General features: G+C 37.0%; 103 protein-coding genes, 1 pseudogene and 1 riboswitch (2 of these 105 cut by a window edge). Of the genes and pseudogenes, 61 read left to right on the forward strand and 43 right to left on the reverse strand.

Translation table 11 applies throughout. The annotated features are described in order from the left end of the window. Both gshAB and KJS37_RS05685 read left to right on the forward strand, forming a co-directional pair. Nucleotides 1-1662, forward strand: partial view of a bifunctional glutamate--cysteine ligase GshA/glutathione synthetase GshB gene (gene gshAB, locus KJS37_RS05680; RefSeq protein ID WP_213496298.1) — the 3' portion only. 600 nt of this gene lie to the left of the window's left edge; only the last 1662 of its 2262 coding nucleotides appear in the window; its start codon lies off the left edge, out of view; its stop codon occupies nt 1660-1662. Between the two features lie 198 nt (nt 1663-1860). Further along, on the forward strand, nt 1861-3027 hold the full coding sequence (locus KJS37_RS05685) for an MFS transporter (RefSeq protein WP_096368217.1): 1167 nt from the start codon (nt 1861-1863) through the stop codon (nt 3025-3027). A 46-nt stretch (nt 3028-3073) separates the two neighbouring features. On the opposite strand, the gene KJS37_RS05690 is transcribed toward KJS37_RS05685, so the two are convergent. Next, on the reverse strand, nt 3074-3604 hold the full coding sequence (locus KJS37_RS05690; RefSeq protein WP_213496299.1) for an HdeD family acid-resistance protein: 531 nt from the start codon (nt 3602-3604) through the stop codon (nt 3074-3076). A 146-nt stretch (nt 3605-3750) separates the two neighbouring features. Here KJS37_RS05690 and KJS37_RS05695 point away from each other — a divergent pair, with 146 nt between their 5' ends. The 9 genes from KJS37_RS05695 to KJS37_RS05735 all read left to right on the forward strand — a co-directional run bounded on the left by KJS37_RS05695 (nt 3751) and on the right by KJS37_RS05735 (nt 13929). After that, nucleotides 3751-4191: an Rrf2 family transcriptional regulator gene (locus tag KJS37_RS05695; protein WP_213496300.1), complete on the forward strand. Its 441-nt coding sequence runs from the start codon at nt 3751-3753 to the stop codon at nt 4189-4191. Nucleotides 4192-4280: 89 nt separating this feature from the next. Continuing rightward, complete coding sequence (locus tag KJS37_RS05700) at nt 4281-4910, forward strand: SDR family oxidoreductase (RefSeq protein ID WP_165712149.1); 630 nt, start codon at nt 4281-4283, stop codon at nt 4908-4910. A gap of 159 nt (nt 4911-5069) precedes the next feature. Beyond that, entirely contained in the window at nt 5070-7673 is a 2604-nt protein-coding gene (gene clpB / locus KJS37_RS05705; RefSeq protein WP_213496301.1) for an ATP-dependent chaperone ClpB, read from the forward strand. Between the two features lie 141 nt (nt 7674-7814). After that, nucleotides 7815-8231 carry a nucleoside-diphosphate kinase gene (gene ndk / locus KJS37_RS05710; protein ID WP_096368220.1) on the forward strand — a complete coding sequence of 139 codons (417 nt, stop codon included), beginning with the start codon at nt 7815-7817 and terminating at the stop codon, nt 8229-8231. Between the two features lie 117 nt (nt 8232-8348). Then, nucleotides 8349-9566: an MDR family MFS transporter gene (locus KJS37_RS05715; RefSeq protein WP_213496302.1), complete on the forward strand. Its 1218-nt coding sequence runs from the start codon at nt 8349-8351 to the stop codon at nt 9564-9566. A gap of 128 nt (nt 9567-9694) precedes the next feature. Then, a complete protein-coding gene (locus KJS37_RS05720; protein ID WP_213496303.1) occupies nt 9695-10426 on the forward strand; it encodes a class I SAM-dependent methyltransferase in 732 nt (243 codons plus the stop codon). A gap of 112 nt (nt 10427-10538) precedes the next feature. Further along, nucleotides 10539-12488, forward strand: a complete 1950-nt coding sequence (locus tag KJS37_RS05725) for a cation:proton antiporter (protein WP_213496305.1) — start codon at nt 10539-10541, stop codon at nt 12486-12488. Nucleotides 12489-12619: 131 nt separating this feature from the next. Next, nucleotides 12620-13135 carry a hypothetical protein gene (locus KJS37_RS05730; RefSeq protein ID WP_096368224.1) on the forward strand — a complete coding sequence of 172 codons (516 nt, stop codon included), beginning with the start codon at nt 12620-12622 and terminating at the stop codon, nt 13133-13135. A gap of 95 nt (nt 13136-13230) precedes the next feature. Beyond that, nucleotides 13231-13929: a TIGR00266 family protein gene (locus KJS37_RS05735; RefSeq protein WP_017369328.1), complete on the forward strand. Its 699-nt coding sequence runs from the start codon at nt 13231-13233 to the stop codon at nt 13927-13929. 35 nt (nt 13930-13964) lie between these two features. Here KJS37_RS05735 and KJS37_RS05740 read toward each other — a convergent pair whose 3' ends face one another. From KJS37_RS05740 to KJS37_RS05750, 3 genes are all read right to left on the reverse strand, one after another. Next, on the reverse strand, nt 13965-15521 hold the full coding sequence (locus KJS37_RS05740) for an Nramp family divalent metal transporter (protein ID WP_213496307.1): 1557 nt from the start codon (nt 15519-15521) through the stop codon (nt 13965-13967). 71 nt (nt 15522-15592) lie between these two features. Next, complete coding sequence (locus KJS37_RS05745; protein ID WP_213496309.1) at nt 15593-16288, reverse strand: metal-dependent transcriptional regulator; 696 nt, start codon at nt 16286-16288, stop codon at nt 15593-15595. Between the two features lie 142 nt (nt 16289-16430). Continuing rightward, on the reverse strand, nt 16431-17144 hold the full coding sequence (locus KJS37_RS05750) for a GntR family transcriptional regulator (RefSeq protein ID WP_017369331.1): 714 nt from the start codon (nt 17142-17144) through the stop codon (nt 16431-16433). 178 nt (nt 17145-17322) lie between these two features. Between KJS37_RS05750 and KJS37_RS05755 the strand changes: the two genes are divergently transcribed. The 9 genes from KJS37_RS05755 (at nt 17323) to KJS37_RS05795 (ending at nt 27663) form a co-directional block, all read left to right on the forward strand. After that, a complete protein-coding gene (locus KJS37_RS05755) occupies nt 17323-18663 on the forward strand; it encodes a PTS sugar transporter subunit IIC (RefSeq protein ID WP_213496311.1) in 1341 nt (446 codons plus the stop codon). A gap of 30 nt (nt 18664-18693) precedes the next feature. After that, complete coding sequence (locus KJS37_RS05760; protein WP_213496313.1) at nt 18694-21318, forward strand: glycoside hydrolase family 38 N-terminal domain-containing protein; 2625 nt, start codon at nt 18694-18696, stop codon at nt 21316-21318. Beyond that, complete coding sequence (locus KJS37_RS05765) at nt 21296-22615, forward strand: glycoside hydrolase family 125 protein (RefSeq protein ID WP_213496315.1); 1320 nt, start codon at nt 21296-21298, stop codon at nt 22613-22615. The genes KJS37_RS05760 and KJS37_RS05765 overlap by 23 nt, the downstream gene beginning before the upstream one ends. Nucleotides 22616-22650: 35 nt before the next feature. Continuing rightward, complete coding sequence (locus tag KJS37_RS05770) at nt 22651-23823, forward strand: EndoS/ChiA family endoglycosidase (protein ID WP_213496317.1); 1173 nt, start codon at nt 22651-22653, stop codon at nt 23821-23823. A gap of 123 nt (nt 23824-23946) precedes the next feature. Further along, nucleotides 23947-25380, forward strand: coding sequence for a glycoside hydrolase family 1 protein (locus KJS37_RS05775; RefSeq protein WP_213496319.1), 1434 nt, complete (start codon nt 23947-23949; stop codon nt 25378-25380). Further along, complete coding sequence (locus KJS37_RS05780; RefSeq protein ID WP_096368231.1) at nt 25380-26252, forward strand: ROK family protein; 873 nt, start codon at nt 25380-25382, stop codon at nt 26250-26252. Before KJS37_RS05775 ends, KJS37_RS05780 begins: the two co-directional genes overlap by 1 nt. A gap of 105 nt (nt 26253-26357) precedes the next feature. After that, on the forward strand, nt 26358-26645 hold the full coding sequence (locus tag KJS37_RS05785) for a rhodanese-like domain-containing protein (protein WP_096368232.1): 288 nt from the start codon (nt 26358-26360) through the stop codon (nt 26643-26645). Nucleotides 26646-26654: 9 nt separating this feature from the next. Beyond that, nucleotides 26655-26978: a rhodanese-like domain-containing protein gene (locus KJS37_RS05790; protein ID WP_165714716.1), complete on the forward strand. Its 324-nt coding sequence runs from the start codon at nt 26655-26657 to the stop codon at nt 26976-26978. A gap of 58 nt (nt 26979-27036) precedes the next feature. Beyond that, the gene (locus KJS37_RS05795) at nt 27037-27663 is read left to right on the forward strand and encodes a hypothetical protein (RefSeq protein WP_017369340.1); all 627 of its coding nucleotides are present in this window, start codon (nt 27037-27039) and stop codon (nt 27661-27663) included. Nucleotides 27664-27842: 179 nt separating this feature from the next. Here KJS37_RS05795 and KJS37_RS05800 read toward each other — a convergent pair whose 3' ends face one another. Beyond that, nucleotides 27843-29198, reverse strand: coding sequence for an MFS transporter (locus KJS37_RS05800; protein WP_213496321.1), 1356 nt, complete (start codon nt 29196-29198; stop codon nt 27843-27845). A 352-nt stretch (nt 29199-29550) separates the two neighbouring features. Between KJS37_RS05800 and spx the strand changes: the two genes are divergently transcribed. From spx to KJS37_RS05925, 25 genes are all read left to right on the forward strand, one after another. After that, a complete protein-coding gene (gene spx / locus KJS37_RS05805) occupies nt 29551-29946 on the forward strand; it encodes a transcriptional regulator Spx (protein WP_213496322.1) in 396 nt (131 codons plus the stop codon). 44 nt (nt 29947-29990) lie between these two features. Beyond that, a complete protein-coding gene (locus tag KJS37_RS05810) occupies nt 29991-31088 on the forward strand; it encodes a lactate oxidase (protein WP_213496323.1) in 1098 nt (365 codons plus the stop codon). Between the two features lie 203 nt (nt 31089-31291). After that, entirely contained in the window at nt 31292-33085 is a 1794-nt protein-coding gene (gene spxB / locus KJS37_RS05815) for a pyruvate oxidase (protein ID WP_213496324.1), read from the forward strand. A gap of 23 nt (nt 33086-33108) precedes the next feature. After that, on the forward strand, nt 33109-33369 hold the full coding sequence (locus KJS37_RS05820; RefSeq protein ID WP_165712167.1) for a (4Fe-4S)-binding protein: 261 nt from the start codon (nt 33109-33111) through the stop codon (nt 33367-33369). 18 nt (nt 33370-33387) lie between these two features. Then, nucleotides 33388-33660: a GNAT family N-acetyltransferase gene (locus tag KJS37_RS05825; RefSeq protein ID WP_165712168.1), complete on the forward strand. Its 273-nt coding sequence runs from the start codon at nt 33388-33390 to the stop codon at nt 33658-33660. A 77-nt stretch (nt 33661-33737) separates the two neighbouring features. Then, nucleotides 33738-35060, forward strand: a complete 1323-nt coding sequence (locus tag KJS37_RS05830) for a dihydrolipoyl dehydrogenase family protein (RefSeq protein WP_213496325.1) — start codon at nt 33738-33740, stop codon at nt 35058-35060. A gap of 151 nt (nt 35061-35211) precedes the next feature. Then, entirely contained in the window at nt 35212-36204 is a 993-nt protein-coding gene (locus KJS37_RS05835; protein ID WP_213496326.1) for a LacI family DNA-binding transcriptional regulator, read from the forward strand. After that, nucleotides 36197-37105 carry a ribokinase gene (gene rbsK, locus KJS37_RS05840; RefSeq protein WP_213496328.1) on the forward strand — a complete coding sequence of 303 codons (909 nt, stop codon included), beginning with the start codon at nt 36197-36199 and terminating at the stop codon, nt 37103-37105. The genes KJS37_RS05835 and rbsK overlap by 8 nt, the downstream gene beginning before the upstream one ends. An 11-nt stretch (nt 37106-37116) precedes the next feature. Then, a complete protein-coding gene (gene rbsD, locus KJS37_RS05845) occupies nt 37117-37512 on the forward strand; it encodes a D-ribose pyranase (RefSeq protein WP_213496330.1) in 396 nt (131 codons plus the stop codon). A gap of 25 nt (nt 37513-37537) precedes the next feature. After that, a complete protein-coding gene (gene rbsU / locus KJS37_RS05850) occupies nt 37538-38425 on the forward strand; it encodes a ribose/proton symporter RbsU (protein WP_165712172.1) in 888 nt (295 codons plus the stop codon). Between the two features lie 177 nt (nt 38426-38602). Beyond that, the gene (rsgA, locus tag KJS37_RS05855) at nt 38603-39688 is read left to right on the forward strand and encodes a ribosome small subunit-dependent GTPase A (RefSeq protein WP_213496332.1); all 1086 of its coding nucleotides are present in this window, start codon (nt 38603-38605) and stop codon (nt 39686-39688) included. Nucleotides 39689-39833: 145 nt separating this feature from the next. Continuing rightward, nucleotides 39834-39937: riboswitch (TPP riboswitch) on the forward strand. Nucleotides 39938-40005: 68 nt separating this feature from the next. Continuing rightward, the gene (thiM, locus tag KJS37_RS05860; RefSeq protein WP_165712174.1) at nt 40006-40770 is read left to right on the forward strand and encodes a hydroxyethylthiazole kinase; all 765 of its coding nucleotides are present in this window, start codon (nt 40006-40008) and stop codon (nt 40768-40770) included. After that, the gene (gene thiD / locus KJS37_RS05865; RefSeq protein WP_165712175.1) at nt 40763-41563 is read left to right on the forward strand and encodes a bifunctional hydroxymethylpyrimidine kinase/phosphomethylpyrimidine kinase; all 801 of its coding nucleotides are present in this window, start codon (nt 40763-40765) and stop codon (nt 41561-41563) included. Before thiM ends, thiD begins: the two co-directional genes overlap by 8 nt. Beyond that, nucleotides 41556-42194: a thiamine phosphate synthase gene (thiE, locus tag KJS37_RS05870; RefSeq protein ID WP_213496334.1), complete on the forward strand. Its 639-nt coding sequence runs from the start codon at nt 41556-41558 to the stop codon at nt 42192-42194. Before thiD ends, thiE begins: the two co-directional genes overlap by 8 nt. A 136-nt stretch (nt 42195-42330) precedes the next feature. Further along, on the forward strand, nt 42331-42669 hold the full coding sequence (locus tag KJS37_RS05875) for a YxeA family protein (protein WP_213496336.1): 339 nt from the start codon (nt 42331-42333) through the stop codon (nt 42667-42669). Nucleotides 42670-42789: 120 nt separating this feature from the next. Then, the gene (proB, locus tag KJS37_RS05880; RefSeq protein ID WP_213496338.1) at nt 42790-43614 is read left to right on the forward strand and encodes a glutamate 5-kinase; all 825 of its coding nucleotides are present in this window, start codon (nt 42790-42792) and stop codon (nt 43612-43614) included. Further along, a complete protein-coding gene (locus tag KJS37_RS05885; protein WP_213496566.1) occupies nt 43614-44870 on the forward strand; it encodes a glutamate-5-semialdehyde dehydrogenase in 1257 nt (418 codons plus the stop codon). The genes proB and KJS37_RS05885 overlap by 1 nt, the downstream gene beginning before the upstream one ends. 163 nt (nt 44871-45033) lie before the next feature. Further along, the gene (locus tag KJS37_RS05890) at nt 45034-45975 is read left to right on the forward strand and encodes an alpha/beta hydrolase (protein ID WP_213496339.1); all 942 of its coding nucleotides are present in this window, start codon (nt 45034-45036) and stop codon (nt 45973-45975) included. Between the two features lie 52 nt (nt 45976-46027). Further along, complete coding sequence (locus KJS37_RS05895) at nt 46028-46162, forward strand: teichoic acid D-Ala incorporation-associated protein DltX (RefSeq protein WP_080567254.1); 135 nt, start codon at nt 46028-46030, stop codon at nt 46160-46162. A gap of 12 nt (nt 46163-46174) precedes the next feature. After that, nucleotides 46175-47677 (forward strand): D-alanine--poly(phosphoribitol) ligase subunit DltA, encoded by a 1503-nt coding sequence (dltA, locus tag KJS37_RS05900; RefSeq protein ID WP_213496340.1) that lies wholly within the window; start codon nt 46175-46177, stop codon nt 47675-47677. After that, on the forward strand, nt 47677-48891 hold the full coding sequence (gene dltB, locus KJS37_RS05905) for a D-alanyl-lipoteichoic acid biosynthesis protein DltB (RefSeq protein WP_165712181.1): 1215 nt from the start codon (nt 47677-47679) through the stop codon (nt 48889-48891). Before dltA ends, dltB begins: the two co-directional genes overlap by 1 nt. 27 nt (nt 48892-48918) lie before the next feature. Then, nucleotides 48919-49161 carry a D-alanine--poly(phosphoribitol) ligase subunit DltC gene (dltC, locus tag KJS37_RS05910; protein ID WP_004257293.1) on the forward strand — a complete coding sequence of 81 codons (243 nt, stop codon included), beginning with the start codon at nt 48919-48921 and terminating at the stop codon, nt 49159-49161. Then, nucleotides 49148-50437 (forward strand): D-alanyl-lipoteichoic acid biosynthesis protein DltD, encoded by a 1290-nt coding sequence (gene dltD, locus KJS37_RS05915; RefSeq protein WP_213496341.1) that lies wholly within the window; start codon nt 49148-49150, stop codon nt 50435-50437. Before dltC ends, dltD begins: the two co-directional genes overlap by 14 nt. Before the next feature lie 353 nt (nt 50438-50790). Then, nucleotides 50791-53565, forward strand: coding sequence for a Spy0128 family protein (locus KJS37_RS05920; RefSeq protein ID WP_213496342.1), 2775 nt, complete (start codon nt 50791-50793; stop codon nt 53563-53565). 263 nt (nt 53566-53828) lie between these two features. Next, on the forward strand, nt 53829-56471 hold the full coding sequence (locus KJS37_RS05925; RefSeq protein ID WP_213496343.1) for an HAD-IC family P-type ATPase: 2643 nt from the start codon (nt 53829-53831) through the stop codon (nt 56469-56471). Between the two features lie 81 nt (nt 56472-56552). Here KJS37_RS05925 and KJS37_RS05930 read toward each other — a convergent pair whose 3' ends face one another. Further along, nucleotides 56553-57002: a GNAT family N-acetyltransferase gene (locus KJS37_RS05930; protein WP_165712182.1), complete on the reverse strand. Its 450-nt coding sequence runs from the start codon at nt 57000-57002 to the stop codon at nt 56553-56555. A gap of 236 nt (nt 57003-57238) precedes the next feature. On the opposite strand from KJS37_RS05930, the gene asnA reads away from it, so the two are divergent. The 5 genes from asnA (at nt 57239) to KJS37_RS05950 (ending at nt 61584) form a co-directional block, all read left to right on the forward strand. Further along, nucleotides 57239-58249, forward strand: a complete 1011-nt coding sequence (gene asnA, locus KJS37_RS05935) for an aspartate--ammonia ligase (RefSeq protein WP_213496345.1) — start codon at nt 57239-57241, stop codon at nt 58247-58249. 344 nt (nt 58250-58593) lie between these two features. Continuing rightward, nucleotides 58594-59025 (forward strand): Spx/MgsR family RNA polymerase-binding regulatory protein, encoded by a 432-nt coding sequence (locus KJS37_RS05940; RefSeq protein WP_213496347.1) that lies wholly within the window; start codon nt 58594-58596, stop codon nt 59023-59025. Between the two features lie 468 nt (nt 59026-59493). Further along, nucleotides 59494-59574 carry a putative holin-like toxin gene (locus KJS37_RS10415; RefSeq protein ID WP_373306140.1) on the forward strand — a complete coding sequence of 27 codons (81 nt, stop codon included), beginning with the start codon at nt 59494-59496 and terminating at the stop codon, nt 59572-59574. A gap of 661 nt (nt 59575-60235) precedes the next feature. Then, nucleotides 60236-61297 (forward strand): tyrosine recombinase XerS, encoded by a 1062-nt coding sequence (gene xerS, locus KJS37_RS05945; RefSeq protein ID WP_017370387.1) that lies wholly within the window; start codon nt 60236-60238, stop codon nt 61295-61297. A 65-nt stretch (nt 61298-61362) separates the two neighbouring features. Continuing rightward, nucleotides 61363-61584 carry a hypothetical protein gene (locus KJS37_RS05950; RefSeq protein WP_213496349.1) on the forward strand — a complete coding sequence of 74 codons (222 nt, stop codon included), beginning with the start codon at nt 61363-61365 and terminating at the stop codon, nt 61582-61584. Nucleotides 61585-61665: 81 nt separating this feature from the next. Here the strand turns inward: KJS37_RS05950 and trmFO are convergent, their stop codons facing one another. The 7 genes from trmFO to KJS37_RS05985 all read right to left on the reverse strand — a co-directional run bounded on the left by trmFO (nt 61666) and on the right by KJS37_RS05985 (nt 70937). Further along, the gene (trmFO, locus tag KJS37_RS05955) at nt 61666-63009 is read right to left on the reverse strand and encodes a methylenetetrahydrofolate--tRNA-(uracil(54)-C(5))-methyltransferase (FADH(2)-oxidizing) TrmFO (protein ID WP_213496350.1); all 1344 of its coding nucleotides are present in this window, start codon (nt 63007-63009) and stop codon (nt 61666-61668) included. 45 nt (nt 63010-63054) lie between these two features. Next, nucleotides 63055-65205, reverse strand: coding sequence for a type I DNA topoisomerase (gene topA / locus KJS37_RS05960; RefSeq protein ID WP_165711717.1), 2151 nt, complete (start codon nt 65203-65205; stop codon nt 63055-63057). A 206-nt stretch (nt 65206-65411) separates the two neighbouring features. Beyond that, complete coding sequence (gene dprA / locus KJS37_RS05965) at nt 65412-66263, reverse strand: DNA-processing protein DprA (RefSeq protein WP_213496352.1); 852 nt, start codon at nt 66261-66263, stop codon at nt 65412-65414. A gap of 87 nt (nt 66264-66350) precedes the next feature. Continuing rightward, nucleotides 66351-67049, reverse strand: coding sequence for an acetolactate decarboxylase (budA, locus tag KJS37_RS05970; protein WP_213496355.1), 699 nt, complete (start codon nt 67047-67049; stop codon nt 66351-66353). A gap of 142 nt (nt 67050-67191) precedes the next feature. After that, nucleotides 67192-68916, reverse strand: coding sequence for an ABC transporter permease/substrate binding protein (locus tag KJS37_RS05975; protein WP_213496357.1), 1725 nt, complete (start codon nt 68914-68916; stop codon nt 67192-67194). Beyond that, on the reverse strand, nt 68909-70111 hold the full coding sequence (locus KJS37_RS05980) for a quaternary amine ABC transporter ATP-binding protein (protein ID WP_017370393.1): 1203 nt from the start codon (nt 70109-70111) through the stop codon (nt 68909-68911). The genes KJS37_RS05975 and KJS37_RS05980 overlap by 8 nt, the downstream gene beginning before the upstream one ends. Nucleotides 70112-70316: 205 nt before the next feature. Continuing rightward, nucleotides 70317-70937, reverse strand: coding sequence for a GntR family transcriptional regulator (locus KJS37_RS05985; protein WP_019291676.1), 621 nt, complete (start codon nt 70935-70937; stop codon nt 70317-70319). Between the two features lie 224 nt (nt 70938-71161). Between KJS37_RS05985 and KJS37_RS05990 the strand changes: the two genes are divergently transcribed. Further along, entirely contained in the window at nt 71162-71995 is an 834-nt protein-coding gene (locus tag KJS37_RS05990; protein WP_213496359.1) for a DUF368 domain-containing protein, read from the forward strand. A gap of 54 nt (nt 71996-72049) precedes the next feature. Here the strand turns inward: KJS37_RS05990 and hpf are convergent, their stop codons facing one another. From hpf to KJS37_RS06045, 11 genes are all read right to left on the reverse strand, one after another. Next, nucleotides 72050-72607, reverse strand: coding sequence for a ribosome hibernation-promoting factor, HPF/YfiA family (hpf, locus tag KJS37_RS05995; RefSeq protein ID WP_213496361.1), 558 nt, complete (start codon nt 72605-72607; stop codon nt 72050-72052). Between the two features lie 110 nt (nt 72608-72717). Continuing rightward, nucleotides 72718-73335, reverse strand: coding sequence for an FMN-dependent NADH-azoreductase (locus KJS37_RS06000; RefSeq protein WP_017370397.1), 618 nt, complete (start codon nt 73333-73335; stop codon nt 72718-72720). A gap of 164 nt (nt 73336-73499) precedes the next feature. Then, on the reverse strand, nt 73500-75029 hold the full coding sequence (gene ahpF, locus KJS37_RS06005) for an alkyl hydroperoxide reductase subunit F (protein WP_213496363.1): 1530 nt from the start codon (nt 75027-75029) through the stop codon (nt 73500-73502). A gap of 58 nt (nt 75030-75087) precedes the next feature. Further along, nucleotides 75088-75651, reverse strand: coding sequence for an alkyl hydroperoxide reductase subunit C (gene ahpC, locus KJS37_RS06010; RefSeq protein WP_017370399.1), 564 nt, complete (start codon nt 75649-75651; stop codon nt 75088-75090). Between the two features lie 262 nt (nt 75652-75913). After that, nucleotides 75914-77287: an aminopeptidase P family protein gene (locus KJS37_RS06015; protein ID WP_213496365.1), complete on the reverse strand. Its 1374-nt coding sequence runs from the start codon at nt 77285-77287 to the stop codon at nt 75914-75916. Between the two features lie 66 nt (nt 77288-77353). After that, the gene (locus tag KJS37_RS06020; protein WP_019293959.1) at nt 77354-77635 is read right to left on the reverse strand and encodes a hypothetical protein; all 282 of its coding nucleotides are present in this window, start codon (nt 77633-77635) and stop codon (nt 77354-77356) included. After that, entirely contained in the window at nt 77636-78184 is a 549-nt protein-coding gene (locus KJS37_RS06025) for a DUF6036 family nucleotidyltransferase (RefSeq protein ID WP_017369818.1), read from the reverse strand. It abuts the gene before it with no gap. Nucleotides 78185-78293: 109 nt separating this feature from the next. Further along, nucleotides 78294-79448, reverse strand: coding sequence for a cystathionine gamma-synthase (locus tag KJS37_RS06030; RefSeq protein WP_213496367.1), 1155 nt, complete (start codon nt 79446-79448; stop codon nt 78294-78296). Between the two features lie 146 nt (nt 79449-79594). Next, a complete protein-coding gene (locus tag KJS37_RS06035; protein ID WP_213496369.1) occupies nt 79595-80953 on the reverse strand; it encodes an FAD-dependent oxidoreductase in 1359 nt (452 codons plus the stop codon). 1 nt (nt 80954) lies between these two features. Further along, nucleotides 80955-81314, reverse strand: coding sequence for an iron-sulfur cluster biosynthesis family protein (locus tag KJS37_RS06040; RefSeq protein ID WP_017369821.1), 360 nt, complete (start codon nt 81312-81314; stop codon nt 80955-80957). A 19-nt stretch (nt 81315-81333) separates the two neighbouring features. After that, nucleotides 81334-81906, reverse strand: coding sequence for a TetR/AcrR family transcriptional regulator (locus KJS37_RS06045; protein ID WP_017369822.1), 573 nt, complete (start codon nt 81904-81906; stop codon nt 81334-81336). Nucleotides 81907-82173: 267 nt separating this feature from the next. Here KJS37_RS06045 and KJS37_RS06050 point away from each other — a divergent pair, with 267 nt between their 5' ends. The 3 genes from KJS37_RS06050 (at nt 82174) to KJS37_RS06060 (ending at nt 85778) form a co-directional block, all read left to right on the forward strand. Further along, nucleotides 82174-82839 carry a Crp/Fnr family transcriptional regulator gene (locus tag KJS37_RS06050; protein ID WP_373306141.1) on the forward strand — a complete coding sequence of 222 codons (666 nt, stop codon included), beginning with the start codon at nt 82174-82176 and terminating at the stop codon, nt 82837-82839. A gap of 187 nt (nt 82840-83026) precedes the next feature. Next, nucleotides 83027-83803 carry an ABC transporter ATP-binding protein gene (locus KJS37_RS06055; protein ID WP_017369824.1) on the forward strand — a complete coding sequence of 259 codons (777 nt, stop codon included), beginning with the start codon at nt 83027-83029 and terminating at the stop codon, nt 83801-83803. After that, a complete protein-coding gene (locus KJS37_RS06060) occupies nt 83796-85778 on the forward strand; it encodes an FtsX-like permease family protein (protein WP_213496371.1) in 1983 nt (660 codons plus the stop codon). The genes KJS37_RS06055 and KJS37_RS06060 overlap by 8 nt, the downstream gene beginning before the upstream one ends. Nucleotides 85779-85920: 142 nt before the next feature. Here KJS37_RS06060 and KJS37_RS06065 read toward each other — a convergent pair whose 3' ends face one another. Further along, entirely contained in the window at nt 85921-87198 is a 1278-nt protein-coding gene (locus KJS37_RS06065; protein WP_213496372.1) for an MFS transporter, read from the reverse strand. Between the two features lie 14 nt (nt 87199-87212). After that, the gene (locus KJS37_RS06070) at nt 87213-87953 is read right to left on the reverse strand and encodes a glycerophosphodiester phosphodiesterase family protein (RefSeq protein ID WP_017369827.1); all 741 of its coding nucleotides are present in this window, start codon (nt 87951-87953) and stop codon (nt 87213-87215) included. Nucleotides 87954-88429: 476 nt separating this feature from the next. On the opposite strand from KJS37_RS06070, the gene KJS37_RS06075 reads away from it, so the two are divergent. Further along, a complete protein-coding gene (locus KJS37_RS06075; protein ID WP_213496374.1) occupies nt 88430-89068 on the forward strand; it encodes a YdeJ family lipoprotein in 639 nt (212 codons plus the stop codon). Nucleotides 89069-89175: 107 nt separating this feature from the next. Here KJS37_RS06075 and KJS37_RS06080 read toward each other — a convergent pair whose 3' ends face one another. From KJS37_RS06080 to KJS37_RS06095, 4 genes are read right to left on the reverse strand one after another with little or no spacing between them, the layout of a single operon-like run. Continuing rightward, nucleotides 89176-90015 (reverse strand): undecaprenyl-diphosphate phosphatase, encoded by an 840-nt coding sequence (locus KJS37_RS06080; RefSeq protein ID WP_017369829.1) that lies wholly within the window; start codon nt 90013-90015, stop codon nt 89176-89178. A 13-nt stretch (nt 90016-90028) separates the two neighbouring features. Next, nucleotides 90029-90907: a DUF4097 family beta strand repeat-containing protein gene (locus KJS37_RS06085; protein ID WP_213496376.1), complete on the reverse strand. Its 879-nt coding sequence runs from the start codon at nt 90905-90907 to the stop codon at nt 90029-90031. After that, nucleotides 90904-91524 carry a DUF1700 domain-containing protein gene (locus tag KJS37_RS06090; protein ID WP_213496378.1) on the reverse strand — a complete coding sequence of 207 codons (621 nt, stop codon included), beginning with the start codon at nt 91522-91524 and terminating at the stop codon, nt 90904-90906. The genes KJS37_RS06085 and KJS37_RS06090 overlap by 4 nt, the downstream gene beginning before the upstream one ends. Then, nucleotides 91517-91843 (reverse strand): PadR family transcriptional regulator, encoded by a 327-nt coding sequence (locus tag KJS37_RS06095; RefSeq protein WP_017369832.1) that lies wholly within the window; start codon nt 91841-91843, stop codon nt 91517-91519. The genes KJS37_RS06090 and KJS37_RS06095 overlap by 8 nt, the downstream gene beginning before the upstream one ends. Nucleotides 91844-92003: 160 nt before the next feature. On the opposite strand from KJS37_RS06095, the gene KJS37_RS06100 reads away from it, so the two are divergent. Next, a complete protein-coding gene (locus KJS37_RS06100; RefSeq protein ID WP_017369833.1) occupies nt 92004-92453 on the forward strand; it encodes a GNAT family N-acetyltransferase in 450 nt (149 codons plus the stop codon). A gap of 24 nt (nt 92454-92477) precedes the next feature. Here the strand turns inward: KJS37_RS06100 and KJS37_RS06105 are convergent, their stop codons facing one another. From KJS37_RS06105 to KJS37_RS06115, 3 genes are all read right to left on the reverse strand, one after another. Further along, nucleotides 92478-94514 (reverse strand): copper-translocating P-type ATPase, encoded by a 2037-nt coding sequence (locus KJS37_RS06105; protein WP_213496380.1) that lies wholly within the window; start codon nt 94512-94514, stop codon nt 92478-92480. A gap of 160 nt (nt 94515-94674) precedes the next feature. Beyond that, entirely contained in the window at nt 94675-96642 is a 1968-nt protein-coding gene (gene nagE / locus KJS37_RS06110; protein ID WP_213496382.1) for an N-acetylglucosamine-specific PTS transporter subunit IIBC, read from the reverse strand. A gap of 350 nt (nt 96643-96992) precedes the next feature. Next, a complete protein-coding gene (locus KJS37_RS06115; RefSeq protein WP_213496384.1) occupies nt 96993-97478 on the reverse strand; it encodes a TspO/MBR family protein in 486 nt (161 codons plus the stop codon). 282 nt (nt 97479-97760) lie between these two features. Between KJS37_RS06115 and KJS37_RS06120 the strand changes: the two genes are divergently transcribed. After that, nucleotides 97761-99242, forward strand: coding sequence for a glycosyl hydrolase family 18 protein (locus KJS37_RS06120; protein ID WP_213496386.1), 1482 nt, complete (start codon nt 97761-97763; stop codon nt 99240-99242). Nucleotides 99243-99273: 31 nt separating this feature from the next. Continuing rightward, a complete protein-coding gene (locus tag KJS37_RS06125) occupies nt 99274-99936 on the forward strand; it encodes a lytic polysaccharide monooxygenase auxiliary activity family 9 protein (protein ID WP_213496388.1) in 663 nt (220 codons plus the stop codon). A 37-nt stretch (nt 99937-99973) separates the two neighbouring features. Here KJS37_RS06125 and KJS37_RS06130 read toward each other — a convergent pair whose 3' ends face one another. Further along, nucleotides 99974-100711: an alpha/beta hydrolase gene (locus KJS37_RS06130; protein WP_213496390.1), complete on the reverse strand. Its 738-nt coding sequence runs from the start codon at nt 100709-100711 to the stop codon at nt 99974-99976. Nucleotides 100712-100806: 95 nt separating this feature from the next. On the opposite strand from KJS37_RS06130, the pseudogene KJS37_RS10490 reads away from it, so the two are divergent. Together KJS37_RS10490 and KJS37_RS06140 are read left to right on the forward strand one after the other, a co-directional pair. Next, nucleotides 100807-101982: pseudogene (locus KJS37_RS10490) on the forward strand (restriction endonuclease subunit S); the annotation flags it as partial. An 85-nt stretch (nt 101983-102067) separates the two neighbouring features. Next, nucleotides 102068-102997 (forward strand): site-specific integrase, encoded by a 930-nt coding sequence (locus KJS37_RS06140; RefSeq protein WP_213496394.1) that lies wholly within the window; start codon nt 102068-102070, stop codon nt 102995-102997. A 32-nt stretch (nt 102998-103029) separates the two neighbouring features. Here the strand turns inward: KJS37_RS06140 and KJS37_RS06145 are convergent, their stop codons facing one another. Genes KJS37_RS06145 through KJS37_RS06155 form a run of 3 tightly spaced genes read right to left on the reverse strand, consistent with a single transcriptional unit; the run spans nt 103030 to nt 108912 of the window. Beyond that, the gene (locus tag KJS37_RS06145; protein WP_213496396.1) at nt 103030-104253 is read right to left on the reverse strand and encodes a restriction endonuclease subunit S; all 1224 of its coding nucleotides are present in this window, start codon (nt 104251-104253) and stop codon (nt 103030-103032) included. A gap of 4 nt (nt 104254-104257) precedes the next feature. Continuing rightward, entirely contained in the window at nt 104258-105841 is a 1584-nt protein-coding gene (locus tag KJS37_RS06150; protein WP_213496398.1) for a type I restriction-modification system subunit M, read from the reverse strand. After that, nucleotides 105841-108912, reverse strand: a complete 3072-nt coding sequence (locus tag KJS37_RS06155) for a type I restriction endonuclease subunit R (protein WP_213496401.1) — start codon at nt 108910-108912, stop codon at nt 105841-105843. Before KJS37_RS06155 ends, KJS37_RS06150 begins: the two co-directional genes overlap by 1 nt. A gap of 380 nt (nt 108913-109292) precedes the next feature. Between KJS37_RS06155 and KJS37_RS06160 the strand changes: the two genes are divergently transcribed. After that, nucleotides 109293-110537, forward strand: coding sequence for an S-layer homology domain-containing protein (locus tag KJS37_RS06160; protein WP_213496403.1), 1245 nt, complete (start codon nt 109293-109295; stop codon nt 110535-110537). Nucleotides 110538-110874: 337 nt separating this feature from the next. Here the strand turns inward: KJS37_RS06160 and KJS37_RS06165 are convergent, their stop codons facing one another. The 6 genes in view from KJS37_RS06165 to KJS37_RS06190 are tightly spaced (at most 51 nt apart) and all read right to left on the reverse strand, a layout consistent with a single transcriptional unit that may run on beyond the window. Then, on the reverse strand, nt 110875-111273 hold the full coding sequence (locus KJS37_RS06165) for an ArsC/Spx/MgsR family protein (protein ID WP_336618777.1): 399 nt from the start codon (nt 111271-111273) through the stop codon (nt 110875-110877). A 51-nt stretch (nt 111274-111324) separates the two neighbouring features. Then, nucleotides 111325-112365 carry a WxLIP family cell surface protein gene (locus tag KJS37_RS06170; protein WP_213496407.1) on the reverse strand — a complete coding sequence of 347 codons (1041 nt, stop codon included), beginning with the start codon at nt 112363-112365 and terminating at the stop codon, nt 111325-111327. Nucleotides 112366-112378: 13 nt separating this feature from the next. After that, a complete protein-coding gene (locus KJS37_RS06175) occupies nt 112379-113110 on the reverse strand; it encodes a WxL domain-containing protein (RefSeq protein ID WP_213496409.1) in 732 nt (243 codons plus the stop codon). A 39-nt stretch (nt 113111-113149) separates the two neighbouring features. Further along, nucleotides 113150-113869 (reverse strand): WxL domain-containing protein, encoded by a 720-nt coding sequence (locus KJS37_RS06180; RefSeq protein ID WP_244851359.1) that lies wholly within the window; start codon nt 113867-113869, stop codon nt 113150-113152. 14 nt (nt 113870-113883) lie between these two features. Beyond that, complete coding sequence (locus tag KJS37_RS06185; protein WP_213496411.1) at nt 113884-114255, reverse strand: LPXTG cell wall anchor domain-containing protein; 372 nt, start codon at nt 114253-114255, stop codon at nt 113884-113886. A 12-nt stretch (nt 114256-114267) separates the two neighbouring features. Next, on the reverse strand, nt 114268-115343 hold the 3' portion of the coding sequence (locus KJS37_RS06190; protein ID WP_213496413.1) for a MucBP domain-containing protein. The gene runs 1066 nt beyond the window's last position; 1076 of the gene's 2142 nt are visible here — the last part of the coding sequence; the start codon falls outside the window, past its right edge — the gene reads right to left on this strand; its stop codon occupies nt 114268-114270.

Below are 115343 nucleotides of genomic sequence, written 5' to 3' on the forward strand. Positions count from 1 at the left end.
GCTAATGCTGGCTTTTTCACTGATAAATCAGAAAAGCCAAAGGAACCAGTACGTTCTATTAGAAATTCAAAATTTGGTTATCGGAACACGTCTGATATTTTTGTAAGTTATCGAAATCTCGAACAATATTATGAAGACTTGCATACTTATGTTAAAACAGGGGCGCTTTCTGAAATGAAGGAATTTTATTCTGCTGTACGCTTACGTGGTGGAAAGCGTGCAGAAGAGTTGCTTGACGTCGGTGTTCAGTATGTTGAATTTCGCAATTTTGACTTGAATCCCTTTGTGCGTGTAGGGATGGATGAGGATACCGCTCGATTTATTCACCTTTTTGCTCTTTATCTGATATACAAAGAGGAAGAAGGGGCACCAGAGGCTGCTCAGCGATTAGGTTATGAAATAAATGATGCAGTTGCTTTAGAAAACTCTTTAGAAAAAACAGCTTATTTTAATGAAGGCAAGGTCTTTTTCGCTCAGATGCGTACTTTCGCCCAAAACTTAGACTTTTCCAAAGATGATTTGGCGCTGATTGATAAATTTGCTCAAATGTTGGAAAAGCCTGAAACAACAATAGCTGGACAGATGGAGTTGGCTTACCGTCAAAACAAAACATTTGCCTTGGACTTGTCTCGCCAGTACCGTCAACAATCCTATAAACGTCCATTTCAGTTGGCAGGTTTCACTCATCTGGAACTTTCGACGCAAAATTTACTTTTTGATGCTATTCAAAAAGGCTTAAAAGTTGAAGTTTTAGATGCACAAGACCAGATGATTGCTTTAAGTTATAAATCTCATACAGAAATTATCGAAAAAGGGAATATGACTTCGAAAGATTCCATGGTCGCTTATGCCATTATGGAAAATAAAGTGGTCACGAAAAAGCTGCTCGGTCGGGCACATTTAAAAACCCCGCAAGGGCAGGAATTTAGCGATTTAGAAACTGCGCAAGCAGCCTTTCCGCTATTTGAAACGACTTCAATAGTTGTCAAACCTAAATCAACAAATTATGGCTTAGGAATTTCTATATTTAAGCAACCTGCGACTCAAGAACAGTTTTATAAAGCGCTAGAAATTGCTTTCCAAGAAGATAAAGAAGTTCTTGTTGAACGATTTGTTTCTGGTACCGAATACCGTTTCTTTGTGCTGGATGGCAAGACGAGGGCTGTTCTTCGCCGCGATGCCGCACATGTTATCGGTGATGGAGTGTCCACGATCAGCCAACTAGTTGCACAGAAAAATGAGAGTCCGTTACGCGGTCAGGATCATCGTTTCCCCTTGGAAAAAATCCAGATTACTGCCACCGAAAAACTTATGCTGGACGTCCAAGGTTATACGGAACAGAGTATACCTGAAAAAGACGTAAAGGTAAACCTCCGAGAAAATTCTAATGTGTCGACAGGTGGAGACTCTATCGATGTCACGGATGAGATGCCTGAAATCTATAAGAACATTGCTGAAAAAGCTGCCGAAGCTCTGCAAGTCAAGATTACTGGAGTGGATATATTGATTGAAGACTACAATGATATGTCGGGTGAAAAGTACAGTATTATTGAAGCTAACTTTAATCCTGCTATGCTTTTCCATCTTTATCCTCTTAAGGGAAAAGGCCGTCGAGTTACCATGGATGTTCTGTGCTTCCTATTTCCAGAAATATTTATCTAATAAATCCCTCTTGTTATAAGAGAGATTTTATTTATTGTACGGTATTTAGGAACATTTGATACGAAAAAGTTGATAATAAATTTATACTTTTTTATTTTTGTGCAGAATATGATAGAATAGACTTAACAAATAGAATAGGATAAAAAGGCGGTTTCAAATTTTTGAATCTGTCTTTTTATCGGGTATTGGGGTAGAGTTATGAAAAACAAACAATGGATGATTAACCTAGCAATTTCAAACTTATTGCTTGTGTTCTTAGGTGTAGGTCTCGTTATTCCTGTTTTGCCACAACTGAAAGAGCAAATGCATTTTTCGGGAACAACAATGGGAATGATGATATCGATTTTTGCTATTGCCCAACTGATTGCCTCACCAATAGCTGGGCATTTATCGGATAAAGTGGGACGAAAAAAACTCATCGCTTTGGGTATGATTATTTTCGCTTTTTCTGAACTTTTATTTGGTTTGGCACAAGTAAAAGCTCTTTTTTACGTTTCACGCGCTTTGGGTGGTATTGCAGCAGCTTTATTGATGCCTTCTGTTACAGCATATGTTGCGGATCTGACAACCTTAGGCGAACGTGCCAAAGCCATGGGTAAAGTCTCTGCCGCAATTAGTGGTGGCTTTATCATCGGTCCTGGTGTCGGAGGATTTTTAGCAACTTTTGGTATACGGGTTCCTTTTTTTGTGGCTGCACTTTTAGCATTTATCGGATTTATTTTGAGTATGACTGTGTTAAAAGAGCCAGAAAAAACAATGGATATTAATCCAGACACTCCAAAAGCATCTTTCTTGGATATTCTCAAAAATCCAATGTTCACATCACTGTTTGTCGTTATTTTAATTTCTTCGTTTGGTCTGCAAGCCTTCGAATCTATTTATAGCATCATGGCGACAATCAATTTTGGCTTTACTACAAGTGAAATTGCTCTTGTAATTACAGTAAGTGGTATTATTGCCCTTTTCTTCCAACTCTTCCTGTTCGACTGGATTGTTGGAAAGATTGGTGAAATGCATTTGATTCATTTGACCTTCTTTGCAAGTGCGCTCTTTATTGCTATTATTGCTTTCACAGGTAATCGCATCACCGTTGCTATTTCTACATTTGTTGTCTTCCTCGCTTTTGATTTATTTAGACCGGCAGTAACAACTTACTTGTCAAAACACGCAGGTGATCAACAAGGAGCAATCAATGGATTGAATTCAACCTTTACAAGTTTTGGTAATATTTTAGGTCCATTGGCTGCTGGAGTGATGTTTGATATCAATCATTTCTTCCCTTACTATATCTCTGCGATTATCTTGTTTGGTACGGGGGTGTTATCAATGCTTATGAACCGTAAATCTAAAAAAGTGAAAATCTAAAAAAGAGTTCCTTAGGGAACTCTTTTTTATTTACCACTTACAAGGGTTACCAAGTAAAGTAACGAATTAATTTGAAAATACCCAGGACGAGTACAACTACACCGAGAAGGGTCCAAAGAGCCATAGCACCCCACAAAGGTGTGAGTAAGAGCATGAAGCCTGCAATGACACTGAGGAGTCCTGAAAGAATTGTCCAAGGCTTAGATGGAGAATATGGAACGAATCCAAAGGAAACAAATCCTTCAGTAATCCATGTGAAACCAACTAAAATACCAATGATAATGAACAAAGTAGCTGTTGCAGCTGCCAAGTTAATCAAAGAGAAAATTCCCGCAACCAAGTAGACCGTACCTAAAAGAAGGTGCCCAAAGCGTGACCATGGATTTTCATTCATCAAGGCAAAGATAGAAACAAGATAAGAAATCCCGATTAAAATAAAGGAAATCCCAATCAAAACTGTCCCAACTTGTGCTGTACGCCCAGGCCAAAACAAGATGAGTAATCCAATAAGTGCGGAGATAAGACCATTAATTCCGACGTTGTTACGTAATTTTTTCGAAAAGTTTTCAGAAAACATATTCAATACCCCTTTCTTTTCTGATAATTTAATTATAACTTATTTTGGAAAGAAGTGCCCGTAATTCATTTGCTTAGTTATTATAATTGACTTTCTGAAAAAGGACATTTATACTTAAGGTAAAATGAGAAACGAAGGAGAAAAAAATGCAAATATCAAGTCGCTTTACGATTGCACTTCATATTTTTGCCTGTATCCATACTTTTGAGGGAGAGCACAAGATTACGAGTGATTTTTTGGCCACAAGTATTAATGTAAATCCCGTAATTATTCGAAGAGTGTTACAGCAGCTAAAAGCTAATGAATTGGTGCATGTTGTGCGCGGAAGCGGTGGGGCTGCAATCGCTAAACCAGTCGAAGATATTAGTCTATTCGATATTTATAATGCAGTTGAAGTCATTAATAAAAAGGGGTTGTTCCATTTTCATGAACATCCTAGTCCAGACTGTTCTGTTGGGAAAAATATCCATCAGGTGCTTGATGGTAAGCTTGATTTAATTCAAAAAGCAATGGAAGACCAAATGAAAGTGATGAGCTTACAGGAAGTAATCACTGATATTGATCATTATGTCACGATAAATCCTTAAGAAACCAAATCGTTGACATTTACTCAAGGCTTATGTAAAATTAGTTGTAACAATAATTATTACAACAAAAAAGACATTGGAGGTCTAATATGAAAATAGCAGTAGTAGCAGCAAATGGTAAAGCCGGTCGCCTTATTGTGCAAGAAGCAGTAGATAGAGGCTTGGATGTCACAGCAATTGTTCGAGGTGAAAACAAAACAGTAGCTCCGTCTTCTATCCAGAAAGATTTGTTTGATTTAACTAAAGAAGACATCAAGGATTTTGATGTTATTATTGATGCTTTTGGAACATGGGCAGAAGATAGCTTGGAGCAACATACTACTTCAATCCAACATCTTGCTGATCTTATTGAAGGCACAGACAAGCGTTTGTTGGTTGTAGGTGGTGCTGGAAGTCTTTATCTTAATCCAGAACATGATTTAGCACTTTATCAATCAGAAGGTTTCCCAGATGCTTTCAAACCATTGGCTACAGCTATGTCTGATTCATTGGCTGCCTTGAGAAAACGTCATGATGTCAAATGGACTTATTTAAGTCCTGCCGCAGATTTCCAAGCGGATGGTGAAAAAACGGGAGACTATGTTATTGCAGGTGAAGAATTTACGCTTAATGACAAAGGAGAAAGTGTGATCAGCTATGCAGACTATGCGAAAGCGATGATTAACATTGCACTAGAAGGAAATTATGTCGGACAACGTATCAGCGTTTTCCAAAAATAGTAAAAATAAGAGGGATTTTCTTGAGAAAATCCCTCTTATTTTTATACGTAAATTAATGAGCAAATAGTTTGACCTTTACTGACCAAAAGAGTATAATTAAGAGGTAGTAAGAAAAATGAGAAAAATACTACATTACTATGAAATGAATCGAGGTGCATTATGGACATCGGAAAAATGACAACAAGTATGCAAAAATCGCTTTATGAAGCGCAACAAATTGCGCAGACTCGCCATCATCAAGCGATTGAAATTCCACATTTATGGCGAATATTTGTGCAACCGAACAGTTTTGCCTTTAATTTTTACAAAGATTCAGAAATTAATATTGAAGAATTTACAAAAATTATTGAAAAAGAAATAGACAAGATTTCTTCTGTTGAAGGTAGCAATATTACCTATGGTCAAAATATTAGTGCAGATCTTTTTACTCTGTTTAATGCAGCAGATAAGATTGCTAAAGATATGGGGGATGAGTACCTCTCAACTGAAATTGTACTCTTGGCCCTTTTGGAGTTAAAGAAAAACCCTTTAACAGAATATCTTGTTAGCCATGGAATGAATAAAGAAAAAACGAAATTAGCAATTGAAAACCTACGAGGAGGTGATAAAGTGACAAACCAAAATGCTGAAGATACATATAAAGCACTTGAAAAATACGGCGTCGACCTTGTTGCTCAAGTGAAATCAGGAAAACAAGATCCTGTAATTGGACGTGATGAAGAAATTCGTGATATTATCCGTGTCTTGTCACGTAAAACAAAAAATAACCCGGTTCTGATTGGTGAGCCTGGTGTAGGTAAAACAGCCATTGTTGAAGGTCTTGCGCAACGTATTGTCCGTAAAGATGTACCTGAAAATTTAAAAGATAAAACAGTATTCTCTTTGGATATGGGTGCACTTATTGCGGGTGCTAAGTACCGTGGTGAGTTTGAAGAACGTCTGAAAGCCGTACTGAATGAAGTTAAAAAGTCTGACGGACAAATTATTCTCTTTATCGATGAGTTGCACACGATCGTCGGGGCTGGTAAAACAGAAGGTTCAATGGATGCTGGTAATCTTTTGAAACCAATGCTTGCACGTGGTGAATTGCATTTAATTGGTGCAACAACTTTGGATGAATACCGTAAATATATGGAAACAGATAAAGCTTTGGAACGTCGTTTCCAAAAAGTACTAGTTACTGAACCAACAGTTGAAGATACTATTTCCATTCTGCGTGGTTTGAAAGAACGTTTTGAAATTCACCACGGTGTAACCATCCACGATAACGCATTGGTTGCAGCAGCGACGCTTTCTGACCGTTATATTACAGACCGCTTCTTGCCAGATAAAGCGATTGACTTGGTCGATGAAGCTAGCGCAACAATCCGTGTTGAAATGAATTCTCTGCCAACAGAACTCGACCAAGCAAACCGCCGTTTGATGCAGTTGGAAATTGAAGAAGCAGCGCTCAAAAAAGAACATGATGATGCTTCGAAGAAACGTTTAAATATTATTCGTGAAGAAATCGCAGAACTTCGTGAAGAAAACAATCAACTTAAAGCCCAATGGGAAGCTGAAAAGAAAGAAGTAGGCAATATTTCTGATAAACGGAATGAACTAGAACGTGCACGCCATGAATTAGAAGAAGCACAAAATGAAGGTGACTTTGAAAAAGCTGCAGCTTTGCGTTACGGTAAAATTCCAGAAATTGAACAATCACTGAAAGAGCTTGAAAGCAAAGCAAAATCAGATGATCTTAGTCTTGTTCAAGAATCTGTTACTGAAGAACAAATCGCGGAAGTTGTGGGTCGTATGACAGGTATCCCTGTGACAAAACTGGTAGAAGGTGAACGTGAAAAACTCCTTCATTTGCCAGAGACACTCCATCAACGTGTGGTCGGGCAAGATGAAGCGGTCGAAGCTGTGTCTGATGCTATTATTCGCGCCCGCGCAGGTATTCAAGACCCTAACCGTCCTTTAGGTTCCTTCCTTTTCTTAGGTCCTACAGGTGTAGGTAAGACTGAGTTGGCTAAAGCATTGGCTGAAAATCTGTTTGATTCCGAAGAACATATGGTTCGTATTGACATGAGTGAATACATGGAAAAACATAGTGTATCACGTCTTGTCGGAGCTCCTCCAGGATATGTTGGTTATGATGAAGGTGGTCAACTGACTGAAGCTGTACGTCGTAACCCATATACGATTATTTTATTGGATGAAATTGAAAAAGCACATCCAGACGTCTTCAACATCCTGTTGCAAGTCTTGGATGATGGTCGTTTGACAGATTCAAAAGGTGTTTTGGTCGACTTCAAGAATACTGTTTTGATTATGACGTCAAATGTTGGCTCACAATATTTGCTGGATAATGTCGATGATCAAGGTGAAATTTCGGAAGAAACTACCGAAGAAGTAATGAAACAATTGCGGATGCACTTCAAACCAGAGTTCCTCAACCGTATTGATGATACTATTCTCTTCAAACCACTGTCACTGAATAATATTAAAAATATTATCGTGAAGATGACTGGCCAATTGACACAACGCCTTGAAGAAATGTCTGTGGAACTGGAACTCAGTGAAGAAGTCAAAGCATGGATTGCAGAAAATGCTTATGAACCTGCTTATGGCGCACGTCCATTAAAACGTTATTTGACAAAAGTTATTGAAAATCCACTTGCTAAGTTGATTATTGCAGGCAAGATTCCGCCAAAAACGAAAGTTATTGTCAAACTTGTCGACAATAAAATTAATTTTGATATCTTACCTATTGAAGAATAATTGAAGAAAAACAGAAATGCCCGTATTCTTTCGGGCTTTTTGTATATAAAAATAGTATTTTGTCGCAATTTACAGATAATTCTTGACAACTTATAGCTTTTAGATGTAAAATATAAGCACGATACATAGGAGGAGTCAATCATGGAAAAAACTTTCTTTATTATTAAACCTGACGGCGTACAAAGCGGTCTTATAGGTGAAATATTGAAACGAATCGAGCAGCGTGGTTTTCAGCTAGAAAAGCTAGAACTTCGCTCTGCTCCAAATGGAGACTTGATTGACAAGCATTACGAAGCCTTAGTTGATAAAGATTTTTATCCTAATATTCGTAATTATATGACTTCTGGACCAGTGGTTATTGGTGTAATATCTGGTGTTGAAGTTATTTCTTGCTGGCGCACAATGATGGGGACAACTAACCCTACTCAAGCTCAACCAGGGACTATTCGTGGAGATTTTGCTCAAGCACCTGAAAAAGGTAAAGCCATTAAAAATATTGTCCATGGATCAGACTCACCGGAATCTGCAGAGCGAGAAATAGCGCTTTGGTTTTCATAAACAGACATAATAGCAAGGACAAAGGCTTTCCTAGGAAGTTTGAGCGATAGCTCCAAACACTAAAGGGAAGTCTTTTTTGTTTGCTATTTTATTAAAGGAGGAAAAAAGGAGGAAAATATGAAAGAATTTTGGGGACTTCATCCGACCATTAAAATTAGGTTGGTAATGAATTTTTTAGGAGCACTTTGCTTTAGTACAGTGGGTGGTTCCATGACGATTTACTATAATAAGTATATGGGTGCTGGTATAACAGGCCTCTTGCTTATTGTGAGCTCTATTATGGTTTTTTTGGTTGGGCTTTACGCGGGACATTTGACAGACTTACGAGGGCGACGACCTGTCATGCTTTTTTCAACCGCAATTACTGCAGTTGGCGCAGCACTTGCAACCTTCTCTAATTCAGCATTTTATTTTAATCCTTGGGCAACCTTTTTCGGATTTTTAATCGTAAATTTTGGTTTCGGTTTTTTTAATACAGCCAGTCAAGCGATGATTGTGGACTTAACAACAAGTGAAAACCGGAGAACAGTCTACAGTATTCAATACTGGATTATCAATTTTGCTATTATGATTGGCTCAGGTCTTTCTGGCTGGTTTTTCCGTGATTATTTGGTCTGGCTTTTGCTGGTCATCACTATTGAAGAAATTCTGAGTTTTGTCGTTGTCTTGTTTTGGATTGACGAGTCTTTTGACCCACAACAAGAGCATCAAAAAAAAGCACCAAATATTATAAAAGCTTATTTCTTTGTGGCTAAAGATAGCATCTTTATGTCTTATTTATTTGCTTCGGTTTTTATTGCGATGATTTTTAATCAAATTGACTATTACTTGCCAGTACATCTAAGTGACAGTTTCTCAACAACACGCATTTTAGGGTTGGAACTTTATGGTCAACGGATGTTGACACTATTCCTATTGATTAATACCTTGATTATCGTACTCTTTATGAGTAAAATGAATCAACTGACTAAAAATTGGTCGCGTAGTACAGGGATTACATTAGGAATTTTTCTCCAAGGTTTAGGTTTTATTATTGCCTTTTTAGGTCATAATTTAAGCTGGGAAGTTACAGCAGCAGTAGTTGCTACTTTGGGCGAAATGATTCTCGTACCTTTCTCTCAAGCTTTGAGAGCCGACCTGATGGAAGGTGATCATGTTGGGACTTATACGGGAGCCTTTTCAGTGACTCAGCCAGTCGCTTCCGTACTCTCAGGTGTTTTGGTTTCGCTGTCAGCACTCTATGGGAATATTGGCATGGCTATATTTATGGGAATAATTATCCTTTTAAGTATCCTCCCCTCTCTGCGGGCTATTCGAATGCATGAAGCCTCATAGAATTTTAAAACTGTCCATGTTATAATAAAAAATAAGGAGTAAGAATAATGTCAGAAGGAATTATTGCTCAAAAAATTGTTTCTACCCATGTAAATGCATAAAATAAAATTTACATGGGAGAATAACAAGTGAAAGAAAACAAATATAATAATCAAGAATTTTTTTCAAAATATGCTCAAATGGAGCGTTCCAAATCAGGGTTAGAAGCTGCTGGGGAGTGGTCAGAGCTACGAAATATTTTACCTGATTTTCATAACAAAAAAGTTTTGGACCTTGGCTGTGGATATGGTTGGCACTGCAAATATGCTGTTGACAATGGAGCATCTTATGTCTTAGGCACAGATATTTCGAGTAAAATGCTGGAAAGAGCGACAAGTAAAAACTCAGATGAGAAAATAACTTATCAATGCATCGCTATGGAGGACTTATGTCTTGAACCGGATTCTTTTGATGTGGTTCTGAGCTCACTAGCCTTACATTACATTGAAGATTTGTCCTTGCTTTTTTCCAACATATATATGTGCTTAACTACGGGCGGTCAGTTTGTATTTTCCGTAGAGCATCCTCTTTTTACTGCATCTGGCCTGCAAGACTGGATTTATGATGCAAAAGGAAAAAAAGAGCACTTTCCTGTAGACAATTATTTCTACGAGGGAAAACGTAAAGTGTCTTTCTTAGGAGAAAAAGTAACTAAATATCATCGAACTTTAACCACCTACCTCAACACATTGCTACAACTTGGTTTTGAACTTCAACATGTGATTGAACCTCAGCCACCTGAACAAATGCTTGTACTTGAAGAAATGCGAGATGAGCTGAGACGTCCGATGATGTTGATTGTTTCTGCAAGGAAAAAATAAAGAAAAGCTAGGAATAATTATTCCTAGCTTTTGATTTTTACATAGGAGTATTGTTTGTATGACTGTGTATGTGGTATACTAAAGAAATAGAAAAAATTAGAAAAGGTGTTTTATGTCAGCCGTTAGTTTCATAGCTGTAATGTTGATTGGGGTCATTGTAGCAAATGTAATCAAAGAATTTTTCCCCAAAATATCTGAAACCTTTATTTTGATCGGAGTAGGGATTATTCTGAGCTTCTTACCAGAGTTTAGGCATTTTGAGTTAGAGCCAGAGTTTTTCATGATGCTAATTATTGCACCTTTAATGTTTAATGAAGGCAGTAAAACATCTTTGAAAGAAGTGAGAAAAAATTTCAGAGGAATATTTTTTCTCTCCATTACTTTAGCCGTTGTAACTGTACTCTTTGTTGCAGCATTGACCACAAATATTATGGGCAGTTGGATTTTCCCCTTGGCAATTTGTTTTGCTGCTATTGTTACACCGACGGACTCTGTTGCTGTTAAATCTATTATTGCGGGTAAAAAAATGCCCCAAGGTGTAAATGAAGCTGTCGAGTTTGAATCTCTTTTCAATGATGCATCAGGTTTGGTACTCTTGAGTTTGGGCCTTTCGGTGCTGGAAAGTGGCCATTTTAGTATTTGGAGTGGACTTGGTCAGTTTGCTTTTGTTTCTGTCGGTGGGATACTTATTGGACTAATTGTCGGGACTTTCTTAGTTCGTATTCGCATTGCGATTAATCTTCGGGCGACAAATCCAGAAGCAACGATTATTCCAATTTCTATTTTAACGCCTTTTGCTCTTTATTTGCTTGCTGAGCATTTTGGTACCTCTGGAGTACTTGCAGTTGTCGCTGCAGGATTAATCCATAATTTTGAAGGCGACATGCTTAAACTTACGTCGACCAATGTTCAACTTACCAATAATACCATCTGGGAAATACTGAGTGGAATCCTCAACAATTTTGTCTTTATTTTGCTAGGAGTAAGTCTTTTTGGTATTTGGGATATCTTTAAATCATTGGGCTTCAAGGAAGCTGTAATTCTCTTCTTTATCAGTGCTTTGGTTTACGTCCTCATGTTATTTATTCGGAAATTCTGGACCAATCAAAGAGGTAATCGCTCCATCGAACATTTCTTCTCAAACGATAAGAAAGAACGCAGTAAAGACTCCACTATCTTTGCTCTGTCTGGCGCACATGGAACAATGACATTGGCAATGGCCTTCTCTTTACCGGTGGATACTGCTATTTTGAGTACTGAAAATAGGGAAATTATTATTAGCATGGCAACGATTGTCATTTTGCTTAGTCTTATTGTGCCAACCTTCACCTTACCCAAATTTTTGTCACCCATGAAGGATGCAAGCTTAGACGATATTGATAGTGTTCGAAATGATATGGTCGACTACGCTATTTTACATATGATGCAAGTGATAGAGGATAGTAAGGTTCGTAGCAGCTTAACAAAACAATTGCAGTCACAAAAAGGCTTACAAATTCCAGATCATAATAAAAGCAGTCAGCTCTTAGAAAAGACTGTAACTTGGCAGGAAACATTGTTAGAAAGTTCCGATATTCAAGAGAATTTTTCACCGAAAGCGATTGACTACTTCCAAATTTACTTGGAAAATAGTAGCAAGCGTGCGATGAGTAAAAAAATAAGAAGACTTTTTTCAAGAAGAAGACAATTACGCAGAGCTGACCAAAGTGAAATGCAAGAATTCATGGCCCTAAGAAATGATCTGGGACGTCTAGAAGATATCCTTTATGAGGCTACAATGGAAAAATTAAACCGTCTTGAGAGAGAACGATTTGAGAAGAAAATTACTGACTTTAGCGATATTGAGGAAGTGAGACGCGTCTTTGAAAATAGACATTATCGAATCCGTAATGAAATTCAGGAAGAAACAATCGTGCCTAATGAATTGCTTATTGAAGCTTTCCAACTTGAATACCAATATGTGCTAGATCAAGCTAAATCGGAAGCAATCTCGAAAGAGACAAGCAACAAGCTCTTTAAAGAAATTAATAACGCACAAGTTTTACAACTACAAAATCAATAAAAAAGCCGTAAGGCTTTTTTATAATAACTTTCGCTTAAGAAAAGTACTGTAAAATATAAAATAATGTCTAAACTGAAAACGTCCTATTGACAGACGACCATTTATAAATTGCTCACAGATAAGGGGGGATTATGGTTTCCAGAAGCTCAAAAAGAAACAAAAAAGGGTTTTTAAGAAAACTACTTGGTTTTCTTGCAGGACTTATTATTGTACTTACGCTTTTTGTCGGAGGTCTTGTTTTGCTAGGGCGTTATGCGATCGCCAATAATACGGATAATCTTCTATCGAAAATTATTCCTTACTCAGAAAGCTTGACTGATGCTTCTGGAAATATTGTTCCGGCAAGTCCTGATGATATTGTCTCTACACTGAATCAAAATGCTAGTAATATCGTGAGTCGTTCGCAAGGCTTTATTGATTCGGCCCAAGCCACAACAGATGGACAGACGTTAAAATATACAGTAAAGTCCTCTAAAATGAATGGCTTTCTATCTCACAGTATCTTAGCAACAAATGGTGATCAGATAGAAAAAGTTGCCGATAAAGTTTTGGAATCAATGAAAGCTTCTGGGGTAAATCAACCTCAACTCGTGGTAAATCTTACAGATGACCAAGGGAAAACAATTCAAACTATTAGTTACAAATGAAAAAATCAAAAAGTTTCTTGACCTGAGCAAGAGGCTTTTTGTTCTATTAAATTTTATGTTATAATGAGAAAAAATGAGAAAGTAGGCCCAAATTTATGGAATATCAATTGAGCTCAACATCTGCTTTTCCGCTTGTACATGTTAGCTTGCAAGACAAGGAAGAAATTCAGATTGAATCAGGAGCAATGGTTTATCATAACCCTTCAGTCACACTTGAAGGAAAGATGAACAGCAATGGAAAAGGTGGGATTGGTGGTGCCTTAAAAGCTCTGGGACGTTCAATAACAAGTGGCGAAAGTTTCTTTATCACGAAGGTTAAATCAAGCAGTGCTAATGGTCAAATTACTTTGGCTCCAGCTACTCCGGGTGCTGTAAAAGAACTTAGTATTGGTCAAGAACAATGGCGATTGAATACAGGTGCCTTTCTTGCAAGTGATGGCGATGTTCACTATACAATGGAACGACAAAAACTAAGTGGCGCTCTTCTTGGAGGAACTGGTGGTCTCTATGTGATGGAAACACAAGGAAGCGGCCGCATGTTAGTAAATGGCTATGGCGATATTGTGGAGATTGAATTAGACGGCACAGAGGAATATATCGTGGATAATCATCACGTTCTTGCTTGGAGTAAAACGCTTGATTATTCAATCGAAGTCGCTTCTGGAACTTTTGGTTTTAAAACTGGTGAGGGGCTCGTCAATAAATTTAAAGGGCGTGGAAAAATTATGATTCAAAGCCGTAATATGGAGGCTTTTGCCGAGTCAATCATTCCTTTCTTACCAAGTAATGGTTAAATAAAAAAAGCTATCGGTGATAGCTTTTTTTAGGTTTATGAATCAGATAGTTTTTGGTTAAGCAGCGAAAGTTTTCTATTGCCGCGGTAGAGCTCAAAGATGGTCCAAATGAGTAAGGCGATAACTAAAACAATAAGAAGAATTGCTGTCCCATCTGCAAGATAGGCAAGATTCTTAGGAAATAGGCTTTCAATTTGATCTGGTAGACCAATAAGATTAAGATAAGTTAACGCAATGACAGAGAACCAACCAAAGAATTGAACGATCCAATTATTTTTAAATTTGCCCATTTCATTTTTACTATTTGTCAGCATAAGTAAGGGAATAATCGAGAAGGGCAATGCAAATGCAAGAAAGACTTGTGAATTATTCATGAGGTTGTTAATGGCTTCGTGCTGTGCTTTTAAACTGTAGCCGCGTGTCATCGTAACACAAATCAAGACAGGAACGACAGAGAGTAAGCGCGTGATGAGACGACGTGCCCACATTGGCATCCGCATATGGATAAAACCTTCCATAATGATCTGTCCTGTTAAAGTCCCCGTGATTGTCGAATTTTGCCCAGAAGCCAGTAAAGCTACGGCAAATAAGGTAGATAAAGCACCTGTTTTAGCAACATCCGCAAGTACACCATTGCTTAATAAATCTGGTGTCGAAAGGGCATCGTAAAGGCCAAAAAATGAAGGGTCGTCAATGACACCTGTCTTAAATACAGCAACACCCATAATGAGCAAAAGCGAATTAACAACAAAAGCTAAACTCAATTGGATATTAGAATCCCAAGTTGAAAAACGAACAGCTCGAGCGATGTCTTTATCGTCATCGTGGTCAATTTTACGACTTTGTGAAATTGAAGAATGAAGATAGAGATTATGCGGCATAACAGTTGCTCCGATAATACCAAGTGCCCCTGTTAAAGGTGTCATTCCTGCAATAGAAGGAGAGGTAGCGAAGGTACGTGTATTTGGAATAAAACCTTCCACAATTCCTTTCCAATCGGGATTAGATAAGGCAACTTGATAGGTGAAAATAAATAAAATCACCAAAATTAGACAGACAACGAGTGCTTCAATCTTTCTAAAACCTACTTTTGTGAGAAGCAACAATAAAAAGACATCAAAAACCGTGATAAAGACTGCTAGAATAAGCGGAATATCGAAAAGTAAATAGAGGGCGATTGCTGCACCAATAACTTCTGCAATGTCTGTTGCCATAATTGCAAGTTCTGTAAGCACCCATAGGATGATTCCCAAAGTTTTGCTGGTTCGTGCACGGATAGCTTGGGCAAGGTCCATTTGGCTAACAATCCCGAGTTTTGCTGACATGTATTGCAGAAGCATGGCAATTAAGCTTGACATCAAAATAACAGAGATTAATAAATACTGAAAATTTTGCCCGCCTGTGATTGAGGTAGACCAGTTTCCTGGATCCATATAACCCACAGCCACTAAGGCTCCAGGTCCTGAATACGCAAGAAGTGTTCTAAAAAACCTGCCATCTTTTGGAACTTTTACTGTTCCATTAATCTCTTGAAGAGACTTTCCGTTTGTATGATAAATCAACTTATGGGGTTGATTTTTAAGATCATTCATTTTTACCTTCTCTAAGTTGAACCATGTTCAACATTGTTTTTTTAATATTACTGTTATATAAGAGAAAATGTTCAGATGTTCTCGCTTTCTAAAGCAGAAGCGACGGTTCCAGTTCTTTGCATAAGTAAGATATTTTCTTGTAAAAATGGCGGGATAACAGAAACCTGCCCATTATCTTCTTTGAGAATAATCGATCCATCCTGAAGTCGCTCAAGAATCCGAATAAAGTGCGGTATATTGATATCTAATTTTTCAAAGAAGTCTTGTGCTGTCTCAGTTACTGTTGTGATATAGTAACTCTTGTTTTCCTCCGCCTGATTGAGCGGAATTTCTACTTTATTTTTTTCCCAAAAAACTTCCGAAGGGATGGTTGACCCATGGGGATCAACAGCAGGATAATCTAATAAAGCATAGAGATATTCAACAAGTTTTGGTGAAGAGGCGTGTTCTAAATTTTCAGCCTCTTCATGAACTTCCTCTGTAGAATAACCAAGCTTGTCAACTAGGAAACTTTCCCAAACACGGTGACTTTTAATAATAAAGCGAGCTTGGGCATTGCCTTGCTCCGATAAATTCACGCCACGATAAGGCGCATAGTCCACGAGTTGTTTTTTTGCTAATCTTTTAATCATTTCAGTCGCACTAGGGGCTGCGACAGACAATTTTTTAGCGATAAGTTGTATACTGACAGCTGAATCATCTCCCGCGCGTTCTAAGGTATAAATAGCCTTAAGATAATCCTGCTCATTTTTCGTTAATTTTAACACCTGAGTTTCTCCTTATATTATAACACCAATATTATAGCACGTCCTTAATTATATTTCAATAAAATAAGGGTCGCCTAATGAAAGGGGCTATAGTATGAGATAAAAGCCACAAATTAAGGGATTTGTGGCTTTTATTATAGTTTTAGTTCTTTTTGAGATGGATATCAAGAGCAAACTTCGTTTGGTTACTAATAAAGTATGACTTAGAGAATTCAAAAGCATGCCCTTTTTGGTCATATGCTGTTTGCTCAATGACGAGCACAGGAGACTTGCAATCAATTTCCAGGTTTGTGCTCACTTCCTCGGTAGCTTGGTCGGCATAAATGACACGTTTAGCATCTACTAACTGTAGCTTAGCTTCCTGTCCTAGGTAGTCATAGACAGATCCTTCTAGAATTTCCTCTGTGATAGGAGCGATGTAACTTGGCATGACAACATGTTCAAAACTATAGGCTTTTCCATTCAAAATACGAAGACGTTTAAATTCATAAACTGGATCCGTTTTATTCAGAAGAAGGTGTTTTTGCTCTTCAGTTGATGGTAAGCGTGCATCAAAAAAGAGAATTTTACTTTTAATTTCTTGATCACGATGCGAATAAGTTACACCAATTGGTAAGTCTAAAGGCAGAAGTTCTGTTGTTTCTTCAACTCTTGGACGAATATAAGTTCCGGAGCCTTGTTTGCTAAAGATTAAGCCTTCGTTTTCGAGTAAGGTGAGGGATTTTTTTAAAGTAATACGTGACACATTATACTTTTCAGCAAAAAACTCTTGCGTAGGAAGAAGAGTCCCCGCACGATAATGATTAGTCAGTATATCACGTTTAATATCAGCGTAAATTTCACGGTATTTGTACAATTTGTATACCTCGATTTTTATGATTTGTGTATATATTATATAACATTTTATATAATTTGTCTACATTAATTTTATATTCATCTTTACAAATTTTAAAAAATTGTATATAATGAAAAACGGAAGCGGTTTCTTTTTGGTGGAAGTGGCTTCTAAAAAAAAGAAAAAGGAAGTGCGTATTATGAAAATTGATGTGCAGAAGTTTCAAGAACCATTACTAAAAGTATCTGCTTGGGTGGAGCGGAATACAATTTTACAAGCAATTAAAAATGCTTTCGTAAGGACAATACCGTTCACGGTTGTAGGTTCCTTCTCTAATCTTATCAAAATGCAGCTGGATGCCCTTATTAAAAACCAAGATATTCATAATGCTTTATTGACGAATATTAGTAATCTATTTGGTTATATTGGAAATGCTACTTTGGGCATTGTTGCGCTAATTGTGGTCTTTTCTTCAGCATATTCTTATGCTTTCGAGCTAAAAAGAAATGAAAAAAATAGTCAACTTAATCCAATAATTGCAACTTTGCTTGCTTTTGCAGCATATTTTGTGATGGTTCCTAATAATGTCAATTACTTGGATCCTAAAGCAGATATTATTGAAGGATTTTCAACATCATTTTTCAGCTATGAAGGGATGTTTACTGCCCTCATTGTTGGACTAATTGCTGTGGCTTTGTTTGCACGGTTTACGCGTAGTAAATTTACAATCAAAATGCCCGGTAATGTCCCACAAAATGTATTTGATTCTTTCTTCTCGTTAATCCCAATCAGTGGTGTACTCTTAATCTTTGGTGCAATTCGAATTGCTTTACAATCATTGGGCTATGTTTCTTTACTGCAAATGATTTCTGAAGTGCTTATCAAGCCTTTATTGACAGTTGGTACTGGTTTACCCGCTATTCTCATCGTTATTTTACTCCAACAAATCTTATGGTTTCTTGGTCTTCACGGCTTCAATATCGTTTGGGGTGTCGTGTCAGCATTCTGGCTCCCTATTTTCTTAGAAAATGTAGCAAAATTTGCTGAGACACAAAGCTTTGCTGACATTTCTATTGCACCAAATACAATGACCAACGTCTATGCCATGATTGGTGGTTCAGGTGCTACCTTTGGTTTAATTATCGCAATGCTTATCTTTACGAAAAAAGGTGAAAAAGAACGTGAAGTTGCAAAACTTGCTTTAATCCCAGGATGCTTTGGTATAAATGAACCTGTCATCTTTGGACTTCCCATCGTTCTTAATCCATTAATGTTTATTCCTTGGGTCCTTGTACCAATGATTAATGCTGTTATCGCTTATGTTGTAACATCTATCGGTTGGGTTGTTCCTCTCGTTGTCCTTAATTCAGGAAATGAACCTATCTTTATCAGTACATGGGTTTTAGGAGCCTTTCATATTAGTCCAGTTATACTGACCCTTGTTTTGGTTGTGTTAGACATTGTTTTATATGCTCCATTTGTGATTCTTAACCAGAAACAAGAACGTGCTGAACAAGCAGCATTGGTCAGTGCAGAATAGAATTTAAATAAGAAATAGAGGAAAATACCCATGAAAAAAGTATATACTGTTGCACATACCCACTGGGATTTTGAATGGTATTTTACGAGACAAGAAGCACGTGTGCAATTTATTTTTCACATGGATGAGGTTCTAGAAGCTTTGGAAAGCAACCAGTTAGATTTCTATACTTTAGATGGACAAATGTCAATTATTGAAGATTATCTCAGTCTCTTTCCTGAAAAAGAAAAGCAGCTGAAAAAATTTGTCCAGGCGGGCAGACTCTTTGTTGGACCTTGGTTTACACAAATCGATGAAATGACAACTTCTGGGGAATCAATAGTGAGAAATCTACGCATTGGTATTCGTGAAGCAGAAGAACTAGGTAGTGCGATGAGAATTGGCTACTTGCCAGATTCTTTTGGTCAAAGTCAAGACATGCCGAAAATCTATCATGGCTTTGATATCCAACATGCCCTTTTTTGGCGCGGGATGCCGAATGAAGCGAACACGCGCTACTTTTATTGGTCAAGTAATGATGGTTCAAAAGTACTGACAGCCAATATTAAAAATGGTTACTATGCGGGAGTTGATTTAGTAGAAAAGAATGATTTTTCAGACCTTGTTGAAAGAATATCAACACATACAAGTAGCAATGCACATCTTTTACCGGTGGGAGGAGATCAGCGTGCAGTTGATTTTAATTTAAAAACAAGGATCGATAAGGCAAATCAAGAAATTGAAGACTCAACAGAGTTTATTGAAAGTAACTATCCGCAATTTTTCAAGGCACTCGAAAAAGAAGCTCAAGAATTTCTTGATATCAAAGGAGAGTTTATTGAGCCAACAGATTCCAAAATTCACCGTGGTATCTATTCATCACGCTATGATTTAAAGCAAGTCTATGATCAGATTGAGCGTTTGTTAACTTATCAGTTAGAGCCAATGTCAGTGTTAGCTGCACGTTATGGTATCTCTGTGAAACAAGGTCTAATAGATAGCTTATGGAAGATAGTAAGCCGAGGTCAAGCACACGATAGTGCTGGCGGGTGTAACAGTGACAAAACTAATCGTGATATCTATATGCGGGGCATAAATGGACTACAGGAAGCTCAGTCTTGTATGGACTACCTGCTCAGAAAATTAAGTATTTCACTAAATAGGAATCAAGAAGACAGGCTTTTCATGTGGAATCCCCTTCCGTTTGAGCTTAAAGTGATAAAGAAAGTCAAACTTTCTACAGCAAATAAACATTTCTCACTTGCTGATGATAAAGGAGAAAAAATATCTTTTGAACTTATTGAGCAAGAAATGGAAAATGCAGCATTGCTTCGCAGAAACCCCAAAGAAATGCTTGATGAACGTTATTATGTCAGTACCATTGCAGTAGAATGCATGTTACCAGCTATGGGGTATGTACATTACCACGTCATTGATGAGAAAGAAAATCCCAAAACACTAGTCAACGCAGACAGTATTGAAAATGATTTTTATAAGATTGAGTTTACAGATGGGAACTTCAATCTTTATCTTAAGAAAAACAGTAAAGAATACTTAGACTTTCTCTCTTTTGAAGATGGGGGAGATGAAGGGGATACCTACGATTATTCTCCAGCATTTGATGACTGGATTTTAAACCTGAACTTTAAAAACAGTCACACTTCTCGCGTGGAGCAAGGAGAATTTCTAAGTCGAATCATTGTAGAAGGTGAATGGGAGCTTCCATATGATCTGGCATCGCGGAAAGACAAAAAACGCGATGGGGTAGTCAGCTATGCCTTAACTTTGGAAATCAATAAGCAGGATAATCGTCTTTATCTCAGCCTAAATGTGAATAATCAAGTTCTAGACCATCGCTTGCGCTTAGTGCTTAAAACAGATGTAGAGTCTGAGTTTTCAACTAGCGATACTCCTTTTGGTATCATTGATCGACCGATTGAAGAAAAGTATCTGAAAGACTGGCAAGCAAGAGGCTACAAAGAAGAACCTACAAGTATGCGACCGATGATTCACTTCGCCAATCTGCATGATGCGAAGACAAGCTGGAGTTTTCTCAGCAAAGGAACAAAGGATTTTCAAGTATTGAATAAGGACCAACAGGAGCTTGCCATTACGGTATTTAGGGGTGTTGGCTACCTAGGAAGACCAGATACAAAAAGACGTCCAGGCGATGCTTCTGGTTTGCAAACTAGAGAAGTTGAAACGCCTGATAGCCAACTTCTAGGAGATGTTTTCTTCGAAGGAAATATCGTCATTGATACTGATTTTGATGCTGTGTCTCTCCAAAACCAGTATCTACTTACAACACAAGAAGATATATATTACCAAACACAGACGATCAATCGCTTCAGCACACCAATCGAATATTTCCCCATAAATAAGAAAAACATCGACTTAAAACCATTACGAATGATAGCTTTAGAAAATATTGGAGTTATCTTTAGCAGTATGGAAGCCAGCAGCGATCAAACAGGTATACAACTACGGTTATATAATCCCCAAGACACTTCCCAAAAGATGCCAGGAATTATCAAACTTCAAGAGCCTGCGGCTATCAAGCTGTTAAACTTAGAAGGAAAAATTATTGATAGTTTGGAAAATTCTGTAGAAGAACTTTCAATGGCAGAATTTAGGCCAGGAGAAATTAGAACTTATGGTATCTTTTTCAAAAAATAGTAGGAGGACAAAGGAGTTGATAAAACAAGAAGAGTTAATCTCCAAGATTAAAAAACATGCAGAAACAATTCGTCTATGGGATGACCGAGCGACATCACTTTTTCAAGATGCTATAGTAGATACTATTTCAAACACCGTTTCAGTACGGGAAAATGGGGAGATATTTGTTGCTACTGGAGATATACCAGCAATGTGGCTGAGAGATTCTACCTTTCAAATACTTCCATATTTGGAGATGGCGGATCATATTCCAGAAATAACATCTCTGATTCACGGTGTTTTGAAGCAACAAATGCGATATATTAATCATGATCCTTATGCCAATGCCTTTAATAAGGAGGCAACAGACAGTCATTATAGCCAAGATGTCTCGAATATTCCAATTTCGCCTTTAGTCTGGGAAAGAAAATTTGAGATTGACTCCTTGTGTGCCCCTTTATTCCTTGCTTACCAACTCTACAAGCATACAGGCTATACCGAGCATCTTAAGGAAGACTATTGGACAACGGTTGAACGTGTTATTGATACTTTTATTACGGAGCAACATCATGAGAGCTCAGAGTATATTTTTAAAAGAACAAATTGCCCACCATCCGATACACTATCTCATGAAGGACGTGGAGAACCAATTGGTTATACAGGTATGGTCTGGAGTGCCTTTAGACCGAGTGATGATGCGTGTGAGTACGGTTATTTTATTCCAGGGAACTGCTTTATTTTAGTGGTTTTGAACCAACTTCTGGAGTTGCTCCCAGCACATTTCTCTCCTAGATTAGAAAGAAAAATAAAGAAGCTTCAAGAAGAAATAACAGAAGGCATTCAAAAATTTGGTTTAGTATCGTCCGGTAAAAATCTTTATTATGCATATGAGGTTGATGGTTTAGGAAAACAACTCTTTATGGATGATGCTAATGTGCCAAGTTTACTCTCATTGCCTTTCCTTGGCTATTGTGGAGAAGAAGATCCACTTTATATAAAAACGAGAGAAAAATGCTTAAGTGAAGAAAATCCTTATTATTATGTTGGACAATATTTGCACGGCATCGGTAGCCCACATACGCCACCACGTTATGTGTGGCCAATAGCTTTAGCTATGGAAGGATTGACGACAAAAGATATAGACAAAATGAAAAAGCAGATAGAGACAATCGTTGCCACAGATGGTGGCACAGGTCAGTGTCATGAAGGAATTGATGTGGACAATCCAAATAATTACACCCGCGAATGGTTCTCTTGGTCAAACATGACTTATTGTCAATTGGTTTTTCGATACTTAAAGTTTAGTCAAAACAAATAAAAGTTTTAAAAATGTTTTCTTAAGGAGGAAGTAAGGTGAAAAAAATTAAACACTATATTTTAGGTTTACTTACAGTGGGGCTTGGTATGCTCATTTTTGGTCCAATCTCTGCGCAGGCACAAGAAGATAGCCAGCAAGCGAAAACCATGGTCTACTACCGTGCATGGCGTGATAAGGAAATGAAAGGTGTCAATACCAGCCTTACAGACGAAAATTGGTTGAGCATGGATGATATTCCTTATGGCATTGATATTGTCAATGTTTTTAGCTACGTTCCTCAAGGCCAAGAAGATGCCGCTGCACCCTTTTTTGAAAAGCTTAAAAAGTCTTATGTTCCTAACTTACATGCACGAGGTGTGAAGTTAACTAAGGCGATTGATTATTCAGAGCTTTTAAAGATTCCTTATGCAGGAAATTTCCCCACAGTAGAGGAGTTTGATGCTTATGCTAATAAATTGTTAGACGAGCATGTACGCCAATATGGACTTGATGGCTTAGATATTGATATGGAAACTTACCCGAGCACTTCAGATATTGCACTTTCAAATGGTGTTATTCGAGCACTATCAAAATATATTGGCCCTCTTGCAAATAATGGTACTGTATTTGTTTATGATACAAATGGTTCCAATCTTAATCCATTGAAAGAGGTTGCAGAAAGCTTTACATATCTTGGCTATCAACAATATGGTTCAGATGATACTCGTACAGCTAGAGCAATAAAAGATTATACTGGGATTATACCGAAAGAGAAATTTATGCCTGGCTTAGCCTTTCCGGAAGAGCAAGACCATAATAGATGGTACGATACTAAAGAGCCTTACGGAGAAAGTAATATTTACAAAGTAGCAAAATATACAGCAGAAAATAAACTGTACGGCATGTTTCTTTATGCCTTAGACCGTGATGGCAGAACATATAACAATTTTGATTTAAACCACATTGTGCCTTCAAACTTCCTTTGGACGAAAACAGCCATTTTACAGGCCAAAGGCTTCAGTCTCCAAGATTCCAAAGATATAGCACTACATCATTGGAAGCGCGTGGGACAGGGCAAAGAGAATTATCAAGTTGTTTTAAATCAAATTAATCAAGCCCAGTCGATTTATGATGTTAATAAAGTCTTGCTTGGATCAAGCGATAATTTTGCAAATGATGGTATAAGCCCACAATATGATCCAATGTATGAATTACAACTCATGAAGTGAGTCTTTAGTATTTGAATAAAAAACAGATAAGATTCTAGGGGATTTTACTTTTCCTAGGGTCTATTTTTGAAAAAAATATAAATCCTTCTATTTGAGAAGAAGAAAAGTAGAAAGAACAGAACAATGAAAATAGAATTTCCAAAAGATTTTTGGTGGGGCGCAGCGACAAGTGGCCCACAAACTGAAGGACGTTTCAAGAAAAAACACGACAATGTTTTTGATTATGACTTTGATCATTTTAGTGAACGATTTTGGGGCTCAATTGGTCCAGATACTGCCAGTAATTTTTATAATGACTTTGAAGAAGATATCTGTTTGATGCAGAAAGCTGGACTCAACAGTATTAGAACAAGTATTCAGTGGTCCAGACTTATTGAGGATTTTGAGACTGGGAAGACTAATCCTCAAGCAGTGGCGTTCTATAACCGCGTAATTGATACTTTCTTAGCTGCCGGAATTCGGCCTATGATGAACTTACATCATTTTGATCTACCTGTGGAGCTTCTCCATAAATATGGCGGATGGGAAAGTAAAAAGGTTGCTCAACTCTTTGCTCAGTTTGCGGAGCAATGCTTTCACTTATTTGGTGATCGTGTAACAGAATGGTTCACACATAATGAGCCGATAGTAGTTGTCGAATGTGGCTATCTTTTAGGTTTCCATTATCCCGACCTTAAAGATGGTAAAAAAGCTGTTCAAGTTGCTTATAATTTACAATTAGCTTCTAGTTTAGCGATTGAAAGATTTAGAAAAATCAATAACAATGCCAAATCTAAGATTGGTATCATCCTCAACTTAACACCGAATTATGCTAAGGATGGAGAAATACAGAACCTAAAAGCAGCTCATTTTGCTGATTTATGGCAAAATCAACTGTTTTTAGATGCTTCAGTAAAAGGAGAGTTCCCACAAGAACTCGTAAATATTTTAGAGCAAGATGGTGTATTATGGGAAAGCACTGCTGAAGAGCTGGAAGTGATAAAACACAATACAGTGGACTTTTTAGGAGTAAATTATTACCATCCAAGTCGTGTTCAAGAGCCAGAGTTTTCGAGCGACAGTTTGGCTCAGGACTGGCTACCGGAAAAATATTACGCTCCCTTTAACAAAAGAGGGGTTCGTATGAATGCAGATAGAGGTTGGGAGATTCACCCGCAGACAATTTATAATATAGCAAAAACGATACAAAATGATTATGACAATATCCCTTGGTTTATCTCAGAAAATGGAATGGGTGTCGAAAATGAAGCACGTTTTGAGGATAGAGCGGGTATTATCCAAGATGATTATCGTATTCAATTTATGACGGAGCACCTTTATTATTTACACCAAGCAATGGTTGAAGGTTCTGCCTGCTTAGGTTATCACACATGGACACCAATAGACTGCTGGAGCTGGCGTAATTCCTATAAAAATCGCTATGGATTAATTTCTCTAGATGTTCATAGACAAATCAAGAAACTAAAAAAATCAGCACATTGGTACCGTAAAGTTTCAGAAAGCTCAAGTGTTGACATTGAAGAAACACTGTTACAAAAACTGAAAGGGAATGAATAATGGTACTGATAACAATTGATGTTGGTGGAAGCAGCATTAAATATAGTCTTTTCTCGGAAGGAAAATTGGGAGAAGTTAAATCGAAACGCACACCCAATGACCTCAAAGGTTATTACAGCTGCCTGAAGGACATTGTAAGTGAGATGAGACGAGAAAAGATAAATATAACAGGTATTGCGATGAGTTCCCCTGGAGCTGTTAATCAGAAAACTGGCTATATTGAAGGATTCAGTGCCTTGCCTTATATTCACGGTTTTAATATTCATCACGTACTAGAAGAAAAGCTAGGCTTGCCCTTGACTATAGAAAATGATGCCAATTGTGCTGCTCTTGCCGAAGTTGCATATGGAGCAGCGAAGAATCTACAAAATGTACTTTTTCTAGTACTCGGGACAGGTGTAGGGGGAGCAGTCGTTCTCAATGGAAAAATTCACCATGGGAACCATCTTTTTGGTGGGGAATTCGGCTTCATGCTGATGGATGAAAAGCATACTTTTTCAGATCTAGGTACAGCTGTAAATATGGCTAAACGCTACAATATCCGGCAAAAAACAGAGCTTACAGGTCAAGAGGTCTTCAGACGAGCAAGAGAGGAAAATGATAGTGTCGCGCAAGAGGAAATGGAGCGTTTCACATTTAATGTCGCAAAAGGTATTTACAATCTCCAGTATGCCTTTGATCCTGAACTTATAGTCATAGGGGGAGCTGTTTCACAAGCTGAGTGGCTGGTTCCAGAACTTAATAAACAGCTTCAAAAGATAATCAAGAATTTAGAAATTCCGCCTTTTTTGCCTGAGATTAAAGTTTGTCACTATCGTAATTCCGCAAATCTCATTGGTGCAGTCGTAAATTTTCAACAAAACAAAGCGTAAAAAAAAAGACATAGTCTCCTATGTCTTTTTTTATAAAGCATTAAATTTGATTATATACCCTTAGGGGTATATAATGGTATTATTAATAAAACAAAGGAAAAAAGAATGAAAACAATCACAATGCAAGATTTAATAGAAGTAATGAAAAATGAAGCAGATATTATTGATATACGGGAAACTTTCGAATATGCATCTGGGCATGTACCAACAGCGCGTAATATACCCATGAGTGAGATAGAAAGTCGTCTGGAGGAAGTTAATAATGGAAGTTATATTATCTGTCAATCAGGGGCTCGATCAGCACAGGTGACACAGTGGCTTACCGCAAACGATATCGATGTTATTAATGTCTTGGGCGGTACAAATGCTTGGGACGGATGCTTGGCGCAGTAAGGAGAAACGATGTTTGGATTATTTACGAAAATTAAGAGTATAACAACAACAGAGCTTGCTGCACATCTAAGGAATAATCAGGTAAAAGAAGAAATTATTGACGTGCGAGAACCTTATGAATATAAAAAAGGACATATACGAAGAGCTAGAAATATTCCTCTGAACCAAGTTTCTACAGCGCAGTTAGACACTAATAAAAAGTATTTTGTGATTTGCCAATCAGGTATGAGATCAAAAAAGGCCTGTAAAGTACTTTCAAAAATGAACTATAACGTAATAAACATATCTGGTGGTATGGTGGCTTGGCAAGGTAAAGTGACAAGAAAAGATTAAAAGTAGAAATGTCGAGAGGGATTAACAAGTCCCTCTCTTTTTTTGCTATAATACATGTATGACTTATCAAGTAAAAATAATTTATCCTAAAGAAGAAGCTCTTGAGAGCAACAAATTAACAGAACGTACGTTTAACGAGTATATGGATGACTTGGAACCAGAAGAAGTTATTAAACAGTACGAGCAACTTTTGACTGAAGGTTATTCTATTTCAGTTAATTTCTTTCCTCCACAAGTAGATAAAGAAGGTAGTGAACAAGATCCATTTAAAATTGCGGAGAGCTTTGAACTTGCCGGTATCACCTATAAGGCAACGCTGAAACTTAAAGCTTCAGGAACATACGAAGATATGGTGAAAATCGCTAAAATAATAGAGCAACAAGGCTATGATTACAGCATTACTGTCAAGCTTCAAATCAATGAAAATTCACCTGTCGATTTTGAGAAAGAAAGTTCATGGTTTGATTCTGAATATGCTAAATATACAGTATTACCTAAAGCAAGTAGTCAGGATATTGCAGATCTCAAGTCTCTTTACGATATCCTGTCCGAAGAACATCATAAAGTAAGTATTAATCTTAAAGCCAAGGTCAAGAAAGACGACGACGATAGCTTTGCTAGTCAATTAGCAGCCTATCCTGCAGAAACATTAGTGACCTTCAAACTATCTGACGCAACAATATAATGATTGTTATTTTACATAAATTAAAATATGTATATATAAAAATAAACAGTAATGAAAAGATTGGTGTCTTAATCATACAATATGCTTTATGGAACATGATTACTGGTCTTTCTCTGTGATTCTATAATTTTTAAGTTAGTTTACATAAATAAAAAAGAGCACTAATGTGCTCTTTTTTATCATCCTCTCTTTTTCAATGCAGAATAACTTGCAAAGAGTCCCAAAATTACTAATACGAAGAAGAGAATGAGAATGACTGATGTTCCAAATTGGGTGCCTTCTTTAAACCCTTGAGCGTGCTGAAACACAGAAAGAATGTTGGCTACCAAAGCAGTTGCAATCGCTCCAATAAATTGCTGTGATGTATTAACCAATGCATTTCCGTCTGAGAGCTCTTCAGATGAAAGTGTACTGAGACTGCTGGTCATTAAGTTGCTATAAGATACTCCCAGCCCAAGCATCATAACGATATGCGCAATCAACAATAAAAGAAGTGACTGTGTTGGGAGGAAAATAAAGAGTAAAACGATACCTAAGCTTGCGGTTAACAGACCAAAGGTAATCGGCTTTTTAGCACCAACTTGATCCAAAATTTTCCCAGAAATAGGTGCAAGTATTGCACCGACAAGAGCGCCAGGAAACATAAAGAGTCCAGCTACAGCAGAGCTATATCCAGCAGAAACTTGAATAAAATTAGGTAAAATAAAGGATAAACCTAAAAGAAGGCCTTGGTACACAAGAAGAGCGAAGAGGAGTGCGACAAATTTACGATGACGTAGTATCGATAATTCAATCAGTGTCTCTTTACGATTATAATAAACAAAGAGGAGAGCACTTAAAATACCGATAATAAAGAGAATTACAAAGGTCAGAATTTGTTCGGCACTCAAGGCAGAAATGAAGACGAAAAACATGACAGAAAGCGCCAATACTGGTTGAAGCGCCAGTTTTTTTGTCGTTTGTTTTTTCTCTTCTGGAAGCGAGGAAAGGCCAATAATTAGGGATAAAACAATTAATGGAAGTAAAAAGATGTAAATGTAGCGCCAATCTAGTGCATTAGAGATAATGCCACCATAAGTGGGACCAATAGCAGGAGCAATCGATGTTGTGACTGTGCCCAATCCCATCATCATACCGCGCTTTTCAAGTGGTGCTTTGGTTAAAATAAGGTGGAACATTAAAGGTAAAGCAATACCAGTTCCGACACCTTGTAAAAGCCGCCCCGCTAATAGGAGTGTAAAGTTAGGTGAGAAGCAATTAATCAGAACACCTAAAAAGAAAAGGAGATTCCCAGATATGAAGAGCTTCCGAGAGGAGAAGCGCTGATTAAAATACGAAGACAATGGAATAATAATCGCAATAGCTAATAGATAAATGGTGGTCACCCACTGTATCTTGGAAGTACTTAGCCCGAATTCAGTAATTAATTGGGGGAAGGTCACGTTCATCGCTGTTTCGATTAATACTCCTGAAAAAGACAAGAGCCCAGTAGCAATGACAGCACCTAAGAGATGAAATTGTTTGTTTTTATTCATGCAGTTAAATGTCCTCCTAATTTAAACAAAAAGAGGCGAAATTATTATCCTAAAATAATAATTTCGCCTCTGTATAATATCAACATAAATCTATGTTATCTGTACGAAAGTTATAACTTTTCCATTATAACTTCTATGATAAAAAAATGCAACTGTAAATGTGAATCTCGAATTAAAGAAATACAAGAGAAATACATATGTAATTTAAATACCAAAAACTTAACCTGTATTTATTACTTAATTATTGATATTTTGAGAAAAAGGAGTTATTATATAGTTGTGTTTACAAACGTAAACAAAATGGATGAGTGAATTTCACTTTCTACAATAGAAATAAAATGGAGAAGACAGAATGATTAAATTTTACTACACTCCCTCATGTACTAGCTGTCGAAAAGCAAAAGTTTGGTTAGAAAACCACAATCTGGAATACACAGAGCATAACTTATTTGCTGATCCCTTGACAGAAGAGGAGATTGGTGAGTTGTTGGCTAAAACAGAAAATGGCACCGAAGATCTCATTTCAACGCGTTCACAAGCATTTAAAAATTTAAGCGTTAATGTCGAAGACATGACGATTAAAGAATGGACAAAATTCATCTCACAACATCCAGAACTTCTTCGCCGACCACTTTTAGTAAAAGGTCCACAGCTACAAGCTGGATTTAATGAAGATCAATTGCGCAGTTTCTTTTCGAGGGAGTATCGTCAAATTGAATTACAAGAAACAAAGAGTGCTGTAGCTTAAAGTGCTTATCTGAAAAAATAATAGAAAAGAAAGAGGAAATAACCATGTCATATGTTACTAGTAATGATGAACAAAAAGTAGAAATCGTAAATATTGCTTCCCTTGAGGGACGTGTAAAAGAGCGTATGGAAGCTCAAGGGAATAAGGGGGCGTTTGGTTATATTCGTGGCGGCGCAGAGGATGAATGGACAATGCGTGAAAACACGGCTTCCTTTAACACGAAAACAATATCACCTCGAGTACTACGGGGGATTGATTCGGCAAACTTGAGCACTAACATTTTTGGAATTGAACTTAAGACTCCAATTATTCAAGCTCCAGTTGCTGCACAAGGATTGGCTCATATGGAAGGAGAAGTGGATACAGCTAAAGCCCTGGAAGAAGTGGGTTCACTTTTCTCTATTTCAACTTATGGCTCAACATCTGTGGAAGATGCAGCCGCAGCTGTTAATGGCGCCCCGCAATTTTTCCAACTTTATATGAGTAAAGATGACCAATTTAATCAATTTTTGCTTGAAAAAGCTGTGAAATCCGGAGTAAAAGCAATTATCTTAACTGCGGATTCTACATTAGGTGGTTATCGTGAAGAAGATGTGATTAATCACTTCCAATTTCCACTTCCAATGCCAAATTTGGCAGCTTTTTCTGAATCTGATGGTGTTGGAAAAGGTATTTTTGAAATTTATGCGGAAGCAAAACAGGGACTTGTCCTATCCGATATCCAAAAAATTAAAAACTGGACAAATCTTCCTGTTATTGTGAAAGGTATCCAAGATCCAGTTGATGCGATGGAGGCTATTGCAGCTGGTGCTGATGGTATTTGGGTCTCTAATCACGGAGGTCGCCAACTTGATGGAGGACCAGCTTCCTTTACTGTCCTTCCAAGAATTGCACAAGTGGTCAATAAACGTGTTCCTATTATTTTTGATAGTGGTGTACGCCGTGGTGAGCATGTTTTCAAAGCTTTAGCCAGTGGAGCGGATCTTGTCGCTATTGGTCGTCCCGTACTTTACGGCTTAAATTTAGGTGGTAAGGAAGGTGTTAAATCAGTGTTTGAACATCTTAATAAAGAATTATCGATCACTATGCAGTTAGCTGGCGCTAAAGATATTGAAGCTATCAAAGATACTGACTTACTTTAAATTTGGGTAAGCTAAATCAAAAAGTGTATCGAAAATCCACTCTCTTAAAAAAGTTATTTTCCGGATATCTTTACCTTTTCAGACTATTTCGTAGTATAATTAGTGTATAAGAAAATGAAAAGGCTTTCTCTAGAGAGCAGTAATTTATCATCTAATTTTCGGTCACTCATATTTTAAGTTTTTAGAAATGAGAGGAAATCGTAATGGTAGAAACAATAAAAGCTGGTGTTGCAGCAGTTAAAGTTCTTGAAAATTGGGGAGTAAAAGATATTTATGGTCTGCCAGGTGGCTCCATTAATTCTTTGATGGATGCACTCTTAGAAGAAAAAGAGCGTATTCATTTTGTGCAGGTCCGTCATGAAGAAGTAGGTGCGATGGCTGCAAGCATGCACGCTAAATTTACAGGACATATCGGTGTAGCCTTCGGTTCTGCAGGACCTGGCGGAACGCACTTGATGAACGGTTTATATGATGCAAAAGAAGATCATGTTCCTCTGTTGGCAATTGTTGGCCAATTTGGCACCACTGGCATGAATATGGATACTTTCCAAGAAATGAATGAAGATCCTATTTATGCTGATGTTTCAGTCTACCATCGTGTGGTCATGACCGCACAATCGCTTCCTCATATTATTGACGAAGCGATTCGTCAAGCCTACAGCAAAAAAGGTGTGGCTGTAGTTCAACTTCCTGTTGATTTAGGTTGGCAAGAAATCAAAAAAGATTCATGGTTTGATGCAAGTCAAGCTTATATCCAACCGGAACTTGCTGAACCCAAGCAAGAGGCTATTGAGCAAGCGATGCAAATTTTACAAAATGCTGAACGTCCTGTCATTTTCTCTGGTATCGGGATGCGTGGCGCAGGGACTGAACTTATGGAGCTTTCAAGAAAAATTAAAGCACCAGTAATGGTTTCCGCACTGGCTATTGATATTGTGGATGATGACTTTGAGGCTTTTCTTGGATCGCCTACTCGAGTTTCAAGAAAACCAGCTAATGATGCTATTGCAAACGCAGATACGGTTTTAATGCTGGGAACGAATCAACCTTTTATCGATGTTACGAATATGTTTGAACATGTGAAACACGTGATTCAAGTAGATATTGATCCTGCAAAACTAGGCAAACGACAACGGACAGAACTCAGCATTTTAGCAGATGCTAAAAAAGTTGTGAAAGCTCTCTCTCAACAAATGAGGGAAAAAGAAGAGACACCTTGGTGGCGTGCTAATGTAAAAAACATTATGAACTGGAAAAGTTATACGCAGACCCTAGAAGAAGATAAAGAAAATCCGTTGAATCTTTATCAGGTCTATCATGCTATTAATAAAGTCGCGAAAAAGGATGCACTTTTTTCAACTGATGTTGGAGATGTTACGATGACATCTGTTCGTCATTTGCATATGGGTAAAGGTCAACTTTGGCGCACTTCTGGTCTGTTTGCGACAATGGGTGTTGGGCTTCCAGGTGCGATTGCGGCCAAGTTAGATTTCCCTAATCGTCAAGTGTGGTCACTTTCAGGTGACGGTGCTTTTTCAATGGTTATGCAAGATTTAGCAACTCAAGCTCAAGAAAAATTACCAATTATTAATGTCGTTTTCTCTAATCAACAGTTTGGTTTTATCAAAGATGAGCAAGAAACGACTAATAAAGGTTATCTTGGGGTGGAATTTACTGGGATTGATTTTGCAAAAGTTGCTGAGGCAATGGGCGTTCATGGCTTTACAGTTAACAAAGTCGAAGAGTTGGACGATGTTTTTGCCCAAGCAATGAAGTTGGTTGAATCAGGCTTACCTGTACTTATTGATGCTAAAATTACGGGTGAAAGTCCTATTCCAGTGGAACGTCTGCAGCTTGATCCTAAACACTATTCACAAGAAACTATTGATACTTTTAAAGAACGTTTCCATGCTAAAAAATTACAACCTTTTGCTGTTTATATGGAGGAAGAAGGTTTAGTTGAGGCAGGAAAGGCGACAGACTTGGGGGGCTTCTAATCACATTAAGGGGTGAAAATGAAATGGACAATTCAAAAATTAACAATCAAGCAACAACTGATGAAAACTTGGAGCAAGCAGGTTACCGACGTTATCGTGGGAAGGAAATGGATATCTATTATAATGCTCAAATTTGTGAGCATGCAGGAGAATGCGTACGTGGTAATGCAGCTGTCTGGGAAGTGGGGCGTAGACCATGGATTATCCCAGATAATGGAGAAAAAATTGACAATCAAGCGATTATCAATCGTTGTCCATCTGGAGCACTAAAATTTATCAAGTAAAAAGGAAAGAGGAATACTATGAAAACTGTTGAGGAAGACAACAACATTATCTTGTACAATGACAATAATGAACGCATCGGAGAGATGACATATATGAAAATGGGCAACAATATTGTTATCACTCATACAGGTGTGGCTATTGAATACCGAGGTCAAGGTCTCGCTCAGTTGCTTTTAAAGGCAGGAATTGAGAAAGCACGTAAAGAAGACCTCAAACTTCAAGCGACTTGTCCTTATGCAGCAAAGTATTTTAGAGCGCACAAAGAAGAATTACAGGACATTTTAAAATAGGCAAAGCGAGTCAAGACAGTAGCGTTTTGGCTCTTTTCCTATTATGATGGACTTAAGAGAAAGTTGGAGGAGCAGATATGGAAAAATATGACTATATTATTGTCGGTGCAGGACCTGGAGGAAATGCACTAGCTTATGCACTCAAAGAGCAAGGAGCATCTGTCCTAATTGCGGAAAAGGATAAATGGGGCGGAACCTGTCCGAACTATGGTTGTGATCCCACAAAGATTATGATGGCACTTGTCGAGGCAAAGTACAGAGCAGAAAATCTCGTATCCGCTGGTTTACACGGTAATCTTAGAATTGATTGGCAAGAGATGCTAGCTCGAAAAAGAGCATATAGTGATGCCATTCCTTCAAGCACTAAACAAGGATTGAAAAGCGCAGGCATTGAAAATGTTTATGGCTCAGCAAGTTTTCAGACCGATGGACATCTAGATGTCGGGGGTAAGGCATACTTTGCGGATAACTATATCCTAGCAACTGGTGCACGACCAAGGGTTTTGGATATTCCTGGTAATGAGTATTTACTGACTTCCAATGACTTCTTAGAGCTAGAGGAGCTTCCCAAACGTCTTGTTTTCCTAGGTTCAGGTTATGTCTCACTTGAATTAGCGCAAATCGCTAATGCAGCGGGATCTGAGGTTTCTATCCTTACACATGGTGCACTAAAAATTAGAGGTTTTGCTGACGATTTTGCAACTTCTTATATTAAGCAATTACAAAAAGAAGGCATTACCTTTATCGACAACTTCTCTCCTGAAAGGCTTGAACAAACTGAATCAGGAATAGTAATCATTAGTGAAAACAATCGCAAAGCCACCGCTGATGGTGTTATTTCAGCAGTCGGACGTATTTCCAATATTGAAGACCTAAATCTGGACGCTGTTGGGGTAAAAACAACGCCTAAAGGTATCTTAGTCAATGAATTTTTACAAACTAATAATCCAAATATATATGCTATCGGAGATGCTTTAGATAAAAAGCAACCCAAACTAACCCCTGTTTCCGGTTTTGAGGCCAGATACCTTGCACGTTATTTTACACAGGATGGTCAAATTGAAGGTATCCAATATCCGGCCATTCCTACCGTTATTTTTGGATCCAGCAAGCTCGCCCAAATCGGTCAAACCCAAATTCTTGATAAAGAAAATGAGAAAAAGATAGATATGACGGGTTGGTACACCTATAAGCGCATAGCTGACCCTCTTTCAAAAATTAATGTTATTGTAAATGATAAAAATGAAATTCTTGGAGCAACACTGCTTTCGACCGTGGCAGAAGAACTTGTAAATATCTTGAATTTCTGCATTAATCAAGCTATTAATTTGGACAAATTTCAAAATATGATCATGGCTTATCCCACAATTGCCAGTGATTTATTCTATCTTTATGACTAAAAAGCAGAAAGAGCCAAGCCTGAGGCTCTTTTTTGTGTTTTTTTAATTAATCTAATAAATTTTAGTTTATACTTGACATATTTACAGCAAGCGATTACAATAGTTAAGTAATATGTGAGAACGTTTCCACATTATGTCACAAGGAGGTCTATTGGCTACAATCAAACAGGTTGCCTCGAAAGCTGGTGTATCCGTGTCCACTGTCTCAAGATATATCACACACAAAGGATATGTTAGCTCAGAAGCAGAAGTAAAGATAAAAAAAGCGATTCAGGACCTGAATTACTCACCTAACATCTCGGCTCAGTCTCTTAAGAGTAAAAAAAGTAACCTGGTTGGCCTTTTATTACCAGATATCTCCAATCCATTCTTTCCAATGTTGGCGAAAGGAGTGGAAGAATTTCTTAGAGAAAAAGGCTACCAACTGATTTTAGGGAATGTTAATGAAGATCGTGAAATCATTAAATCCTATCTTCAGTTTTTAGTTCAAAGCAATGCTGCTGGTGTAATCACAACGGTTGACTTTAAGGAAGAGTTTCCTGAGTTTGATTTACCAGCAGTAACCGTAGATCGCGTAGGTAAGAAAAGCGAATTTGGTGTCTTTGCGGACAACAGTCAAGGGGGTTTTCTAGCTGCCAAGGCTGTAGTAGAAGCAGGTGCGCAGCATATCGCAGTTGTTCGAGGTCCATTGACAACCGATAATACGAATGAACGCTTTAGTTCAAGTATTACCTACTTAAATCAAGCAGATGTGAACTATCAAGTTTTTCAAAGTATGAGTTATGATTTTTCAGAAATCCAAGCGGAAGCAGAAGAACTTCTAAAAGGGAAAGGAAGATTTGATACGATTATTTTGCCTTCTGATGTTCATGCAGTTGCATATATGCAGGAGATCCATCGACTAAATAAACATATTCCTGAAGATATCCAGCTGATTGGTTATGATGATATTTTGATGAGCAAATACGTTTCCCCCGCTCTTTCAACAATTCATCAACCCGCTTATGAAATGGGACACGAGGCAGCTCAATTAATTTATAAGCTGGCAAATAATCAGTCGATTGACCAAAAACAGATTAAACTTAAAGTTTTTTATGTTGAACGTGGCAGTACAAGAAAAATAAAGGAGAACGAAAATGAATAAGATTACAATTATTGGAAGTATCAATTTGGATACAACTTTGAGAGTAAGCAACATGCCGAAACCAGGTGAGACTTTACATGCAAAAGAACATTTTACTGCCGGTGGCGGTAAAGGTGCTAACCAAGCGGTAGCAGCAAAGCGTTCTGGCGCTGATACTTTCTTTATTGGCGCTATTGGTAAAGATGGTGCTGGGCAAATGATGCGTGAGCTTTTAGAGTATGAAGATATTGATACATCTGCTGTTCAACTTTTAGAAAGCCAGTCGACCGGCCAAGCCTTTATTACTGTGGATGATTCTGGAGAAAACAGCATTATGATTTTCTCAGGAGCAAATAATGCATTTACGCCTGATCACGTTGAAAACTCAAAACATATTATTACAAATAGCGACTTTTTGATTGCACAATTTGAAAGCTCCCTTGACAGTACAGTTACTGCCTTTAAGCTTGCTAAAGAAAATGATGTTAGAACTATTCTCAATCCCGCACCTGCGAGAACGGATATTCCACAAGAGCTCTTAGCTACAACCGATATCATTGTTCCCAATGAAACTGAAGCTGAACTTATAACAGGCATTAAAGTAGAAGACAATGATAGTCTAAAAGCTGCTGCAGATTATTTCCATAATCTTGGTATTGAAGCCGTAATCATTACCTTAGGAAGCAAAGGGGCTTACTACGATATCAAAGATGGCACAGCTGGTATTATTCCAGCCTTCAAGGTAGCAGCTGTTGATACAACAGCTGCAGGTGATACTTTCATAGGTGCCTTAAGTACCGTCCTAAAAGCAGATTTCAGTAATATTGAGGATGCTATTATTTATGGTAGCAAAGCTTCTTCCCTTACTGTACAAAGATACGGTGCACAACCTTCAATTCCCTACAAAAATGAACTGGATTAGGAGTATTTCAAATGAAAAAAACAAAAGTTATAAATTCTGATATTTCACGTGTCATTGCTCAAATGGGCCATTTTGACAAACTCAGCATTGGTGATGCTGGGATGCCAGTACCGAAAGGGACTGAAAAAATTGATTTGGCTGTAGATAACGGTATTCCAAGCTTTATGGATGTGTTAAATAACGTTTTAGAAGAACTTGAAGTTCAAAAAATCTACCTTGCTGAAGAGATAAAAGAAAATAACCCAACAGTTTTAGCTCAAATCATCGATCGTTTACCTGATACACCGGTCGAATTTATTCCGCATAACGATATGAAGGCAGAGTTGAATAATTGTCATGCCTTTATTCGTACAGGGGAAATGACACCTTACGCAAATATCTTACTAGAAAGTAACGTCGTATTTTAAAGACAAATAGGAGAAAAACAAAAACATGAATACAACAGCACTATTAATTGGCCTTGGCCCGCTTCTTGGTTGGGGGCTTTACCCAACAATCGTTTCAAAAATTGGTGGGAAACCCGTCAACCAAATTCTTGGTTCAACTTTAGGTACTCTAATTTTTGCCCTAGTTTTTTCAATGTCACAAGGCATTCATTTAGCTTCAGGCATGGATTTATTCCTCGGTATTTTATCTGGTATCGGTTGGGCAGCAGGACAAATCGTTACTTTCTACTGCTTTAGTTTGATTGGTTCTTCTAAAGTAATGCCAATTACTACAGCTTTCCAACTCTTAGCTGCTTCACTTTGGGGTGTCGTTGCTCTGGGAAACTGGCCTGGTGTAAGTGCAAAAATTTTGGGGGCTTTCTCTCTTATTCTTATTATCTTTGGTGCGAGCTTGACTGTTTGGTCTGAAGAAAAAACACCAGCAAGTACAGGTCTTTTGAGAAAAGTAGTTATTTTCTTAGCTATTGGTGCTATTGGTTATTGGGGCTACTCTGCTGCGCCTCAAGCAAGTAATTTGTCAGGTCAAGAAGCTTTTCTCCCACAAGCCATTGGTATGCTTTTGACCGCTCTTATTTACAGTATAGTTATCTCTTTCAAAGAGAAGACAAAAATGGCAATCTTTGAAAGTGTATCATACAAACATATTATCTCAGGTTTCTTCTTTGCTTTTGCAGCTTTAACTTATCTTATCTCTGCTCAACCTGATATGAATGGCTTGGCAACTGGATTTATTCTCTCTCAAACATCTGTTGTTTTAGCAACATTGACAGGTATCTGGTTCTTAAACCAAAGAAAAACAAAAAAAGAAATGCTTTTAACCATTATTGGGTTGGTCTTAATCATTATTGCAGCCTCAATAACTGTTACTATCTAAAGAAAAATACAGCGGTAAAGGCTGTATTTTTTATATTAAGATATGCTATACTTGAAGTAAGAGAAAGGAGCAATTATGCGAGTAAATAAGGAAATTGTAAGACATGGGGAGGCACTTGCTCTCGTCTGAACCATGTTGCCTCCCAATAAGTCATTAAAACTTTTTGGAGGAATAAAATTGAATACAAACTATACATTAAATACTTTAGGCTTTACAGAAAAATTTAAAAAAGAGGCCCTTAAATATCCAGATCTTTATCCCGGACGTGTGATTGAACAGATGCGTAATCAATACAACGTCGCTACTCAATCAGGTGAAGTCAAAGCAGAAGTATCAGGGAAATACCGTTTCGAAACATCAGAATCACTTGACTTTCCAGTAGTTGGAGATTTCGTTCTCTTAGATCGAGAAACAGATTCTACTGGACACGCGCAAATTCAGCGTTGCTTACCACGCTATTCAGCACTTATCCGTAAAGCAGCAGGAGAGACGCAGGAGCGTCAACTCATGGCAGCTAATATAGATAAAGTCTTCATTTGTATGTCGCTTAATGAAGACTTTAATCTCCGAAGAGCGGAACGCTATTTAGCTCTTGTATGGGAATCTGGAGCACTTCCTGTATTTGTATTAACCAAAACAGACTTGGCACAGGATGTGGAACAAAAACAAGCAGAACTCCAAAAGATTAGTTTTGGTGTAGATATTATTTTGACATCTTCGCAAACGGAGAACGGCTATCTTCCTTTACAGACCTATATCACGCCTGGAGAAACTCTTGTTTTGATTGGCTCATCTGGAGTTGGTAAATCAACATTGGTTAACGGATTACTAGGACAAGACACGTTAAAAACAAATGGTTTACGCAATGATGGTAAAGGAAAGCATACCACGACGCAACGTAGGCTATTTAAACTACCTTTAGGAGCTATGATGATTGATACACCAGGGATTCGTGAAGTTGGTTTAGATCAGGCTAACTTTAGTGAGAGCTTTTCAGATATTGAAGCTTTAGTGTCGCAGTGCAAGTTTTCTGATTGTAAGCATGGCAATGAACCCGCATGTGCTATTCAAGACGCTCTTGCACAAGGTGAACTTTCATTTGAACGTTTTTCAAACTACCAAAAGCTACTAAAAGAAACAGCTTATGCAGGTCTAAATAACAGAGAAATTGAAAGAAAAAAACTTGACACAATGTTTAAGGAAGTTGGTGGCATGAAAAATGCCCGTAAAGCACTAAAACAAAAAAATAAACGTTACTACTAAAGGAAAAGCACTGATTTTTACTCATCAGTGCTTTTTTATGATAGAAGCAATAAAAATATGAGCGCTTGCTTTATCTTTAAGACACAGTATGTTATACTAAAATTAATTTCTATATGAAATATAATCCTATAGAAAAAAATAAATATCATAACACAATGGGTACCGATAAAATAATCATTTTATCAGTTGAGAAAAACCATCAAACCTGCTCGGGTTAAGACCTGCGAAGGGATGTGTCATTACTACTTTTAGTTTATATAGCTTGATGTGGTATGTTTTTTGCTTTTCCCTCCTTGTGTTTACAAAGGAGTTTTTTTATGTCAACTTTAACAGAAATTCGTCATCAAAGACCTTTAATCTTGTGTCTTACGAATAGTGTTACTGTCCAAAGAGTTGCTGATCTTGTAAGTTTTTTAGGTGCTTCACCTTTAATGTCGTCCGAAAAGGACGAAATTGAAGATCTTCTTACACTTGCAAGTGCACTTGTTTTAAATACAGGTACTTTGAGACAAGAAGATGTACCACTTTTCATTGCAGCGGGACGTTTAGCAAATGAAAAAGGGATTCCTGTTGTTTTAGATCCCGTTGCTGTACACGTTCCTTATAGAAGTCAAGTTATGAAGCTACTTTTATCCGAAATCCATTTCGATATTATTCGAGGAAATGCTGCTGAAATTGCTTGGTTTGCTGAAGAAGAAGTAAAGAGTAGAGGGATTGACTCACTTGATACGACAAGCAGCAGTAATAATGCAAAAATTGCAGCGAAAAAAACAAATGCTGTCATTGTTCAGACAGGCCAAACAGATGTCATCACAGATGGAACGAATATGTATTATGTGAATACGAGTAGTGAACTTTTTGCAATAAATGTTGGATGTGGAGATATGCTAACTGCGGCAATAGCTACTTTTTCAGCTGTTAATCCTCACTTCCTTGAAGCTTCTTATGAGGCTGCTAAATTTTTTAGTGAATCTGGAATCCAGGCAGAACTACAAGTCAAAGAACTTCCCGGTGACTTTATCACTGCCTTATTAAATAATATCTATAGTAGTGCAAAGCAAGTGGAGGAAAATAATGATTGAGGTACCACAAGTTGTAACAATCGCTGGGATTGATTCAAGTGGAGGAGCAGGGATTAACGCAGATGTAAAAACTTTTCAAAGTCAAAAAGTATATTCGGCTACGATTGTTGTCGGTTTGACTGCTCAAAATACGCTGGGGGTGCAAGAGATTTCAAGTGTAGCGCCTCAGTTTATATTATCGCAATTTGATTCAGTGTTTTCTGACTTAGATATTTCTGCTGCAAAAACAGGGGCTCTGTTTGATGTAGCTCAAGTTAAAGCTGTTATCACAGGGATTCAACGCTATCAACCCCAACATTTAGTAGTTGATCCAGTGATGGTCGCGAAAGGAGGCGCCGTTCTTCTTTCAGATGAGGCTATCAGGTGCATAAAAAAAGAACTTTTCCCCTTGGCAGAACTCATTACGCCTAATCTTCAAGAAGCAGAAGTACTTCTAGAGCGTCCGATTTCAAGTGAGGAAGAAATCCGACAAGCACTTTATGATTTGCAAAGTTTGGGGACGAAAAATGTTCTCATTAAAGGAGGCCACTCAGCGGGCGAAACTGTTACAGATCTATTATTGACAGAATCCGGTGAAATTATGCGTTATTCTGCTTCAAGAATTGATACAAATAGGACACATGGGACAGGAGATACGCTTTCTTCATATATTACAGCTCATCTTGCACAGGGAGAAGAACTACTTGATATTTTGCCTCATGCAAAATCCTTTATCACAAACGCAATAAAAGAAAGTATTGATGTTGGTCATGGGCATGGACCTTTGAATCATTGGGTGAGTTACCATGAATAAAGAAATTCTAACATGTTATTTTATTGCGGGGCCCCAAAATTTTCCCGAGTTGTCTATAGAAGAAGCAGTTGAAAAAATCATTGAAATTCTTGAGGCAGGAGTTTCTTCCTACCAATTCCGTGATAAAGGTACAGTTTACAGGAGTCAAAACCAACGAATGGCCACTGTTTTAAAACTCCAAGAAGCAGCAAAGGACTTACATATCCCTTTTATTATCAATGATGATTTAGAGCTGGCCTGCAAAATCCAAGCAGATGGGGTTCACTTGGGACAACAAGATAGAGCAGTTGCAGAAGCGCGTGAAAAGCTAGGCCTCCAAAAATATATTGGGCTTTCGGTTAGAAATAAACAGGAACTTTTAGCTGCACAAGAAAGTGAAGCAGATTATCTTGGGATTGGTCCTATCTACCCTATAAGCAGTAAATCAGATGCTGCTGAACCACTCGGGGAGGAACAACTTTCTCAGTTGCTTCGTGTAAATGAAAAAGCAATCATAGGTATTGGGGGGATTACTGTTGAATCACTTAATCCACTGAGTCAAATGCCTTTAGATGGAGTGGCAGTCATTTCGCTTTTAACAAGAGCAACAAATCCACAAAATATCGTAAGAAAAATCCACACATTATTTTAGATAAAAATAGTGTTTATCATAAAAAGTCTCCTCTTATTACTTATTAGTAAACACAAAAACAAGAATGTTCAAATTACCCTTAAAAATAAACTTATGTTTTAGTATACTATAAGTAAATAAGACTAGTGGAGAAATCATGAAAAGGTTTATTGGACTAACTGTTATATCAATTATTTTTTGTGGAGGCTATTTTGCTTTCAAACATATTTTAAATACAACGGACTATTACGTCAGGGTTACTTTGGAGAATAAGATGGCCCCAGAGAGACAAACTCATGATGCAGAAAGTGAAAACGTCTATCTCTTCAAATCATCAAATAGTAAAGGAGAATTCAAAGATATATACTTACGTACAGAGCCATTACGTGAAGGAGTGTATATCATGGCTCACGTAAATCACGACAAGGTTGTACGTTGGAATATTGTAGAAGAAAGAAGTGTTCCGCCAAAGGCATTAGAGAAGATAAAGTTATAGGGTTAAATTTTAAAGTTATTCGTTAACCACATAATCTTGATTGTGTGGTTTTTCTAATTTTTTGCAATAATTGAGGTATATAAGTGTATTTGTGCTCAGATATTGGTATAATTAAGCATTATGACAAGAAAAAATATACTAAAAGCACAACGAATCGTAGTAAAAATTGGTACAAGCTCGTTGATTTTACCGAATGGGAAGATAAATTTATCAAATATAGATGAACTGGCTTTTGTGTTATCCGATATAAATAATAAGGGGTATGAAGTTATCTTAGTAACTTCAGGAGCTATCGGAGCAGGGTTAAACGTCCTTGGGATGAATGAACGTCCAAAAGATATTGCACAGCAACAAGCCTTAGCAAGTATTGGTCAAGTAGAGTTGATGAGTCTTTACACGCAAATGTTTCGTCGTTATTCTCAAAAAGTGTCACAACTTTTATTAACACGGGATGTTACCGATTTTCCACTGAGCTCAAATAATGCTGAAAATGCCTTGAATGCGCTGCTCTCTCTGGGAATCATCCCTATTATCAATGAAAATGATGCTATAGCTGTCGATGAAATGGATCATCAAACAAAATTTGGCGATAATGATAAGCTTGGAGCGATTGTTTCAAAGCTAGTGGATGCTGATTTACTCATCATGCTTTCTGATATCGATGGGCTTTATAATAAAAACCCCAATATTTATGATAATGCTAAAATATTTAAAGAAATCCATGACATTACGGATGAATTACGACAGATGGCGGGGGGAGCCGGGAGTCGTTTTGGTACAGGTGGGATGACCTCTAAGCTCGCCGCTGCAGAAATTTTGTTCGAAAACCAGCAGGAGATGGTTCTGACCAATGGTAAACGCATCCGTGAGATAAAAGATATTATTGCTGGACAAGAAATTGGGACATATTTTCACCAAAAAATTGAGAAAGAAGAAGATGTATGATGATTGAAGATTTAGGAGTAAAAGTCAAAGCAGCAAGCAAAGAAGCAGCAAAACTATCTGCTGCAACAAAAAACAACTTTCTGCTTTTCCTAGCAGATACTCTCATTCAAAACACAAGCCGGATTATTTCTGAAAATGAAAGAGACTTACTTAAAGCCAAAGCACATGGTATTTCGGATATTATGGTAGATCGTTTACGATTGACGCCAGAAAGAATTTCGGATATGGCACTTGGCTTACGTCAAGTGGCTGACTTGCCTGATCCTATCGGACAAGTTTTACAAGGCTTTACAAATCTTGACGGACTAAAAATTGTCCAAAAACGAGTGCCGCTTGGTACGGTTGGGATGATTTTTGAGAGTCGCCCAAATGTGACAATTGACGCCTTTTCACTTTGTTTTAAAACAGGGAATAGTGTTCTCTTGCGCGGTGGTTCAGACGCCATACATTCTAATACAGTCCTAGTTGAAATTATTAAAGAAAGCTTACGTAAGCAAGGAATTAACTCCAGTACCGTAGAGCTTCTCACGGATACTAGTCATGAAGAAGCTGAAAAGATGATGCAGGCTGATCAATTTTTAGATGTGCTTATTCCGCGTGGCTCTGCCCGATTGATTAATCGCGTAAAAGAAAAAGCAACAGTTCCTGTTATAGAAACTGGAGTCGGAAACTGCACTATTTATGTTGATGAAACTGCTGATTTAGAGATGGCTACAAAAATAGTTGTTAATGCTAAAACACAACGCCCAAGTGTTTGCAATGCTGCTGAAAGCCTAGTCGTGCATGCGCAAATCGCTGCTGAATTTTTACCTAAATTGCAGGAAGCTTTGAAAAAAGTACATGAGGTTGAGTTTAGAGCGGATGAACGTTCCTTGAAAATTCTCCAAGCTTGTGATGGAAACTTAGCAGTTGCTGCTCGCGAAGAAGACTTTGGTACAGAATACTTAGATTACGTTATGTCAGTGAAAATAATCAACGATTTGGATGAAGCGATTGATCATATTAACCGTTACTCGAGTCGTCATTCAGAAAGTATCGTAACTAAAGATTACTTTAATGCCCAAAAATTTCAAGAGGAGATTGATGCTGCAGCAGTGTATGTAAACGCATCGACACGATTTACAGATGGCTTTGTTTTTGGACTTGGCGCTGAAATCGGAATATCCACTCAAAAACTTCATGCACGTGGTCCAATGGGACTAGAAGCTTTGACTTCAAGTAAATATCTAATTGACGGAAATGGTCAAATCCGTTAATATTTTTAACTAAAGAACGGTCTTTTAGGGCCGTTCTTTTATTACAAAAAAGTAAGGAAATAGTTGGGTGAAAAAAGATAAAATAGAAAGAAAAATGAGTGTATGAGTTGGAGATTTCTTAGCTCAAGAGAATAAACCTTGCTTTTAAATATAAGGAGTGCATATGAAAAAAAGGGCGCAGGAGAGAAAGAAAGGAATCGATATGTTAAGTGTGACATTTTTTGTTTTTATTGCCGCGGTAATTGGAGTTTTAGGTGTTGCTTTATATTATCAACAGACCAAGGCAAGCCCTGGTGAGCCAAGTACGCGCGTGATTAAAAAAACGGAAGAACAACTAAAGTCAGAGCTTACGATTTACCCAACACTGTATGTTACTGGCTCAAGTGGCAGTCCTAAAAACAATATCAGTCATTTAGTTCAAGCAGTAACCAATAAAAATAATGCCGCAAAACCAGGCCTCACTGTAATTGCGGAAACAGGAAATAAATATAAATTAAAAATTACTGGAAAAATTGATGCTAGTAATAAATATCCAGCTATTGCTGTTGGGACAGATCATGGAACAAATGATCACGAAATCTATCAGTATGCGATAAAAGCTACAATAGAATATCTAGCGGCACACTATAATGTCCCTTGGTATAATATTGTGGGCTATTCTTCAGGTGCAGGTGGAGCTATGCAATTTTTGATCAATTACTCGCAAGATAAAAATTTACCTCCTGCTAAAAAGTTTGTTGCCTTAGATGGTGAATTTAATCGCAAAGAAAAGTTAAGAACCAACGAGTCCATGGAAAGCCTATATCAAAATGGACCTGAAAACAAAAGCGCTGATTATAACTATTTTGAGAAAAATTACTCAAAAATGGATAAAGACATCCATGTCTATCTCATGGCTTTAGATACGCCTATTGGATCTGATTTTGATGGTGTTCTTCCTTGGTCGGATCTCTTTTCTGTTTATAACCTCTTTGAAAAAAATGGCAATATAACGGAAAAATTCACCTATACAAATAGCCCAGGAGAACGATATTCTCATGGTTCGATTTGTAAAATGCCTGCAGCACAAGACTATATCGAGAAGGTTTTCTACCATTCAACTTAACTTACCAAAATGTAAGTTTACAGACAATTTAATTATAGTACAATTATATATTATGAATAGAAAATATAAAAAATTATTCATCTTTTTGGGAAAGACACTGTTTTACTTCGTAGTTATTTTAATTCTACTTTATCTTTATTCTTATAGTAAAACAGGAGGCGCACACTTTATCTACAATGAATTTTAGAAAGGAGATGTCATGAACATTTTTCACGAAATTTTATCCGGAGCAACAAAATACCCGGAGCGTTTAGCGATAGTCGAACACGACCAAGATTATACTTATCATCAATTGCTTGATGCAGCATCACAGGTAGCTCAAAAAATATCTGCAATGCCCATCTCCGAACGTCCAATTATTGTATTTGGTAAAAACGGATTTTTATCATTAGCTGCACTACTCGGTGTTTCACTTACAGGGAGGGCCTATATTCCTGTAGACGCCCATACACCTTTTGAGAGAACTCAGCTGATTATGCAAGCTGCAAACCCTTCTTTAGTCATACATACAGTGGAACTTGAAGAGAAGTTTTCCCAACTTTTTACATCAAGAATATCTTATACTGAATACCAAGAAAATATCGATTTCGATTTTTCACAGATTGACAGTCGTCAAGCTGTGAGCGGAGAGGATATTAACTACATTATCTATACTTCGGGCACAACGGGACTTCCAAAAGGTGTCGCAGTAACACATAATAACTTACTTAGCTTCACTAAATGGATGAATAAGGATTTTTCTATAATCGAAAATAATCACTTTCTGTCCCAAGCATTATATAGCTTTGACTTATCAATTTTCAGTTTATATCCTAGCTTGACAACAGGTGGGACCTTGATTTCACTTAGTCAAGAGGAGACAACGAATTTCAAAAAACTTTTTGAACGACTTAATTCAAGTACGATTTATACCTGGGTTTCTACTCCATCCTTTATCGAAATATGCTTGCTTGATCCATCATTTGTTGAAGAAAATCATCCAGATTTACAGCAATTCATTTTTTGTGGCGAGGAATTAACGCACAAAACGGCATTGAAGCTGCTCGACAAGTTCCCACATGCAAAAGTTTGGAACACTTATGGACCAACCGAAGCTACAGGTGCTATAACAAGTATTCAAGTTGATAAAACAATCCTTCAGGACTATAAGCGCTTGCCTATTGGCACTGCAAAGCCAGGTGTTGAAATCCAAATCATTGATGATGAAATTATTATTATTGGGGATTCTGTAGCTCAGGGATATTTTGAAAATTCGGAGAAGACAGCAGAAGTCTTCTTTGAGTATGAAGGCAAGAAAGCGTATCACACAGGAGATTCAGGCTATTTTGATGAAAATTCGGTTCTAAACTATAATGGTCGTATCGACTTTCAAATAAAGTTCAATGGTTTTAGGATTGAGTTGCAGGATATTGAAGCACATTTATATGAAATTGCTGAGATTGAAAAAGCATTAGTGGTGCCTCAAGAAAATGCTGCACATAAAGTAACAGGATTAATAGCGGTCATCCATTCTTCTTTAAGTTTTGAAACTAAGGCTGAAGAACGCGCATTTAATAAAAAAATCAAGGCACAACTTTCAAATACGATTATGGATTATATGATGCCGACTAAATTCATTTATCTTGATGATTTCCCGCTTACTCCCAATGGAAAAATTGACCGAAAGACCTTAACCAAACAAGTCCTTGGAGGTAAGAACTAGTGGAACCATATGCAACTCCTTTTTATTTTGTGATTTTAGGGTTAGCACTGCTTCCACTTATCATGGCACACGCCTACGGAAAAAAATGGATGGGCTATCAAGTCATCTTGACCATTGCCTTTCTCTGGATCAGTTTCGGCGGTAAAGTCAGTCTTTGGTCCCTTCTGGGCTTTGGTATTTTTGAAACAACTTTAATCAAGCTTTACGAGCACTATCGAAAACTCCAAAACAAAACTTGGGTGTTCGTTTTAGCAGTGATTGCATCGTTACTACCTTTAACAATTGTTAAGGTGACACCCTTATTGGACCCGATGCACCCACAATCTATCCTTGGTTTTTTAGGGATATCTTATGTGACCTTTAAAACTGTAAGTGTAATTCTTGAGTTACGCGATGGCCTGATTAAAGAAGTTCCCTTAAAGGAATATCTCTATTTTCTTTATTTCTTTCCCACTATTTCGTCAGGGCCAATTGATCGTTTTCGACGTTTCCAAAAAGAGCTAGAAGCGCCACTGACAGATAAGTATTCGGAGTATTTAGGAAAAGGGATTTTCTATATTTTCCAAGGTTTCCTATATAATTTCATCATTTCTTATCTAATCTCACATTATTTTCTGCATGATTTAGCAATAAAAGCAACATTGCATCCCAATTTGTGGAATATGATGGGGAGCATGTACGCTTACGGTTTTTATCTCTTTTTCAACTTTGCAGGTTATTCTCTTTTTGCGATGGGCGTTTCTTTGATTATGGGATATAAAATTCCTATTAACTTTAATAAACCCTTTCTCGCAAAAAATATTAACGACTTTTGGCAACGCTGGCATATCTCTTTATCATTCTGGTTCAGAGACTTTGTCTTTATGCGTTTAGTAAAGTGGATGATGGTTAAAAAATGGTCCAAAAATATGGTGACCATCTCAAACGTGGGTTACTTAGTAAACATGTTTATTATGGGATGCTGGCATGGTTTAACGTGGTACTATATCTTATATGGTGTTTATCATGCCTGCCTGATGATCATTTATGATGCCTGGAAGCGAATGAAGAAGAAGCACAAATGGAATATTCCTGATAATATGTGGACACGTGGAGCTGCAATATTTATCACTTTTAATGCCGTTATGGTCAGTTTCCTTATCTTTTCAGGAATTCCTAATTATGCTATAATGCATGCAATCAATGGACTTGGTAGTCCTTTACCTAATTTTTAGACAACAATAGAAGAAAGAAGAATAAATATGAAAAATGAAGTATTAAATATCATTGAAGAAGTTGCTGGCACAGATGAGTTTCGTGAAGATTTAGATATGGATCTTTTTGAAGAAGGCATTCTTGACTCTATGAGAGCCATTATGCTTATTGTTGAGCTTGAAAATGCCTTTAGTTTAAGTTTACCACCTTCTGAAATGGATCGTGACGACTGGAATACAGCAAATAAAATTGCCGATCGTATCAAGGAAAAGATGGATGAAGAAAGATAAGGTACTTCAAGAACTCGCACCTTTAGTTGCGGCCCTTACTTTGCTAGTGATACTCATCTTTTCTCCTCTCACGGTTTTCCCTAAGTTTAATAAGCATGAACTTGATGAGTTTGCGACTGATCCTAAGAATCGGACAGGCTTTGTAAGCTATGCGATTAAATCACAAGCATTCTCTAACCCGCATTATCTGCCAATTTTAGGCTCTTCTGAGCTGGAACATATTGATCCTTTTCACCCAAGTAGTTTCTTTATGAAAAATAATAAAGGTTTTACGCCTTTTCTAGCAGGTCAACCCGGGACCCAATCCTTAACACACTTTTTCTATCTGAATTCTGTTGAAAAGCAATTGCATAACCGTAAGATTGTTTTTATCATCAGTCCACAATGGTTTACACGTAAAGGTATTGGTACACCTGAGTTAAGTCAATTTGTTTCTAAAGGTGAAATATATGCGTGGTTACAATCTGCCTCACCAAAAGATGTCGCGACACAAAAACTCGCTCAACGCCTCTTGAATTTTAAAGATTTTCCTGAGGATATTGTTGTTACTCATGCACTAAAAGCTCTAGCAAATGGTAAAAAAATCGACAGTATAAACCAGATTTCAATTAAACTTGCAAATCAGTTCTGGACGAAACAAGATTCTCTTTTTACGGGCTTATCAAAGCTCAGCGGTAGGCAAGAAAATTCATACGAAAAGATAGAGCGAATCAGTAAACAATTACCAAACACAAAAGATTTTGAAAAACTGGATCAAGCAGCATATGAACGAGGAGCTGCAAATTCAGCAAATAATGAATTTCAAATTGTTGACCATGTGTGGTCAAGAAATCTTCAAAAGGTCTTTAAAGAACGTAAAGGAGTGATGAAGGAAGTGAGTTACCTGAGAAGTCCGGAATATCTTGATTTTCAGCAGCTTTTAAATCAATTTGCAAAAAATAATAATGATGTGCAGTTCGTTATTCCACCTGTAAATGGAGCATGGTACCAGTATACAGGGCTCTCTTATGATATGTTACAGGAGTTTAGCGCAAAAATTAAATATCAACTTAACAGCCAAGGTTTCCATCACATTTATGACATGACAAATAAATTCAATGAAAAGTACTATATTGGGGACACTATCCACTTGAATAATCGTGGTTGGGTGGCTTTAGACAAAAAAATCGAGGAATTTATGAAACATCCAACTAAAACAGCATATAAGATAGACAATGCTCAATTTCTTAGCACAGAATGGGCCAATGGAGATAAGGAAGCTTCTCTTAATAGATAAAAAATAAATTAAAAAACGACAATATTCAATTGTCGTTTTTTATTTGTCCGATTTCTTGGACATGTTCTCATTTTTTATGATAGAAAATGCTTAATTTACTCTATTTTATTCTATGAAGTTAAAAATCGTCTACTCAATCTAATATTAAAAACATTTGGACTTATCCCTCTATCTTTGTATTATTAAATTAGGAGAAAGAGAAAAAATTTAAAGTAATTATCATTTTACTTTAATGTTTAATCTTTTTTAAACTAAAGAAAAAGGAGGGAAACGAAATGTTGCAAACAAAGTGACATCTATTTTTGATTTTTTCTAAAAAAGTTCATTAATTCAAAATAAAAAGGAGTAGAAACATGAAAACTTTAAGACAAGTATTGAAAGGGCTTGTGTTGGCGATAGTACTTTCGGTATTAATTATCTCCGGGATGCGATTAAAAAATACCTTGAGTCGAGTGAGTGCGGATAGAGTTGATAAGAAAACAGATCAAAAAGTGGCACCCATACGAGACAAGGATAGCAACACGGCTAAAATTTTAGAAAAAGAGGCATGGTGGACAGATCAAGAAGCTTATGAAGCTAACTTACTTTTAAAAGTAAACGGTTCAAGTCTCTCTGGCCCGATGGATGTCGTTTTTGTTTTAGACCGCTCAGGTAGCATGGACATGACTTATACCGATAATGCTAATGCGGATGGTTTTAAAGGATATCCTTTATTCTCCAGCTCTTGCTTAAACCAGGAACATTTCTACCTTGAACCACTTCATGAAGGACAGGAACCTGAAGCAAACGCAGATAAATCAAAAGTTTATGAGAATAGTGATAACACCCTCACAGTTTATAACGCGGATGTTGATAAATGGGAAGTGATCAGCACTACACCAGTTCATCTTTTTGAACAATTCACTCAAGCTACAGCCAAATATATCCCTTATCATTTTAAGAAAGAAGGTGAGAAATTTGTCCGGATTAGTCGTTGGGATGCTACAGCAAAGGTAGCTGGAAAAACAGAACCTGGGGTTTGGGTACATGGTGATGAAGACCAAGGTTGCTATGACCGATGGATGTTATCAAAAGAAGCCATCTCAGAAGTAACCAATCAGTTACTCCAAGAGCATCCGGAAAACAGAGTAGCTCTAGCACCATTTTCAATCCGTGATTCCTCAATGGTTACCCATTTAAATTATAATTCACAACGAATGAAAAATTTTAGAGATAATCTTGTTTTAAAAAATAATGAACATGGCTACTTTGGCCCAAGTACGGGAACAACCATTGAAGCCGATGGTTCAATCAGTGGTGTCTATAACTCTACTGTCGGTTGGAAGGGCAGCATTGCTGAAAACAAGGCAGCAATTGATGATATGCTTCCTCGTCTGTTCACAACGCCACAAACAGACTATCAATATGGATTGAGTATGGCATATAATCTACTCCAATCACGTAGTGATGAAGCTAGGGCAACCAAAGGCGCAATGGTCGTCTTCTTATCTGATGGTGTTCCTCAGAGTACTGCTACAATGCGAGCAGGTTGGGCAGGTGGCGGCCCCATTGTATCTTTTGGGCAAACAGATGGTAGAATTCTAGCAATGTCCGCTGCTATTACCAGCGATGAGCCTGTAGAAGTAGAGGGTGCGCCAACGGGAACATATCAACGACATGATATCAACCTAAATTATCTAAAACTCATTGAAGGAACAACCTATGAGGTTGCTGGAATGGGTGCAGAGATGTTAACAGTAGATTATATGGCTAACAGTGCTATCCTAAAGACCATGGCAAATGACTCGCAAAATTATTTTGAAGTTCCAGCCGATAATGTTGGGGCAGGCAAGAGATATTTGAGCGATTTACTGCTTAATTCTACGCTCTTCCCAGGTGGTCGAGATTCTGTTCTTAGAGATAAAGTGAGTCAATATTATTATGTTCCAGAAAATGCTACTCTGCCTCAAGGAGTGACAATTGAAGGAAATTATGAGGACAAAGGTGAAGAACAGACGATTGTCTGGGAGTTAGGCGATCTTTATGATTACAGTCCCGATGGATATCCTGCCGTAAATATTCCGCTAGTATTAAAAGAAGAATATCGTCAAGTTTCACAGGATACTTATTACCCAACAAATGCAGATACAAGTGATAAAGCCGTGGATATTTTGGATCCTGAACGAGGAATTGACGATGAAGATACAGGCGCAAAGCTCTATTATACAGACCCTCATAATCAAAAACGTTACGATACTATTGGCACACCAAAGCTTGCAGTTAATCCACCTGCAGTAAAAAGTACTAGTTACCAGATTCAAGCTGAAAAACTATTGAGCGGACGTTCTCTTTTAGCGGGAGAGTTTACTTTCGAGTTGCTAGACAGTGCGGGGGAAGTTATTCAAACCGTACACAATGATGCTTCAGGAAAAATAGTATTTTCACCAATCACTTACACTAATACTGGAGATTATGATTATACAGTGAGAGAGAAAGTTGGTTTGGATAAGACTATTGACTATGATGCTGCCAATTATAAAGTAACTGTTAGCATTAAGGAAGAAGCAGGGAATCTTGTTGCTACAGCTACAGGAGATGCAGCGATACAGTTTAAAAATAGTTATCAACCGCTTGGTACAGAAATTCATTTGCAAGCAACCAAAGAACTTGTCGGTAAGAAACTGACAGATCGGGAATTCACGTTTGAATTAGTCAATGCTTCAAATCAAATTATTCAAACGGCTAAAAATGATGCTTCAGGACAGATTCGCTTTGATAAGCTAGCTTATACAGAAACAGGAAGCTACGATTACACGATTCGGGAAAAGGCTGGAGTAGATTCTCAAATTACCTACGACACTAAATCCTATAAGATTCATGTCGAAGTATCAGACCAAAAAGGAAAACTTGTCGCATCTGTAAGCTATGAACAAAAGCCAAAATTTAAAAATATCTATCTTGAGGAAAAAAGATCATCATCTAAAGATAACGAGCTAAAGGGTTTGACTGAAAAGAAGAGACCACAGAAAAAAATCTTACCAAAAGCAGGAGAGTTTAACAAGACAGCCGCTATTGTTATCGGCATCGGTTTAATTTTAGTTGGATTTGTAACTCTCTTGATGAGAAAAGTTAAACGAAATAGAAAGTAGAACTGTAAAAAAGACAAGTGAATGCTCGTCTTTTTTATAATTTAAAAATATTTTACTCAACGCCCATCTAATCTAAAATTTTTGAGATAAAAAGTTATTGAAAAATATTAAAATAAAAGGCAATATTACATATTTCATAATAAAATAATACATAAAATGTTATTTTATTATATTGTAAATAGTTTGCATGATAAACTAGTAATAGGTACTCTTAAAAAGTTAAGTATTTTAATAAAAACTAAGAAAATTATGGGGGGATTATGATGAAATGGTTTCAATTATCAAAGGTAGATATATTAAAGAAGCTCCAAGTTGAAGAAGATATCGGGTTAACAGAAGGCGAGCGAAAAAATAGATTATCAGAAAATGGTTTCAACTTATTATCTGGAGAAAAGGCAGAAGGAAAATTAAAAAAGTTTTTCAAACACTTTAATGATTTATTAATCTATGTGTTACTTGTGGCTGCATTACTTAAAGGAATCAGTCAAGACTATATCGATATGTTTATCATTTTAGTTGTTGTTGTCATTAATGCTTTGATTGGTTATATCCAAGAGTCAAAGGCAAGTAACTCTTTAGATGGCCTCACGAGTTTAATGGGGACAGAGGCAACTATTCTAATTAGTGGCGAGAAAAAAGTTGTATCAACAGACTCTTTAGTAAAAGGTGACATCGTGTTGCTTAACTCAGGAGATATTATTCCAGCTGATGTAAGAATTTTAGAAGCTTATAATTTAGTTGTAGATGAGGCAATGCTCACAGGTGAATCAACTCCTGTACAAAAAAATGCTGCTTCTATTTCAACTGAAGCAGACTTGGCAGATCGTGTTAATATGGGATATTCAGGATCATTAGTAAACAGTGGGAGTGGTAAAGCAGTTGTTGTTGAAACAGGGGACAATACAGAGATAGGAAAAATCAGTGTCCATCTGAAAGAAGTTGGCGTTACGGAAACACCTTTAATTAAAAAGATGAAGTACTTGAATAAACAAATTTTCTTTATTCTCTTAATACTCATCGTTTCATTAGTTGTTTTTAGTTTTTTCCATCGGGATTTCACGTTTGAAGAAGCAACTTCGTGGATTATTTCACTGGCAGTATCTTCTGTTCCTGAAGGATTACCCGCAGTTCTATCAATTATTTTGTCTCTTGGTGTGACGCGTATGTCTGCAAAGAAAGCAATCATAAAAAAAATGCCAGCAGTTGAGACATTGGGGAGCATGGAAGTTATCTGTTCCGATAAAACAGGAACACTGACTAAAAATGAAATGTCCGTGCTGACAGTTTTAACTAAGAAAAAGACCTTTGAAAAGAATCAAACTGAACAGTGGAAAGATGATCTTAATACTTTTAATGAAGATGATCAGTTAAAGAAATTAGTTGAAACTGCTATTTACTGTAATGACACAAAAATTGATTACCATAACGGGCAAAGGACTGTCATTGGTAATCCGACAGAGGCAGCATTATTAGAGTGGGCTTCTCATATGGAAATTACACAAGATGAAAAAGTACTGTATAAAATCCCGTTTGATTCCTCATACAAATATATGGCTACTCTAGTCGACGTAGATCATCAACGCTTCATTTACTTAAAAGGAGCGCCAGATGTTTTACTTGGAATGGTCGATTATCAATTTGGAGATAATACAACAGAAAATCTTGATCCTAAACTCTGGGAAAAAATGATATCTAAGCAAGCAAAAAAAGGGCAACGTATACTTGCTACGGCTATGAAGGAAGTTTCTTCTGACCAAAAAACAATTACACATGAAGATTTGAAAGAGGATATGGTTCTGGTCGGAATGTATGGTATTATTGATCCACCAAAACCATCTGCAATAGAAGCGATTAAAAAGAGCCACCGTGCAGGTATCTCTGTGAAGATGATTACCGGAGATCATAAAGATACAGCTGTCGCAATTGCGAAAGAAATTGGATTAAAAAATACTGATAGTGCTATCACAGGTAAAGATATTGAAATGATGACAGATCACGAGTTATCCGAGGTAGTGCTTAAAAACGATGTTTTTGCCCGAACAACGCCAGAACATAAATTACGACTGGTCAGTGCTATAAAATCGCATGGTAAAATTGTCGGAATGACAGGTGATGGTGTAAATGATGCCCCAGCTCTTAAAAAAGCAGATATTGGTATCGCGATGGGGCAAAAAGGAACACAAGTTACAAAAGATGCTGCTGATATGGTCTTGGCAGATGATAATTTTGCTACCATTTCAGATGCAGTGCGTGAAGGAAGACGTGTCTATGATAACTTAAAAAACACAATTTACTTTTCTTTACCAACAGCATTTGCTCAAGGTTTGTTAGTTGTGGTATCCATATTAATTGATCGTCCATTACCATTGACGTCAATCCAAATTCTATGGTTAAATATGGTCACAACAATTACACTTTCTTTTGCATTAGGTTTCGAAAAAGAAGCACCTAATGTCATGGATAGACCGCCACGTGATCCAAACGAAAATATTTTAAGCCGTTATGCTATCTTTAGAATGTTCTATGTTTCTATTCTTTTAGCTTCCCTTGGATTTTTAGTCAACAATATTGTCATATCTATGGGAGTATCAACACCTGTTGCTCATACTACTCTTTTAATGACCCTCGTTTTCGGACAAGTATTTTATATGATAAATTGTCGAAGTATATCAAAATTCTCTATCGATCAAAACATGTTCAAGAACCGAGTGCTCTGGCTATCTTTGCTGGTTTTATTAGTCCTACAGCTTGCTATAGTCTATATCCCAACAATTAGTAATGCTTTAGGCACGACAAGTATCGGGATTAATAATCTCATTTATGCTTTTGTGGCTGGGCTTACAGTTTTTATTGTAGTAGAAATAGAAAAGATCATTTCACATCGTCTCTTTAAAAATTTATTGTAGAAAACAGAATGATTGATTTTAGTGAATATCAAAATAAAAAGCTACTGAAGAGCTAAGTTCAGTAGCTTTTTATTTTTTAGACTAGCCTCGCTTCATATATAAAAGTGGGTAAGGATTACCTTGTTCATCGAACTCCGTTCTTTTATAGACTTCAAAGCCCATATATTCATAAAAACCCTTAGCGCGTGGATTTTGTTCATTCACAGCAAGATCATTAATGGAGTATTTAGTAATTCCATACTCAAGAAGTTTCTTACCAAAGCCCTTACCTCTTTCCTCAGGTGCAATAAAAAGCATCTCTAGATGACTGTCGACAATTCCCATAAAACCGACAAGCGTATTCCTATCATTTTTTAAAAGAATTAAACGAGGGATTTCTTTTAGAGCCTGAGGCACATATTTTTTAATTTCACTTATTTCATTATCTGAAAGGAAGAGGTGTGTAGCTCTTACAGAACTTTCCCAAACTACCAATAATTTTTCTACTAAATCTTCAGATCTGTCTTTTAAGTCAACATCTACGACTTTCATTCTATTATGCTCCTCAATACAATCTTATGTCTCATCCTAACATATGATGAAGCATATTTCAATCTATAAAAGTAAATCCTATCTTTCTTCCCGCAAGAGTTTTGGGCAGTCTTGGTATACCTGTTTTGCAATATCAACAGTCTTTTTAAGTATATTGTTGATATATTTTTATATTAATTTGTATATTATGATATAATATTCAATAAAATTAAAATAATTTAGGAGTTTTTAAATTTATGGAAAAAACCATTATCCCCAAAAACTATAAATCAACACTGGATATCTATGATACACAGACAGCAATTGGATTTATTAAACGTTGTTTTGAAGAAGCACTGACAGGAAGTTTAAAACTAAAAAGAGTATCTGCCCCCCTTTTTGTTGATGATCATTCCGGATTAAATGATAATCTGAGCGGAAGCGAACGACCTGTAATATTTGATATTCCAGCATTGAATAATAATAATAATGGAGAAATAGTACACTCTTTAGCAAAATGGAAAAGAGTTGCGCTCAAACAATATGACTTTCATGTGGGGAACGGCCTTTACGCCGATATGAATGCCATTAGACGTGATGAAGAGTTAGATAATCTTCACTCTATATATGTTGACCAATGGGACTGGGAACGAGTGATTTCAAGAGAACAAAGAACTCTTGATTACTTAAAAGAAACAGTTCAAGGTTTAGTGAATGCTATCGCTGAAACATCAAGTCGTTTGCATACCAAATATCCAAAAGTAGAAACAGTCATAGATACAAATGTTTCTTTCATTACAAGTCAAGAATTAGCAGATCTTTACCCGGAGTTAACATCAAAAGAAAGAGAAAATGCTTATGTTAAAGAGCATCCAACAACTTTTATCTTACAAATTGGGGATTTATTAAAGCATGGTGAACCACATGATAACCGAGCACCAGACTATGATGATTGGACTTTAAATGGTGATTTACTCTTCTGGTATGAGCCTTTAGGCTGCGCTATAGAACTATCGAGCATGGGAATCCGTGTCGATGATAAAGCTTTACTTACTCAGTTAGAAAAGGCTAATGCTAATGATCGTTTAGCGTACCCATTTCATCAACAAGTGCTTAATAATGAATTACCATTAACAATTGGGGGTGGTATTGGACAAAGCCGTATGTGTATGTTGCTACTTGGCAAAGCCCATATCGGTGAGGTGCAAGTTTCTTTATGGGACGAGGAAACAATCAAGGCTTGCAAAGATAAAATTTTTTTACTATAAAAGTTACTCTTTACAAACTGTATTTTATAATTAAATCCTGACATTGGATTAATCTCAACAATGTTGGGCTTTTTTTGAATAGATGTGATATGTAGAGGTTTCTATGAACGGTAGTCTGGTAGTCTTTCTAATATGATCCTTTCTTAAGAGTATGTCGCTAGCGAGCCCTCTTTATATTGATATAACCAATATAAAACGTTGTTTATTGTTGGATATTAGTGTATAATATTGAATATATCAATATTATGTGGCGGTAAGAACCACAATTGATAAAAAGATGATACAAGTGGCAGGAGAGCTTCTTAGAGTTCAAAAAGTCCTGGGAGTATAGGAGGAAGAAGAAAATGGTAATGTTAATAACTAAGAATAGTAGTTCATCTTGTAGGAATGCTAGAGCGTGGTTAGAAAATCACCAGATAGACTATCAAGAGATAAACATAAGCCGTCACCCTTTTAAACTCACTCGAGAAATTTTGATTCAAATATTAAGTTTAGAAGAGGAAGGTTTATCTGCATTATATGGTCGTAAGAAAAAATCAGATCCAAAATACCAGTGGCTTATGAGTAGTGTGGAGGAACTGTCATTAGACTCTGCTTTAAGTTTCTTACAAAATCATCTGGAATTACTCTGTACTCCCATTATTTTTGATGAAAAAAGAGTGCAGTTAGGCTATGATAATGAGAATATCAGAAAGTTCATACCAAAGGAAATAAGAAGAGTGGATGCAAGTAGTAAAATTACTCAGTTAAGGCAATTAGAGTTACTTGCAGGATGAAATTTTGTTATAGTAAAGATTTTTACTTGAAACTAAAGAAACTACCGATATCACGGGGAAGAGTTTTAAAATCAGGGCCGACCATATTGAAAAAAGCGAGGCAGGAGTTAAAGGTTTAGTACCTACGAATACAATCAACGACGAAGAAGGGAATAATATTTTTAGTATTATACCAAATAATCAAAATATCAAAGGCATCAAAGCGGGCGTTACTTGCTTTCTAAAAATTACAGATCAAAATACGTTAGCAGGTCTTGTAATCCTCAACTTTAATATAGTTAAGTAAAAAACATATGAACGTAAGGAAAAGCTTCACAATTTAAATATACTTCAAGTCTGATTAGCTTGAAGTATATTTTTTTGATATAATAGTCGACGTAGAAGTTTCTATGGACGGTAGTCTTTCGGGAGGTGATGCTTATGAAGATTTTGTAAGTGTAACCTCACAAAATAAGAAAGGCGAAAAGTTTGTCTGTTTATCAGGCGCTAATGTTAATGATTGCTTTCGCAACATTAGTACTAGCATTAAATGATAAAAACAAAAAGTAACCATCCATAACTTTAGCGAGTGTTGATGATTACTTTTAATTAAAATACGGCTACAGAAGGGCTTGTTACTAGCAAGCTCTTTTTATATATTACCATTATATCATAAACATTAAATTTAACAAATAGTATAAATCGTACTTACATAAAACTCACCGCATATGTTTATTCTTTCTGGAATAAGTTCATAACATAAAATATAAAGAATATTATAACCTAATATTAGGAGATGTAAATTGTAACACAAGTTTTTCGGAAAGATGTTGTATAGGTAAATATGTCAGAAAGAATAGACGAAATGGAGGTCATCCAAGCTACACAGAAAAAACTAGCTATTACAGCAAACTTTATGGATGTTCACGTATATATTTTATTGCCTGTCTTTATGATATAGTTTTTCTTCTAAATTCTATTGTTTAAATAGCCTACATATAAAATAAATTTAACTAATAAAATTATATAAATGGCTCAACAGTCAAGTTCAAACCTATTTATTTATAGAAGTTATGATATAATTATATTCGAAAAAATAAATAAATAGAAAGAATTTATTAAACTTGCTGGGTATATAGTTTAGAGAGACCTTGGGATATCCTATGACATCTTTCCGAAAAACTATAATATTCTTGAAAGTTTTATAAATTTATGGTATGCTTAAAGAACTATGAAACGTGAACTTCTACTTGCAAATATTGACCGCATAAAAAAACGTATGCCTGACTTCGTTTTAGAATATTATCAATCAAAGTTGAGTATTCCTTATAGCTTGACCACACTCTATCAATATCTTTTAGAGTATGAGAGATTTTTTAACTGGCTTATTGATAGCGATGTCAGCAATGCCCAAGATATTTCTGGTATTACTCTGGATACATTAGAAAACCTTGCGCGATCTGATATCGAAGGTTATATTCTCTACTTACGTGAAAAACCGCGTCAAAATAATAAATCTGGACTAACACAAAACTCGGTAAAACGCACTTTAGCTGCACTTTCTAGTCTTTTTAAATACCTTACTGAGCAAGCCGAAGGAATAAATGGTGAACCGTACTTTTATCGAAATGTTATGAAGAAAGTTCAGATTCAAAAAAATAGAGAAACATTAGCTTCACGTGCTGAGAATATTAAAGGAAAATTATTTTTAGGTGATGAGACACAAGGCTTTCTCGACTTCATTGATAACGAGTACGAAAAAAGTTTATCTAATCGTGCTCTCTCTTCTTTTAACAAAAACAAAGAGCGTGATTTGGCCATCATTGCGCTTATGTTGGCATCAGGAGTACGTCTTTCTGAAGCCGTTAATATCAACATATCGGATTTAAATATGAAGACGTTGGTTGTTGAGGTTACACGTAAAGGGGGTAAGCGTGATGCTGTGAATATCGCCAAATTTGCTGAGCTTTATTTACTCAATTACTTAGAAATACGTGAGCAACGTTACAAACCAGAAAAAAATAATAAAGCCTTCTTCTTGTCTATTTATCGCGGGCAGGCTTCGCGTATTGATGGCTCAAGCATTGAGAAGTTGGTTTCTAAATACTCGCAAGCCTTTAAAGTCAGAATTACGCCACACAAACTTCGTCATACATTAGCCACTCGCCTTTATGCACAAACCAATTCTCAAGTTCTTGTAAGTCATCAACTCGGGCATTCTTCAACACAAGTTACAGACCTATACACACATATTATTAGTCAAGAACAGAAAAATGCACTTGACGAACTATGACTAAGACTGGTAAGATTTAAGTAGACTATTAATTTAAGATAAAAATAATAATTAGAAAGAATCGAATGAATAATACTACTCTAAAAATGTCACAGCAAGAAATTATTTATGAAGTAAAATATGCCTGGAGCAGACAAAGACCAGTAAGTGTCCGTTTTCTGGAAAATTCGCAAGAAACTACTTCTAAGGGTAAAATTTTTGGTATCGATTATGATTTACTTTACATCAAGGAGGAGAATGTAGTACGGAGAATCATTTTAGAAGATATTTTAAGTATAACTGTATAATATAATTTTTACATAATTAATTTTATGTAATGAGCTCTTTAACAATAAAAAAACCTCTAAACTAATAGAGGTTTTTTATTGTTAAATTTTTTCGATAATTTGGCTTAAATCTTCTAGCGCTCGCTCAGCCACTTTAGTGTAGCGTTCTTTTTTATCACGAATGCGGGGACCATCAAGCTCTTTAACAATACCAAACGTTACATTCATAGGTTGGAAATGTTTGCTATCCGTATGTGTAATATAATATGGGAGAGCACCAATAGCTGTTGTTTGTGGGAAAACAACCTCTTCTTCGCCCTTGAAAAGACGAGCGGCATTGATCCCAGCAACCAAACCACTAGCCGCTGATTCAACATAACCTTCTACCCCAGTCATTTGACCAGCAAAGAAAAGATTTTCTTGTTTTCTTGATTGGAAGGTTTGTTTGAGTAAGTTAGGAGAATCCATATATGAATTGCGATGCATCACACCATAGCGGACAAACTCAGCATTTTCAAGTCCAGGTATCATTTGGAAAACACGTTTTTGTTCTCCCCATTTAAGGTGAGTTTGGAAACCTACAATATTATATAAAGATGCTGAAGCATTATCTTGGCGCAACTGTACAACGGCGTAAGGCGTTTTAAAGTCACCATCTCGTGGACCTGTATATGAATCAGGGTATTCTAAGCCAACAGGTTTCATTGGACCAAATAACATTGTTTTATATCCGCGTTTAGCCATTTCTTCAATCGGCATACAGCCTTCGAAAACTTTTAAATCCTCAAATGAGTTGAGCGGTGCCTCTTCGGCAGTGATTAGAGCTTGTTGGAAGTTGTTAAATTCTTCCTTTGTCATTGGACAATTAATATAGTCTGCTTCGCCTTTATCGTAACGCGATTTTTTATAGACCTTATCGTAATCTATTGTATTTGCATCAATAATTGGGGCTGCAGCATCATAGAAATAAAAACCATCTCCACCATTAAACTCGTGAATTTTTGCTGCTAAGGCATCACTTGTCAGTGGGCCAGTAGCAATAATTGTAATTTCTTCATCTAAGTTTGGTAAGTCTGTTATTTCACCGCGAATTACCTCGATTAAAGGATTTTTCGAAACAGCTTCAGTAATAAAAGCTGAAAACTCTTCACGGTCAACGGCTAATGCACCACCTGCAGGAACTTGCGTTTTTTCTGCAGCTTGCATCATCACAGAGTCTAAGCGACGCATTTCCTCTTTCAGTAGTCCCACAGCATTGGTGATGGCTGCGCCTCGGAAAGAATTTGAACAGACTAACTCGGCAAATTTATTTGTTTTATGCTGAGGTGTAGCTTTTACACCACGCATTTCGTAAAGTTTCACAGGAATACCGCGTTTTGCAATTTGGTAGGCAGCTTCAGAGCCAGCAAGACCTGCGCCAATAACGTTTATGTGTGTTTTTTTCATTATAATTTCCTATATTTAACATAAAATTAATTATGTAAAATGCTTTTATTTTTGTTTTTCTTCTTTGTAGTCACAAGTCTCATTACTACATACTACTTGTTTACCACCGCCACGAACTTTCTTTTCTACTAAATAGTGCTCACATTTTGGACAAGAACGGCCAACAGGTTTATCCCAGCTTGTGAATTCACATTCTGGATATCGATCACAACCATAGAAAAGGCGATTTTTCTTGGTTTTACGTTCAATGATTTGCCCTTTATGACAACTTGGACAGGTTACACCGATTTCTTTCACAATGGCTTTAGTATTGTGGCATTCTGGGAAATTACTACATGCATAGAATTTTCCATATCGACCCAATTTAATCACCATTGGGTGGCCGCAAATGTCACAATCAAAGCCAGCAGGCTCATCTTTAATAACGATTTTTTCCATTTCAACTTCGGCTTTTTCAAGTTCAATGGCAAATGGTTTATAAAATTGATCAACAACATCAACCCAACGACGTTGTCCTTCTTCTACTTTATCTAAATCTTTTTCCATTTCGGCTGTAAATTCAGTATTTACAATGTTTGGGAAAAATTCAACAACGAGTTTATTTACAATCTCTCCCAGTTCAGTTGGCTCAAAACGTTTGGCAACTAAACGTGCATAATACCGTTTCTGGATTGTTTCCAATGTCGGTGCATATGTTGATGGACGTCCCACGCCATTTTCTTCCAGAACTTTTATCAGAGTCGCTTCACTGTAACGTGCAGGAGGTTGAGTAAAATGTTGCTCCGGTTTGAGATTCGCTTTCTTGACCACGTCACCAGCTTCCATATCAGGAAGCATGTTATTTTTCTCTGAGTCATTATAGATAGCTAAATAACCATCAAACTTTACTTGTGAACCATTGGCAATAAAAATTACACCATTTTGCGAAAGATTAACTTTCATTGTGTCAAAGATGGCAGCAGTCATTTGACTTGCAACAAAGCGATTCCAAATTAAAGTGTAGAGCTTTAGCTGATCCTTGTCTAGATATTTGGCAATTGATTCTGGTGTATTAAGAACATTGGTTGGTCTGATGGCCTCATGGGCATCTTGTGCTCCTGCTTTATTAGAAACCTTAGAAGAATGTTTACTATACTTAGCACCAAAACGATCCGTAATGAAGTCTGCAGCGACACCTTGCGCTACAGGAGAGATACGTGTTGAGTCCGTACGCATATAAGTAATCAGACCCTGATGGCCTTGTGCACCTAGTGTAAGCCCCTCATAGAGCTGTTGAGCCACCATCATGGTTTTCCGTGTACGGAAATTAATTTTATTAGCCGCATCTTGTTGCATTGAGCTTGTGGTGTATGGAAGTGGGGAATTTCTACGACGTTCTTTTTTCTCTACTTTATCAACATCGAAATCTGGCCCAGACAAACGGGACATAACTTCCATCACATCATCGTTGTTATTTAATGCTCGTTTCTTACCATCAACTCCCCAGAAGGCAGCTTTAAACTTTTTAGCTCCTTTTTTAAATTCGCCATCAATTGACCAATATTCTTGAGGAATAAAGGCATTAATTTCATTTTCACGATCAACGATAAGTTTAAGCGCAATCGATTGGACGCGACCAGCTGATAATCCTTTTTTTACTTTTTTCCAAAGGATTGGACTGATTGAATACCCAACTAAGCGGTCTAAAATGCGTCGTGCTTGTTGCGCATCGACCAAATCAACATCAATACTGCGTGGCTCTTTAAATGCATTTTTAACTGCATCTTTAGTAATTTCGTTAAAAACTACCCGATTTTTATCTTCCAAAGGGAGTCCTAAAATATGTGCCAAATGCCAAGCAATGGCTTCTCCTTCTCGGTCCGGGTCACTTGCCAGATAAACAGCCTTTGCAGCTTTGGCCTCTTTTTTAAGAGAATTAATCAGTGGAGCTTTTCCTCGAATATTAATATATTGTGGCTCATAATCATTTTCAATATCTACGGACATGGTTGATTTTTTCAAATCACGTATATGCCCAACAGAAGCAACGACTTTATAGTTTCGTCCTAAATATTTTTCTATTGTTTTTGCTTTAGCAGGTGACTCAACAATTACGAGATTTTTGCCTTTAACAATTTTTGTTTTCTTTTTACTCGCAGTTTTTTTACTGCTTATTTTCTTTTTTGTAGTTGTTTGTTTTTCACTTGCTTTCGCCATATATTTACCTATTTTTTCAAAATTCAATAGTCTAATAATATAGGCTTTTAGGACAGATGTCAAGTAATAAAACCAAAAGTGTTTTTCTTATAGGAGAATTAAACATTTATTAAAAGATAAAAAATACTCTCAATCGTTGCTATTACGTATTCTATATAAGTTCATAAAGTTTCAATTTTTATAAAAAATTAAGGAAGAAAATTACTTTAATCTAAATAAAATTCATCTAAAATATCTTGACCGTGTGTGACAAGCTTAGCAGCTCCCTGTTGAATCAATTGATTACAGCCTGAGGCATTTCGATTCAAAATATCTCCAGGTACAGCGAATACCTCTCTATTCCCTTCCAATGCATATCGACTTGTAATGAGACTTCCACTACGTTGTTTTGCTTCAACAACGACAATCCCACGTGAAAGACCAGCAATGATTCTATTCCTCTCTGGGAAATGAAACTTGAGCGGTTGCTCTCCTGCAAGATACTCTGATAAAACTAATTCGTGTGTTGCTAAATATTCTTGTAATTTACGATTTTCTTTTGGATAAGAAATATCTAAACCATTACCTATGACAGCAATAGTTGGAGTTTTTTGCTTTACAGCTGCTACATGGCTAGAAGTGTCAACACCGCGTGCCAATCCGCTCACAATAACAAAGTTTTGTTTTAATTCCTCAATAAGCTTATGCGTAATTTTGGTTGCTTCTTTGGAGCTTTCACGGCTACCTACAAATCCAAGTTTAGGTAGATTAAGTAATTTTAGATTTCCTTGGTAAAAAAGGAGTGCCGGAGGATTATATATTTCTTTTAACCATTCTGGATAAATATCATCTAAAATGGAGAACGAAGGGAAGAGCTTATATAGCTTTCGTAGCCGTTTAACATCCTGACTCTTATAATTCTCAATAAAATTTGGGATAGCTTTAATTTCTGCAATCCGCGCTAACTGTCGTAGAGTGAGTTTTGCTTCATGCCTCCTCTGATAATCAATCAGTTTCAAAATTCCAAGATTTGACATTCCTGCTTTTTTCAAACGTAATATTTCAAAGTTTTTAATCATGCAGCCTCCATTTTTGGTGTTATTCATTAATTAATACGAAAAAAATAGAAGCTGTTCACATAAAAAAACTGCATTTCTGCAGTTTTTTTATTCCGCTTGTTCAATATCTTTTTTGAGTTGATCAAGATTAAATTTGGCTTGGAGGAAATTTTGAGATTTTGTCGGGAAATTTTGCTCTAAGGCATCCACTTGACCGACCTCTACTTGCCCGGAAAATCCAGAGAATCCTAAAATATGACCGCCAAAATCGCATGAATCAGCAAGAAAATGCAGATGATAACCAGCGACACTCACACCATGAAACATTTCTGGTGTCCAAAAGCCTACAATAGTTCCTTTGACGTGTTCTTCTTTATACTCAGGTTGATTTTCTGCTACTTTAGCAAAAGGCTCTCCTTCTGCTGCACCTGGAGCCATACGCACGTGCATCATTTCAAAATTCCCAGTCATTTTGATTGTGTAGAAAGTATTTTCACTGTTAAACACATTTTCAATTTTTTCGAAGAGTTCTTCGCTGGCAATTTTTTCTTCTTGTTGGAAAGAAAGTGTCGGTTCGTGATGAGCTACGGCAGCGTATGGAACAGTTTCATCGTCTTCTACTTGACGTACTTTTTTGTCCCCAGTCGCAATATAAGCTTTGCCCTCTAGGACGATAAGCTCACCATTAATACCAGACAAGGTCCCGATACCAAAGTCACCTTTCTCCAAGAGTTCTCCAATTGTTAGAGTTCCTTCGTAAAGTCCTGACATCAAAGCTGCAAGGGTGTTGTGTTGAAATAACTTCATTTTTCTTTCCTTTCGAAATTTTGGATTATTTAATACTCTAATTTTATCATATTATCACTGCCACAATGAATATACGGATTATTTTTTATATCTTCTTCTAAAAAAGACTAAGCAATCCGCTTAGTCTTTAATGAATAACTTATTAGTCTTCAAACCATTTATCAACTTGTTCTTTGTGAGATTTGATCCATGTTGCTGCTGCTTGTTCTGGTGTTTTACCATTTTGAACATCAAGCATTACAGATTCCATATCTTTTTGAGACCAGTTAAACTTGTCTAAGACTTTATAAGCTTCAGGATTATCTTCTTTAAGTCCTTTACGTACAATAGTATTGATGTCTTCAGCTTTACCCATTGAGTTTTTAGGATCTTTTAAATATTTCAAATCATACTTATTAAACATCCAGTGAGGTGACCAGCCAGTGATTACTATATCTTTATGTTGCTTGATAGCTTCACCAAGGGCAACAGTCATCGCACCTGAAGACGATGGCACTAAGTTCCAATCTTTCAAGTTATCATAATCTTTCAGAGCTGTCTCTGTTGCGGCCATAACACCAGCACCAGGTTCAATACCGATAATTGATTTATCTGCTTGATCTTTCAGGTCTTCGATAGAATTTGCTTTCATGTAGCTTGGTACGACAAGACCAACTTTAGCTCCTTTAAGGTTAGGGCCAAGCAATTCAACGGACTTGCTGAATTTTTTCCATTGTGTTTCATGGGTGTTTGGGAGCCAAGCAGAAACCATACCATCCGCTTGGCCATTTGCTACAGTTTGCCAAGCAACTGTATTATCTAAAGCTGTCTTCTTAACGTCAAATCCATGTTGCTCCATAGCTTGACTTAATACGTTAATAGATGCAACTTCTGAGTCCCAGTTCATATATACAAGCTCAACATTTTTATCTGCTGCTGTTTTCTTAAGTGTAACACCAGAAATACCACCAATGATAAGAACGATAAGGGCTACTAGCGCTCCTCTTTTCTTCCATTTTTTAAGTTGCGGATTTCCTTGCTTTTCAGTGGGGGCAACATTAAGCTTTTGAGTGAAACGGTCAATGATAATAGCTAAAATAACTAAAGCAATACCGTTTACAAAACCTTTACCGATATCCGCAGATTGAACAGCCGCTAAGACACCACGTCCAAGACCAGGTGCACCGATCATTGAAGCAATAACGACCATCGAAAGGGCCAACATAATAGTTTGGTTAACACCTGCTAAAATTGTTCCTTTCGCTAAAGGGAACTCTAACTTAAAGAGCTTTTGTCTTGGCGTTGAACCAAAAGAATCTGCTGCTTCGACCAATTCAGTTGAAACTTGACGGATACCCAAGTTCGTCATACGAACTGTTGGTGGCAAGGCAAAGATAACTGACGCAAATACACCAGGGACCACTCCGATACCAAAGAAGGCAACGGCTGGAATCAAATAAACGAAACCTGGCATAGTTTGCATAAAGTCCAATATTGGCTGCACAATCTTAGCAACAAGTTCGGACTTGGCCATCCATATACCTAAAGGAATACCGATAATAATAGAAACTAAACTAGAGAGCAAGACCAATGTTACTGTGTTCATTAAGTCTGTCCATAAGCCTTGATTGGCAATAAGAACTAAACCTAAGAATGTAAAGATAGGAAAGGCAACTTTACGTCCTGAAACTAAAACTGCCAAAAACGTAACAACAATAATCATTAACCAAAATGGAACAGCTGTAAGTCCTGCAGTTACGGTATCCATAATTGCTGTACCAGCTTTTTGAATAATATCAAACCCAGCACTTAGATTACTTGTAATCCAATCTGTTGCAGTCGAAACCCAATCTGCTAAGGGTATCTTACCTATTGCTAACTCAATCATTATTTACCTCCTCATCGTCTACATCTGCTAAAGCTTCAAGTACTCGTCCGCGGATAAGAATACCCTTAAGGAATCCTTCATCGTCTACCACGGCAACAGGTGTTGGAGAGTCGTATATGATAGGTAAGATATCACTTACTAATGTTTCTTTACCAACTTGTCCAACATCTGTCATGAGAACATCGCGAAGAGATTTATTCGCTTGTTTTGCTTGAACTGCTGCTTCACTGGTAATAACACCGTAAAATTGACGTTTTTTATCGACAGCCATTAAAGAACTTACTTCTTCTGTCTTCATCTTTTTAAGCGCAACACTTGGACCATCAATGTCAATGTTTGTTGTTAAGGCAGGAATCATAATGTTCTCCGCCGTGATAACTTTTGCACGATCGACATCTTCCACGAAGGTTTTAACGTAATCATTAGCAGGATTAGTAAGAATTTCTTCACCTGTACCAATCTGCATGATTTTACCATCTTTCATAATGGCAATGCGGTCACCGATACGTAATGCTTCATTCAGGTCATGCGAAATGAAAATAATTGTTTTTTGGAATTTTGCTTGAAGTTCCAAAAGTTCATCTTGCATCTCACGACGAATCAAGGGGTCTAAAGCTGAGAAAGCTTCATCCATCAGAAGGATTTCTGGGTCATTGGCTAAAGCGCGTGCTAAGCCGACACGTTGTTGCATCCCCCCAGAGAGTTGGTTCGGGTATTGATTTTTAAAATCAAGTAGATTAGCGTTGTCTAGAGCTTTTTCGGCACGCTTACGACGTTCCTCTTTTGGTACATTTTGTACTTCCAAACCATATTCTGTATTTTCAAGAATCGTTCTATGTGGGAAGAGACCAAAATTTTGGAAAACCATGCTCATCGTTTTACGACGGACTTTTAACAAATCTTCTTTATTCAATGTAGCAACATCTTCACCGTCAATGAAAATCTTACCACTTGTTGGCTCAATCAAACGATTAAGCAAACGTAATAGTGTTGACTTCCCTGAACCAGAAAGCCCCATAATGACGAAAATTTCGCCTTCATTTACTTCAAAGTTGGCATCATAAACACCGACGCTCGCACCTGTTTTTCTTAAAATTTCGTTTTTCGAATCACCCTGCTCGACCATTGCCAAAGCAGTTTTTACACGTTTACCAAATATTTTGGTTAAGTGCTCAATTTTAATTTTTACTGGCAAAATATTCTCCTTTACTCTTAATAATTAAATACATTTCATTATTTAATGTTCATCAAAGTGACCATTCCATAATAACAAGGTATTGTCACTTTGTCAAATAAGTAAACTTACAAATATCTTAAATTGCCTAAATATGAAAAAAATCCTTCTATAGTGACAGTTCCTATTGCATGTCTCTATAGAAAGATATTTCCCAATGTCAAAACTAGTTTTTATAAAAGAAATTTTGAATAATTTGTAAAGAATCCGCACCACCAACAAAATACAAGGTATCATACTGGTTCAATGTTGCATATGGACCCGGTGAAATAATTAATTCGTCATTCTGTAAGATAGCAATGACAGTGGCACCTGTATTTTGCCATAAGTTCATTTCCCCAATAGTTTTACCTAAGTTTTCTGACGGCTCATTGAGTTCAAGTTCAATTGGAGTCATTGGATTGGATTTTTGAAAGTGTGCGGTTTGCCCAACGAGTTTATCTAAAGTCGATGAAAAGTTGGCAAGTTCTTTCTGCTGGCGTGCAACACTTTTCAAAATATCGGCTTGTAAATCCTGAATTGATTTAACTTCCTGATGTTGAGTCAAAAACTCTTGAGCTTTTTGACGTGAAGCAATAACAACGCCACTTCCATGAATGGAATCTACAATCCCTAGATCGCTAAGAATGCTTACTGCTTTTCGTGCTGTTTCGGGAGAAACACCAAAAGTTGTTGCTAAGGTTGATCTTGCATAAATTTTTTGACCAATTTTTAGTTCGTTGCGCACAATATTTTCAGCAATTAAAATAGCAATTTGCTGATATTTCGGTTGTCTAACCTCTTTCACTTTTTCCTCCTTATTTATTTACTCGTATACTATCATCATATAAAAATGCATTATGCTTTCTATTTTAATGTAAAAATACAAAAAAAGATAGTAAAATTATTTTTAAAGTGTAAAATTTCGAATATATCCTAGTTTATATTTTATCGACTTGTATGATAAATATGTTTCGTATAAGTAATCTATGATATAATAGTCGCAAAAGTTTAAAAATAGAAAGTGATAATATGAACTGGATTTTTCGATTGATTAAAGGAATGATTATTGCTCTTGGCTTCATTCTTCCTGGTGTTTCTGGCGGGGTTCTTGCAGCCATTTTAGGGATTTATGAACGTATGCTCCATTTCTTGGCTCATATTCGTCAGGATTTCAAGAAGAATTTTCTTTTCTTCCTTCCTGTTGGTATTGGTGGGATTTTAGGATTAGTTCTTCTTAGTCGACCTCTTGAGTGGGTGTTAGCGCATTATCAGATAATTGTGTTATGGGGGTTTGCAGGTGCTATTTTAGGGACTCTTCCTTCTCTCTTTAAAGAAAGCACACGTCAAAAAGCTCGTGATAAAAGTGATACCTTTACTTTAATTCTCACATTTGTGTTGTCGACATTTATTCTATACATGTTGCCAGCTATTGCAGGGACCGTTCCGGCAAACTTCTTTGGTTTCTTCCTTGCAGGTATTTTAATTGCCTTAGGTGTTTTGGTACCTGGACTTAGTCCCTCAAATCTACTTTTGATTCTTGGACTTTTCTCTCCGATGCTCGAAGGTTTTAAAAACCGTGACATTTTCGGTGTGTTTCTTCCTATTGCTATTGGTGGATTATTTGCTCTGGTAAGTTTTTCAAAATTAATGGAGAAACTTCTTATTAATTTCCATTCTAAAGTTTACAACTTTATCATTGGTTTAGTACTCTCAAGCACATTGCTGATTGTAGTGCCTACCCAAAGTGCTGAAGCCATCAATTATGCTGGCGCAACTCTCTCAACCTTCTTTATGAGTGCTCTTCTCTTTGTAGTCGGGCTTGTCTTAGGTCTCTGGATGAGTAAGTTAGAAAAAAAAATATAAATAAAGATTAATCTCAAAATAAAAAGACTGGATATCAAACCAGTCTTTTTTATCTTAGTCTGTTTCAATTAAACCGATATTCTTATCGGCACGTCGGTAAACAACACTCGTACGATTAGTATAGGCATCCAAGAAAACATAAAAATCATGGCCAAGCATATCCATCTGAAGTACTGCCTCTTCCGCATCCATCGGTTTAAGATCAACACGTTTCGTACGGACGATTTTCACAGTATCTTCTTCAATCTCATCAGTAGCATCTAAAGGAGCAAATTCGTCACCAAATGCTAAGCCAGTTGGGACATTTATTTTTGATTTGCGATTTACCCGCGTTTTATATTTACGAATTTGACGTTCTAACTTTTCTTCCACTAAATCAATAGCTGCAAGTACATCTAGAGCAGTATTTTCAGCTCTTAAAGTTACATTTTTAGCTGGCACAGTTACTTCAACCTTGTTACGCTTATCGGAATAAGACTTAATATTCACGTAGGCTGTGACTTCATGTCCATCATTAAAGTATTTATTTAATTTACCAATTTTATCTTCGATATATGTACGAATTGCATCTGTAATTTCCACATTTTCAGCACGAATACTAAATTTAATCATAAGGTTGTTCCCTTGGCATTTCAAAGAAATGCTCTTTCTTTTATTTATTTCTTATTTAATTTTAATATAAAAATAAATATGGGTCAACTAATATCCGAGATTTGCTAGAATTAAAACTCTTGTGCTGCAGTTTCTACTTTACCAAGGAATTCAGCCAAAAATTCTTCAGCTTTTTCAGGTTGGTAAGCATGGCCTTCAACACTAAGTGAAGAGAAGTCTGTACCAATGAATTCAAAGATAGTCTTCATATATTGGCTACCTGTATCTTGACCATTATACATACCACCGCTTGCTTGCAAGTGCATAACTTTCTTATCTGTTGCCAAACCTTTTGGTCCTTCTGCTGTGTAACGGAAAGTTTTACCAGCAACATTGACTGTATCAATCCATTTTTTAAGGCTAGCAGGAATCATAAGGTTCCACAATGGACTCGCAATGACTACCTTATCTGCTGAAAGGAATTGTTCTGTAAAGGCACCAAAACGTGCAACTTTATCTTGTTGTGATTCAGACAAGGCAGTGAAGTCTACACCATTTTGCATTGCAATAAAGGCAGAAGCCATGTCTTGATCAATTTCAGGAATATCGGCAGAGAAAACATCGAGTACTTCTACTTCATCATCTGCATTTGCAGTCTTATAGGCTGATACAAAAGTATCCAAGCCTTTAATTGAGAAGCTGTCTTCAGCTGTCAAGGGATGTCCTTTTACAACAAGTAATTTAGTCATTAATAAATCCTCCAAGATTTTGTTTAATTTACATTTGTAAACAATTTTTACTTTAATATTATAGCAAAAACATTTTAAGAATACTACAATTTTAGTACGTGAAACTTAGCACAAACTTAAAGAATAATAAAACCACCTCGAAATGTTTCAAGATGGTTTTGTTTTTAATGACGAATGAGATAATCAAAAGCACCTAGAGAAGCTGTGGCACCACTTCCCATAGCAATTACAATCTGTTTATAAGCTGAATCTGTACAATCCCCTGCAGCAAATACACCAGGTACATCTGTAGCCCCTTGTTTATCAACGACAATTTCGCCTCGTGAGTTACGTTCTACTACTCCCTCCAGCCACTCTGTGTTAGGCACAAGACCAATAAGGATAAAGACACCTGATAATTCGAGGTTTACTTCTTTTTGAGTATCACGTTCGACATAATCTAGACTTTCAACTTTATCTGTACCATGAATCGCTTTTGTTTCTACATTGGTCAGAACGGTAACATTACCCAATGAATAAAGTTTTTCTTGTAAAACTTTATCCGCTTTCAGCTCTGGTAAAAACTCTAAAACAGTCACATGTTCAACTACACCAGCTAAATCAATAGCTGCTTCAATCCCCGAGTTTCCTCCCCCAACTACGGCAATTTTTTGACCTGCAAAGATAGGTCCATCACAATGCGGACAATAAGCAATTCCTTTATTTTTGAATTCTTCCTCGCCCGGAATTCCGAGTGAACGCCAACGTGCTCCTGTTGATAATACAATCGTTTTAGACTGTAGGACAGCACCATTTTCCAGAGTCACTTCAAGCAGGTCTTTTTTCTCTAATTTTACTGCTTTTTGTGTTTTCATAATATCAGCTGGATAGGCTTTGACATGTTCTTCCAGTTGGGTAGCCAACTTAGGTCCTTCAGTATAAGGCGTCCCAATCAAGTTTTCAATACCTAGAGTTTCTAATGGCTGACCACCAAATTTTTCTGCTAAAATACCTGTGCGTATGCCCTTGCGTGCTGCATAAATAGCCGCACTCGCACCTGCTGGACCACCGCCAACAACAAGAACATCATAAGAATCTTTGTCGTCAAATTCTTCACTTCCAGCTTGGCCCACGAGTTTATTTAATATTTCTTCAAGACTCATGCGTCCACTTGAAAATTCCTCACCGTTAGCAAAAACTGTTGGTACAGCCATCACACCACGAGATTTGACTTCGTCTTGGAACATGCCGCCTTCAATCATCGTATGCGTGATATTTTCATTCAGCACACTCATGATATTCAAGGCTTGGACGACATCTGGACAGTTATGACAAGTCAAACTTACATAAGTTTCAAAATGATAAGGTTTATCAATGGCTTGAATACGTTTTTTGAGGTCATCTTCAATCTTTGGTGCGCGACCACTTACTTGTAAAAGAGCCAAAACAAGCGAGTTAAATTCATGACCTAGAGGAATACCAGCAAAAGCAATACCCCTCATTTCTCCCTTACGAACGACAGAAAAGCCAGGAGCTTTGACTAACTTAGCTTCTTCAACACTTATACGTGGTGACATTTCAGCAATTTCATTGACAAATTCGCGAACTTTTTTACCATTGACATCTTCAGGATCTGCTTTGACACGTAATGCGATATCATTTTCTAAAAGTTCTAAATATTGTTTGAGTTGCGCTTTAAGATTCTCTTCTAACATTTTATCTTTCCATTCTTTTTAGCTTAAAAAGGCGAGTAATCTACTTCGCCTTATTAAATTAAATTTTACCGACTAAGTCCAAACCTGGTGTCAAAGTTTCTGCATCTTCTTTCCATTTGGCAGGGCAGACTTCACCTGGATTCTTACGAATGTATTGTGCTGCACGCACTTTATCTACTAATTGGCTTGCATCACGGCCGATACCGTCTGCAGTGATTTCGACAGCTTGCACAACACCATCTGGGTCGATGATAAATGAACCACGTTGTGATAAACCAGATTCTTCATCCAATACATCAAAAATACGAGAAATCTTTTGTGATGGATCAGCAAGCATTGGATATTCTACTTTACCAATAGCTTCACTGTGTTCGTGCCAAGCTGCATGAACAAAATGTGTATCTGTAGAACATGAATAAACTTCTACGCCCAAATCTTTAAGAATACTATATTGTTCTTGTAAATCTTCCAATTCTGTTGGACAAACAAAAGAGAAGTCTGCAGGGTAAAATACGATGACATTCCATTTTCCTTTAAGATCATCTGAGTTTACTGTCAAGAACTTGCCATTTTGATAAGCTTCTGTGACGAAAGGTGCAACTTCTTTTCCGATTAATGACATGATTATTATCTCCAATTTTTCTAATATTTTTTGTACTTCTTAAATAATTATCACAAAATGAATAAGGTTAGTCAAAAGATATGTTCAAGTTTTTAGGGAAAATAAAGCGCTTAACACTTCTGAATTATTACATTTTGAGTGATAATTCTATATACTATTGTTTAGATATACGAAACACTCATCACGAAAATGTTTATCAAATAACAAATCACTCGCTTTTAAAAATTATCTATTAAAAACAAAAAAGCCCAGGTGGGCTTCTTTATTTTACAGTAAAAGCGGATGTCTTATCTAACATAAAAGGACGTAAATAAGCTGTTGCACTACTTGTTGGAAGTATCTCGTCGCGAAGTGTGATGCCTAATTCATTTTGAATATAAGCTCTTCTCTCTTGCACGCGCCCCCAAATGTCAGGATACGCTTCTTTTATCTCTTGTCTTAGCTGTGCATCCGCCAAGAAAATGCCACTTTCACAACTTACACCACCGTATCCAGAAACAGATGGAATAATATCAATCTGGAACAGCATGCCACTCTCGATACTTTCTGTTGACTGCGGGTAGACTGGTGAGCTCATCCATTCTTCATCCGCGGAGAGATGACCAGGATTTAAAGTCCAACCGTATTTTTCTTGTGGCAAAACTTCTTCTATTTTGTTATACAGCTCTTGGCCTTGCATACCTATCTTGATTGCTTCCAACCACGTTTTAACGGCATTGAAGTAAGGTTGTGCGACAGCCGAGAGATAATCTTTCTCTTCATCTGGCAACTCCGAAGCCTGACTCACCGCATAGCCTCCTCGGCTTTGGAGGCCTCCTTTATACCCTGTCGTTAAGGAAAGCTTGTCTCCCTTTTTAATGACTTTATCGCTTGGATAAATATTGGCCTTTACAAAACGTTCACCAGTTGCCATTATTGTAACGACATTATGTGCTTGTCCAAGGTCTGATAATTCTCTTGCAACTTCCATTTCACTTTTTCCAAGCTCAATCTGATTCATCGCTTGTAACATGCAGCGTCCTGCCAAAGCAGCACCGAATTCATAATGAGCAAATTCGTTTGCATTATTTGTTGTGCGAACACCATTTTCCCCGATAAACAAACGTGTAGCATTTTCTAGCTTAGCTTCAGGACATAAGCTTTGGACAGCGTGAACTAAGAAATGAGGTACATCAAAAAGCTGATAATTATCCTCTTTTGCGCTGGTAAAGTTTTTCCACCCCACTAAACCAATCTTTTGAGTATTCTCTAGGCCACATTTGCTTAAGATTTCTTCAACTGTTTCTTGAGTATTCATAGGCTGATTAGGTAGAGAAAGATGTGGCATATGTACAGCTTCTGCTTTTAATCTTGCCTTATCTGCTTTATTTAGGTTTTCATTACCTAAAACAAGATAAGCTTTACCATCCTTATGAAGTACAAGCAAGGCTTCTTCAAAACGCGGGAGAAAACCTGTAAGATACTCAAAGTTACTGCCATGTTCTAGGTCCGCATAGATAATTAAGCAATCAAAATTATCTTGGTTCATTTTATCAAGCAGTTTTTGCTTCCTTTGTTCCATTGTTTCGTCAGACAGTACAACTGGTTTTAAGTTTGCTTCAAGCGCTGGTGGTTGAATTTTTGTGAGTTGAATCATCTTTACTCCTTTTGTCAAAATAAGAACTGCCGCTTCAGCAATTCTTATTTCTTACTTTATATTCTTTTAATTTTTTAACTCTTGGGCGACGGCTTTCAAGCGTGAAAATTGAGCAGGTTCGGATAAAGAAACCGTCATTTCCCAAGCTTTGCTCCCTTCCTCAACTGCTAAAGTCAGGAAAAAGCGCTGAAAATACGACAAGTGCTCTGACTGCCGAAGATAATCAATATCGTCTTGTGTCAAAAAAGTTTGTTCACGCTGGATTGCTTTATTCAAATAGCGGAGCCAGAGCCGCGCATTTCCTCTTGATTTTTGAGCCGCAGCTTCAAAATATTCTTTCCAATTCATTTATAATAGCCTCAAAAGTTCGGGATTTTCTTTTAAATAATTTTTTAACGCTTCTTGGCCATAAGCGAGACCGTAAGCTTCTAAAACAACCGCAGGATCTGAAGTTCCTTCTGAATAATTGTTGAGTAAATCAAGGAGCGTATCTGGACGCTCAATGTTTAACTTCTTCATAATCTGGGCAATATCAGGAATATCCTTGGCTCTGCCCACTTGAATTTTGTCAATCAATACTGACTGTAAGGAAGACAGATAGACTTCGAGATGACTTGCTTCAAAAATTAAAACTTTATCCTCATCAGAAAGTGACATAATACGTCCGATAGAATGGCTTAGCCAGGGTTCGTTAGCAGTTCCGACATGAAATTCTTGCCCAATCTCCGCAATAATTTCCTCAACTTTAGCAGTAGACTCATAGAAAGCATCAATATCTTCGGTAGCCTTTAGTCCATGATATTCCAAAACAAAACCACCAACACACTGTAAGCTTAAATGGATGTTATTTTCTGCTAATTTTTCATTCAAACGTATAAACAACTTATTATAATTCATAAATTATATACTTTCTTTTGAAATATCTCTTCTTGATTATAGCATACCACGCCCTATAAAAAAAGAGTTTTTTCTCTCTTTTACATAATAAAAAACACCTCTTGGTGTTTTAATTGTTAATTTTTTCAAAGGCATTATTCAGGTCGGCCAATAAATCATGGATATCTTCGATGCCTGCAGATAGGCGAATCAGTCCATCCTTAATGCCAGCTTCTTCACGAATCTTTTTCGGTATTGAAGCATGGGTCATCACTGCAGGTACCTCAATCAGACTTTCCACACCGCCGAGTGATTCAGCTAAAGTAAAGTATTCTAAAGCCTCGACAAAGTCTTTGACTTTATGTTCATCCTTAAGTTCAAAAGAAAGCATTCCTCCAAAGCCAGACATTTGTTGTGAAGCAATCTCATAACCTGGGTCTTGCGGAAGTCCTGGATAATAGACTTTGCTTACTTTCTCTGACGCATCAAGAAACTCTGCAATTTTTTTAGCATTTTTAGCATGGGCCTCCATACGAAGTGCTAAAGTTTTGATTCCTCTTTGAACTAACCAGCTGTCTTGAGGACCTAAAACACCACCGATTGAATTTTGCATGAAGGCGATACGTTCAGCCAAATCTTCTTTATCTGTTGTGACAAGTCCTGAAACGACATCGGAATGTCCACCAAGATACTTCGTACCAGAATGCAAAACAATATCTGCCCCTAAACTTAAGGGACGTTGGAAGTAAGGTGTAGCAAAAGTATTATCAACGATTGTCAGTAGACTATTTTCCTTAGCAATATCTGCAAGTTTTTGGATATCTAAGACAGTCATCAAGGGGTTAGAAGGTGTTTCAAAATAAATTGCCTTAGTTGATGCTTTAATCTTATCTTTTAAAGCATCAATATCTGTTAAATCTACCAAGTCATATTCCAAACCAAAATTAGACATGACTTTATCCATGAGGCGGAAAGTTCCCCCATAAACATCATTACCTAGAATCAAGTGGTCCCCTGATTTAAAAATAGAAAGAACGGCATGAATACCAGCCAAACCTGAACCAAAAGCAAAGCCTTGGACACCACCCTCTAAGTCGGCAATAAGTGTCTCTAAGGCATGACGTGTTGGGTTCCCCGATCTCGAGTATTCATAAGCTTTGGGCTGCCCGAGACCATCTTGCTTATAGGTCGATACTTGATAAATAGGAACAGAAACAGCACCTGTTGTAGCATCTTCACTGATACCACCATGAATCATCTTCGTTTTTAATTTCATTTCACTCATACTTCACCTCTTTTTAATTGTTTATTTATTATAATGCAGATTATCTTTTGTTGACTTTGGGTAATCCTATATCCGACTTTTAATTTTTTTATATCTAAAAAACACAGAATTTATAAGAGAAAAACCCTTTAAATAAGGGCCTTTTCTTATAGTTTCACTTCATTTACTGGAGCAAAAAGATCATTTAAAGCTTCACTCATGGTTGGATGAGTGTAGATATGATCTCTTAACATGGTGTAAGGTAATTTTGCTTTCATCGCAAGCGATAAAATATTTATCACTTCATGTGATTCTTCAGCATAAAGAGTTGCACCTAATATTTCTTGTGTGTCAGGATCAACCAGCGCTTTAAGTAGCCCTTTACTTTGTCCAAGTACTGCAGATTTTGGAATCGATGTAGCTTCTAAACGGAACAATCGGTACTTGGTACCTTGAGCTTGAGCTATTGTTTCTGTTAAGCCTATATTAGACAGAGTTGGTGTGATAAAAACACTACTTGCTAACTCGCCTCGATTACTTAATGTGCGAGATTTGTCGCCATAAAGTTGACTTTCAATGATACGAAAATCATCCAATGATGTATAAGTAAATTGAGGACCACCGTGAACATCACCTAAAGCCCAAATATTTGGAGTCGAAGTTTCAAGTTTTTCATTCACCAAAATATGCCCGGCCTCACCAACCTTAATTGACGTATTTTCTAAGCCCAATCCAGATGTATTAGGCTTACGCCCTGTAGCAAGAAGAATCTTATTCCCCTGCACCTCTTCTGCCTGACCGTCTCTTGTAATATTGAGGATGCTTTCTTCATCACGGTCAAAAACACCATTTATCTCATAGCCAAGTTTGAATACTGCACCAGCATCTTCTAAATCTCGCTTCACGCGCTGTGCAATATCTCTATCTTGACGTGGCAAAAACATACTGTGTGAATCAATGATAGTCACTTTGGATCCATAAGACAGAAACATGGCTGCAAATTCGAGTCCGATATAGCCAGACCCCACAATCAGAAGATGCTCAGGCTTTTCTTGTAAGTCCATCAATCCTGTCGATGTCACAAGATTTTTACTCTCCGACATGCCAAGGATCGAAGGAAGGATAGCACGCGCACCCGTATTGATAAAAATACGTTCAGCTTGAACAAGCATTATCGGCTTTCCTTCTTCGGAAATTTCGACCTCATGGTCTGAAAGAAATCTTGCCTTCCCATCAATAACAGTTGCATTTTGTTCATCCGCAATCATATGGTAATTCTTTTTATTCAGCTTTTCGACAAGACTGAATTTTTGAAGGACTGCCTCGGTGAAAGCTTCACCTTTTTGGCCATTTACAATTAACGACTTAGACGGAATACAGCCAATATTAATACAAGTTCCCCCGTACATCCGCGTAGATTGTTCTACGATTGCTACTGTTTCCCCTTTATTGGCAAGAGACTTAGCCAAGGTTTTCCCTGCTTTACCAAAGCCAATAATTAGATTCTTAAATGTCCTTCTTTCCATACTAAAGCTTGCCTCTATAGTCTACGATGAGAAGATTGTGGCTCAAATATTCTCCGTCGGTTTTCAATGCAATGAGATTGTAGCTACCTTCCACTTTTGCATGTAAATCTTGGGCACTCCAGAACATTTCCCCCCATTTTTTGAAATAAACAGGGCCAAATTCTGAATCCATATGTGCATCAAAAGCCTCTGGCAACTTGCCTTTGTCAATAGCAAGGATACGGTAACGTGAGATACCGCCCGCACATGCATCAATGGCTTCATTTTTTTCACTCAACTCATGGTCAAAATCCAATACAAAATCTGCATTATCAAATTTTGCTAATTTTTCGCTTACTGTTTTGTCAAATATAATTTTCATGCTTGTTTCCTCCTATGGTTTAAGCAAGTGCCTTAATTTCTTTTCCTAATTGATCCAAGCTGTTTTCAAAAACTGACCAGTCTTGTGTAAGTTTTAGTAGTAAGAGACTCCCCTGTATTGTTGAGATGATATGCTGAGCTTGAGTTTTGGACTGCTCTGCTGTCCAACCTGTAATTTCCATAATCCGGGCTTGAATCAAAGCTGTCCAAGTTTCCATGAGCTGACCTAACAACGCACGAAAATCTTTATCTCCACTCGCACCAAGTTCAACGACAAGATTTCCTACTGCACAACCGTAATGTTGCGTTTCATCCTCATGCACCTGAATTTCCCAGTTCAACATTGCAAGCAAAGCTTGTTTGGGATCCTCCATCTGACGCAATAAGGGATCAAAACATTGTGTTTCCCAATCATTACTATGAGATTGAATCACTTCTAAGCAGATTTCTTTTTTAGACAAAAAATAATGATAAAGTTGTCCTTTTCCAGTACCCGAGTCCTCGAGAATATCTCGGATAGAAGTCGAGGCATATCCCCTCTGACAAAAAAGTTTTTTACTGCTTTCAATGATTTTTTCTCTTGCTTTTGACACTTTACACGCTCCAATCATTTTACCTACCGCTTGGTACAATATTAATATACCAAATTAAGAACTCTTTACCAAATAATTGAACTGAAAATGCTGTATTTTTAACAAATATAGCTTCGTGTATGTTTGAGTAATGGTCTCTTTCTAAGTATATCAGAAGTACTCTACTTATTATTAATAACTCGTAACTCATACAATAAATAGAGATAGTTAGACTATTTTAGTATAATAATATTTAATAATTACAGTAAGGTGATAAAAATGCAAGAAATGTCAGATACTGACCTCAATTACTTATTTAATCTTCTTGAGGAAAAAAACATACCAATAATCCATCCTAGAAAACACTCGTATATAATGCATCAAGGAATTGAGTCAGAATATATCTATATATTGAAAAAAGGTGTTGCCAAGCTCAGTAATATACTTAGGGACGGTAGAGAATTTAGTACGTTTTATGTTACAGATACAGATTTTGTATCCCTTCTTGAATCAAAGGATCGTGGAAACATCAATACCTCGGTTTTTTCTGTAAGAGTTGAAACAAGTGATACTTATTTCTATAAAGTTCCTCGTAAAAAATTAGATGAATGGGTTAATGAAGACAACTGTTTGTCTAATATTATTGGCAATTTTTATAAAAGAAGGCTCATACATAATATCGAAGTACACAAAAGGATGTCCGTCAATGGCAAAAAAGGGGCAGTTTATGCTTGTCTGAGTATAATGGTTGACTATTTTGGGATAAAAAAAACAGAAGGTATCCTCATAGATTTCAAATTGACAAATGATGATATTGCTGGTTTCTGTGGTATTTCTACTCGAAATAGTGTCAATCGTATCTTGCATGATTTAAAAGAAGATGGCATTATCAAAATAGTAGATAAAAAAATACTAATTACTAACTTTGAATTTTTAGAAGATTACAACAAGTAATCCAAAAGTATTACATTTCACTTCCTACAGCGCCTATCAGTTTTCTATAGAACTATCTTATGATAGTTTTTATTGTATCCTTATATATTTCAGAAGTTTAAAATGTCAAACTTACATTACCGTAAGCTTAACCTAAATCAATATACGATAAAATATAAGCATAACTTAAAAGGAAAAGAGAAAAACAATGTTACTTGAAGTAAAACACTTAAAGAAAATTTTTAAAACACGCTTCTCTAAAGAAGAAACTACAGCACTTTCTGATATTGATTTTACAGTTGAAGAAGGGGAGTATATTGCAATCATGGGCGAGTCAGGCTCTGGTAAAACAACGCTTCTTAATATACTTTCCACATTGGAAAAGCCCACATCAGGTCAAGTTTTGTTAAATGGCGAGGATATTACAGCAATTAAAGATCAAAAAGTCTCTGCTTTTAGACGTGAACACCTAGGTTTTGTATTCCAAGATTTCAACTTACTGGATACACTTAGTGTCCGTGATAATATTTACTTACCTTTGGTTCTTTCAAAATTCAAACCTAAGATTATGAAGAAACGTTTAGAAGCATTAGCTCCTAAATTAAACATCGAAAATTTTCTAGACAAACAGCCTTTTGAGCTTTCAGGAGGTCAAAAGCAACGTGTAGCTGTAACACGTGCACTTATTAGTCAACCTGATCTTGTACTTGCTGACGAGCCAACCGCAGCTTTAGACTTTAAAAACTCTGAGGATTTACTCGACCTTTTCGAAGAAATCAATGCAGAGGGACAAACGATAATCATGGTTACACATTCAAGTTTAGCTGCGAGTCACGCTAAACGTGTCCTTTTTATAAAAGATGGTGTGCTTTATCATCAGTTGTATCGTGGGGATAAGTCTTCTACTTCTTTTGCAAAAGAAATTACATTATCTATGAGCTCTTTCCTTGGAAGCCAAACAGCTGAGGAGGAACCAAATGCTTAGTCTGAAAATTGCTACAAATAACATGAAAAGGGGAATTAAAAGTTTCGCACCGTTTTTGATGGCTTCCATCACTATGTTTGTTCTGGTTTTCGTTACAGCATCAATCGGTTTTTCGCCCTCTATCGATAAATTACGAGGAGGCGAAGCAGTTTCTATGTTAATGAAGTTTGCCTTGGTTATTTTAGCTGTCTTCTCCCTCATGATACTCATCTATAGTTACCGTTTCTTACAACTGCAACGCTCAAAAGAATTTGGACTCTATGACATATTGGGATTTGGAAAAAGAAAAATTGTAAATGTTGCCTTCCTTGAATTATTTATAAGCTACTTATTGACATTAATTATCGGAACACTTCTTGGTATTGCTTTTTCTAAATTTCTCTTTCTTATTTTTGTTAACCTCATTGGAGGAAACTATTTTGACCTACAAATTAATTTTAATGCGATTCTCCTCGTTGCCTTTATTTATTTGATTTTCTTCTTCATATTGATGTTGATTGGGGCATTTATAATTTGGAAATCATCTAGTCTTGATTTACTGCGTGAGGCTTCTAAAGGCGAAAAAGAGCCAAAATCTAATTTATTTTTAGCTGCTTTAGCTCTTATTTTACTTGCTTCAGGTTATTCCCTTGCTCTTACAGTTGAAGATCCTGTATCTGCAATTACACGTTTCTTTATTGCTGTGCTTCTCGTTATTTTTGGTACCTACTTCTTCTATATAAGCTTTACCGTCTGGTACCTCAAACGTAAGAAAAAACGTCCAAGCTATTATAAACCAAGTAACTTCATCACTACAAGTTCAATGCTTTACCGGATGAAGGCAAACGCTGCTGGCCTAGCAAATATAACCATTCTTTTATCAATGACCGTCGTGACTATTGTCGTTAGTTTGGGGATTTTCTTTGGCTCTGAGAAGATGGTGAAAGATGCAATGCCTAAGGATGCGATGATAAGTTCTACACTTCCAGATTCTAAACAAACTTTAACAGAAATAGCACAAAAAGCTGCAGACGCTTCACATACGGAAGTCTCAGATTTATCGGAAATTTATATCGCCCAAAATATTGGCTTACATCTCCAAAATACTCATGATACACTGGTTGCTTCCGATATCCAAACTGCAGATAAAGATGACTATACACTTGTGACAATGGTAACTAGAGAGAGTTTAGTATCCTCAGGTAATGCTAATTTGCCTTCGCTTTCTAATAATCAAATTATGATTAAAGATACATCTAATAAGCCCGATCCCGAAAGCAAAAATCTAATCCAATTAGATTGGTATGGTAATAAATATGATATTAAAAAAGATATAGAGGATATTAAAAATTTACCTGGGGGTGTCTCTTTCCAAAAATCTCTTCTTATAGTCTTTCCAAATAAACAAGAAATGAATAAGGTTATTAAATCTTTTAATACGAGAGAAAACAATCTAAATTATCAGCAAGCTCCTATCTCGCTTGCGCTTTTCAATATAGATAAATCAACAGAAAATGCCTTCTCTCAAAGTTTTAAAGAAATAACCTCAGATTCGTCTGTTCAAACACTTACATTCCGCAGTGAAGCTCTGGCAGATCAACATGCACAAATTGGTGGATTTGTCTTCATTGGCTTTGTTCTTGGAATTAGTTTTATCCTAGGTGCTGCCTTGATTATTTATTATAAACAGCTCTCCGAAGGTGCACAAGATAAACGCTCCTTTAAAATCTTACAAGAAGTTGGACTTTCTAAAGCTGAGGTACAAAAAACAATTCAATCCCAAGTAAGAATGATTTTCTTCCTTCCTCTCCTCATTGCGGTCCTTCACTTTGCTGGCGCTTATCGTATGATTGCTAATATTCTCAACGCTTTTGGAGCCAATGACTTCCAACTTGTTCTTACAATCAGTTTATTAACGCTTGTAGGATGTGTTTTAGCCTATTATCTTATTTATAAAATTACAAGTAAGGTTTATTATCATATTGTTGAAAGATAATTTAAAATAAAAGAACTAAGAATAAATAATCTTAGTTCTTTTATTTTGCTTTATAGTAATGTTATTATATGAATTACCATGTTTTAGATAAACTTATAAATTATATGCCACTAGGTCATTCTATTTTCTCTCTTTTGAACAGCTATTGGATAGCTGTTTTCTTTTTAAGAAAGCTCATCACTAATGCGCAAACAGCACCAAATAGCGCAACAACAACTCCAATCAAGAAAATGATTCGATAAGCTTCTAAGGGATTATTGACGTGTTTATCAATAATTGTTCCATTCATTGAATAGGCCCAAAAAACTGGAGCGTATGCTAAGAAAGAACCGATGCTCATTGCTGAACCAGAATATTTCTCATTAATCGGAACTTCTGCAACAGGCGCCAATATAATCCCTTTTGACAAAAAGATAAAAAATGAAAAAAGGAAGAGCACTGCAATAGATACAAAAACAGCAGATTTATTATGTGGTAAAATGAGTGTTACACCAAGACAGACAGCCGAAAGAAAGAGTGAAACGGCCATCATTAATGATGAAGACTTAAAAAGTTTTTCTGCTAAAATTCCTGCTGTAATACCTCCAATAATCCCCATAATTCCTGTGTTAAAAATACCAAATAAAGCTGTTTGACCGGAAGATAAGCCAAATACTGCATGAAGATAAGGAACAGTATAAATAAGTATAATATAGCTCCAATAAACAGCCATGGCCGCCATAGCTGCCAACCAAACCTGCGGTTTCAAAGCAACGTGTATAAGACCTTTTAATGCATCAGCAGACTTGTTTGTTTCCGAAGCTTCCTCAGTAGAAATCCCATTTTTAGGGACATATTTAATAATGAGAAAAACTAGTGGAATAATCAAAAGATTATAAAACAACATAAACCCTTTGAAAACAACTATTCCGCTAATGAGAGCCATCGTACCAACAACGAGAAGATTCATAATAACTTCTTGCGCACGACGTAAGGATTCTAACAAACCAAAACCAACGGATTGGTTCTTTCCTTTGGTCATTATTACAACACCATTAAGAACTGCTGGCCAGAAAAAAGCGTCCACAATGCCCCAAATGGTTGCAATGACTTTTAGTCCAGCAAATGCGGGATTAAAAATGACGATATAATTAATCGTTAAAAACCGAATAAGAAGTCCAGTAACAAGGATTGACTTTGTTGAAAAACGATTATTAACCCAACCTGCAGGTATATAGAGAAAAACCGATATTCCTATAAGACTGAAAATAATCCCAAGTTGAGCATTAGTCAACCCTAATACTTTCAACAGAAGATCATAAAAAGTTCCTTTAAAGGCTTCGAAGGACGAGTATATCACTTGTCCGGTTGTAGCAACTGAAAAGAATCCGATCGCTGTTTTCGTATCACTAAATCCTAACTTACTGAGTATTTTTTGCATGAGAACCCCTTTTCTTAAACTTTTTCGGAAAATGTGTGTGCGCAGTTAGTAAAGATTCCATCCACGCCCCAGTTAAATAATTCTTGTGCTCGTTCTGAATTATCAACTGTCCAAACATTTAACTCATGCCCACGTTTTTTAACTTGCTCAACTTTTTCTTTTGTCAGTCCATCATCTTCCATATGGATAGCTGAGGCACCACAACAATCAGCCAGTAATTGCCAATCAGGATTAAAAGTATAATCTTCGAATAAAAGTGCATATTTGTAAGTGGGTGCTTTTTCATGAACTTTGCTCAGTAATATAGGATTAAAACTAGAGATTAATATTTCCACTTCAGGATCAATATCCTCTAGATAGTTGGTAAATTTTGCCACTAAAATATCTAAGAGTTTAAAACCATTTTCTCCTGAAATGCCCTTCAGTTCCAAATTGACGTTCATTTTCGTACGATTGATGAATGAAACGAGGTCATCCATGGTCGGCAATTTTTCTTGTGCGTATTTTTTTCCAAACCAAGATCCAGCATCAGCTGTTTCAATATATCGATAAGGCAAAGAAGAAATTTCACCCGTCAAATTCGTAGTACGGTCGAGCAGATCATCGTGACAAATAACGAGCTCCCCATCTTCTGTGATTGCGATGTCAGTTTCAAACCACTTAATGCCAAATTCTGGCATCATTTCAAAACCTGCCATCGTATTTTCTGGCGCCAATTTTGGTAAACCGCGATGGGCATATATATTCTGTTTCATTTGATCTCCTAAATATTTTTTGCTTTCAGAGTACTTCTGTTTTCTCTCATAATGAGGCACAGCTTTTTTTGAAAACGCTTCATTATATCATTCTTTTCTTTTCAAAACAACATTTTTCACAAACTTCCTCATAAAAAATAGACAAAAACACAACTATAGCACACTTTCATTTACCCAACCCTTAATTTTAATTTATAAATTCACAAACTTATTTCTTTCTCTCTAATGAGAAAAGCAACTGGGAGTTCAGCGTAATATCACTCAGCAAGTATTTAATTGCGAAGAGTAATGCAATGTAAGTCCCTCTTCCAACGTTAACACCAACCACTTCTGATATATTAAAAGGAAGTCTGAATTTCAAGAGTTTACAGGCAGTAGCCCCAAACATGCTTAGGAATACTTCTAAGCATAATAATAATGCTTATAATTTGTTATACTAAACATATATTGGATGTTAAAATTATATTGGAGAAATTATGAAAAAGACTTTAATCTTATCTACAGCATTAATAAGTATTTTTGCGCTGAGCGGATGTTCAGACACAACAAAAAAACAAGTTCAAAGTGAAAATAGTCAAGATTCAAGTATCACGAAACCTTCAAAAAGTTCAGAAGAGTCTCGTTCATCAAGCACTAGCGAAAATACTGTTTCTTCCACAGATGCACCTAAAGAAGAAACGGCTCAAACTACGTCTTCTTCTTTTACAGGTTACACTGCTGAACAAATTGAATATGCGCGTGTAACCGAAGCGATAGTTCATTATTATAAAGGGAATTATCAGCCTGTATCTATTGAAGTTACTAAAAATGGACAAAATCATCAGGTATTCCCTTTTAAAGGTTCTGTAGTTATTCCTCAAGAAACCGTCACTTTATCCTTTAGCAAAGATAATACAATGGCTGGGACAACAATTGTTACTTATAGTTCTAACCATGGCGGTTCGATAAATTTTTATAAAGACCCTAATCATTACCAAGATGAAAGATACCTTAAGGATCCTGTCTGGGTCAAGTCAGAATCTCAAAAATTAGTAGACAGCATGCAGACATTAGAAATTCCTGTTTCATTTGACCGTGAAGCTGCTCAAATCATTTCCAAAATTCAAATAAAATAAAAAAAGCACTTTTGTTTGTATCTCCGCTTTAAAAAACACCGAAACAAAAACCTACTCTGCTTAAGGCCAAAGACCTTGAGTAAAGTAGGTTTTTTCTTGTATGGGTTTTAAATTACTCCGACAATGATGAAGAGGATAACAATAATCCCCAGCGCAATACGGTACCAACCAAAGATTTGGAAGTCACGGCGTTTGATGTAGCTCATCAAGAATTTAATAACGAAGATAGAGACAACGTAAGCGACAACCATACCAACAATGAGAGCAATCACTTCTGATAGGCTAAAGTGAAGTCCGAATTTCAAGAGTTTAAAGGCAGAGGCCCCAAGCATGGTTGGCACTGCGAGGAAGAAAGTAAACTCGGCAGCAACGACACGTGAGACTCCAATAAGCAAGGCGCCTACAATTGTTGCCCCTGATCGTGATGTCCCTGGAATCATTGAGAGGACTTGGAACATCCCGATGATCAGTGCAGCTTGATAGGTAATTTCTTTCATCGTGTTAATTTTTGGTACACGTGTTTTATTCCAACGTTCAATCACGATAAATGCGATACCATAGACAATCAGCATAATGGCAATTGTCAAAGGCGTACCAAAATGTTCTTCTAAGAAATCATTCAAAAATAAGCCAAATACGGCAGATGGAAGAAAGGCTACGACAACCTTAACCCACATGTTGAAGACAGAACGTTTGATCCGTACACCTTTTCCTTCAACATTAACAAAAGGATTCATCTGTGACCAAAATTCTACAATAACCGCAATAATCGCGCCTAATTGAATGACTACAAAGAACATGTCTTTGAAAGCTTGTGTCATGTTGGTATGAATGAAGGCATCCACTAAAAGCATGTGCCCTGTACTTGATACAGGCAGCCATTCTGTAATTCCCTCGACGATGCCGAGAAAAATAATTTTCAAAAGTTCAATAAAATTTAAATCCATTTTTTCTTATATCCTATTCATTAATGAGGTAGAAACTGCCATCTGTAACTTTGACTGTCAAAGCTGTCTCTTGATTTCCCGTCTGATAAGGAAACTCTTTTTTGACATGATTTACATAAAGTTCTTCTGCCTCTGCATCTATCCCTGGCAATTGACTGTTTATCATTTTCAATTGACCGTCTTTTTTAATAATCTTGCTGTGTTCTTTCAGGCGAAGATTTTCAAAAACTGTCGCACCATCATTTGAAGCAAAATCCATACTTTCTGCTGTCACACGCTCTAAAACAGATGCACCATCATTAGAAGTTACTTTCAAATGTCCCAACAAAGTCAAATCACGCAATTGCCATGCAGCATCACTAATATTCATCGTGAGTTGGTTTCCTTTAACTCTTTCTAAGGAAAGGCCACCGTCTCGAAGATTAATTTTGAGACTCTCTGCTTTCAAATCTCGCAAAGTTTTTTGTCCGGATGTACCATCAATAATGATTTTCTCAAAATTCATATTTTCTGGTACTGTTACAATTATTTTTTCCTGACCCATTTTACCAAAATTAAGACCTAAATTGAAGTCAAAGGCGCTTTTTCTTGCCTCAACATTCAAAGTTTGACCTTGAAGGCTAATTTCAGGCTTCTGATCAAGCAAGTGGCTCTCCACTTTAAGTGTTGACCCAGTGATAATTTCTAAGTCTGCATCTTTACTGTTGATAATCATATTCTTTACATCATCAGAAGCAAAACTCTGTTGCGTAGAAATAGGCTGAGAGATTTGAGGACGTCCTTCTCTCCAGACGAGACTCGTTTTACCCCCTGAGGCTAATCCGATACCCAAAAGTACGGCGCCAGAGACAATCATAATCAGTGCGGCAATTATCGTTTTTTTATTTTTCACAATACTTCCCCCTTTTGATCGCGTCTAGTTCTTTGAGTTAACTTGCGCCCTAACCATTTAATCATTCCAAGAAAACGGAGGCACAGCCATTTCGTGAGAAAAAGAATAAAAGGACTGATAAGGATTCCCAATCCAAAAAGTAAAAGACCAAGTCCGCTAAAGACAAGCGTTGTCATTGGACTGCTGAAAATTACACCAAGTCCAGAAATGAAGGAGAATAATCCACCAAACACAAGTGAAACATCAAGCATGTACAGGCTAAAGAGGAGAGCCAATAGCACCATTAATAATGCTAGAATAAGCAAAAGAACGGCAAGTGCCAAGGGTACCAAAAGCGGAGAGGCAAAAAGGCCAAGTATAATAAGCCAGACCAGCTGAAAGCGTGATTTAGCGGATATACTTTCTTCTTCTTCTTGCGCGTGATCATCTTGGTCTAAGAAATAACTGAGTTTGAGTTTAGTCGCAAATTGTTTCGGGGTTCCATACTGTGCGGTTATATCCTCAAGTGTCAAACCTGACTCAATAAAGTATTCTTGATAATAAGCGATTAAGTCACTACTCTCTTCTTGAGGTAGGTCGGTCAGATGGGCCTGCACAGCCTCTAAATAACTATTCATCGTTTTCGAGTTCTCCTTCTCCTAAAAGTTTATCCATGGCATTACGGAATTGCTGCCAGTCGGCAGTTATTTTTTGAAGCTCCAAGCGTCCATTCTCCGTTATCCGATAATAACGTCTCATACGTCCTTCATAAGGCTCATCATAATTTTCTAAAAGCTCATGCTTTTTTAAACGTCGTAAGACAGGATACATGGTTGACTCACTAATCGGAAGTTGGGCCTGTACTGTTTTTGTCAAGGCATAACCATACATATCTTTCTTATTTAACAAAGAAAGTACTGTACCATCTAGAAGTAAGGTTGGGATTTGGATATCCATAAACGTCCTTTCTTTTTCTTTCATAGTATATTATATGTTGTATAGCATGATACTATATGACATATAATAACATATAAAATATTTATTCACAAGCATAAGGCAATAATTTAAAAAGATATGCTAAAATAAGTTAAAATTAAACTGAAGGGTAAAGAACTGCATGCAAATCATAAAACTCCGGGAACATAAGGCAAAACTTGAACAAGCTGCAAACTGGTTTCACCAGAAATGGGAAATTCCACTTTCTGCCTATCAAGAAAGCATGGAGGCTTGCCTCCAAGGTTCAGAAACCATTCCGCAATGGTATATGATGATCCATGAATCAGAAATTATTGGTGGCCTTGGAATTATTGAAAATGATTTTCATAATCGTAAAGATTTATCGCCTAATATTTGTGCTTTGTATGTGGAAAAAGAATTCCGTAGTCAAGGAATTGCGGAAAAGTTACTCCAAGAAGCTTGCGATGATATGAAGATGCAAGGGATTCATAGGGTCTATCTTGTCACTGACCATACTCATCTTTATGAACGCTACGGTTGGGAATTTATTGGCTTTGTTCAAGCGGAAGATGAAGACGAGATGTTACGGATGTATTCTTACCAAATCTAAAAAAACTCCTAAATAGGAGTTTTTTTATTTTTCTTGTGGTCTTTCATATTTTAGTCCCATCGCATTGATTGAGACAATTACTGTTGAGATACTCATCAATACTGCAGCAGCTAATGGATCAATAGAGATACCAAAGGTTGGGTAAAGAATGCCGGCAGCAACAGGAATAGCAATGATATTATAACCCGCTCCAAACCAAAGGTTTTGTTTCATCTTACGATTAGAGCGTTTAGCTATCTCAATCAGTGCTAAAACATCACTCGGATGTGAGTTGACCAAGACAACATCTGCTGTATTGATAGCGACAGATGTTCCGCCTCCAATCGCAATGCCGAGATCACTTGTAGCAAGCGCAGGTGAGTCATTGACACCGTCACCAATAAAGAGAACACCACCTTTTTCTTGGTAATCTTGGACAATATTGGCTTTATCTTCTGGTTTTAATTCAGCACGGTATTCCGCAATGCCAAGATTTTTTGCAATTTTTTCTGCGGTAGCTTCATTATCTCCAGTCAACATTACTGGTATGATATCACGTTTTTTCAATTCTTCGATAAAGAATTTCGCATCTTCTTTTGGTGAATCACCTAAAGCGACAAAACCGTAAAGTGTTTTATCAGAAATGAGGAAGGAAACAGTCAGACCTTGGTCAAAGACCTTTTGAACTTCTGCCTCATCAACCGTAATTCCATTTTCTTTGAGGTATGCGTAAGAGACAATACTGTAATTTTTTCCTTGGACAGTACCTTTTAAGCCTACACCAGGAATATTTTCCAGATTTTCTGCTTCTAACTTCAAATCGTCAACAGCATTGACAATAGAGAGCGCAATAGGATGTGTTGAGCCACTTTCTAATGCGGCCATAACTTGTAGAATATCTACCTTATCATCCTTAGCCAAATCGACTACTTGACGTACACTAAATTTTCCGTCTGTTAGTGTTCCGGTTTTATCCATAAGGGCATATTTTATTTTACTAATAGATTCAAGAGATGTACGGTTTTGAATCAGCAAACCATTTTTAGCCGAAAGATTAGTTAGGCGTGCCACAACTAAAGGTACAGCCAATCCTAAGGCGTGAGGACATGCGATGACAAAGACAGAAACAGCAGTCATAAGTGCAAAGCTCAATGAGGAAGTCATCATCCAAATAATAAAGGAACCAATCCCCACGATCAATGCCGCCCAGAAAAGCCAACCTGCTACACGATCTGCTAAGTTTTCACTGGCAGACTTTTGCTTTTGCGCCTTCTCTACCAATTGCGCAATTTGCGCCAGAAGAGAATCTTTTCCTAGAGAAGTTACTTTCATTTCAAAGGGGAGGTTCTGGTTTAGAGAACCACCGTAAACTGTATTTCCTGCTTCTTTCGTGACCAAACGGGATTCACCAGTAATCATCGATTCATCAATAGACAAGTGAGTTGTTTCCGATGTCACAATACCATCAGCTGGAATACGTTCGTTTTCTTTTACGAGAAGAATATCGTCCACTTGGAGCTCAGAAATGGCCACATCTTTTCCGTCTTTCAGATGAGCTTTTTTAGGAATGAGGGATGCGAGGTCTTTTAGAGCATCACCTGCACGACTAACTGCGCGCATCTCGATAATGTGACCTGCCAGCATGATAACAATCAAGGTCGAGAGCTCAAACCAAAAGTCCATTGCCTCCCCGCCAGTCCATAATAAGACAGTAGCATAAACAGAATAAACATATGCGACGACAATCCCCATCGTAATGAGCATCATCATCGCCGGTTTCCGGGATTGAAATTCTCCACGCGCGCCACTAAAGAAAGGTGTGCCACCATAGAAGAAAATAATGGACCCTAAAATAAGTCTGACAATCGAATCGCCTTGAAAGCTTATCAACTGAAAGCCAGCAATACTTGAAATAGCGAGCAAAGGAACCATGAGCGTAATACTAACCTTCAGCTTCTTACCCATATTACCCATGTGCATCATATGCCCTCCATGGTTCATCATATCATGTCCGCCATGATGGTCCATTTCTGCCATATCGTTCATCTCGTGATGCATGTGCTCTTTATGTTCTTCTTCCATCTCAACCTCCTTAAATTTTCTATTCTTTTAATAACTCTACATCTATAGTTTACATTTGTAAACTTATAAAGTCAAGTAAAAACTTAAAAAATAAGAAAGAGAAAACTCCCTTATGCTGTTTTGCGCCAAATAAAAAGTGGAGTTAACTCCACTTCTATCTTTATTTACTTGTAACTTGACCAATCACGAGGTTGGCAATGACATTACCCGTTTTTGTAAGATTGATACTTTCTACACGCTCCGTATTTGTAAAAGCCACAATAATTTCTGTTCCTTTTCCTGCAGCTTTAATTTTTTGCAGATCCATATCAGCAATCTTATCGCCTTTTTTAAGAACTTGGCCTTCAGAAACAGTTAACTTAAATGGCTCACCTTTAAGCTCAACCGTATCTAAGCCCATATGTAAAAGAACTTCTAAGCCTGATTCTGTTTGGATGCCCATTGCATGTTTGGTTGGGAAGATATTTGTTATTTTACCTGAAATTGGTGCAAATACTTCTTCTTTTGTCGGTAATATCGCAAAGCCATCTCCCATCATTTGAGCTGAGAAAACTTGATCCGGAACTTCCGTGATTGGCATAACTTTACCTGTAGCCACCGCAAATATTTCTTGAGTGAATGCTTTAGTATCTGCCAGAACAACCTCTTTTGTTGTTACTACAATATGGTCCGGAACTTCTCCAGTTTGTTGAATTTTTTTCAATTCATCCGCTACAAATTGCACTTCTGTACCTACGATGACTTGGACATTCTTTTTATCCAAAACACGCACTCCAGGTACACCAGTTGCTTTGATTGCAGCTTGATCCACTAAGTCAGAATTTTCGACAGTCAAACGTAATCGTGTCGTACAATTATCAACCGTTTTAAGATTATCATTGCCAAGACCTTGATAAATACGGCCAGCAAGATAAGCAAATTTTTCATCTGCAGAAGATAAATCCGGATCTTCCTCACCTTCGCCACCTTCTTCACGGCCAGGAGTCATCATGTTAAATTTTCTAATGACAAAGTCAAAAGTAAAGTAATAAACGACCGCCATAACCAAACCAAGCACAAGAAGCATATAAGGTTGGTTCGCAATAGGTACGCGTAAGCTCAACATAAAGTCGATGAGACCTGCAGAGAAATTAAAACCTGCGGTCCAATGGAATAGCGCAGCAATAAACATCGAAATTCCTGTTAATGCCGCATGCACCACATAAAGTGGCCAAGCAACAAACATGAATGAGAATTCCAAAGGTTCGGTTACACCAGTGAAAAATGAAGCAAAACCAGCAGCAAGCATGAGTGAAGCTGTTGCTTTTTTCTTTTCGGGACGTGCATTGCGATAAATAGCATATGCACCTGCAGGCAAGCCAAACATCATGATAGGGAAGAAGCCTGCTTGATAACGGCCCGTAATCCCTTGAGTTCCGATGTTTTTCCAGAAATTCCCGATATCATTAATACCCGCAGCATCAAACCAGAAAACGTTATTGAGTGCGTGATGCATTCCTGTTGGGATTAACAAGCGGTTCGAGAATCCATAAATTCCAGCACCTAAAGGACCAAGGTTAACGATAGCTTTACCAAAAGTTGTTAGACCTCCGAAAACGGCTGGCCAAAGGAAAAGTAAAACAGCTGAAATCGCAGCCATAATAACTGCAGTAAGTATTGGCACTAAACGCCGGCCACTAAAGAAAGACAAGGCCATTGGCAGTTTGGTGTTGCTGAACTTATTATAGACTGCTGCTGCGATTAGACCAGCTAAAATCCCTATAAAAACGTTCCCGTTGTTAATCTTAGTGAATGCAGTATTTACTCTTTCAACATCAATTCTTTGCAAGAGTGCCACAGAATCAGGATTGAGTAAAGTCATAGGCACAAGGAAAGATACTACGCCAGCCAGTGCTGCGGAGCCATCTTTGTCCTTGGACATTCCAAAGGCCAGTCCAACAGCAAAGAGTAATCCTAAGTTATTCAGAATTGTTTGCCCAGCTTGAATCATAAAGGCTGCCAATACATTATTGGCGCCCCAGCCTGTAGGATCAATCCAATATCCAATCCCCGTAAATAAAGCTGCAACAGGCAAAGTCGCAACCGGAAGCATGAGCGATCGGCCCATCTTCTGCATGTATTCTTTCATAAATCCTCCAAGAATAGAAAAATTAAATAATTTACCAAAAAAGGCATGTACACAAACCTCTACTTTTAAGCACCAATATCAATACTTCTTATTTCACAAAAAAATAAGATTTAACTTTGGCTGACATATAAAAAGGCCATTGCCAATGCTTACACAATTGCCTTGTTTCGTTAAATCTTTTACTAGTTAAAATTTATGATATTTTTCACTTAATATGATTAAATTTATTTGTACAATATTATTTTAACATCTTCTTGGTGATTTTTGGGAGTATAAGTGTAGAGTTTTATATGTGTTATTTTTCTTTATCTTAAAAAGTTTACAAACATAATTCCTAACACAATTACCCATTAATTCAAAATAGCAACAGCCAAACTCAAGTATGTTGCAAACAGTATCCAAACAAAGTATGGTATGAACAGAATTCCTGACCATAGATTGATTTTGAAAAATTTCTTAATACAAAGATAGACCACAATATCAAGAACAAGGATAACGAGTACTCCAAACCAGAAATAGCCCTTGAAAAAGATAATGCTCCAGATAAAGTTGAGGAATAACTGGATGACATAAAGCAAGAGAGCGGGCTGGGCTTCACTCTTTCTTAATTTTAAATTTTGAAAAACTATAAAACCTGCTACAGCAATCAAGGCATAGAGAATTGGCCAAACAATACCAAACAGATAATCTGGTGGCGCCAATGGCGGAAGTTGTAAGTTGTTATAAATCGATTTGATATCACCAGCTAATATTCCTGATAAACTCCCAATTGCTTCTACCACAATGATAAACAACCCAACAAGTAATATCGGTTTTAGTTTACTAGAATGTTTCATAGTGCTCCTCCTCTTTTTCTAAGTTATCCGTTTTCTTTAGTATTTTCTTAATTTTAACATATCCCCTATTTTAAAGGCAGTTATTCGATTGTAAATTTTGCCCATGTTGGGTTGCCTAGAAAGCTTTGTCTATACTCTTTGATAAAGATTTTACTTTGGCTTTACCCTATTTTATTTTTTAAATTTCCCTTTTTAATTGAATCGAAAATTAAAAATTGCTATAATAATTATAGCGCTTACATGATTATTCCGGACATAGTCTTACCACCAACAGGAGGAACTATGATCAAAAATGGAAATACACGTCACTTAAAAATAGCTATAGCGACATTAGCCTTGGCTACACTTGGTTTTGCAGGCGCGCATGCTCAAGCAGATGTTGCCGATGAAATGGTCAATCCCACCGATAAGGTTTTAGTCGGTTATTGGCACAATTGGGAATCAACAGGTAAAGATGGTTATAAATACGGAACCTTTGCTGATTTTGACCTTTCACAGACACAAGACGGATACAATATTATTAACGTATCTTTCATGAAAACACCTCAAGGAAGTACTCTTCCCACATTTAAACCTTATAATAAGACCGATGCTGAATTCAGAGCTGAGGTTGCAAAACTCAACGCAGAAGGCAAATCTGTATTAATTGCATTAGGAGGTGCAGACGCTAATATCGCACTTACTAAAGCGCAAGAGGATGACTTTGTGAATGAGGTTATCCGTCTTGTTGATACTTATGGCTTTGACGGCTTGGATATTGATTTAGAGCAATCTGCCATTGATGCAGCTGACAATAATACTGTCATCCCATCAGCTTTACGGAAAGTCAAAGCTCATTATCGTCAACAAGGTAAGAATTTTATGATTACGATGGCCCCAGAATTTCCTTATCTTACAACTACAGGGAAGTATGCGCCTTATATCAATGGCTTAGAAGGTGATTACGATTATATTAATCCTCAGTATTACAATCAAGGAGGCGATGGTTTTTGGGATTCTGACTTAAACATGTGGGTTTCCCAATCTAACGACGAGCAAAAAGAAGCTTTCCTCTATGGTTTGACACATCGCCTTGTCACAGGAACCGATAATTTCATCAAAATTCCAGCAGACAAGTTTGTGATTGGTTTGCCTGCAAATGAGGATGCGGCAGCAACAGGTTACGTTAAAAATCCTAAAGATGTCGAAAATGCCTTAAAACGTCTAAAAGCTTCTGGAAATGAAATCAAGGGCTTAATGACCTGGTCCGTCAATTGGGATGCAGGTAAGAGCGCGACAGGCTTAAATTACAACAATTCCTTCGTCAACACCTATGCACCAATGCTTTTTGGAGACACTGGGGGCGGAAATGAAACAAAACCAACACTTCCAATAATCACCGTTTCTGATCTTACAGAAACCAGTGCTACAATTCAAGCAAAATCAACAGATGCATCTGGGATAGCCAACTACGAGATTAAAGTTGGGGGAAAAACTTATACAAGTAAAGATGGATTACAAGCTATCTCCGGTCTTAAAGCCGCAACAACCTATACCGTTGAAGTCGTCGCAATCAATAATGCTGGTATTCGTTCTGATAGTGCAAGCACGACTTTTAGCACTGCAGGTGACACAGTAACTCCTGAAAATACATGGAGCAAGGATAAAGAGTATTGGACGGGGGACCGCGTCTACTACAATGGAAAAGAATATGAAGTAAAATGGTGGACCAAGGGTGACCAACCTGACTTGTCAGGCCCTTACGGACCTTGGAAAGAAATATGATATGCTTTAACAAGCAGAAAGGAGCAAAGTTATGAAAAAAATGTTTATTGGGTTTTTAATCACTTTAGGAGTATTGGGTGCTTCATTGGCTTTCAATACTAAAACGGTCTTAGCTCACGGTTACGTTGAGAATCCTCCGGCACGTGGTTATCAAGGAAAGCTTGATTATGAAAAATATGGCTGGACAACAGCTTATAATCTCTATGGAAATGTCATCACAAATCCTCAATCACTTGAAGCTCCCAAAGGTTTCCCTGAAAGCGGACCTGTAGATGGGCGCATCGCTTCAGCTAATGGTGGTCTAGGACAAATCGCTGACTTTGTCCTTGATAATCAAACAAGCGACCGTTGGAAAAAAACAACAATAAACACTGGTGTAAATCAGTTCACGTGGAAATATACAGCACCACATAAAACAACCAAATGGCACTATTACATGACCAAAACAGGTTGGGATCAAAATGCGCCACTCAAACGTTCAGAGTTAGAGCTCATTGGTACTGTCAGTCATGATGGTTCTACTGCTTCTAACAACTTGACACACTCTATCACTGTCCCAAGTAATCGCTCAGGTTACCATATTATCCTCGCTGTTTGGGATGTTGCTGATACACCAAATGCTTTCTACAATGTTATCGATGTCAATGTCCAAAATAATAATATGCTCTTCGGACCATTTGCTGCGGTTGAGTAAACAGAAAGAAAAAGAACCCTTATCAAAGAGTTCTTTTTTACTTTTCGGAAGTTTTGAGCCACTTGATGAGTTCTGTGGCGATTTCTTCTTGTTGTTTTTCATTTGAGATGTCGGCTTGGTTGTCGCCTTTTTGGGCACCATAACTGCCAAATCCGGCATGATTACCGCCCTCCAATGCTACATTTATCGTTTGTTGTGGCAGATAGGTTTTGGCCTTATCATATGAAGACTGGTTAAGCACACCATCTTTCGTGCCTACGATAGATAAAACTTTACCCTTGAAATCTTTCAAGCTCCCTTTTTGATCAGGATAACTTGCAAGGAAAAAGACACCTTCTAAGGCTGAATTATCTTGATGAACTGCTGCAAAGCGACTTGCCATAACTCCGCCTAAAGAATGACCCCCAACGATATATTGTGAGAGATGTTCAGAATTGATCACTTTCTCAGCCAGATTGGGATTAAAAATAGCAAGATTCAGAGGTTCTTTGAGAAGATAAACAGAATACCCAGCTTCTGCTACTTTACTGGCCCAAATACTATAGCTTGCATTGTCCACCAAAGCGCCTTGATAAAAGATAATACTGGGTTTATCTGGATTGCCTTTAAAGACCAAAGCATTATCTGCATTATCTGCCTTTTCGGCTTGGCTTGCAATGTTTGATGCTTGAGGAGTTGGATGATAAGTGCTGGACTTTATGTAAACAAATCCTGCGGCCAGAAGGACGAGTAAAATACTTACAACCCACAGGACTATTTTTTTGAGTTTTTTCATTGAGTTTTTCCTTTTTAATTATTCTTCTTTTTATTTTAGTGAATTATTGTGCTTTGTTCAAATAATTTCTATTTGTTTTTTATGATTGGGAACAGCGTAAGTTGGGTGAGCTATCAGATAATATTTTTGGAGGAGGTACTCCAAAAACCTCTATTCCTGAGTATTGGGAAGGAACAATCCCTTGGATACAAAGTAGTGACTTAAATACTGATGAATTATTTAATATAGCGCCCAATAAATATATTACAGATATTGCTGTTAAAGATTCAGCTACAAAATTAGTTCCAGCTAATTCTATAGCTATTGTTACACGAGTTGGTGTTGGTAAACTAGCTTTCATGCCTTTTCAATACGCTACAAGTCAAGATTTCCTATCCTTATCAAATTTAAACATAGATAATATTTTTTCTATATTTTCTATCTATAGAATATTGCAAAAAGAACTAAAAAACATTCAAGGGACCTCAATAAAGGGAATTACGAAACCCGATTTGTTAGCTAAAACTATTTCTGTACCTATTAAAATGGAAGAGCAAAAAAAAATAGGCACATTCTTTAAACAATTAGACAACACTATTACTCTTCATCAGCGTAAGTTAGATAAGCTTAAACAATTGAAACAAGGGTATTTGCAGAAGCTGTTTCCTAAACCAGGAGAGACGGTGCCAAAAATTCGTTTTGCGAACTTTGAGGGTGAATGGGAAGAAAATAAGTTAGCAATACTCTTTAAAAAAGGGGGCTCAGGTGGGACTCCAAAGTCAACAAATCCAGATTACTATGGAGGAAATATTCCATTCTTAGGTATTTCAGATATTTCAAATTCAAATGGATATATTTATTCAACTGAAAAAACTATTACTTCAAAAGGTTTAGAGAATTCCTCTGCGTGGGTTGTACCCAAAGGAGCTATTTCTCTTGCAATGTATGCTTCTGTAGGGAAGTTGGCAATTCTAAATATTGATGCAGCGACTTCTCAAGCATTTTATAATATGGTTTTTCATGATAATAAACTCAGAGATTTTATTTATCAAAGATTATTGATGGCCAATGAGATAGGAGAATGGAGTAAGCTGATTTCTACTGGAACACAATCTAATTTAAACGCTGATAAAGTGAAAAATTTTAATATTAAGTTACCAATTGATATTAAAGAAATAGGAAAAATTGGCTCAATTTTTAAACAACTCGACAATAGTATTACCATCCATCAAAACAAATTAAATCAACTAAAAACCTGTAAAAAAGCTCTACTTCAAAAAATGTTTATCTAAAAACTTTATTTACCATATACCTCCTTGATAAAATAAATACAGAAATTTTAATTTCGAAACTATATTAATCAGGGAGGTTTTTATTTTGTCAAAAAATAAAAGAACAAAACAATTGTTTTCTGAGTACTTTGAAGAATGGGTTGAGCTATATAAGGTTGGAGCAGTGCGTCCAATAACATTGAAAAAATACTATATTAGCCAACAACATATTGAAAAGCTCGTTCCAGATTTGAAAGTATGCGATATCACACGTCGAACTTATCAAAAATTACTGAACGATTATGCAATATCTCATGAAAAACAGACGACGATGGACTTTCACCATCATTTAAAAGGGGCAATTTTAGATGCAGTTGATGACGGACTAATTGCTCAAAATCCAACACGAAAAATAATAATAAAGGGAAAAAGTCCCTGCAAAAAAAGACCTAAATTTTTAAATCAACATGAAGTACAAGCACTAATTAAGCAGATGAATTTGACAAATGAGATTAATTGGGATTGGTTTATTCTCTTAATATTAAAAACAGGGCTTCGTTTTTCTGAAGCGCTAGCTGTCACTCCAAATGATTTTGATTTTTCTTCGCAAAAATTAACGATTGATAAAACCTGGGACTATAAATCTTCAAAGGGCACGTTTCAGCCGACAAAAAATAAATCTTCTAAAAGAAAGGTACAGCTCGACTGGCAGACAGCTATGCAATTCTCACAATTAACAAAAGTTTATTCTGAGAACCAACCTATTTTTGTTAAAGGTCGTATCTTTAATTCAACAGTAAATAACAGACTTCAAGTTTTATGTAAGAAAGCAGAAATACCGAATATTTCTATCCACGGTCTAAGGCATACACATGCATCTCTCTTACTTTTTGCTGATGTATCGATTGCTACTGTAGCAAGGAGATTAGGACACTCAAGCATGTCAACAACACAAGAAACGTATCTTCATATTATCCAAGAACTTGAAAATCAAGATAATGATAAGATTATGCGGCATTTGTCAACTATAGGTTAATATAAAAAGGCGATATAATACGCCTTTTTATATTAAATAAACATTTTTTGTAAAAGAGATTTTTTTATTGTTTTCAACTTATCAAGTTTAGACTGATGAAGAAAAATAGTATTATCTAGTAATTGGAAAAAATAACCAATTTGAATTTGTTCCTTACCACTAGGTAATAATATTTGTGCATTTTTTATATCAACTGAGTTAATACTTTCAAAAGTTGAGCCTGTACTCAACTTTGTCCAATACCCATTTTGTTTCATCTTACCAAGCAGTTGAAATATAAATTCATTCCCTTTTATCGCTGCGACTCCACGTCCTAAAACCACGTTGTAATCAGTTTTCCCGATATCACCAACAGGTGCACGAACGCTTAAAATTAAATCATTCTTTTCTGCTATTTTAGTTATTTGGGTAGTCCATACTCTTGGAAAAACTCGTCCGTTTTTCATATCTGCATTCCCTTGAACAAGAATATAATCATCAGGATTAGTAGTATAATTTTCAGAGTTTGGGGACTGTCCCATTGTAATTTTAACTATTTCACTTAGCTTACGCTGTTCCCATACATCCTCGAAATAAGCAAACCTAAATTTTGGAATATTCTCCCCCAAATTAGGAAACAGCTTCTGCAAATACCCTTGTTTCAACTGTTTAAGCTTATCTAACTTACGCTGATGAAGAGCGATAGTGTCGTCGAGTTGTTTGAAGAATGAACCGATTTTTTGTTGCTCTTTTAATTTTGGTACATTTAAACTCATTTCTTTTAATTTTGCTAAATTCAAATTTGCTTGAGAACTTGTTTCAGCTTTTCTTTTTAATAGATCACTTTGAATATCAATATAATTTTTAATGAAAACGACATCACAAGAAGTTGATTCAAAGCCAATAACACTATCTGGAAAAGCTGCTTTAATCCCTAGAATAGTAGTATCAGCTACATTAGCTGCTATAGTAATTAATAATGTTCCAATATCCCATAATTTACTCTGTTGAATTCCAAACTCACTATATGTTTGACTGTATTCTGTCAAAAAAAGAGGTGCTTTGGCTACATCTCCAGTTTGAATAAAAGGATATTCGCCACCAAATAACCTAGAATCATTTCTAGGTCTATGTTTGGATTTACCTCTATTGAGATTACCTAACTCTCCCAGCTTACGCTGTTCCCAATCGTCAGAAAAACCTTTAAACCGAAGTTCTGGAGACTTTTTTATTTTTTTCAACTTGTTTTTTTGTGAGCCTAAATTTTTATCGTTCATTATATCACTCTCCAAAAATCCGTTTTGTAGCTTCAATAATATCACGGCTATCATCTGTCACTGCGAGTTGATCCAGCATAGCAAGAAATTCTTGTTCGGTTTTACTAATTTCTTGGTTGATCTCTACGATTTCTCTACTTAGCTCAACAATGTCGATAGGCTCTTCTTCTTCAAAAGTATCAACATAGCGTGGAATATTAAGATTAAAATCATTTGTTTCAATTTCTTCAAAACTTGCTAAATGAGCATATTTTTCAACATCTTCACGCGCTTTGTATGTTTCAATAATTTTTTCAATGTCACTTTCACGAAGCATGTTTTGATTCTTCTGCTTTTCAAAATCATTGGAAGCATCAATGAAAAGTACATCTCGATTTTGACGGTTTTTCTTGAGGATAATCACCGTGGTTGGAATACTTGTACCATAAAAAATATTAGCTGGTAAGCCAATAACAGCATCAATTGCCCCCATCTCAAGAAGAGCTTTACGAATGACTCCCTCCGCTGCTCCTCGGAACAATACACCATGTGGTAGAACAATTCCCATTGTGCCGGTATCTTTCAAATGATAAAATCCATGGAGAAGGAAAGCAAAGTCTGCTTTTGATTTTGGAGCTAACTTTCCGTAGCGCTCGAAACGTGCATCAGATAAAAATTTTTCAGCAGCTGACCATTTTGCAGAATATGGCGGGTTCATGACAACTGCATCGAACTGATGTGGCTCTTCTGTTGGCCAGTCACTATCTAGAGTATCTCCATTTTTAAGGCGCATTCTTCCTTTATCGACACCATGCAAAATAAGATTCATTCGTGCTAAGTTGAAGGTTGTTGTATTCAACTCTTGACCGTGATAATGTATCTTTTCTTTATCGTGTACAAAGTTACGTATGTTGAGCATCAATGATCCTGATCCCATAGTCGGGTCATAGATATGAAATGGTGCTCGACTTTCTTGACCAATAGAAGTAATTTCTGAAATAATACGTGATACAGACTGAGGGGTGTAAAATTCTCCGGCCTTTTTTCCTGCTCCAGCAGCAAATTGCCCAATCAAATATTCATAGGCGTCTCCAATCACATCGCCATTGTGTTCAAAAAGATCAATTTCGTCGAGTGCACGAATCACTTCTGTTATTGTCACATTACGTTGCTGATCATTAGAACCTAGCTTAGTAGAACCTAAATCAATATCTGCAAAAAGTCCACTAAATTGCTCTCCTTGACGTTCTAAGTCATTAAACCCGGCTTGCAAATCTGTTAAGCGAAAATCATAGGCATCTGCTTTTTGACGAAAATGATAAAACAGTTGATCTGGTGCGATGAAATAGCCACGTTGTAGACGCATAATTTCTTCAAGATCTTCTTTATCTTCCTTATACCATTCTTCTAAAATTTTATATTGTTCACTACGTGGTGGAAAGTTAGTTGTTTGACCATTTTCCTGCTCATAAACTTCACGTAATTCTACATCTGATAGGTATTTATAAAAAATTAATCCTAAGAGATAGTTTTTGTATTCGCTGGCATCCATTTTTCCTCGAAGGATATCCGCTGATGCCCAAAGTTGGTTATTTAGTGTTGTTGACATTAAATTTCTTCTTTCAATTTTTGTAAACGTGTAAATACGTCTTTAAGAACGTTCTCCATAACTTTTGTCCGACTACGGTATTTTTTTCCTGTTTTTTCTTCAAATATACCTTTTGATAGTGCCATATTATCAACAATACTTGCAAGATATGGAATTTCTGTTTTTTCAGGTTGAAATTCATTAAAAGCTGATTTCACCGATTCTTCCGGAAGAGCATAGTTAATTGATTCCTCCTGAAGCTGATTGTTTATTTCTTCATTAAACATCTTATACTTAATTTCTTTAATATCTACTTCTTCAGGAGAGCTTTTTATCTGATGTTTGATTTTATGGTAGATAGGCTGTACCATAGGATCTTTTAATTTAATTTCTTCATCAAATTTTTCCTCGGCACCTTCCATATCTTCTTGAAGGTTTTTTAACAATTGGTTGATATAGAAGCTGTCAACTTTGTCTTCGTGTGTAGCATTTAATTGTGAAGAAAATTCGATATCTTGTAGTAATTCATCAATATCTGGTTTATCTCCATCCGAATCTTCTAATTCATGCTTGATCTCTCCACGTAAATTTTCTGCATTACCACGATAATCGTCCATTTTTTTATCAAAACTTGTAAATTGCTCTATTTCATCTTCATATTCGTCATAACTCTTTAATGCCTTATAAACTTTTTCCATTTTTTGAAAAGCTTTAAGTTTAGCGATTTTCCTCTTCAAATCATTTGGATTTTCTTCCAATTGATTTTTTGTAGTTTGATATGCTTTACGTACTTCTTCAAAATTACTTTTTACTGTTTGATATTCTGGTGGAATGAGTTCTTGCCAATTTTGTTTTTCATTTGAAAAGAGTCTAAATGTTTCTTCTACATTTTTTTTCATGGTAGCAGGTTTTCTAAAAGTAACAATCATCCCATTATCTTTACCCGGATAAAGTCTATTTGTTCGAGAAAAGGCCTGTAGCAGCTTTTGATAGTTCATTTCCCTATCAACGTAAAGTGTTTGGATAGTTGGCGCATCAAAACCGGTTAATAGACGGTCTACCACAATAACTAAGTCAAGCCATTGCCCATCTTTTTGATATTGTGCTTCTTTTCTGGCTAAACGTTTATTAATATTTTGGTTGTAAAGCTTTTCATCTGTATAAGCTGCTTGATCATACATTTCACTGTACTCTTTCATGATTTCAAGCAACTCATCGTCCTGTTGATTTTTCTCAAGTTGATCAGGGTTTGTAGAGAAGGTAATAGCTACACGTGGAAAATCCTGATCGATAAGTCTTCGCTTATCATCAAAATCTTTACCATAAAATAATGTCCCTTCTCGTTTCATCTCCTGCAATTTATGATATATTCTCTTAGCTTGCGCTATTGAGTGAGTTGTTAGAATTGCGGACATTGTAGGATAGCCATTTTGAACGTTAAACTTTTTTACCAAGCTGCGGCGAGTGAAAATCTTATGAAGCATGGCTTCTATGTGTTTTGGGCCTTCATAGATATCGCTTTTAATAAGTTTTTCTTGATCAATACGCTCGCAAGGGACTTCCTCTGTCATTTTTGCGAGAAGAGCTTCTTGTTCATCCTGGTTTAACAAGGAATGATATTCAACTTGAAAATTCAGTACAGCCCGATCGTCCATTGCATTTTTTGTTGTATAAGCATGCAATAGATCACCATATTGCTGTGTTGTGGTTCGAGCAAAGGTCCCATTTTCCTGTTTCTTGTTGTCTTCAAAAATTGGCGTACCTGTAAGCCCAAACCAAGTAGAATTTGGAAAAAGTTTTTTTATCTTTTTCATTTCTTCATCACTGACTGCTCGATGTGCTTCGTCAACAATGAAGACTATGTGTTCACTTCTTAATTTAGCAAAACGCTCTGTACCTTTCTTTTCTGTTTCATATTTTGCTGCACGCATAGCTGCAGAGAGTTTTTGTATGGTCGTAACAAGAATGGTATTGTTATTTTTCTTCGATAACAGACTTCTGGTAAGCTGATGCTGATTTTTAATCCCGACAATTAAAGTATTAGACTTTGCTGTTCCACTTGTCTGCCCTGTATGGAATTCCGAAGCAAATTTTGTGAATTCATCTTGTGTCTGTGCATCCAGATCTGTCCGGTCAACGACCATAATCGTACGATCTACACCTGTTGCATTCTGTGCCAATAGTTTAGTTGCTACAAAGCTTGTTATGGTTTTCCCCGAACCAGTCGCATGCCAAATAAAGCCTCCTTTATGTTCAGCTGCTTTTTTTCGGATTTCTTTTATCGCATGAATTTGGTAAGGTCGTAAAACCATCAAAAATTTCTGACTCTTTTGGTCATCAACCAAAACAGTATACTGGCTAATAAGTTCATGGGCAGCAGGTATTCTTAGTACCTGACGCGTAAAATCAAAAAGATTATCTACTGCCACATTCTCTGCCGTCCTCCAGTTAAACAGAAATTTTTCCATACGTCTGTATGCTTGGACTGTATTTTCACTTGGTCGAGCAAAATACTTTGTTTGTACCTTATTTGAAACAATAAAAATCTGTGTTGTCGCATAGATACCATCAAAAAAGCCATCTAAGGCATAGCGTTCTATTTGACGATAAGCTTGCATATAGCCATCTTTTGCAGACTCATTTTTTAGCTCAACATGAATAATTGGCAAGCCATTGATTAACAAAGTAACATCTCCTCGAGTTACTTTATCTGTCGCTGGGACAATTTGATTTACAACCTCGTAAGAAGAAATACCTCCAGCTACATCTTTATTTCTAAAAAATTCTATAACAATTTTAGAGGTATCTTCACGCTCTAAAGAAATTTGAGCAACACCATTTTCTCCTCGTAACCATTGTGAAGCTTGAAAAGGTGTTGCAGTTAAACGGCCAAATTCTACTTTTATCCGTTCAAACTCCACATCCGTTAATGGAGTACCAGCAAGTTGTGCCTGATTTATACGATTGAGATGCTTTCTAAGATTTTGCCATAATGCAGATTCTGTACGAATATCTTCACGATATCGCCACTGATTTTCTGCCTCACTCAAAATATGTATAAACTGATTTTCAATTTCTTTTTCTGCAGTCATAAGTTACTCCTACTTGTTTATCACTTCCTTAATTATAACAAAAAGCACAAATAAAAGCCCTCAAAGAAAGGACTTCTAAACATTATTTAAAATTGCATTGAGGAAAAAATAGATTAAAATATATAGTTTATCGAAAGCCATTATTCTAAGTGAAGACAGATGCCTCACGACTCTCGATTTCTGTTTATTTACTTTGCCATCAATTCCATTCTTATTCTATCATTCTTATGAAGAGAATGCTTTAATTCTGCTTACAATATTTATTTTAATTCAAAATTCCTTAAAAAAAACTAAATCATATGTTATGATTATAATATGCTAAAAAAGCAAACAAATAATGATTATAAGAGACATGGTAAATAAGGAGGAGATATTTTATAGTGAAAAAATATCAAAAGGTTTTAATGCTGAGCGCAGTTTTTCTGTCGTCGACGCAAGGAATTATGGTAAGTGCGAGTGAACTCACAGCTGTAAATAATGAAAAAAATGTCCCAGTAGCTTCCAGTAACGAGGAAAGTAGCTCTTCTACTTCTGCAAGTACTTCTGAAACTTCAACTGAAAACAAAAGCACTGAAAGTAGTGTGATAGATAAAAGCAGCTCAAGCTCAAGTACTGAAGTAACGATAAAGGAACAAGATACAAGTGCTGAAACGGCGAAAGTAGCAAGTACGACCGAGCGTCCTGTGGTACAAGCTCGAAGTGCTGTAACTTATCAGCAACCTCTTAATAGTGGTACACTACCAAAGGTGCCAGTAAGTTTAGAAAAATTACCTATCAAGCATTCAGGCAATCCTTTTAAAGACGTTTCACAATCTTTATACAAAAATTACATTAGCTGGATCTATAGTCGAGGAATTACCACAGGTTATACACCAACGACTTATAATCCAGATGGTTACGTGACGCGTGGTGAAATGGCTGTCTTTCTTCATCGTCTCGCGGGAACTCCAAGTTATAAAGCGCCATTCAATGTCTATACAGATGTCAACCAGTATAAAAACCAGATTCTCTGGCTGACAGCTACAACTGTATCCAACGGCACTGCGCCCCACTACAATCCGAACGGTAACGTGACGCGAGGGCAAATGGCTGCCTTTCTCCATAGAATGGCAAAAGTTTCAGGAAATGCTCCTACTTCAGGAAAATATAATACGAAGTTCGTAGATGCAAAAAATCATATGTTTGCCAATGACATTGGCTGGTTGAGTTCCAAAGGTATCACTACAGGTTACACACCAACAACTTTTAGACCTGATGCATATGTGACACGTGGTGAGATGGCAGCTTTCCTCCAACGTTTCTATAATGTCACTTCCCAGACCAATAAACAAAATCCCTATCCTGCAGGCCAATGTACAGCTTATGTTTGGGACTATTTCAACGGAAATATTCCTCTCTATGTCGGCAATGCAAAAGACTGGGATAAATACGCTAACAGCAAGCCTGCTGTCGGAACAATTGCTGTCTTTCCTCCAGGAAATCAAGGTGCAGGAGATCTTGGCCACGTTGCAGTTGTTATTTCGGTTTCAGGCTCTAAAATGAGAGTAAGTGAAGGAAACTATAACGGTGGATGGGGCACTGAGCGGGACTGTTCAACAGCCGGTGTTAAATTTATTCGCCCTTAATATTCAAGAAAATTATACTAAAAAGTGCTGGATAGTTGTTCCAAGCACTTTTTTAATTTCAAATTCCGTTACAGATCACCAAATACTCTTTTAAACACTTAAACAATATGACTGGTTGTTTTGCAAGCTTCTTTGATTCGCTTCCTCCAAATGTAAGAAATTTTACTTAATTCTCAATAATTTCCTCAAAAATTTTAAGGGTAAATTCAATATTTTTGAACATTAAAAGCAGACAACTTTGCGAGTATCTGCTTTCAATAGTAATGAATATCTCTATTTATGAGATAAGTTTATTTTATCAAACTCCTTGAAGTCATACAATGAATAACAACACTTTTTATGCGGGATATCTTGTATTCTCTACTAAGGACTTTCTTCGATAGGCTTGAGGCAAAAATATCCGAATCTGCTCAGGGTTATAACCAATCAAGACCTTCTCTTTCTCAATAATGATCGGAGACCTTAAAAGATTGGGGTTGACTTTCAGATAGTTGATTGCCTCATTTAAGGACATCGTATGTATCAAACGAATTTTAGCGCCATCTTCCTCGCTCCCATGACTCGGGTGTTTCACTAAGTCAGAAATCCCCTTATCTGTAGAGGCGAGAACCGTTATGATATCTTCTCGGGAGATTTGTCCCATGGGTTTTCTCTGGAAATCAAGCCTGTATTTCTTAAACCACTGGATAACTTTCGTACTCGAGGTACATCGTTCCCTATAGTATAAATGAATCATTCCTTCCTCTCTCAATAAAAGGCTATTTTAAATATTAAATAGGCTTTTACCTTAGTCCTCATTTTCTTGTTCTTCTTTATTCTTTTTTAACTTCTTTAACAAAATTACGATGATAACTAAAAGTATGGCAAGAATAATTACACCTACAAGTATATAAATCCAAGTATAATTCTTCTCAAGAGAGACCGCTTCCTTATTATATTTACGAGACTCTTCCCCTTTGATTTCAAAGTCTTTCTCAAAGGTCCACTCTTTATCCCCTGATTTCCCTACACCTTTGAAGGTATATTTCCCGGCTTTGAAGGGTTTATTATCCAGACTTATGGCAAAATCAAAGTTTGAATTTGGAGCCATACGAAGGTCTTCTTTCACTTCGGAGTAGAGAACCTCGCTTCCCCCTTTTTCATAAACCTTGCCTTCGATTTTCAAGTCTTTCAGAATCGCAGCTTCATAGTTTTGGATATTGGCTGTAATGACATTACGGTAATTGATTTGTTGGGCCTGAACGGCATTCAAGCGTAATTCAGCTTGGACAGGTGTATCATTTTCCGTCAATTGTACTCCGATGACATAAGCATACTTATTAACAATCTGGCTACCTTGGGATGCTTCATCCTCAGTTTCCTTACTCGTGTCCTTGTCTTTTTCAGAGAAATAGATTCCTCCAAGGATGGTGCCTGAATATTCTTCTTTTGGCATCTGCACATGGACCTTCAGTTGCTTTGTACTTTTAGCCGGTACAGTCACTTCTTTTTCGGTTGTCGCAATATCTTTAAAACCTGTCTTTAAACTACTGTCACGTTCAGTCTTAGTATCATTGTATTCTACAATACCATTCTGATTGGTAATGGCCGTATTAGGTGTGACTTCTACAGTCACATCTTCTGAGGTATCATTACGCATATCAACCAAGAGGTCTTGAGCTTCTCCTGCTTTCATACGCAAATCAAAATACGATTGCGATTTGTCCACCTGATTTTCTGGAATGACGGCTTGAACAGAAAATTTCATTTCTGCGGCTGACACAGTCTTAAAACCAGAGAAAAGAAGGATGAGACCTAGAAAGAAGAGAAATGAAGTTTTCTTTTTCAATGTATTCTCCTTATTAAGCTGGTGTGTCTGTCAATGTCCAAGTGAGGCTTGTTTTATATTCCCCTTGAACTTTCTTTGTTTTACCGGGAACAGAGAGGGTCACACTTGATTGTCCTTCCTCTTCATCTGCACCAAAACGGTTCAACCATGTTCCGGTCCCTTGGTCTTCTTTGGCATCCAACACATCTGAAGCACTACCTGGAGTGAGAGCAATAGCTTGACTGGCTGTTGGCTCTATCCCTCCGTTTGGTGTCGACAAGGTCGCATTATCCAAGGTAAGGACAGCACCTGCTAATTCATTTGCGCCAGTTTTGAATTGCCCATCTTGAGTAACCGTTAAGTGCCAACCTGCATTAGAACCACGTTTATCTGTCACCTGAACAAAGTTTGGACGCTTAATGTTTTCACCCTCTGAATCAATAATCTCATCCAATTGGGCATAGTATGTCATATCTGTCCCTGTGGTCTTTTGTTCGCCAAAGCGGAGATTAGAGACATAGTCAATACTTAATGGACCGGCTGTGGGATTCTCATGGTCATCTGGATCTGTTGGTGTAATGGGTTTTTCTGGATCTGGATCCATGGGATCAATGGGGTTAACGCTAGAGTCATCTGTCACGTAAGAGATTGTTCCTACAGATTTCATTGAAGCGCCGTCTTCATCTGCCAAAACTGTCGATGCCCCGAAGGCAAAACTTGTTAAAAGTACTGTGGCCGCTAAAGTGCTGTATGCTGTTTTTTTCATCCTATTTTCCTTTTTTCTTTATTTTTTATTCTCTATGGCTTAGGCTGGTGTATCATTCAACAACCATGTCAGTTCAGTCGTGTATTTGCCGTCTTTTACTTTTTCAGAAGTCCCTGGGACGCTCAATGAAATGCTTTGGTCGCCTTCCTGTCCTGTACCAAAGACATTCAACCACGTCCCCATACCTTCGTCAGTCTGCGCAGTCATTACATCTTGTGCTGACCCTGTTGGGATTAAAGTGACTGTTTCAGCGGGAGTTGGAGCTGCGGCCTGATTATCAGAAGTTGTAGCCACAGAGGCATTGGTCATTTTAATTTGTGCGCCCTTTAGTTCTTTAGAACCTGTTGTAAATTGGGCAGCTTGTTGGACTTGAAGTTTCCACCCTGCATTTGTCCCACGCTTATCCGTAACCTGTACCCAATGCGGACGTGCTTCTTTGCCATCTACAGTAGTGATGTTATCTGATAAAGCATAGTAAGTTTCATCTTTGGCAGAGATTTTTTGTTTATCAAAGTGGAAGTTTGAAGCATAGTCAATACTTAGTGGGCCACTTGTGCCTTCTCCTGGCTCTTCAGGATCTACTGTTTCATCTGGATCTGTTGGGTCTACAGGAGGCACTGTTTCTGTATCTTCAACAAAGGTTACATCCCCTGTTGTCGTTACTGATTTTTCTTCTGCCAGTGCTGGATTTGTAAGTGCTGCGAGAGCCCCTGTACCGAGTAATACTGCGCCTGCCATAAATAAGTGATTCATTTTCATTGTTATCATCTCCATTAATTTTTAATATTTTCTTTTTTTGTTTTATTTAGTCCACTCAAGAGTAGACTGGTGCTTAAAAGTGTTATACCGAGAAGTTGTCCGCTTTGACTCCCTGTCTCCCCAGTCTTAGGGAGCGTGCTCTTTCCTGTATAGACAGGGAAGGAAGTAGAGCCGCTTGGGATAAGTGGATCTTCCTTCACATAAACATCTTCGATAATGTCATCTGTAGGAATATACGTTTGATCAAATATAATTGAAGATTGACTCGACATACTTCCGCCATCAGACGCATAAGCAATTTGATTATTGCCTATGCAATAAAGTGTTGTTACAAGTAGAGTAGTTAATACAACTAACGTTTTATATTTTATTTTCACTGAATTCACCTCCTCTCCACTTTAAGCTGGGGCATCAATTAGGTTCCAAGTGATATCTGCTGTATATTTTCCAACTTTAACAGTACCTGGTGCAACTTGAAGCAGAGGACCTTCATTTTGACCCCAAGAAACATCATAAAGTGTTTCTTTATCATTACTTTCTCCATCAAAGACATTCACTTCTGTCTCAGAATTAATCCATTGATCGGATTGGTTTTCCTTACGAAAGAGCAAAATATCATCTGGTAAAGTATTCCCTGAGCTATCTTTAAATCCTTCAGAAAGTCGAGCAGTCACACGCCAATTGGACTTTTTAAAACGGTCCTCTTCAACAATAATTTTCCAATTTGGATCTTTTCTCAAAATCGTCTCTGTGTGTGTGGATATCTTAGATTCATTAAAACTTAATTCACTTGGAACACTAGAGAATCGAAGCACATTGTCTTTTACTGTGATAGTAGCTTTTGATTGAACCCCCTCATAGCTATAACTCACATCATACTTTCCTGGTTCATTTGTATTCACGTCACCTGTAACTTTGATATCTTTGAAGTCTACAGCATTTCCATCTTTATCGAGCGCAGAATCAAAGTTTTCCTCTGCTTTCCACTCATTACCTACATAGAGTGTTGAGTCATGTACATTTACAACAGTTTTATCTTTTTTATAGATATAAATGACTTCCTTAGGACTATCATCGAATTTGCCTGTCATATTTTGGGGGAGTTTTTCTTCGTCTAAATAATATCCTGGAATAGATATTTGATATTCAGGAGTCGCCGCATCGTAACTGTCACCCCATTCTCCCTTTATTATTTGATCAGAAACGCCTACAATAGCATTGCCATTTTCATCAATATATCTAACGGTGACATTACCACCCGCTTTCTTCTTATAAACAAGAGTTAATTCTTTAGTATCAGAATCAATCGTTGCGGATGTCTCACCTTCTACATGATCGAACTTATAACCCTCTTTAGCGTTTATATACTTCGTTGCTTCAATTGTTGTACCAAATTTTTCATATACTACCGTGTCCTCGTTAAGAGGATTTCCTGAACTGTCAATATGGTGTATTATTACATCATGGTAGAGCG

Origin of the sequence: Lactococcus formosensis, from assembly GCF_018403745.1 — a bacterium.
In the GTDB taxonomy this organism is placed as follows: Bacteria; Bacillota; Bacilli; order Lactobacillales; family Streptococcaceae; genus Lactococcus; species Lactococcus formosensis.

What these genes read in the sequence shown, in the direction of transcription:
- KJS37_RS05685 (WP_096368217.1), top strand. Translation starts at nt 1,861, where the DNA reads ATGAAAAACAAACAATGGATGATTAACCTAGCAATTTCAAACTTATTG.
- KJS37_RS05690 (WP_213496299.1), bottom strand. Translation starts at nt 3,604, where the DNA reads ATGTTTTCTGAAAACTTTTCGAAAAAATTACGTAACAACGTCGGAATT.
- KJS37_RS05695 (WP_213496300.1), top strand. Translation starts at nt 3,751, where the DNA reads ATGCAAATATCAAGTCGCTTTACGATTGCACTTCATATTTTTGCCTGT.
- KJS37_RS05700 (WP_165712149.1), top strand. Translation starts at nt 4,281, where the DNA reads ATGAAAATAGCAGTAGTAGCAGCAAATGGTAAAGCCGGTCGCCTTATT.
- clpB (WP_213496301.1), top strand. Translation starts at nt 5,070, where the DNA reads ATGGACATCGGAAAAATGACAACAAGTATGCAAAAATCGCTTTATGAA.
- ndk (WP_096368220.1), top strand. Translation starts at nt 7,815, where the DNA reads ATGGAAAAAACTTTCTTTATTATTAAACCTGACGGCGTACAAAGCGGT.
- KJS37_RS05715 (WP_213496302.1), top strand. Translation starts at nt 8,349, where the DNA reads ATGAAAGAATTTTGGGGACTTCATCCGACCATTAAAATTAGGTTGGTA.
- KJS37_RS05725 (WP_213496305.1), top strand. Translation starts at nt 10,539, where the DNA reads ATGTCAGCCGTTAGTTTCATAGCTGTAATGTTGATTGGGGTCATTGTA.
- KJS37_RS05730 (WP_096368224.1), top strand. Translation starts at nt 12,620, where the DNA reads ATGGTTTCCAGAAGCTCAAAAAGAAACAAAAAAGGGTTTTTAAGAAAA.
- KJS37_RS05735 (WP_017369328.1), top strand. Translation starts at nt 13,231, where the DNA reads ATGGAATATCAATTGAGCTCAACATCTGCTTTTCCGCTTGTACATGTT.
- KJS37_RS05740 (WP_213496307.1), bottom strand. Translation starts at nt 15,521, where the DNA reads ATGAATGATCTTAAAAATCAACCCCATAAGTTGATTTATCATACAAAC.
- KJS37_RS05755 (WP_213496311.1), top strand. Translation starts at nt 17,323, where the DNA reads ATGAAAATTGATGTGCAGAAGTTTCAAGAACCATTACTAAAAGTATCT.
- KJS37_RS05760 (WP_213496313.1), top strand. Translation starts at nt 18,694, where the DNA reads ATGAAAAAAGTATATACTGTTGCACATACCCACTGGGATTTTGAATGG.
- KJS37_RS05765 (WP_213496315.1), top strand. Translation starts at nt 21,296, where the DNA reads ATGGTATCTTTTTCAAAAAATAGTAGGAGGACAAAGGAGTTGATAAAA.
- KJS37_RS05775 (WP_213496319.1), top strand. Translation starts at nt 23,947, where the DNA reads ATGAAAATAGAATTTCCAAAAGATTTTTGGTGGGGCGCAGCGACAAGT.
- KJS37_RS05780 (WP_096368231.1), top strand. Translation starts at nt 25,380, where the DNA reads ATGGTACTGATAACAATTGATGTTGGTGGAAGCAGCATTAAATATAGT.
- KJS37_RS05785 (WP_096368232.1), top strand. Translation starts at nt 26,358, where the DNA reads ATGAAAACAATCACAATGCAAGATTTAATAGAAGTAATGAAAAATGAA.
- KJS37_RS05790 (WP_165714716.1), top strand. Translation starts at nt 26,655, where the DNA reads ATGTTTGGATTATTTACGAAAATTAAGAGTATAACAACAACAGAGCTT.
- KJS37_RS05795 (WP_017369340.1), top strand. Translation starts at nt 27,037, where the DNA reads ATGACTTATCAAGTAAAAATAATTTATCCTAAAGAAGAAGCTCTTGAG.
- KJS37_RS05800 (WP_213496321.1), bottom strand. Translation starts at nt 29,198, where the DNA reads ATGAATAAAAACAAACAATTTCATCTCTTAGGTGCTGTCATTGCTACT.
- spx (WP_213496322.1), top strand. Translation starts at nt 29,551, where the DNA reads ATGATTAAATTTTACTACACTCCCTCATGTACTAGCTGTCGAAAAGCA.
- KJS37_RS05810 (WP_213496323.1), top strand. Translation starts at nt 29,991, where the DNA reads ATGTCATATGTTACTAGTAATGATGAACAAAAAGTAGAAATCGTAAAT.
- spxB (WP_213496324.1), top strand. Translation starts at nt 31,292, where the DNA reads ATGGTAGAAACAATAAAAGCTGGTGTTGCAGCAGTTAAAGTTCTTGAA.
- KJS37_RS05820 (WP_165712167.1), top strand. Translation starts at nt 33,109, where the DNA reads ATGGACAATTCAAAAATTAACAATCAAGCAACAACTGATGAAAACTTG.
- KJS37_RS05825 (WP_165712168.1), top strand. Translation starts at nt 33,388, where the DNA reads ATGAAAACTGTTGAGGAAGACAACAACATTATCTTGTACAATGACAAT.
- KJS37_RS05830 (WP_213496325.1), top strand. Translation starts at nt 33,738, where the DNA reads ATGGAAAAATATGACTATATTATTGTCGGTGCAGGACCTGGAGGAAAT.
- rbsK (WP_213496328.1), top strand. Translation starts at nt 36,197, where the DNA reads ATGAATAAGATTACAATTATTGGAAGTATCAATTTGGATACAACTTTG.
- rbsD (WP_213496330.1), top strand. Translation starts at nt 37,117, where the DNA reads ATGAAAAAAACAAAAGTTATAAATTCTGATATTTCACGTGTCATTGCT.
- rbsU (WP_165712172.1), top strand. Translation starts at nt 37,538, where the DNA reads ATGAATACAACAGCACTATTAATTGGCCTTGGCCCGCTTCTTGGTTGG.
- thiM (WP_165712174.1), top strand. Translation starts at nt 40,006, where the DNA reads ATGTCAACTTTAACAGAAATTCGTCATCAAAGACCTTTAATCTTGTGT.
- thiD (WP_165712175.1), top strand. Translation starts at nt 40,763, where the DNA reads ATGATTGAGGTACCACAAGTTGTAACAATCGCTGGGATTGATTCAAGT.
- thiE (WP_213496334.1), top strand. Translation starts at nt 41,556, where the DNA reads ATGAATAAAGAAATTCTAACATGTTATTTTATTGCGGGGCCCCAAAAT.
- KJS37_RS05875 (WP_213496336.1), top strand. Translation starts at nt 42,331, where the DNA reads ATGAAAAGGTTTATTGGACTAACTGTTATATCAATTATTTTTTGTGGA.
- proB (WP_213496338.1), top strand. Translation starts at nt 42,790, where the DNA reads ATGACAAGAAAAAATATACTAAAAGCACAACGAATCGTAGTAAAAATT.
- KJS37_RS05885 (WP_213496566.1), top strand. Translation starts at nt 43,614, where the DNA reads ATGATTGAAGATTTAGGAGTAAAAGTCAAAGCAGCAAGCAAAGAAGCA.
- KJS37_RS05890 (WP_213496339.1), top strand. Translation starts at nt 45,034, where the DNA reads ATGAAAAAAAGGGCGCAGGAGAGAAAGAAAGGAATCGATATGTTAAGT.
- KJS37_RS05895 (WP_080567254.1), top strand. Translation starts at nt 46,028, where the DNA reads ATGAATAGAAAATATAAAAAATTATTCATCTTTTTGGGAAAGACACTG.
- dltA (WP_213496340.1), top strand. Translation starts at nt 46,175, where the DNA reads ATGAACATTTTTCACGAAATTTTATCCGGAGCAACAAAATACCCGGAG.
- dltC (WP_004257293.1), top strand. Translation starts at nt 48,919, where the DNA reads ATGAAAAATGAAGTATTAAATATCATTGAAGAAGTTGCTGGCACAGAT.
- dltD (WP_213496341.1), top strand. Translation starts at nt 49,148, where the DNA reads ATGAAGAAAGATAAGGTACTTCAAGAACTCGCACCTTTAGTTGCGGCC.
- KJS37_RS05920 (WP_213496342.1), top strand. Translation starts at nt 50,791, where the DNA reads ATGAAAACTTTAAGACAAGTATTGAAAGGGCTTGTGTTGGCGATAGTA.
- KJS37_RS05925 (WP_213496343.1), top strand. Translation starts at nt 53,829, where the DNA reads ATGAAATGGTTTCAATTATCAAAGGTAGATATATTAAAGAAGCTCCAA.
- KJS37_RS05930 (WP_165712182.1), bottom strand. Translation starts at nt 57,002, where the DNA reads ATGAAAGTCGTAGATGTTGACTTAAAAGACAGATCTGAAGATTTAGTA.
- asnA (WP_213496345.1), top strand. Translation starts at nt 57,239, where the DNA reads ATGGAAAAAACCATTATCCCCAAAAACTATAAATCAACACTGGATATC.
- KJS37_RS05940 (WP_213496347.1), top strand. Translation starts at nt 58,594, where the DNA reads ATGGTAATGTTAATAACTAAGAATAGTAGTTCATCTTGTAGGAATGCT.
- xerS (WP_017370387.1), top strand. Translation starts at nt 60,236, where the DNA reads ATGAAACGTGAACTTCTACTTGCAAATATTGACCGCATAAAAAAACGT.
- KJS37_RS05950 (WP_213496349.1), top strand. Translation starts at nt 61,363, where the DNA reads ATGAATAATACTACTCTAAAAATGTCACAGCAAGAAATTATTTATGAA.
- trmFO (WP_213496350.1), bottom strand. Translation starts at nt 63,009, where the DNA reads ATGAAAAAAACACACATAAACGTTATTGGCGCAGGTCTTGCTGGCTCT.
- topA (WP_165711717.1), bottom strand. Translation starts at nt 65,205, where the DNA reads ATGGCGAAAGCAAGTGAAAAACAAACAACTACAAAAAAGAAAATAAGC.
- dprA (WP_213496352.1), bottom strand. Translation starts at nt 66,263, where the DNA reads ATGATTAAAAACTTTGAAATATTACGTTTGAAAAAAGCAGGAATGTCA.
- budA (WP_213496355.1), bottom strand. Translation starts at nt 67,049, where the DNA reads ATGAAGTTATTTCAACACAACACCCTTGCAGCTTTGATGTCAGGACTT.
- KJS37_RS05975 (WP_213496357.1), bottom strand. Translation starts at nt 68,916, where the DNA reads ATGATTGAGTTAGCAATAGGTAAGATACCCTTAGCAGATTGGGTTTCG.
- KJS37_RS05990 (WP_213496359.1), top strand. Translation starts at nt 71,162, where the DNA reads ATGAACTGGATTTTTCGATTGATTAAAGGAATGATTATTGCTCTTGGC.
- hpf (WP_213496361.1), bottom strand. Translation starts at nt 72,607, where the DNA reads ATGATTAAATTTAGTATTCGTGCTGAAAATGTGGAAATTACAGATGCA.
- KJS37_RS06000 (WP_017370397.1), bottom strand. Translation starts at nt 73,335, where the DNA reads ATGACTAAATTACTTGTTGTAAAAGGACATCCCTTGACAGCTGAAGAC.
- ahpF (WP_213496363.1), bottom strand. Translation starts at nt 75,029, where the DNA reads ATGTTAGAAGAGAATCTTAAAGCGCAACTCAAACAATATTTAGAACTT.
- ahpC (WP_017370399.1), bottom strand. Translation starts at nt 75,651, where the DNA reads ATGTCATTAATCGGAAAAGAAGTTGCACCTTTCGTCACAGAAGCTTAT.
- KJS37_RS06015 (WP_213496365.1), bottom strand. Translation starts at nt 77,287, where the DNA reads ATGATTCAACTCACAAAAATTCAACCACCAGCGCTTGAAGCAAACTTA.
- KJS37_RS06020 (WP_019293959.1), bottom strand. Translation starts at nt 77,635, where the DNA reads ATGAATTGGAAAGAATATTTTGAAGCTGCGGCTCAAAAATCAAGAGGA.
- KJS37_RS06025 (WP_017369818.1), bottom strand. Translation starts at nt 78,184, where the DNA reads ATGAATTATAATAAGTTGTTTATACGTTTGAATGAAAAATTAGCAGAA.
- KJS37_RS06030 (WP_213496367.1), bottom strand. Translation starts at nt 79,448, where the DNA reads ATGAGTGAAATGAAATTAAAAACGAAGATGATTCATGGTGGTATCAGT.
- KJS37_RS06035 (WP_213496369.1), bottom strand. Translation starts at nt 80,953, where the DNA reads ATGGAAAGAAGGACATTTAAGAATCTAATTATTGGCTTTGGTAAAGCA.
- KJS37_RS06040 (WP_017369821.1), bottom strand. Translation starts at nt 81,314, where the DNA reads ATGAAAATTATATTTGACAAAACAGTAAGCGAAAAATTAGCAAAATTT.
- KJS37_RS06050 (WP_373306141.1), top strand. Translation starts at nt 82,174, where the DNA reads ATGTCAGATACTGACCTCAATTACTTATTTAATCTTCTTGAGGAAAAA.
- KJS37_RS06055 (WP_017369824.1), top strand. Translation starts at nt 83,027, where the DNA reads ATGTTACTTGAAGTAAAACACTTAAAGAAAATTTTTAAAACACGCTTC.
- KJS37_RS06060 (WP_213496371.1), top strand. Translation starts at nt 83,796, where the DNA reads ATGCTTAGTCTGAAAATTGCTACAAATAACATGAAAAGGGGAATTAAA.
- KJS37_RS06065 (WP_213496372.1), bottom strand. Translation starts at nt 87,198, where the DNA reads ATGCAAAAAATACTCAGTAAGTTAGGATTTAGTGATACGAAAACAGCG.
- KJS37_RS06070 (WP_017369827.1), bottom strand. Translation starts at nt 87,953, where the DNA reads ATGAAACAGAATATATATGCCCATCGCGGTTTACCAAAATTGGCGCCA.
- KJS37_RS06075 (WP_213496374.1), top strand. Translation starts at nt 88,430, where the DNA reads ATGAAAAAGACTTTAATCTTATCTACAGCATTAATAAGTATTTTTGCG.
- KJS37_RS06080 (WP_017369829.1), bottom strand. Translation starts at nt 90,015, where the DNA reads ATGGATTTAAATTTTATTGAACTTTTGAAAATTATTTTTCTCGGCATC.
- KJS37_RS06090 (WP_213496378.1), bottom strand. Translation starts at nt 91,524, where the DNA reads ATGAATAGTTATTTAGAGGCTGTGCAGGCCCATCTGACCGACCTACCT.
- KJS37_RS06095 (WP_017369832.1), bottom strand. Translation starts at nt 91,843, where the DNA reads ATGGATATCCAAATCCCAACCTTACTTCTAGATGGTACAGTACTTTCT.
- KJS37_RS06100 (WP_017369833.1), top strand. Translation starts at nt 92,004, where the DNA reads ATGCAAATCATAAAACTCCGGGAACATAAGGCAAAACTTGAACAAGCT.
- KJS37_RS06105 (WP_213496380.1), bottom strand. Translation starts at nt 94,514, where the DNA reads ATGGAAGAAGAACATAAAGAGCACATGCATCACGAGATGAACGATATG.
- nagE (WP_213496382.1), bottom strand. Translation starts at nt 96,642, where the DNA reads ATGAAAGAATACATGCAGAAGATGGGCCGATCGCTCATGCTTCCGGTT.
- KJS37_RS06115 (WP_213496384.1), bottom strand. Translation starts at nt 97,478, where the DNA reads ATGAAACATTCTAGTAAACTAAAACCGATATTACTTGTTGGGTTGTTT.
- KJS37_RS06120 (WP_213496386.1), top strand. Translation starts at nt 97,761, where the DNA reads ATGATCAAAAATGGAAATACACGTCACTTAAAAATAGCTATAGCGACA.
- KJS37_RS06125 (WP_213496388.1), top strand. Translation starts at nt 99,274, where the DNA reads ATGAAAAAAATGTTTATTGGGTTTTTAATCACTTTAGGAGTATTGGGT.
- KJS37_RS06130 (WP_213496390.1), bottom strand. Translation starts at nt 100,711, where the DNA reads ATGAAAAAACTCAAAAAAATAGTCCTGTGGGTTGTAAGTATTTTACTC.
- KJS37_RS06145 (WP_213496396.1), bottom strand. Translation starts at nt 104,253, where the DNA reads ATGAACGATAAAAATTTAGGCTCACAAAAAAACAAGTTGAAAAAAATA.
- KJS37_RS06150 (WP_213496398.1), bottom strand. Translation starts at nt 105,841, where the DNA reads ATGTCAACAACACTAAATAACCAACTTTGGGCATCAGCGGATATCCTT.
- KJS37_RS06155 (WP_213496401.1), bottom strand. Translation starts at nt 108,912, where the DNA reads ATGACTGCAGAAAAAGAAATTGAAAATCAGTTTATACATATTTTGAGT.
- KJS37_RS06165 (WP_336618777.1), bottom strand. Translation starts at nt 111,273, where the DNA reads ATGATTCATTTATACTATAGGGAACGATGTACCTCGAGTACGAAAGTT.
- KJS37_RS06175 (WP_213496409.1), bottom strand. Translation starts at nt 113,110, where the DNA reads ATGAAAAAAACAGCATACAGCACTTTAGCGGCCACAGTACTTTTAACA.
- KJS37_RS06180 (WP_244851359.1), bottom strand. Translation starts at nt 113,869, where the DNA reads ATGAAAATGAATCACTTATTTATGGCAGGCGCAGTATTACTCGGTACA.